Origin of the sequence: Gilliamella apicola, from assembly GCF_003202655.1 — a bacterium.
GTDB lineage: Bacteria > Pseudomonadota > Gammaproteobacteria > Enterobacterales > Orbaceae > Gilliamella > Gilliamella apicola_R.
Map to the genome: position 1 here is coordinate 57,672 of NZ_QGLR01000004.1, position 115,343 is coordinate 173,014.

The 115,343-nt window shown below is 36.5% G+C and carries 122 protein-coding genes (1 of these 122 only partly in view); 84 read left to right on the plus strand and 38 right to left on the minus strand.

Annotation, left to right across the window (positions count from 1 at the left end; translation table 11 throughout):
• From iscR to DKK70_RS01380, 38 genes are all read left to right on the plus strand, one after another.
• Positions 1-189 carry the end of a Fe-S cluster assembly transcriptional regulator IscR gene (gene iscR / locus DKK70_RS01195; protein ID WP_110432401.1) on the plus strand. The gene continues 267 nt to the left of window position 1, outside the view, so only the last 189 of its 456 coding nucleotides appear in the window; the start codon falls outside the window, past its left edge; it ends in the stop codon at positions 187-189.
• Between the two features lie 37 nt (positions 190-226).
• Complete coding sequence (locus DKK70_RS01200; protein ID WP_110432402.1) at positions 227-1,441, plus strand: IscS subfamily cysteine desulfurase; 1,215 nt, start codon at positions 227-229, stop codon at positions 1,439-1,441.
• A 15-nt stretch (positions 1,442-1,456) separates the two neighbouring features.
• Positions 1,457-1,843, plus strand: coding sequence for a Fe-S cluster assembly scaffold IscU (iscU, locus tag DKK70_RS01205; protein WP_034911174.1), 387 nt, complete (start codon positions 1,457-1,459; stop codon positions 1,841-1,843).
• A complete protein-coding gene (iscA, locus tag DKK70_RS01210; protein WP_110432403.1) occupies positions 1,843-2,166 on the plus strand; it encodes an iron-sulfur cluster assembly protein IscA in 324 nt (107 codons plus the stop codon). The genes iscU and iscA overlap by 1 nt, the downstream gene beginning before the upstream one ends.
• Before the next feature lie 14 nt (positions 2,167-2,180).
• The gene (hscB, locus tag DKK70_RS01215; protein ID WP_181415883.1) at positions 2,181-2,699 is read left to right on the plus strand and encodes a co-chaperone HscB; all 519 of its coding nucleotides are present in this window, start codon (positions 2,181-2,183) and stop codon (positions 2,697-2,699) included.
• A gap of 38 nt (positions 2,700-2,737) precedes the next feature.
• A complete protein-coding gene (gene hscA / locus DKK70_RS01220) occupies positions 2,738-4,597 on the plus strand; it encodes a Fe-S protein assembly chaperone HscA (protein WP_110432405.1) in 1,860 nt (619 codons plus the stop codon).
• Between the two features lie 14 nt (positions 4,598-4,611).
• A complete protein-coding gene (gene fdx, locus DKK70_RS01225; RefSeq protein WP_110432406.1) occupies positions 4,612-4,950 on the plus strand; it encodes an ISC system 2Fe-2S type ferredoxin in 339 nt (112 codons plus the stop codon).
• Positions 4,951-5,118: 168 nt separating this feature from the next.
• The gene (locus DKK70_RS01230) at positions 5,119-6,210 is read left to right on the plus strand and encodes a PfkB family carbohydrate kinase (protein ID WP_110432407.1); all 1,092 of its coding nucleotides are present in this window, start codon (positions 5,119-5,121) and stop codon (positions 6,208-6,210) included.
• On the plus strand, positions 6,207-7,142 hold the full coding sequence (locus DKK70_RS01235) for a pseudouridine-5'-phosphate glycosidase (RefSeq protein ID WP_110432408.1): 936 nt from the start codon (positions 6,207-6,209) through the stop codon (positions 7,140-7,142). The genes DKK70_RS01230 and DKK70_RS01235 overlap by 4 nt, the downstream gene beginning before the upstream one ends.
• A 451-nt stretch (positions 7,143-7,593) precedes the next feature.
• A complete protein-coding gene (gene rpsJ / locus DKK70_RS01240; RefSeq protein ID WP_006120582.1) occupies positions 7,594-7,905 on the plus strand; it encodes a 30S ribosomal protein S10 in 312 nt (103 codons plus the stop codon).
• 31 nt (positions 7,906-7,936) lie between these two features.
• Positions 7,937-8,563, plus strand: coding sequence for a 50S ribosomal protein L3 (gene rplC / locus DKK70_RS01245; protein ID WP_034884715.1), 627 nt, complete (start codon positions 7,937-7,939; stop codon positions 8,561-8,563).
• Between the two features lie 16 nt (positions 8,564-8,579).
• On the plus strand, positions 8,580-9,182 hold the full coding sequence (gene rplD / locus DKK70_RS01250) for a 50S ribosomal protein L4 (RefSeq protein WP_034902381.1): 603 nt from the start codon (positions 8,580-8,582) through the stop codon (positions 9,180-9,182).
• Complete coding sequence (gene rplW / locus DKK70_RS01255) at positions 9,179-9,481, plus strand: 50S ribosomal protein L23 (RefSeq protein WP_034885052.1); 303 nt, start codon at positions 9,179-9,181, stop codon at positions 9,479-9,481. Before rplD ends, rplW begins: the two co-directional genes overlap by 4 nt.
• An 18-nt stretch (positions 9,482-9,499) precedes the next feature.
• Positions 9,500-10,324, plus strand: coding sequence for a 50S ribosomal protein L2 (rplB, locus tag DKK70_RS01260; protein ID WP_065561019.1), 825 nt, complete (start codon positions 9,500-9,502; stop codon positions 10,322-10,324).
• Between the two features lie 19 nt (positions 10,325-10,343).
• Positions 10,344-10,622 carry a 30S ribosomal protein S19 gene (gene rpsS / locus DKK70_RS01265; protein WP_024496505.1) on the plus strand — a complete coding sequence of 93 codons (279 nt, stop codon included), beginning with the start codon at positions 10,344-10,346 and terminating at the stop codon, positions 10,620-10,622.
• Positions 10,623-10,635: 13 nt separating this feature from the next.
• Positions 10,636-10,968 carry a 50S ribosomal protein L22 gene (gene rplV / locus DKK70_RS01270; RefSeq protein WP_034884235.1) on the plus strand — a complete coding sequence of 111 codons (333 nt, stop codon included), beginning with the start codon at positions 10,636-10,638 and terminating at the stop codon, positions 10,966-10,968.
• Positions 10,969-10,982: 14 nt separating this feature from the next.
• On the plus strand, positions 10,983-11,720 hold the full coding sequence (gene rpsC / locus DKK70_RS01275) for a 30S ribosomal protein S3 (protein WP_034884234.1): 738 nt from the start codon (positions 10,983-10,985) through the stop codon (positions 11,718-11,720).
• A gap of 12 nt (positions 11,721-11,732) precedes the next feature.
• The gene (gene rplP / locus DKK70_RS01280; RefSeq protein ID WP_025314389.1) at positions 11,733-12,143 is read left to right on the plus strand and encodes a 50S ribosomal protein L16; all 411 of its coding nucleotides are present in this window, start codon (positions 11,733-11,735) and stop codon (positions 12,141-12,143) included.
• Positions 12,144-12,335: a 50S ribosomal protein L29 gene (gene rpmC, locus DKK70_RS01285; RefSeq protein ID WP_034884233.1), complete on the plus strand. Its 192-nt coding sequence runs from the start codon at positions 12,144-12,146 to the stop codon at positions 12,333-12,335.
• A 1-nt stretch (position 12,336) separates the two neighbouring features.
• Positions 12,337-12,597: a 30S ribosomal protein S17 gene (rpsQ, locus tag DKK70_RS01290; RefSeq protein WP_025314391.1), complete on the plus strand. Its 261-nt coding sequence runs from the start codon at positions 12,337-12,339 to the stop codon at positions 12,595-12,597.
• Positions 12,598-12,792: 195 nt separating this feature from the next.
• Positions 12,793-13,164, plus strand: a complete 372-nt coding sequence (gene rplN, locus DKK70_RS01295) for a 50S ribosomal protein L14 (protein WP_025314392.1) — start codon at positions 12,793-12,795, stop codon at positions 13,162-13,164.
• Between the two features lie 10 nt (positions 13,165-13,174).
• The gene (gene rplX, locus DKK70_RS01300) at positions 13,175-13,489 is read left to right on the plus strand and encodes a 50S ribosomal protein L24 (protein ID WP_034884230.1); all 315 of its coding nucleotides are present in this window, start codon (positions 13,175-13,177) and stop codon (positions 13,487-13,489) included.
• Positions 13,490-13,506: 17 nt separating this feature from the next.
• Positions 13,507-14,046: a 50S ribosomal protein L5 gene (rplE, locus tag DKK70_RS01305; protein WP_025314394.1), complete on the plus strand. Its 540-nt coding sequence runs from the start codon at positions 13,507-13,509 to the stop codon at positions 14,044-14,046.
• A gap of 11 nt (positions 14,047-14,057) precedes the next feature.
• Positions 14,058-14,363, plus strand: a complete 306-nt coding sequence (gene rpsN, locus DKK70_RS01310) for a 30S ribosomal protein S14 (protein WP_025314395.1) — start codon at positions 14,058-14,060, stop codon at positions 14,361-14,363.
• Between the two features lie 17 nt (positions 14,364-14,380).
• Positions 14,381-14,773, plus strand: coding sequence for a 30S ribosomal protein S8 (gene rpsH / locus DKK70_RS01315; protein ID WP_034884228.1), 393 nt, complete (start codon positions 14,381-14,383; stop codon positions 14,771-14,773).
• 11 nt (positions 14,774-14,784) lie between these two features.
• Positions 14,785-15,318, plus strand: a complete 534-nt coding sequence (gene rplF / locus DKK70_RS01320) for a 50S ribosomal protein L6 (RefSeq protein ID WP_110432409.1) — start codon at positions 14,785-14,787, stop codon at positions 15,316-15,318.
• A gap of 9 nt (positions 15,319-15,327) precedes the next feature.
• Entirely contained in the window at positions 15,328-15,681 is a 354-nt protein-coding gene (gene rplR, locus DKK70_RS01325; RefSeq protein WP_025314398.1) for a 50S ribosomal protein L18, read from the plus strand.
• Positions 15,682-15,695: 14 nt separating this feature from the next.
• Positions 15,696-16,196, plus strand: a complete 501-nt coding sequence (gene rpsE, locus DKK70_RS01330; RefSeq protein ID WP_034884224.1) for a 30S ribosomal protein S5 — start codon at positions 15,696-15,698, stop codon at positions 16,194-16,196.
• A gap of 6 nt (positions 16,197-16,202) precedes the next feature.
• Positions 16,203-16,382: a 50S ribosomal protein L30 gene (rpmD, locus tag DKK70_RS01335; RefSeq protein WP_025314400.1), complete on the plus strand. Its 180-nt coding sequence runs from the start codon at positions 16,203-16,205 to the stop codon at positions 16,380-16,382.
• Between the two features lie 5 nt (positions 16,383-16,387).
• Positions 16,388-16,822 (plus strand): 50S ribosomal protein L15, encoded by a 435-nt coding sequence (rplO, locus tag DKK70_RS01340; protein ID WP_110432410.1) that lies wholly within the window; start codon positions 16,388-16,390, stop codon positions 16,820-16,822.
• Positions 16,823-16,830: 8 nt separating this feature from the next.
• Positions 16,831-18,168, plus strand: a complete 1,338-nt coding sequence (secY, locus tag DKK70_RS01345) for a preprotein translocase subunit SecY (RefSeq protein ID WP_110432411.1) — start codon at positions 16,831-16,833, stop codon at positions 18,166-18,168.
• Positions 18,169-18,194: 26 nt separating this feature from the next.
• Positions 18,195-18,308 (plus strand): 50S ribosomal protein L36, encoded by a 114-nt coding sequence (gene rpmJ, locus DKK70_RS01350; protein ID WP_034884218.1) that lies wholly within the window; start codon positions 18,195-18,197, stop codon positions 18,306-18,308.
• A gap of 171 nt (positions 18,309-18,479) precedes the next feature.
• Positions 18,480-18,836 (plus strand): 30S ribosomal protein S13, encoded by a 357-nt coding sequence (gene rpsM / locus DKK70_RS01355; protein WP_034884217.1) that lies wholly within the window; start codon positions 18,480-18,482, stop codon positions 18,834-18,836.
• 15 nt (positions 18,837-18,851) lie between these two features.
• Complete coding sequence (gene rpsK, locus DKK70_RS01360; protein ID WP_025314405.1) at positions 18,852-19,241, plus strand: 30S ribosomal protein S11; 390 nt, start codon at positions 18,852-18,854, stop codon at positions 19,239-19,241.
• Positions 19,242-19,287: 46 nt separating this feature from the next.
• A complete protein-coding gene (gene rpsD / locus DKK70_RS01365; protein WP_034884213.1) occupies positions 19,288-19,908 on the plus strand; it encodes a 30S ribosomal protein S4 in 621 nt (206 codons plus the stop codon).
• Positions 19,909-19,933: 25 nt separating this feature from the next.
• Complete coding sequence (locus DKK70_RS01370; RefSeq protein WP_034884212.1) at positions 19,934-20,923, plus strand: DNA-directed RNA polymerase subunit alpha; 990 nt, start codon at positions 19,934-19,936, stop codon at positions 20,921-20,923.
• 29 nt (positions 20,924-20,952) lie between these two features.
• Complete coding sequence (gene rplQ / locus DKK70_RS01375) at positions 20,953-21,339, plus strand: 50S ribosomal protein L17 (RefSeq protein ID WP_034884211.1); 387 nt, start codon at positions 20,953-20,955, stop codon at positions 21,337-21,339.
• 211 nt (positions 21,340-21,550) lie between these two features.
• A complete protein-coding gene (locus tag DKK70_RS01380) occupies positions 21,551-22,420 on the plus strand; it encodes a DMT family transporter (protein WP_110432412.1) in 870 nt (289 codons plus the stop codon).
• A 33-nt stretch (positions 22,421-22,453) separates the two neighbouring features.
• On the opposite strand, the gene DKK70_RS01385 is transcribed toward DKK70_RS01380, so the two are convergent.
• The 3 genes from DKK70_RS01385 to slyD form a co-directional block, all read right to left on the minus strand.
• On the minus strand, positions 22,454-22,657 hold the full coding sequence (locus tag DKK70_RS01385) for a SlyX family protein (protein ID WP_110432413.1): 204 nt from the start codon (positions 22,655-22,657) through the stop codon (positions 22,454-22,456).
• A gap of 48 nt (positions 22,658-22,705) precedes the next feature.
• The gene (gene radC / locus DKK70_RS01390) at positions 22,706-23,377 is read right to left on the minus strand and encodes a RadC family protein (RefSeq protein WP_110432414.1); all 672 of its coding nucleotides are present in this window, start codon (positions 23,375-23,377) and stop codon (positions 22,706-22,708) included.
• Positions 23,378-23,541: 164 nt separating this feature from the next.
• Positions 23,542-24,123 (minus strand): peptidylprolyl isomerase, encoded by a 582-nt coding sequence (gene slyD / locus DKK70_RS01395; RefSeq protein WP_110432415.1) that lies wholly within the window; start codon positions 24,121-24,123, stop codon positions 23,542-23,544.
• Between the two features lie 271 nt (positions 24,124-24,394).
• On the opposite strand from slyD, the gene ppnP reads away from it, so the two are divergent.
• Complete coding sequence (gene ppnP, locus DKK70_RS01400) at positions 24,395-24,685, plus strand: pyrimidine/purine nucleoside phosphorylase (protein WP_110432416.1); 291 nt, start codon at positions 24,395-24,397, stop codon at positions 24,683-24,685.
• Positions 24,686-24,795: 110 nt separating this feature from the next.
• Here the strand turns inward: ppnP and fabI are convergent, their stop codons facing one another.
• Positions 24,796-25,584 carry an enoyl-ACP reductase FabI gene (gene fabI / locus DKK70_RS01405; RefSeq protein WP_110432417.1) on the minus strand — a complete coding sequence of 263 codons (789 nt, stop codon included), beginning with the start codon at positions 25,582-25,584 and terminating at the stop codon, positions 24,796-24,798.
• Between the two features lie 194 nt (positions 25,585-25,778).
• On the opposite strand from fabI, the gene tehB reads away from it, so the two are divergent.
• The gene (tehB, locus tag DKK70_RS01410; RefSeq protein ID WP_110432418.1) at positions 25,779-26,639 is read left to right on the plus strand and encodes an SAM-dependent methyltransferase TehB; all 861 of its coding nucleotides are present in this window, start codon (positions 25,779-25,781) and stop codon (positions 26,637-26,639) included.
• A gap of 34 nt (positions 26,640-26,673) precedes the next feature.
• Here tehB and fmt read toward each other — a convergent pair whose 3' ends face one another.
• From fmt to DKK70_RS01425, 3 genes are all read right to left on the minus strand, one after another.
• Positions 26,674-27,639 (minus strand): methionyl-tRNA formyltransferase, encoded by a 966-nt coding sequence (gene fmt / locus DKK70_RS01415; RefSeq protein ID WP_110432419.1) that lies wholly within the window; start codon positions 27,637-27,639, stop codon positions 26,674-26,676.
• Positions 27,640-27,766: 127 nt separating this feature from the next.
• Entirely contained in the window at positions 27,767-28,108 is a 342-nt protein-coding gene (locus DKK70_RS01420) for a hypothetical protein (protein ID WP_110422465.1), read from the minus strand.
• A gap of 66 nt (positions 28,109-28,174) precedes the next feature.
• A complete protein-coding gene (locus DKK70_RS01425) occupies positions 28,175-30,043 on the minus strand; it encodes an SLC13 family permease (RefSeq protein ID WP_110432420.1) in 1,869 nt (622 codons plus the stop codon).
• A 260-nt stretch (positions 30,044-30,303) separates the two neighbouring features.
• Between DKK70_RS01425 and DKK70_RS01430 the strand changes: the two genes are divergently transcribed.
• Entirely contained in the window at positions 30,304-32,025 is a 1,722-nt protein-coding gene (locus DKK70_RS01430; RefSeq protein ID WP_110432421.1) for a thiamine pyrophosphate-dependent enzyme, read from the plus strand.
• Positions 32,026-32,121: 96 nt separating this feature from the next.
• On the opposite strand, the gene edd is transcribed toward DKK70_RS01430, so the two are convergent.
• Positions 32,122-33,927, minus strand: a complete 1,806-nt coding sequence (edd, locus tag DKK70_RS01435; RefSeq protein WP_110432422.1) for a phosphogluconate dehydratase — start codon at positions 33,925-33,927, stop codon at positions 32,122-32,124.
• Positions 33,928-33,972: 45 nt separating this feature from the next.
• Positions 33,973-34,503 carry a gluconokinase gene (gene gntK / locus DKK70_RS01440; protein ID WP_110432423.1) on the minus strand — a complete coding sequence of 177 codons (531 nt, stop codon included), beginning with the start codon at positions 34,501-34,503 and terminating at the stop codon, positions 33,973-33,975.
• A 442-nt stretch (positions 34,504-34,945) separates the two neighbouring features.
• On the opposite strand from gntK, the gene gatA reads away from it, so the two are divergent.
• The 8 genes from gatA (at position 34,946) to DKK70_RS01480 (ending at position 41,729) form a co-directional block, all read left to right on the plus strand.
• Complete coding sequence (gatA, locus tag DKK70_RS01445) at positions 34,946-35,398, plus strand: PTS galactitol transporter subunit IIA (protein WP_110432424.1); 453 nt, start codon at positions 34,946-34,948, stop codon at positions 35,396-35,398.
• 17 nt (positions 35,399-35,415) lie between these two features.
• Positions 35,416-35,700 (plus strand): PTS galactitol transporter subunit IIB, encoded by a 285-nt coding sequence (gene gatB / locus DKK70_RS01450; protein WP_086359401.1) that lies wholly within the window; start codon positions 35,416-35,418, stop codon positions 35,698-35,700.
• A 4-nt stretch (positions 35,701-35,704) separates the two neighbouring features.
• A complete protein-coding gene (locus tag DKK70_RS01455; protein ID WP_110432425.1) occupies positions 35,705-37,054 on the plus strand; it encodes a PTS galactitol transporter subunit IIC in 1,350 nt (449 codons plus the stop codon).
• Between the two features lie 108 nt (positions 37,055-37,162).
• A complete protein-coding gene (locus DKK70_RS01460; protein ID WP_110432426.1) occupies positions 37,163-38,206 on the plus strand; it encodes an alcohol dehydrogenase catalytic domain-containing protein in 1,044 nt (347 codons plus the stop codon).
• 92 nt (positions 38,207-38,298) lie between these two features.
• Positions 38,299-39,072, plus strand: coding sequence for a DeoR/GlpR family DNA-binding transcription regulator (locus DKK70_RS01465; RefSeq protein ID WP_086359398.1), 774 nt, complete (start codon positions 38,299-38,301; stop codon positions 39,070-39,072).
• Positions 39,073-39,256: 184 nt separating this feature from the next.
• The gene (locus tag DKK70_RS01470) at positions 39,257-40,195 is read left to right on the plus strand and encodes a hexose kinase (protein WP_110432427.1); all 939 of its coding nucleotides are present in this window, start codon (positions 39,257-39,259) and stop codon (positions 40,193-40,195) included.
• A gap of 21 nt (positions 40,196-40,216) precedes the next feature.
• On the plus strand, positions 40,217-41,071 hold the full coding sequence (locus tag DKK70_RS01475) for a tagatose bisphosphate family class II aldolase (protein ID WP_110422474.1): 855 nt from the start codon (positions 40,217-40,219) through the stop codon (positions 41,069-41,071).
• Position 41,072: 1 nt separating this feature from the next.
• Positions 41,073-41,729: an HAD-IA family hydrolase gene (locus tag DKK70_RS01480; protein ID WP_110432428.1), complete on the plus strand. Its 657-nt coding sequence runs from the start codon at positions 41,073-41,075 to the stop codon at positions 41,727-41,729.
• A gap of 128 nt (positions 41,730-41,857) precedes the next feature.
• On the opposite strand, the gene agp is transcribed toward DKK70_RS01480, so the two are convergent.
• From agp to DKK70_RS01535, 11 genes are all read right to left on the minus strand, one after another.
• Positions 41,858-43,105, minus strand: a complete 1,248-nt coding sequence (gene agp, locus DKK70_RS01485; protein ID WP_110432429.1) for a bifunctional glucose-1-phosphatase/inositol phosphatase — start codon at positions 43,103-43,105, stop codon at positions 41,858-41,860.
• Positions 43,106-43,262: 157 nt separating this feature from the next.
• Complete coding sequence (nagA, locus tag DKK70_RS01490; protein ID WP_110432430.1) at positions 43,263-44,423, minus strand: N-acetylglucosamine-6-phosphate deacetylase; 1,161 nt, start codon at positions 44,421-44,423, stop codon at positions 43,263-43,265.
• Positions 44,413-44,850 (minus strand): PTS galactosamine/N-acetylgalactosamine transporter subunit IIA, encoded by a 438-nt coding sequence (gene agaF / locus DKK70_RS01495; RefSeq protein WP_110432431.1) that lies wholly within the window; start codon positions 44,848-44,850, stop codon positions 44,413-44,415. Before agaF ends, nagA begins: the two co-directional genes overlap by 11 nt.
• 9 nt (positions 44,851-44,859) lie before the next feature.
• A complete protein-coding gene (locus DKK70_RS01500) occupies positions 44,860-45,756 on the minus strand; it encodes a PTS system mannose/fructose/sorbose family transporter subunit IID (RefSeq protein ID WP_110432432.1) in 897 nt (298 codons plus the stop codon).
• Positions 45,746-46,528, minus strand: coding sequence for a PTS N-acetylgalactosamine transporter subunit IIC (agaW, locus tag DKK70_RS01505; protein WP_110432433.1), 783 nt, complete (start codon positions 46,526-46,528; stop codon positions 45,746-45,748). The genes DKK70_RS01500 and agaW overlap by 11 nt, the downstream gene beginning before the upstream one ends.
• Positions 46,529-46,544: 16 nt before the next feature.
• Positions 46,545-47,033, minus strand: coding sequence for a PTS N-acetylgalactosamine transporter subunit IIB (gene agaV, locus DKK70_RS01510; RefSeq protein ID WP_110432434.1), 489 nt, complete (start codon positions 47,031-47,033; stop codon positions 46,545-46,547).
• Positions 47,034-47,076: 43 nt separating this feature from the next.
• Positions 47,077-48,240: an SIS domain-containing protein gene (locus DKK70_RS01515; RefSeq protein ID WP_110432435.1), complete on the minus strand. Its 1,164-nt coding sequence runs from the start codon at positions 48,238-48,240 to the stop codon at positions 47,077-47,079.
• Between the two features lie 38 nt (positions 48,241-48,278).
• Entirely contained in the window at positions 48,279-49,061 is a 783-nt protein-coding gene (gene agaR, locus DKK70_RS01520) for a transcriptional repressor AgaR (protein WP_110432436.1), read from the minus strand.
• A gap of 402 nt (positions 49,062-49,463) precedes the next feature.
• On the minus strand, positions 49,464-50,624 hold the full coding sequence (locus DKK70_RS01525) for an ABC transporter permease (RefSeq protein ID WP_219999645.1): 1,161 nt from the start codon (positions 50,622-50,624) through the stop codon (positions 49,464-49,466).
• Positions 50,621-51,763 (minus strand): HlyD family secretion protein, encoded by a 1,143-nt coding sequence (locus tag DKK70_RS01530; protein ID WP_181415884.1) that lies wholly within the window; start codon positions 51,761-51,763, stop codon positions 50,621-50,623. The genes DKK70_RS01525 and DKK70_RS01530 overlap by 4 nt, the downstream gene beginning before the upstream one ends.
• Positions 51,764-51,821: 58 nt before the next feature.
• Entirely contained in the window at positions 51,822-52,319 is a 498-nt protein-coding gene (locus DKK70_RS01535) for a MarR family winged helix-turn-helix transcriptional regulator (RefSeq protein ID WP_034883728.1), read from the minus strand.
• A 280-nt stretch (positions 52,320-52,599) separates the two neighbouring features.
• Between DKK70_RS01535 and nirB the strand changes: the two genes are divergently transcribed.
• The 4 genes from nirB to cysG all read left to right on the plus strand — a co-directional run bounded on the left by nirB (position 52,600) and on the right by cysG (position 57,741).
• The gene (gene nirB, locus DKK70_RS01540) at positions 52,600-55,122 is read left to right on the plus strand and encodes a nitrite reductase large subunit NirB (protein WP_110432437.1); all 2,523 of its coding nucleotides are present in this window, start codon (positions 52,600-52,602) and stop codon (positions 55,120-55,122) included.
• A 3-nt stretch (positions 55,123-55,125) separates the two neighbouring features.
• Positions 55,126-55,458, plus strand: coding sequence for a nitrite reductase small subunit NirD (gene nirD, locus DKK70_RS01545; RefSeq protein WP_110422477.1), 333 nt, complete (start codon positions 55,126-55,128; stop codon positions 55,456-55,458).
• A gap of 22 nt (positions 55,459-55,480) precedes the next feature.
• Positions 55,481-56,248, plus strand: coding sequence for a nitrite transporter NirC (nirC, locus tag DKK70_RS01550; RefSeq protein ID WP_110422478.1), 768 nt, complete (start codon positions 55,481-55,483; stop codon positions 56,246-56,248).
• Between the two features lie 119 nt (positions 56,249-56,367).
• Complete coding sequence (cysG, locus tag DKK70_RS01555; protein ID WP_110432438.1) at positions 56,368-57,741, plus strand: siroheme synthase CysG; 1,374 nt, start codon at positions 56,368-56,370, stop codon at positions 57,739-57,741.
• Between the two features lie 133 nt (positions 57,742-57,874).
• Here the strand turns inward: cysG and DKK70_RS01560 are convergent, their stop codons facing one another.
• The 3 genes from DKK70_RS01560 to narX form a co-directional block, all read right to left on the minus strand.
• Positions 57,875-58,897, minus strand: coding sequence for a DUF4272 domain-containing protein (locus tag DKK70_RS01560; RefSeq protein WP_110432439.1), 1,023 nt, complete (start codon positions 58,895-58,897; stop codon positions 57,875-57,877).
• A 215-nt stretch (positions 58,898-59,112) separates the two neighbouring features.
• On the minus strand, positions 59,113-59,766 hold the full coding sequence (gene narL / locus DKK70_RS01565; protein WP_110432440.1) for a two-component system response regulator NarL: 654 nt from the start codon (positions 59,764-59,766) through the stop codon (positions 59,113-59,115).
• Between the two features lie 3 nt (positions 59,767-59,769).
• Positions 59,770-61,578: a nitrate/nitrite two-component system sensor histidine kinase NarX gene (narX, locus tag DKK70_RS01570; protein ID WP_110432441.1), complete on the minus strand. Its 1,809-nt coding sequence runs from the start codon at positions 61,576-61,578 to the stop codon at positions 59,770-59,772.
• A 232-nt stretch (positions 61,579-61,810) separates the two neighbouring features.
• Here narX and rplU point away from each other — a divergent pair, with 232 nt between their 5' ends.
• From rplU to cgtA, 4 genes are all read left to right on the plus strand, one after another.
• The gene (rplU, locus tag DKK70_RS01575; RefSeq protein ID WP_034883717.1) at positions 61,811-62,119 is read left to right on the plus strand and encodes a 50S ribosomal protein L21; all 309 of its coding nucleotides are present in this window, start codon (positions 61,811-61,813) and stop codon (positions 62,117-62,119) included.
• Between the two features lie 15 nt (positions 62,120-62,134).
• Positions 62,135-62,395, plus strand: a complete 261-nt coding sequence (gene rpmA, locus DKK70_RS01580; RefSeq protein ID WP_034883716.1) for a 50S ribosomal protein L27 — start codon at positions 62,135-62,137, stop codon at positions 62,393-62,395.
• An 86-nt stretch (positions 62,396-62,481) separates the two neighbouring features.
• Positions 62,482-63,447, plus strand: coding sequence for a DMT family transporter (locus tag DKK70_RS01585; protein WP_110432442.1), 966 nt, complete (start codon positions 62,482-62,484; stop codon positions 63,445-63,447).
• Positions 63,447-64,610, plus strand: coding sequence for an Obg family GTPase CgtA (gene cgtA, locus DKK70_RS01590; RefSeq protein ID WP_034883711.1), 1,164 nt, complete (start codon positions 63,447-63,449; stop codon positions 64,608-64,610). The genes DKK70_RS01585 and cgtA overlap by 1 nt, the downstream gene beginning before the upstream one ends.
• 327 nt (positions 64,611-64,937) lie before the next feature.
• Here cgtA and smrB read toward each other — a convergent pair whose 3' ends face one another.
• Together smrB and nth are read right to left on the minus strand one after the other, a co-directional pair.
• On the minus strand, positions 64,938-65,483 hold the full coding sequence (gene smrB, locus DKK70_RS01600; RefSeq protein WP_034883710.1) for an endonuclease SmrB: 546 nt from the start codon (positions 65,481-65,483) through the stop codon (positions 64,938-64,940).
• A 6-nt stretch (positions 65,484-65,489) separates the two neighbouring features.
• A complete protein-coding gene (gene nth / locus DKK70_RS01605) occupies positions 65,490-66,128 on the minus strand; it encodes an endonuclease III (RefSeq protein ID WP_110432444.1) in 639 nt (212 codons plus the stop codon).
• 265 nt (positions 66,129-66,393) lie between these two features.
• Between nth and putP the strand changes: the two genes are divergently transcribed.
• The 11 genes from putP to adk all read left to right on the plus strand — a co-directional run bounded on the left by putP (position 66,394) and on the right by adk (position 77,518).
• Positions 66,394-67,887, plus strand: coding sequence for a sodium/proline symporter PutP (gene putP, locus DKK70_RS01610; protein WP_110432445.1), 1,494 nt, complete (start codon positions 66,394-66,396; stop codon positions 67,885-67,887).
• Between the two features lie 49 nt (positions 67,888-67,936).
• Complete coding sequence (gene tyrS, locus DKK70_RS01615) at positions 67,937-69,208, plus strand: tyrosine--tRNA ligase (protein ID WP_219999647.1); 1,272 nt, start codon at positions 67,937-67,939, stop codon at positions 69,206-69,208.
• A 4-nt stretch (positions 69,209-69,212) separates the two neighbouring features.
• Entirely contained in the window at positions 69,213-70,079 is an 867-nt protein-coding gene (gene pdxY / locus DKK70_RS01620; RefSeq protein ID WP_110422489.1) for a pyridoxal kinase PdxY, read from the plus strand.
• A 113-nt stretch (positions 70,080-70,192) separates the two neighbouring features.
• Positions 70,193-70,606: a helix-turn-helix domain-containing protein gene (locus DKK70_RS01625; RefSeq protein ID WP_258363891.1), complete on the plus strand. Its 414-nt coding sequence runs from the start codon at positions 70,193-70,195 to the stop codon at positions 70,604-70,606.
• A gap of 86 nt (positions 70,607-70,692) precedes the next feature.
• Positions 70,693-71,802: a flavodoxin-dependent (E)-4-hydroxy-3-methylbut-2-enyl-diphosphate synthase gene (gene ispG, locus DKK70_RS01630; protein WP_110432448.1), complete on the plus strand. Its 1,110-nt coding sequence runs from the start codon at positions 70,693-70,695 to the stop codon at positions 71,800-71,802.
• A gap of 24 nt (positions 71,803-71,826) precedes the next feature.
• The gene (hisS, locus tag DKK70_RS01635) at positions 71,827-73,104 is read left to right on the plus strand and encodes a histidine--tRNA ligase (protein ID WP_110432449.1); all 1,278 of its coding nucleotides are present in this window, start codon (positions 71,827-71,829) and stop codon (positions 73,102-73,104) included.
• Positions 73,105-73,127: 23 nt separating this feature from the next.
• Positions 73,128-73,895, plus strand: a complete 768-nt coding sequence (locus tag DKK70_RS01640) for a YfgM family protein (protein ID WP_110432450.1) — start codon at positions 73,128-73,130, stop codon at positions 73,893-73,895.
• 26 nt (positions 73,896-73,921) lie between these two features.
• A complete protein-coding gene (gene bamB / locus DKK70_RS01645) occupies positions 73,922-75,094 on the plus strand; it encodes an outer membrane protein assembly factor BamB (RefSeq protein ID WP_110432451.1) in 1,173 nt (390 codons plus the stop codon).
• Between the two features lie 18 nt (positions 75,095-75,112).
• A complete protein-coding gene (der, locus tag DKK70_RS01650; protein WP_110432452.1) occupies positions 75,113-76,579 on the plus strand; it encodes a ribosome biogenesis GTPase Der in 1,467 nt (488 codons plus the stop codon).
• Positions 76,580-76,582: 3 nt separating this feature from the next.
• Positions 76,583-76,834: a YfgJ family double zinc ribbon protein gene (locus DKK70_RS01655; protein ID WP_110422495.1), complete on the plus strand. Its 252-nt coding sequence runs from the start codon at positions 76,583-76,585 to the stop codon at positions 76,832-76,834.
• 39 nt (positions 76,835-76,873) lie between these two features.
• Complete coding sequence (adk, locus tag DKK70_RS01660; protein ID WP_034883695.1) at positions 76,874-77,518, plus strand: adenylate kinase; 645 nt, start codon at positions 76,874-76,876, stop codon at positions 77,516-77,518.
• 51 nt (positions 77,519-77,569) lie between these two features.
• On the opposite strand, the gene DKK70_RS01665 is transcribed toward adk, so the two are convergent.
• On the minus strand, positions 77,570-78,847 hold the full coding sequence (locus DKK70_RS01665; RefSeq protein ID WP_110432453.1) for a bifunctional O-acetylhomoserine aminocarboxypropyltransferase/cysteine synthase: 1,278 nt from the start codon (positions 78,845-78,847) through the stop codon (positions 77,570-77,572).
• Between the two features lie 67 nt (positions 78,848-78,914).
• Positions 78,915-79,181, minus strand: coding sequence for a DUF493 family protein YbeD (gene ybeD / locus DKK70_RS01670; protein WP_034883735.1), 267 nt, complete (start codon positions 79,179-79,181; stop codon positions 78,915-78,917).
• Positions 79,182-79,368: 187 nt separating this feature from the next.
• On the opposite strand from ybeD, the gene gss reads away from it, so the two are divergent.
• The 13 genes from gss (at position 79,369) to DKK70_RS01735 (ending at position 99,657) form a co-directional block, all read left to right on the plus strand.
• Entirely contained in the window at positions 79,369-81,261 is a 1,893-nt protein-coding gene (gss, locus tag DKK70_RS01675; protein ID WP_110432454.1) for a bifunctional glutathionylspermidine amidase/synthase, read from the plus strand.
• A 246-nt stretch (positions 81,262-81,507) separates the two neighbouring features.
• Entirely contained in the window at positions 81,508-83,112 is a 1,605-nt protein-coding gene (locus tag DKK70_RS01680) for an SrfA family protein (protein WP_110432455.1), read from the plus strand.
• 8 nt (positions 83,113-83,120) lie between these two features.
• On the plus strand, positions 83,121-86,147 hold the full coding sequence (locus tag DKK70_RS01685; protein WP_110432456.1) for a virulence factor SrfB: 3,027 nt from the start codon (positions 83,121-83,123) through the stop codon (positions 86,145-86,147).
• Positions 86,144-88,810 (plus strand): putative virulence factor, encoded by a 2,667-nt coding sequence (locus tag DKK70_RS01690; protein ID WP_034884711.1) that lies wholly within the window; start codon positions 86,144-86,146, stop codon positions 88,808-88,810. Before DKK70_RS01685 ends, DKK70_RS01690 begins: the two co-directional genes overlap by 4 nt.
• A 132-nt stretch (positions 88,811-88,942) precedes the next feature.
• Positions 88,943-89,968, plus strand: coding sequence for a hypothetical protein (locus DKK70_RS01695; protein ID WP_110432457.1), 1,026 nt, complete (start codon positions 88,943-88,945; stop codon positions 89,966-89,968).
• 13 nt (positions 89,969-89,981) lie between these two features.
• Entirely contained in the window at positions 89,982-91,952 is a 1,971-nt protein-coding gene (locus DKK70_RS01700; RefSeq protein ID WP_110432510.1) for a vWA domain-containing protein, read from the plus strand.
• A 3-nt stretch (positions 91,953-91,955) separates the two neighbouring features.
• On the plus strand, positions 91,956-92,660 hold the full coding sequence (locus tag DKK70_RS01705; protein WP_110432458.1) for an ABC transporter ATP-binding protein: 705 nt from the start codon (positions 91,956-91,958) through the stop codon (positions 92,658-92,660).
• A 15-nt stretch (positions 92,661-92,675) separates the two neighbouring features.
• Positions 92,676-93,899 (plus strand): ABC transporter permease, encoded by a 1,224-nt coding sequence (locus DKK70_RS01710; protein ID WP_110432459.1) that lies wholly within the window; start codon positions 92,676-92,678, stop codon positions 93,897-93,899.
• On the plus strand, positions 93,856-95,463 hold the full coding sequence (locus tag DKK70_RS01715) for an SUMF1/EgtB/PvdO family nonheme iron enzyme (RefSeq protein ID WP_219999648.1): 1,608 nt from the start codon (positions 93,856-93,858) through the stop codon (positions 95,461-95,463). The genes DKK70_RS01710 and DKK70_RS01715 overlap by 44 nt, the downstream gene beginning before the upstream one ends.
• Positions 95,463-96,152 carry a hypothetical protein gene (locus DKK70_RS01720; protein ID WP_110432460.1) on the plus strand — a complete coding sequence of 230 codons (690 nt, stop codon included), beginning with the start codon at positions 95,463-95,465 and terminating at the stop codon, positions 96,150-96,152. The genes DKK70_RS01715 and DKK70_RS01720 overlap by 1 nt, the downstream gene beginning before the upstream one ends.
• 1 nt (position 96,153) lies before the next feature.
• Complete coding sequence (locus DKK70_RS01725; RefSeq protein WP_110432461.1) at positions 96,154-96,639, plus strand: hypothetical protein; 486 nt, start codon at positions 96,154-96,156, stop codon at positions 96,637-96,639.
• Between the two features lie 61 nt (positions 96,640-96,700).
• Positions 96,701-98,116, plus strand: a complete 1,416-nt coding sequence (locus DKK70_RS01730) for a VWA domain-containing protein (protein ID WP_110432462.1) — start codon at positions 96,701-96,703, stop codon at positions 98,114-98,116.
• Positions 98,117-98,172: 56 nt separating this feature from the next.
• On the plus strand, positions 98,173-99,657 hold the full coding sequence (locus DKK70_RS01735; protein WP_110432463.1) for a VWA domain-containing protein: 1,485 nt from the start codon (positions 98,173-98,175) through the stop codon (positions 99,655-99,657).
• A gap of 424 nt (positions 99,658-100,081) precedes the next feature.
• Here the strand turns inward: DKK70_RS01735 and gyrB are convergent, their stop codons facing one another.
• From gyrB to DKK70_RS01770, 7 genes are all read right to left on the minus strand, one after another.
• Positions 100,082-102,493 (minus strand): DNA topoisomerase (ATP-hydrolyzing) subunit B, encoded by a 2,412-nt coding sequence (gyrB, locus tag DKK70_RS01740; protein WP_110432464.1) that lies wholly within the window; start codon positions 102,491-102,493, stop codon positions 100,082-100,084.
• 41 nt (positions 102,494-102,534) lie between these two features.
• Positions 102,535-103,605 carry a DNA replication/repair protein RecF gene (gene recF, locus DKK70_RS01745; protein WP_110432465.1) on the minus strand — a complete coding sequence of 357 codons (1,071 nt, stop codon included), beginning with the start codon at positions 103,603-103,605 and terminating at the stop codon, positions 102,535-102,537.
• Between the two features lie 47 nt (positions 103,606-103,652).
• Positions 103,653-104,756, minus strand: a complete 1,104-nt coding sequence (dnaN, locus tag DKK70_RS01750) for a DNA polymerase III subunit beta (RefSeq protein ID WP_110432466.1) — start codon at positions 104,754-104,756, stop codon at positions 103,653-103,655.
• Positions 104,757-104,771: 15 nt separating this feature from the next.
• Complete coding sequence (gene dnaA, locus DKK70_RS01755) at positions 104,772-106,127, minus strand: chromosomal replication initiator protein DnaA (RefSeq protein ID WP_110432467.1); 1,356 nt, start codon at positions 106,125-106,127, stop codon at positions 104,772-104,774.
• A gap of 162 nt (positions 106,128-106,289) precedes the next feature.
• On the minus strand, positions 106,290-107,396 hold the full coding sequence (ompA, locus tag DKK70_RS01760; RefSeq protein WP_110432468.1) for a porin OmpA: 1,107 nt from the start codon (positions 107,394-107,396) through the stop codon (positions 106,290-106,292).
• Between the two features lie 196 nt (positions 107,397-107,592).
• Positions 107,593-108,501 (minus strand): recombination-associated protein RdgC, encoded by a 909-nt coding sequence (locus DKK70_RS01765; RefSeq protein ID WP_110432469.1) that lies wholly within the window; start codon positions 108,499-108,501, stop codon positions 107,593-107,595.
• A 115-nt stretch (positions 108,502-108,616) separates the two neighbouring features.
• Positions 108,617-109,366, minus strand: a complete 750-nt coding sequence (locus DKK70_RS01770; protein WP_110432470.1) for a MipA/OmpV family protein — start codon at positions 109,364-109,366, stop codon at positions 108,617-108,619.
• 170 nt (positions 109,367-109,536) lie between these two features.
• On the opposite strand from DKK70_RS01770, the gene DKK70_RS01775 reads away from it, so the two are divergent.
• The 3 genes from DKK70_RS01775 to DKK70_RS01785 all read left to right on the plus strand — a co-directional run bounded on the left by DKK70_RS01775 (position 109,537) and on the right by DKK70_RS01785 (position 112,938).
• Positions 109,537-110,946, plus strand: coding sequence for an aspartate aminotransferase family protein (locus DKK70_RS01775; RefSeq protein ID WP_110422514.1), 1,410 nt, complete (start codon positions 109,537-109,539; stop codon positions 110,944-110,946).
• Positions 110,947-111,019: 73 nt separating this feature from the next.
• Positions 111,020-112,069 carry a GNAT family N-acetyltransferase gene (locus tag DKK70_RS01780; protein WP_110432471.1) on the plus strand — a complete coding sequence of 350 codons (1,050 nt, stop codon included), beginning with the start codon at positions 111,020-111,022 and terminating at the stop codon, positions 112,067-112,069.
• A complete protein-coding gene (locus DKK70_RS01785; RefSeq protein WP_110432472.1) occupies positions 112,066-112,938 on the plus strand; it encodes an arginase family protein in 873 nt (290 codons plus the stop codon). The genes DKK70_RS01780 and DKK70_RS01785 overlap by 4 nt, the downstream gene beginning before the upstream one ends.
• Before the next feature lie 53 nt (positions 112,939-112,991).
• Here DKK70_RS01785 and DKK70_RS01790 read toward each other — a convergent pair whose 3' ends face one another.
• Genes DKK70_RS01790 through DKK70_RS01805 form a run of 4 tightly spaced genes read right to left on the minus strand, consistent with a single transcriptional unit; the run spans position 112,992 to position 115,320 of the window.
• Positions 112,992-113,390, minus strand: coding sequence for a DMT family transporter (locus DKK70_RS01790; RefSeq protein ID WP_110432473.1), 399 nt, complete (start codon positions 113,388-113,390; stop codon positions 112,992-112,994).
• A 1-nt stretch (position 113,391) separates the two neighbouring features.
• Positions 113,392-113,748, minus strand: a complete 357-nt coding sequence (locus DKK70_RS01795) for an EamA family transporter (protein ID WP_110432474.1) — start codon at positions 113,746-113,748, stop codon at positions 113,392-113,394.
• Positions 113,748-114,581: an alpha/beta hydrolase gene (locus tag DKK70_RS01800; RefSeq protein WP_110432475.1), complete on the minus strand. Its 834-nt coding sequence runs from the start codon at positions 114,579-114,581 to the stop codon at positions 113,748-113,750. Before DKK70_RS01800 ends, DKK70_RS01795 begins: the two co-directional genes overlap by 1 nt.
• 10 nt (positions 114,582-114,591) lie before the next feature.
• Positions 114,592-115,320 carry an MtnX-like HAD-IB family phosphatase gene (locus DKK70_RS01805; protein WP_110432476.1) on the minus strand — a complete coding sequence of 243 codons (729 nt, stop codon included), beginning with the start codon at positions 115,318-115,320 and terminating at the stop codon, positions 114,592-114,594.
• Positions 115,321-115,343 lie beyond the last annotated feature (23 nt).

Below are 115,343 nucleotides of genomic sequence, written 5' to 3' on the forward strand. Positions count from 1 at the left end.
ACCAAGTGTCATGGACATACTGGATGTCAAAAAGGTGTAAGATGTCTTACTCATAGTTTATGGAATGACTTAAGTGAACGAATTAATGATTTTTTGACCAGTATCACGTTAAGCGAATTAGTTAATCACCAAGAGGTGAGATCCGTAGCTGAGCGACAAAGTCATCTCCATCACAACAGAATTAATTAAAGAAATAAAAGACAGAATTTGTAATTGGGAGTAATTAATGAAATTGCCTATCTATATGGATTATGCAGCTACCACGCCTGTAGATCCAAGAGTAGCGGAAAAAATGATGCAATATTTAACACCGGATGGTGTTTTTGGTAATCCCGCTTCACGTTCCCATAAATTTGGTTGGCAAGCAGAAGAAGCTGTCGACATAGCGCGTAACCAAATCGCTGATTTAATTGGTGCCGATTCACGTGAGATTGTTTTTACATCAGGCGCCACAGAAGCTGATAACTTAGCCATTAAAGGTGCCGCACATTTCAATCAAGCTAAAGGTAAACATATTATTACCTGTAAAACAGAACATAAAGCTGTGCTTGATACTTGCCGTCAATTAGAACGAGAAGGCTATGAAGTAACCTATTTAGCGCCTGAATCTGACGGTATTATTGATCTTGATAAACTTGCCGCAGCGATGCGTAGTGATACTACTGTGGTATCGATTATGCATGTTAATAACGAAACCGGCGTCATTCAAGATATCGAAAAAATTGGTGAGATGTGCCGTGAAAGAGGTATTGTATTTCATGTTGATGCAACCCAAAGCGTCGGTAAATTACCTATTGATCTGTCTAAATTAAAAGTCGATCTTATGTCATTTTCAGGTCATAAAATTTATGGGCCTAAAGGGATTGGTGGGCTTTATGTTAGGCGTAAACCTCGCGTGCGTATTGAAGCGCAAATGCATGGTGGTGGACATGAACGTGGTATGCGTTCAGGAACGCTACCGGTTCATCAAATTGTTGGTATGGGCGAAGCTTATCGCCTAGCTAAAGAAGAAATGGCTACCGAAATGCCGCGTCTTTTGGCATTAAAAAACCGTTTATGGAATGGTTTAAAAGATATCGAAGAAGTTTATCTTAATGGTTCTTTAGAACATAGTGTCCCTAATATATTAAATGTAAGCTTTGCTTATATTGAAGGTGAATCACTTATGATGGCTTTAAAAGATTTAGCTGTATCATCAGGCTCAGCCTGTACATCTGCAAGTTTAGAACCATCTTATGTATTACGAGCATTAGGACTTAACGATGAACTAGCACATAGCTCAATTCGATTCTCATTTGGACGATTTAGTACCGAAGAGGAAGTCGATTATGTGATTAAGTTAATTAAAGATTCTATCGATAAATTAAGAGAGCTTTCACCGCTTTGGGAAATGTTTAAAGATGGTGTTGATTTAACTAAAATTAAGTGGTCAGCCCATTAAAATTAGGAGCAAGTTATGGCATACAGTGAAAAAGTCGTTGATCATTATGAAAATCCGCGCAATGTTGGTTCTTTCGATCAGAATGATCCGAATGTTGGTAGTGGAATGGTTGGAGCACCAGCATGTGGTGATGTAATGCGATTGCAAATCAAAGTTAATGATAACGGTATTATTGAAGATGCCAAATTCAAAACTTATGGTTGTGGTAGCGCTATTGCTTCAAGCTCGTTAGTGACTGAATGGATTAAAGGTAAATCATTAGATGAAGCCGAGGCGATTAAAAATACTGATATCGCTAAAGAGCTTGCGTTGCCACCAGTTAAAATTCACTGTTCGATTTTAGCCGAAGATGCGATTAAAGCGGCAATCGATGATTATAAAACTAAAAAAGGACAACGCTAATGGCAATCACATTAACTAATAGTGCAGCCAATCGAGTACAGGCCTTTTTAACTAATAGAGGAAAAGGTGTTGGACTTAGACTAGGCGTAAAAACATCTGGCTGCTCAGGTATGGCTTATGTTCTTGAGTTTGCTGATGCTATTAATGACGATGATAGTGTTTTTGAAGATAAAGATGTCAAAGTTATCGTTGATAAAAAGAGCTTAGTTTATATTGATGGCACTGAGCTTGATTTTGTTAAAGAAGGTCTCAACGAAGGTTTTAAATTCAATAATCCTAATTCGCACAATGAATGTGGTTGTGGCGAAAGCTTTAATGTTTAATTGGGATATGAATTGTGACTAATTATTTTGAACTATTTCAATTACCGATTAAATTGCCCATTGATAGTGGTCAGTTAACGGTCAACTATCAACAGCTGCAACGGCAATATCATCCTGATAATTTTGCTCAGGCAACAGATAATGAAAAAGTGGCTATTATTCAAAAGTCGGCAATGATCAATGATGGCTATCAAACGCTAAAAAATCCGCTAAAAGCGGCTGAATATTTGTTATCTTTACAAGGTGTTGATGTTGCTACCGAACAAAATATTATTCACGATGCCGATTTTTTAATGGAACAATTTAGCTTACGTGAAAAATTGGATGATATTGAAAGCCAAAATAATGTTGAACTTTTAGATGATTTTCATTCGGAAATTTCACAACGAAAAAAACAGGTCTATCAACAGTTATTGGACGATATTTCACAACAAAATTGGCAAGCCGCACTTAATCAAATCTATAAAATCCGCTATCTGGCTAGGTTGATTGAACAGATCGAAAAGTTACAAGAAAAGCAATTTGCTTTATAATTCAAGATTAAGTAACACATCAATTAGAGATAGATCAAATGGTATTATTACAGATTAGTGAACCAGGACAAACACCAGAACCTCATCAGCGTCGCGTGGCAATTGGCATCGATCTTGGCACAACTAATTCTTTAGTCGCAACTGTTCGCAGTGGAACATCCGAAGTTTTGCCTGATTTAGAAGGCGATGCTTTATTACCTTCGGTCGTGCATTATGGTGTTGATCATGATGATAATACGATTATAACTGTCGGCAAAAATGCTAAAACCAATGCGGCAAGCGATCCATTAAATACCGTCAGTTCAATAAAACGCTTAATGGGTAGAAGTTTATCGGATATTGATCTTACTCGTTTCCCTTATAGTTTTTCACAGACTGATAATGGTGTACCTTTATTAAATTTACCTAATCAACAGGTTAATCCCATACAAGTTTCATCTGAAATTTTGATTGCTTTAGCCGATCGCGCTAAACAGAGTTTAGAAAGTGAAATTGATGGGGTGGTAATAACTGTACCTGCTTATTTTGATGATGCGCAAAGGCAAGCAACTAAAGATGCGGCTAAATTAGCCGGGCTGTACGTTTTAAGATTATTGAATGAACCAACCGCTGCCGCAATCGCTTATGGTTTAGATTCAGGCAAAGAAGGTGTGATTGCGGTTTATGATTTAGGTGGTGGTACGTTTGATATCTCTATTCTGCGCTTACATAAAGGAGTGTTCGAAGTTTTAGCCACGGGTGGCGATTCAGCGCTTGGCGGTGATGATTTTGACCAGTTGCTTGCAGATTATCTAAAAAAACAGTTAGGTTTAGAAAATAATACTGATCCCCATATAAACCAAAAAATTATCGATGAAGCGGTTAAAATTAAAGTTATATTAAGCCAGCAAGATTCTGCTTTAGTGAATATAGAAGGGCAGTCTTTAACAATAAGCCGTAAACAATTTGAAGACTTAATTGAGCCTTTAATTAAACGAACTTTGGCTGTTTGTCGCCGAGCATTAAAAGACGCGCAAATTGATTTTGACGAAGTGAGTGAAGTTGTGATGGTCGGTGGTTCAACCCGAGTGCCATTAGTAAGACAATTGGTCGGTCATTATTTTAAAACTGAACCTTTAACCTCGATTGATCCAGATAAAGTTGTTGCCATTGGTGCCGCAATACAGGCGGATATACTGGTTGGCAATAAACCGGATTCAGATATGTTATTGCTGGATGTTATTCCTTTATCTTTAGGCATTGAAACAATGGGGGAATTAGTTGAAAAAATTATTCCTCGTAATAGCACCATTCCATGCGCTAGAGCACAAGAGTTTACCACATTTAAAGATGGGCAAACGGCGATGATGATTCATGTTTTACAAGGTGAACGTGAAAGCGTTGCTGATTGCCGATCATTAGCAAAATTTACTTTAAGAGGTATTCCGCCTATGCCGGCAGGTGGTGCGCATATTCGAGTTACCTTTCAAGTCGATGCTGATGGTTTATTGAGTGTCACGGCGATGGAAAAATCGACCGGGGTTGAGGCTGCAATACAAGTTAAACCATCTTATGGACTAACCGAAAATGAAATTGCAACCATGATTCAAGATTCAATCAATTATGCAAATCAAGATAAACAAATAAGAATGCTTGCTGAGCAGAAGGTGGAAGCGGCTAGAGTACTTGAAACATTGCAAACCGCTTTAGATAAAGATGCCGATTTATTAGATGAAGAGGAACTTAATCTCATTTTAAAAGCTCAACATCAATTACGGCAAGCCACTGAATCTAATGATTGTTATTTGATTGAGCAGCAAATTAAACATGTTGATAATGTAACGCAAACTTTTGCTGCAAAACGTATGAATAGATCAATACGTGATGCCTTAACTGGGCATAGCGTTGATGATATTTAACCAATGAGATTATTATGCCAAAAATTACCTTTTTACCAAATGCCGATCTTTGCCCTGAAGGAAAAACTGTAGAGGCAGAAGAAGGCGAATCTATTTTAGAAGTTGCTTTGCGCAATGATATCGAAATAGAGCACGCTTGTGAGATGTCTTGTGCTTGTTCAACTTGTCACTGTATTGTCCGAAAAGGGTTTGATTCGCTCGAAGAAAGCGATGAACAAGAAGATGATATGCTAGATAAAGCTTGGGGTGTTGAACCACATAGTCGTTTGAGTTGCCAAGCTCGAGTAGCCGATAAAGATCTTGAAGTCGAAATTCCAAGATATAGCCTTAATCACGCCAAAGAAGATCATTAATCCGTCGCCTTTATGGCGACATAATTTTGTTTAAAAACCTCATCTCTCAACTTTTTCTTGTGATAATTATCACATTTCAGCTATCAAGTGTATTTGCTTGCTTTTAACTTGATCATGATTCTGCTATAGTCAAAGACTAAACATGTGCTTAAAAATAAACAGGTGTTTATGAATCAAAGAGAAAAGCAGATCCTTACGATTATTCGCCAAGATCCTTTCATTCAACAACATGTAATTGCTGAAATGTTAGGCATTACCCGTTCAAGTGTAGCAGGTTACATTATGACATTGACTCAAAAAGGTTACATAAAAGGCAAAGGTTATCTTTTATCTGAAAATAATCATGTGGTTGTCGTTGGCTCTTGTAACATGGATGTTACTGGATATTCAGATAAAAAATTGGTTTATGAAGATTCTAACCCCGGTAAAATTCGTTGTACACCTGGTGGTGTAGGGCGAAATATAGCTGAAAATTTAGCGCTTTTAGGACTTGATACCTATCTTGTTTCAATGATTGGTGATGATTTTTATGGTGCTCAGCTTATTGAACATACTCGAAAAGCCGGTGTTAATATGGATCATTGCCATGTGATAAAAGGCGATTCTACTTCAACCTACCTCTCTCTGCTTGATCAATCAGGCGAAATGGTGATTGCTATTAATGATATGGATATTATTAACAAGTTAACGCCAAGTTTATTAAATGAATCCAAACAGCTAATTCAACATGCTAAATTACTGATTATTGACTGTAATTTACAACAAGATGCATTGACTTGGTTGTTTAACAATGCTGGAACCGTACCTATTTTTGTTGATACGGTATCTGCGTTTAAATCTCACAAGATTAAAAATTGGTTGTCATATATTCATACTTTAAAACCTAATCGACTAGAGGCAGAGATTTTAAGTGGGATAAAAATCACGACCAATGATGATATTCCTAAAGTAGTTGACTGGTTCCATCAGCAAGGCGTGCAACGGATCGCAATTAGTGCTGGGGCTGATGGTGTTTATTATAGTGAAATCGATGGTGATCGTGGTTGGTCTGCCCCAATTCCAACAGATATTATCAGTGTTACTGGTGCTGGAGATGCTATGCTAGCAGGACTGGTACAAGGTTATTTGGATGGGCTTAGCTTTTATCAAAGTGTGAGATTTGGCCAAGCTTGTTCAGCATTAACATTATCATCCGAATTCACTAATAATCCTAATTTATCAATTAATTGTGTTCAAAATATTTTGGAGTCCCTTTCATGAACAATGTGTCTAAATATAATCAATATCTTGATATTTCACCTGAAGTTAAACAAGCGCTTGAAAATAATCAACCGGTTGTGGCTTTAGAATCTACCATTATTTCACATGGTATGCCTTATCCACAAAATGTTGAAACAGCATTAAAAGTAGAAGAAATTGTCAGGCAAAATGGCGCAATACCGGCCACCATTGCGGTAATTAATGGTCGTTTAAAAGCGGGTTTGTCAAAAGAAGAGATAACGATTCTGGGTAAAGAAGGATTAAATGTAACCAAAGTGAGTCGTCGAGATTTACCAGTAGTTGTTGCCAATAAACAAAATGGTGCAACTACCGTTGCGGCAACCATGATTATCGCTGAATTAGCCGGTATTCGTGTGTTTGCAACCGGTGGATTAGGTGGTGTTCATCGTGGGGCAGAACATACATTTGATATTTCTGCCGATCTTCAAGAACTTGCCAATACCAGTGTTGCCGTTGTTTGCGCTGGTGCTAAATCAATTTTAGACTTAGGTTTAACGATGGAATATCTAGAAACATTTGGTGTTCCTGTGGTTGGTTATCAAACTGAAAAACTACCGTCATTCTTTAGTCGAACTAGCCCATTTGATGTTAGTGTGAAACTAGATAGTGCCAAACAGATAGCTGAAATGATTAAAGTAAAATGGGATTTAGGCTTAAATGGTGGGGTCGTGGTTGCTAATCCTATTCCAACACAATATGCAATGGATGAAGAGTTAATTTCAGCAGCAATTGAAAAAGCCTTAACAGAATCAGTTGAGCAAGGAATTAAAGGTAAAGAAACTACCCCATTCTTGTTAGCTAAAGTGGTTGAGTTAACCGGTGGTGATAGTTTAGAAGCAAATATTAATCTTGTCTTTAATAATGCAAAATTAGCTTCTGAAATTGCGATGAGTTATTGCAATATTAAATAACAGTAATGTATTGAGTCATATAGTCACTTAAGTGGTTAAACTTAAGTGACTGATGATACTCTCGATATCGAGATTTCGAAAAAATATCTATATTATATATACCAAAGAAGCTCAGTAATCGGTCGCCTTTAATGGCAACATAATCTGATTAAAAAAATCTCCATTTCTTAACTTTTTTGCAACTATCAATTATCTGATTTTCTCTATCTATATGATAATTAATGCTTGATGTTAGTTAACTATCAGGGTATAATCCCGCCACTTTGTTTATTGTATTTATGTAAGCAAATGCGTAAAAAGATATAATCTTTATGTAAAAATATTGAATTATATCAACAACATTCCCGATTTGGGGATTACGAAAAGAACGGATTACACTCTCCTGTCAATCGAAACAGGGCAAGAGGAGTAATCTTTTGTTATAACTTTTAAATAGTGGAGCTCTGGTCTCATGTCGAACCAAAGAATCCGTATCCGGTTAAAAGCGTTTGATCATCGTTTGATTGATCAATCAACTGCTGAAATTGTAGAAACTGCGAAGCGCACAGGCGCACAAGTTCGTGGTCCTATTCCATTACCGACACGCAAAGAGCGTTTCACAGTATTGATTTCTCCGCATGTTAATAAAGATGCGCGTGATCAATATGAGATTCGTACTCATAAACGTCTAGTTGATATTGTTGAGCCAACTGAAAAAACAGTTGATGCTTTAATGCGTCTAGATCTTGCTGCCGGTGTTGATGTGCAGATCAGTTTAGGTTAATCCTAAGCTGAATGATTGAGAGGTCGAAACAATGATTGGTTTAATCGGTCGTAAAGTAGGAATGACACGAATCTTCACCGAAGAGGGTGTTTCTATTCCTGTCACCGTAGTTGAAGTTCAAAGCAACCGCATCACTCAAGTTAAAACACTTGAAAATGACGGTTATCAAGCTATTCAGGTTACTACTGGCAGCAAAAAAGCAAGCCGTGTAAACAAACCTGAAGCAGGTCATTTCGCTAAGGCTGGCGTTGAAGCTGGTCGTGGTCTATGGGAATTCCGTTTTGAAGAAGGCGAATACACTGTAGGTCAAAGCATTAACGTTGATATTTTTACAGACGTTAAAAAAGTTGATGTTACTGGAACATCTAAAGGTAAAGGTTTTGCTGGCGTAACTAAACGTTGGAATTTCCGTACTCAAGATGCTACTCATGGTAACTCTTTGGCACACCGTGGTCATGGCTCAATTGGTCAGAACCAAACTCCAGGTAAAGTGTTCAAAGGTCGTAAAATGGCAGGTCACCTAGGTAATGAACGCGTAACTGTTCAAAACTTAGATATTGTACGTGTTGATGCTGAACGTAACCTTTTATTAATTAAAGGTGCAGTACCAGGCGCAATCAATAGTGACGTAATTGTTAAACCGGCAATCAAGGCTTAACGTCGAGGAGATAGAGATGGAATTAGTAGTAAAAGACGCGCAAGCGCTTTCTGTTTCCGAAACTACCTTCGGACGTGAGTTTAATGAAGCGTTAGTTCACCAAGTAGTTGTTGCTTATGCATCTGCTGCTCGTCAAGGCTCTCGCGCACAAAAAACTCGTGCAGAAATCGCTGGTTCAGGCAAAAAACCATGGCGTCAAAAAGGCACCGGTCGTGCTCGTTCAGGTTCTATTAAGAGCCCAATCTGGCGTAGTGGTGGTGTAACATTTGCAGCAAAACCACAAGATCATAGCCAAAAAGTTAACCGTAAAATGTATCGTGGTGCATTAAAGAGTATTTTCTCTGAATTAGTGCGTCAAGAACGTTTAATCGTGGTTGAAACATTTACTGTTGAAGCACCTAAGACTAAATTATTAACTCAGAAATTAAATGATATGAACCTAAAAGATGTGTTAATCATTACTTCTGAAGTTGATGAAAATCTTTTCTTAGCAGCACGTAACTTATATAAAGTTGATGTGCGTGATGTGGCAGGTATTGATCCAGTTAGTTTGATTGCATTTGACAAAGTGGTTATCACTGTTGATGCCGTTAAACAAGTAGAGGAGATGTTAGCATGATTCGTGAAGAGCGTCTGCTTAAAGTCCTGCGAGCACCACATGTTTCTGAAAAAGCATCTATTTCAATGGAAAAAACAAATACATTAGTATTGAAAGTTGCTAAAGATGCTACTAAGAGAGAGATTAAAGCCGCAGTTGAACAACTATTTGAAGTTAAAGTAGATGACGTGAATACTCTTGTTGTTAAAGGCAAAGTAAAACGTCGTGGTCAACAAATCGGTCGCCGTAGCGACTGGAAAAAAGCTTACGTTACTTTAGCAGAAGGTCAAAACTTAGACCTTGCTGGCGTCGCTGAGTAATTCGGAGGAGTAAGAACAATGGCAGTTGTTAAGTGTAAACCTACATCTCCGGGTCGTCGCCACGTTGTTAAAGTGGTTAACCCAGAGTTGCATAAAGGTAAGCCTTATGCACCGTTGCTTGATTCAAAAAGCAAAACTGGTGGTCGCAATAATAATGGTCGTATCACTACCCGTCATATCGGTGGTGGTCATAAACAACATTATCGTATTGTCGACTTTAAGCGTAATAAAGATGGTATTCCAGCAGTTGTTGAACGTTTGGAATATGATCCGAACCGTAGTGCAAATATTGCATTGGTTCTATATAAAGACGGTGAACGTCGTTATATTTTAGCGCCTAAAGGCTTAAAAGCAGGTGATCAGATCCAATCTGGTGTTGATGCAGCGATTAAAACAGGTAACTGTTTACCGATGCGTAATATTCCAGTAGGTTCTACCGTGCATAATATTGAAATGAAACCAGGTAAAGGCGGACAACTTGCTCGCTCTGCTGGTAGTTATGTTCAAATCGTTGCGCGTGATGGTGCATATGTAACATTACGTCTACGTTCAGGTGAAATGCGTAAAGTATTATCTGATTGCCGCGCCACTATTGGTGAAGTGGGTAATTCAGAACATATGCTTCGCGTACTAGGTAAAGCGGGTGCAACGCGTTGGCGTGGTGTTCGTCCTACTGTTCGTGGTACAGCAATGAACCCGGTAGACCATCCACATGGTGGTGGTGAAGGTCGTAACTTTGGTAAACATCCTGTGTCTCCATGGGGTCAAAAAGCCAAAGGATTGAAAACGCGTAGCAACAAACGTACTGATAAGTATATTGTTCGCCGTCGCAATAAGAAATAATTAATATAGAGGATTAGCTATGCCACGTTCTCTCAAGAAGGGTCCTTTTATTGACCTACACTTGCTGAAGAAGGTAGAGAAAGCGGTGGAAAGCGGGGACAAGAAACCAATTCGTACTTGGTCCCGTCGTTCAACGATCTTTCCTAACATGATCGGATTGACCATCGCTGTCCATAATGGTCGTCAGCACGTTCCTGTTTATGTTTCCGACGAAATGGTTGGTCATAAATTAGGTGAATTCGCGCCGACTCGTACTTATCGCGGCCACGCTGCGGATAAGAAAGCTAAGAAGAAATAAGTAGGAGAAAGAGATGGAAACAATTGCAAAGTACCGCCACGCTCGTTCTTCTGCACAAAAAGTTCGCTTAGTTGCAGATCTTGTTCGCGGTAAAAAAGTGTCTCAGGCACTTGATATTTTAACGTACACCAATAAAAAAGCGGCTGTACTTGTTAAAAAAGTATTAGAGTCTGCTATTGCTAATGCAGAGCATAACGATGGTGCTGATATTGATGATCTAAAAGTTGCGAAAATTTTCGTAGACGAAGGCCCAACCATGAAGCGTATTATGCCTCGTGCAAAAGGTCGTGCAGATCGAATTTTGAAGCGTACGAGTCACATCACCGTGATCGTCTCAGATCGCTAGGCTGGAGAATAGCAATGGGTCAAAAAGTAAATCCAAATGGTATCCGACTAGGCATCGTCAAGCCTTGGACATCTACATGGTATTCGGGTACAAAGACATTCGCTGATAATTTAGAAAGTGATTTTAGAGTGCGTGAATTCTTAAATAAAGAGTTAGCACAAGCATCAATCTCTAAAATTGTTATCGACCGTTCAGCAGAAACTAACGTTCGCATTACTATTCACACTGCTCGTCCAGGTATTGTGATTGGTAAAAAAGGTGAGGACGTCGAAAAATTACGTAATGCCGTAGCTTCTATTGTCAATAAATACAAAGACAAAAAAGAGAAACGTGATGTTGCAGTACAAATTAATATTGCTGAAGTTCGTAAACCAGAACTAGACGCAAAATTAGTTGCTGACAGTATTACCTCTCAGTTAGAACGCCGTGTTATGTTCCGTCGTGCAATGAAACGTGCGGTACAAAATGCAATGAAGGCGGGTGCTAAAGGTATCAAAGTTGAAGTAAGTGGTCGTTTAGGCGGCGCTGAAATTGCTCGTAGTGAGTGGTATCGTGAAGGTCGCGTACCATTACATACATTAAGAGCGGACATCGACTATGGTTTATCAGAAGCATTGACAACCTATGGTATTATTGGTGTTAAAGTGTGGATCTTCAAAGGTGAGATCCTTGGTGGTATGGCTGCCGTTGAACAAGCAGAAAAACAACCTGCTGCTCAACCGAAAAAGCAGCGCAAAGGCCGAAAACAATAAGGAGCGTCGCTGATGTTACAACCAAAGCGTACAAAATTCCGTAAAGTGCACAAGGGCCGCAATCGTGGTCTTGCTGTGAGTACTGATGTAAGTTTCGGTACATTCGGTCTTAAGGCTGTGGGTCGTGGTCGTTTGACTGCGCGCCAGATCGAAGCAGCACGTCGTGCAATGACTCGTGCAGTTAAGCGTCAAGGTAAAATCTGGATTCGAGTTTTCCCTGATAAACCGATTACTGAAAAACCACTTGAAGTGCGTATGGGTAAAGGTAAGGGTAACGTTGAATACTGGGTTGCTCAGATTCAACCAGGTAAAGTCCTTTATGAAATGGACGGTGTACCGGAAGAAGTTGCTCGTGAAGCATTTGCGTTGGCAGCTGCAAAACTGCCAATTAAAACCACCTTTGTGATTAAGACGGTGATGTAAATGAAAGCAAAAGAGCTACGCGAAAAAAGCGTTGAAGAGTTAAATACTGAACTTCTTAATTTATTACGTGAGCAATTTAACTTACGTATGCAATTAGCTGGGGGTCAGTTGAAACAAACTCATATGTTAAAACAAGTGCGTCGTAATATTGCACGAGTTAAAACGTTATTAACTGAGAAGGCGGGTGCGTAATATGACTACTGAAGTAAAAATTCGTACTCAGCAAGGTCGTGTTATTAGCGACAAAATGGATAAATCTATTACTGTAGCTATTGAACGTAAAGTGAAGCATCCGTTATATGGTAAGTTCATTAAACGTACGACTAAATTGCATGTACATGATGAAAACAACGAGTGTGGTATTGGTGATACTGTAGAAATTAAAGAGTGTCGTCCATTATCAAAAACCAAATCTTGGACTCTTGTTCGAATCGTTGAAAAAGCAGTTAGCTAATCAAATTTGATTAAAAACTGTACATAATATAATAAACGGCTCACCGGCCGTTTATTTTATGCTATCCATTTTATTTGAGTGGTGTTATACTATGCGCCCTCACGTAAGTGGGTTTTTGGTTGTCTATTCTTATCCATGGTAGTTGAGGTGGATGAAGGTAGATTAGACAATAATTAATTTATACGGAGCATTAAAATGATCCAAGAACAGACTAGGCTCGATGTTGCTGACAACTCTGGCGCACGTAGCGTAATGTGTATCAAGGTTCTCGGTGGATCGCATCGTCGTTATGCAGCGGTTGGTGATATCATCAAAGTTACCATTAAAGAAGCTATTCCACGTGGTAAAGTTAAAAAAGGTGATGTACTTAAAGCTGTAGTGGTGCGCACTAGAAAAGGTGTTCGTCGTCCTGATGGATCTGTCATTCGTTTCGATCGCAATGCTTGTGTTATTTTAAATAATAACAGTGAGCAACCGATTGGTACGCGTATTTTTGGACCGGTCACTCGTGAACTTCGTTCTGAGAAGTTTATGAAGATCATTTCATTAGCACCAGAAGTACTGTAAGGAGCGGGTAATGGCAGCTAAAATCCGTCGAGAAGATGAAGTTATCGTGTTAGCCGGTAAAGATAAAGGTAAACGCGGTAAAGTAAAAAGTGTTTTGTCTACTGGTAAAGTGATTGTTGAAGGTATTAACTTGGTGAAAAAACACCAAAAACCAGTACCTGCATTAAATCAAGAAGGTGGAATTGTTGAGAAAGAAGCGCCAATTAACGTTTCTAACGTAGCAATTTTTAACCAAGATACAGGCAAAGCAGATCGCGTAGGCTTTCGTTTTGAAGATGGAAAAAAAGTCCGTTTTTACAAGTCTACTAATAAATTAATCAATTAAGTAATTTGGAGTGTACGATGGCGAAACTGCATGATTACTACAAAGCACAGGTAGTAAATAAACTGCAAGAACAGTTTGGCTACAAATCTGTCATGCAAGTCCCTCGGATCGAAAAGATCACCTTGAATATGGGTGTGGGTGAAGCAATTACTGATAAGAAATTATTAGATAATGCGGTTGCTGATTTAGCAGCAATCAGTGGTCAAAAACCACTTGTCACTAAAGCACGCAAATCAGTTGCTGGTTTTAAAATCCGTCAAGGGTATCCTATTGGTTGTAAAGTCACTTTACGTGGCGAACGTATGTGGGAATTTTTTGAACGTCTAGTTTATATTGCTCTTCCTCGTACTCGAGATTTTCGTGGTTTAAGCGCAAAATCATTCGATGGTCGTGGTAACTATAGCATGGGTGTTCGTGAACAAATCGTTTTCCCTGAAATCGATTATGATAAAGTTGATCGTGTTCGTGGTTTAGATATCACTATCACAACAACAGCACAATCAGATGAAGAAGGCCGAGCTTTATTATCTGCCTTTAACTTCCCATTTCGTAAGTAAGGTAGGGCATAATGGCTAAACAATCAATGATTGAACGCGATAAGAAACGCGTAAAGCTAGCAGAAAAATATTTTGCAAAGCGTCAAGAATTAAAAGCGATTATCTCTGATCTTAATGCATCAGATGAAGATCGTTGGAATGCAGTGCTTAAATTGCAAACGCTTCCTCGTGATTCTAGTCCATCACGTCAACGTCGTCGTTGTCGTCAAACCGGTCGTCCTCATGGCGTCCTTCGTAAATTTGGTTTAAGCCGTATTAAGGTTCGTGAGTCAGCCATGCGTGGTGAGATTCCTGGTCTTAAAAAGGCAAGTTGGTAATCAGGGGAGTGTTATAGATGAGCATGCAAGATCCTATAGCAGATATGTTGACCCGTATTCGTAACGGTCAAGCTGCGAATAAAGTTGCAGTCACCATGCCTTCCTCTAAGCTAAAAGTGGCAATTGCCAATGTGCTAAAAGAAGAAGGTTATATCGGCGACTATAAAGTAGTTGGTGACACTAAACCAGAATTGGAAATCACTTTAAAATATTTCCAAGGTAAGGCTGTAGTAGAAAGTATTAAACGTGTTAGCCGTCCAGGTTTACGTATTTATAAACGTAAAGATGAATTACCAAAAGTAATGGCTGGATTAGGTATTGCAGTTATTTCTACTTCTAAAGGTGTTATGACTGATCGTGCAGCACGCCAAGCAGGTCTTGGTGGTGAAATTATCTGCTACGTAGCGTAAGGGAGAAAAAAATGTCTCGTGTTGCAAAAGCACCTGTCGTTGTTCCTGCTGGCGTAGAGGTAAAACTCAATGGTCAGGTAATTACGATTAAAGGTAAAAATGGCGAGTTATCTCGCACTATAAATAAAGCTGTTGTAATTAATCAAGAAGAAGGTCAAATTAAATTTGCACCTCGTGACGGTTTTGCTGATGCTTGGGCGCAAGCAGGTACAGCTCGTGCATTGATTAATGCAATGGTAATTGGTGTTACTGAAGGTTTTACTAAAAAACTTCAGCTAGTTGGTGTCGGTTATCGTGCACAAGTTAAAGGTAATACAATTGGTTTATCTCTTGGATATTCACATCCAATTGATCATCAATTACCTGCAGGTGTAACAGCTGAATGTCCTTCACAAACTGAAATCATCCTGAAAAGTGCTGATAAACAGTTAATCGGACAAGTAGCTGCTGATCTCCGTGCTTATCGTCGTCCTGAACCTTATAAAGGTAAAGGTGTTCGTTACGCAGATGAAGTTGTGCGTACTAAAGAAGCTAAGAAAAAGTAAGGTAACACTATGGATAAGAAATCAGCTCGTATCCGTCGTGCAACTAAAGCGCGTCGCAAGATGCATGAACTACTTGCAACTCGCTTAGTAGTTCACCGTACTCCGCGTCATATTTATGCGCAGATTATCGCACCAAACGGATCAGAAGTACTGGCAGCGGCTTCAACATTAGAAAAAGCTATCAGTGAAAGTTTAAAATACACTGGAAACAAAGATGCAGCAGCAGCAGTTGGTAAAGCAATTGCAGAGCGCGCATTAGCGAAAGATATCAAAGAAGTTTCTTTTGATCGTTCAGGTTTCCAATATCATGGTCGAGTTCAGGCGCTAGCAGATGCTGCTCGCGAAGCTGGCCTACAGTTCTAAGGTAGGAGTTAAAGATGTCAAACATCGAAAAACAAGCTGGTGAACTGCAGGAAAAACTAATCGCAGTTAACCGAGTTTCTAAAACCGTAAAAGGTGGTCGTATTTTTAGTTTTTCTGCACTAACAGTGGTTGGTGACGGTAATGGCCGCGTTGGTTTTGGATATGGTAAAGCACGTGAAGTGCCAGCAGCAATCCAAAAAGCAATGGAAAAAGCACGTCGTAATATGATTAACGTTGCATTAAACAACGATACTTTACAGCATCCAGTTAAAGGTGCTCATACAGGTTCTCGTGTCTATATGCAACCAGCATCAGAAGGTACTGGTATTATCGCCGGTGGTGCAATGCGTGCTGTATTAGAAGTTGCTGGTGTTCGTAACGTTCTAGCTAAAGCATATGGTTCTACAAACCCAATTAATGTGGTTCGTGCAACGATTGATGGCTTAGAAAATATGAAATCTCCAGAAATGGTTGCTGCTAAGCGTGGTAAAACCATCGAAGAAATTTTGGGGTAATTAGCCATGGCAAAGACAATTAAAATTACACAAACTCGTAGTTCTATTGGTCGTCTACCGAAGCATAAAGCAACGTTAGTTGGTCTAGGATTACGTCGTATTGGTCATACTGTTGAGCGTGAAGATACACCTGCAATTCGCGGTATGGTAAACCAAGTTTATTACATGGTTAAAGTTGAGGAGTAATAGTAATGCGTTTAAATACTTTATCTCCTGCTGAAGGTTCAAAGCACGCACCTAAACGTGTAGGCCGTGGAATCGGTTCTGGACTAGGTAAAACTGGTACTCGTGGTATCAAAGGTCAAAAATCTCGTTCAGGTGGCGGCGTTCGTCGTGGCTTTGAAGGTGGTCAAATGCCTTTATATCGTCGTTTACCAAAATTTGGTTTTACCTCACGTAAAGCTATGGTAACAGCGCAAGTTCGTCTTTCAGATTTAATGAAAGTTGAAGGCGATATTGTTGACCTAAATAGCTTAAAAGTTGCTAATGTGATTAATTCACAAATTGAATATGCGAAAATCATGTTATCTGGAGAAGTGACTAAACCAGTAACCGTTCGTGGTATTCGAGTAACTAAAGGTGCTAAAGCTGCAATTGAAGCTGCTGGCGGAAAAATTGAGGAATAATTAGAAAGATGGCAAAGCAACCAGGATTAGATTTTCAAAGCACTCGAGGCGGTAGTGGTGAGCTTAAAAGACGATTATTATTTGTGCTTTTAGCGCTTATTGTTTTCCGTCTTGGTTCTTATGTTCCGGTTCCTGGTATTGATACTAAAGCGTTAGCGAAATTACTACAAGAATCATCTAATGGTATTGTTGGTATGTTCAATATGTTTTCTGGTGGTGCTTTAAGCCGTGCTTCAATTTTTGCTTTAGGGATAATGCCTTATATATCTTCATCTATTATTGTGCAGTTATTAACGGCAATTAATCCTAAATTAGCAGAATTGAAGAAAGAAGGTGAATCTGGTCGTAAAAAAATCAGTCAGTATACTCGTTATGGCACATTAGCTTTAGCGTTGGTACAAGCTGTTGGTATTGCGACAGGTTTACCAAATATTCCTGGTTATAGTCAAGTTGTGATTAATCCAGGTTTTTCTTTCTATTTTATTGCATCGATTAGCTTAGTTACTGGCACTATGTTTCTTATGTGGTTGGGTGAACAGATCACAGAACGCGGTGTAGGTAATGGTATTTCTATCATTATCTTTGCTGGTATTGTGGCAAGTCTTCCTCATGCTATATATGAAACAATTGAACAAGCTCGTTCTGGTTCATTGCATCCGATTTTATTATTAGTAGTCGCAGCATTAGTGGTTGGTGTGACTTACTTTGTCGTTTTTGTTGAACGTGGTCAACGACGTATTGTTGTTAATTACGCACAAAGACAACAAGGTCGTCGTGTGTATGCCGCACAAAGTACACATTTACCATTAAAAATTAATATGGCGGGTGTTATTCCTGCTATATTTGCTTCAACAATCGTTATGTTACCATCAATGATGGCTTCTTGGTTCCAAGGAAATGGTGAAGGTTGGAGATATATCTTTGTTCTTATCGGACAATATTTCTCTCATGATCAACCGTTATACATAATCTTTTTTGCAGCCGCGATTATTTTCTTCTGTTTCTTCTATACGGCATTGGTTTTCAATCCTAGAGAGACAGCGGATCAATTAAAAAAATCTGGCGCATTTATTCCAGGTATCCGTCCAGGTGAACAAACATCGAAGTATATAGACAAAGTAATGACACGTTTAACGCTAATTGGCGCTATTTACATTACTCTTGTATGTTTGGTACCAATGTTTATGACAAGTGCAATGAAAGTTCCAGTCCAATTTGGTGGGACATCATTATTAATTGTAGTTGTTGTAATCATGGATTTTATGGCACAAGTACAGACTTTAATGATGCCAAATCGTTATGAGTCAGTGTTAAAGAAAGCGAATCTTAAAGGCTACGGTCGATAAGTTAGCCAGAAGTTACGGAGAAAAACATGAAAGTTCGTGCTTCAGTCAAGAAATTATGCAGAAATTGTAAAATCATCAAACGCAATGGCATCGTTCGTGTTATTTGCATTGAAGGTAAACACAAACAACGTCAAGGTTAATATTATTTAACTGCGAAATTGAACTTTTGCATATTTTACTTGCCAAAGTATAGTAAAGCTGGCTAGAATAGCCAGCCTAAATTTTTTTTGTAGATCCACCGTTTGAGTATCCTGAAAACGGGCTTTTCAGTATGGTGGATTTGCTGAACATTAACAATAAAGGAGTGCATAGTGGCCCGTATAGCAGGCATTAACATTCCTGATCAACAACATACTGTGATTGCTTTACAAGCAATCTATGGTATCGGTAATACTCGTGCTAAGACAATTTGTGCTGAAGCCGGTATTCCTGAACATGTTAAGATCAGAGAACTATCTGAAGATCAGATTGAGAAGTTACGTGAACAAGTCGCTAAATTCACTGTAGAAGGTGATTTACGTCGTGAAGTAACTATGAGTATCAAGCGTTTATTAGACCTTGGTTGTTATCGTGGTGTGCGTCACCGTCGTGGACTTCCTGTCCGTGGTCAACGCACTAAGACTAACGCTCGTACCCGTAAGGGACCGCGTAAGCCAATCAAGAAATAATTGAGGTGATAATAAATGGCAAAGACACCTGTTCGTACACGTAAACGTGTTAAAAAGCAAGTTTCTGATGGTATAGCTCATATTCATGCATCATTTAACAATACAATCGTAACAATTACCGATCGTCAAGGTAATGCGTTGGGTTGGGCAACCGCTGGTGGTTCTGGTTTCCGCGGCTCTCGTAAGTCAACTCCGTTTGCAGCTCAAGTAGCAGCAGAACGTTGTGCTGAAGCCGTAAAAGATTACGGAATTAAGAATCTGGAAGTTATGGTTAAAGGACCTGGTCCTGGTCGTGAGTCAACAATTCGTGCATTAAATGCAGCGGGTTATCGCATCACTAATATTACTGATGTTACTCCGATTCCTCATAACGGTTGTCGTCCACCAAAGAAACGTCGTGTTTAATTTTTTATTAAACATTGAATGTTTATAGGATTATTGGAGAAAAAAAATGGCAAGATATTTGGGACCAAAGCTCAAATTAAGTCGTCGTGAAGGTACAGATTTATTCCTTAAATCTGGTGTCCGAGCGGTTGATAGTAAATGTAAATTAGATCAAGCTCCTGGACAACATGGTGCGCGCAAACCGCGTTTATCAGATTATGGTGTTCAGTTACGCGAAAAACAAAAAGTTAGACGTATTTATGGAATTCTAGAACGTCAATTCCGTAATTACTACAAAAATGCAGCACGTATTAAAGGTAATACTGGTGAAAACCTACTTGCTCTTTTAGAACGTCGCTTAGATAACGTTGTTTATCGTATGGGATTTGGTGCAACTCGCGCTGAAGCTCGTCAATTAGTTAGTCATAAAGCTGTTCTTGTTAATGGTCACGTAGTGAACATCGCATCTTATCAAGTTTCACCTGAAGATGTGATTAGTGTTCGTGAGAAATCTAAAAAACAAGCACGTATTAAAGCCGCTTTAGAGTTAGCTGAACAACGTGAAAAACCAACATGGTTAGAAGTTGATGCTAGCAAAATGGAAGGTGTATTTAAACGCTTACCAGAACGTTCAGATTTATCTGCTGACATCAACGAACATTTGATCGTCGAACTTTACTCTAAGTAAAGTTTAGCACTTAAGAGAGGACATAATGCAGGGTTCTGTAACAGAGTTTTTAAAACCTCACCTAGTTGACGTTGTTCAATACAGCCCAACTCATGCAAAAGTGACTTTAGAGCCACTAGAGCGTGGTTTTGGACATACTTTAGGTAATGCACTACGCCGCATTTTATTATCATCTATGCCGGGACATGCAGTAACCGAAGTTGAAATTGACGGTGTTCTGCATGAGTACAGTACTAAAGAAGGCGTCCAAGAAGATGTGCTTGATATTCTGCTTAATTTGAAAAAATTAGCAGTACGCGTACATACTAAAGATGATGTTATGCTGACATTAACTAAATCAGGCGTAGGTGCAGTAACCGCATCAGATATCACTCATGATGGTGATGTTGAAATTGTTAATCCTGATTTAGTGATCTGTCATCTTACTGATGCCAATGCTTCAATTAGTATGCGTATTCGTGTACAACGAGGACGTGGTTATGTCCCTGCTTCTGCTCGCGTTAAGTCAGAAGATGAAGAGCGACCAATTGGTCGTCTATTAGTTGATGCATGTTATAGTCCAGTTGAGCGTATTGCCTATTCGGTCGATGCTGCTCGTGTGGAACAACGCACTGACTTAGATAAACTGGTGATTGATATGGAAACCAATGGTACTATCGATCCAGAAGAGTCTATTCGTCGCGCATCAACTATTTTGGCTGAACAACTTGAAGCTTTTGTTGATTTACGTGATGTACGTCAACCAGAAGTCAAAGAAGATAAACCGGAATTTGATCCAATTCTTTTACGTCCAGTAGATGATTTGGAATTAACTGTTCGGTCTGCTAATTGCTTAAAAGCAGAAGCAGTTCATTATATTGGTGATTTAGTGCAACGTACTGAAGTCGAGTTACTTAAAACCCCTAATCTTGGTAAAAAATCTCTTACTGAAATTAAGGATGTGCTCGCCTCTCGTGGTTTATCTTTAGGCATGCGTCTTGAGAACTGGCCACCAGCAAGTATTGTTGAAGACTAAAATAAAATTTATATAAGAAGGATAAAGTTATGCGCCATCGTAAAAGTGGTCGTCAACTGAACCGAAATAGCAGCCATCGTCAAGCAATGTTTCGTAATATGACAAGTTCATTAGTTGAACATGAAATCATCAAAACAACATTGCCTAAAGCTAAAGAGTTGCGTCGTGTTGTTGAGCCGTTAATTACGTTAGCTAAAAGCGATAGTGTAGCTAATCGCCGTCTGGCTTTCGCTCGTATCCGTGATAAAGATACAGTAAAAAAATTATTTTCTGATTTAGGTCCACGTTTTGCTACCCGTCCAGGTGGTTATGTTCGCATTCTAAAATGTGGTTTCCGTGATGGAGATAATGCTCCAATGGCTTATATCGAATTAGTTGATCGCCCTGCAGTTGAAGCAGAAGCAGCAGCTGAATAAATAATTAAAGCTTAAATTGAAACCGGCTAAATAGCCGGTTTTTTTATTATCTTGATATTATCAACCTAAGTATTTTTATATTTAACTACCATATATAAATCATCGTTCATAGAATTTTTAAAACTTAAGATAAGTTATTGTCGATATTTACTCAGTTAAATTATAGTTTTAAAATTAACAGATTAATCCTAAGTAATGTAGTAGTATCAAGATGATAGATGTTAAACGAAATGGTGAATGGATTTTAGTACTAGTAACCATTTTAGCCGCTGTTGGTTGGGTTTCTTCAAAAGAAACCATTTTAGAAATGCCTCCTTTAGCTTTTATGGGATTAAGATTTCTCTCTTCCGCTTTTATTTTATTTACGGTCTGTTTAAGTACTCAACAACGAATCAATATGACAGATGTACCTAAAGCAATAATAACCGGCTGTTTGCAATCAACTAATGTCATTTTATGGATATTAGCAATAAGCATTGGTGGGCAATTAGGTGAAGGTTCATTTATTATGAGTTTATCGGTATTAATGGCACCAATTGTTGGCTGGATCTTTTTTAAAGAAAAGCCATTGGTAATATTTTGGCTCTCATTACCGATTGCTGTTGTTGGTCTTGCCTTTTTATCTTTATCAAATGGCTGGCACTTAAGCGTCAATCAGCTCTGGTTTTTAATTTCTGCACTAGCTCAAGCAATATTTTTTGTTTTTAATAGTCGATTAGTTCAAAAAATAGCAATTTTGCCGTTAATTTGCATACAAATGTTTTGTACCGGCACAGCAAGCCTAATTATTTCTGTATTTACTGAAAGTTGGCCGTCAAGCATCAGCTTCATCACTTTAATATGGCTTATCGTTAGTATTTTTATTGCTACAATTTTAAGATTTGCTTTACAATTTGTTGGACAGAAATATGTCCCTGTAAGCAATGCAGCAATAATCATGATTTTAGAGCCGGTATTTACAACTTTGGCTGGCGTAATTGTTTATTTGGAACCTATGCCATGGACAAAATGGATCGGTTGCTTCTTGATTTTGATTTCTCTGCTTTCTTATCGAGGGTATAATTTTATTCATAAAAAGTAGAATTTAGAATTCCTCGAATCATTAAACATTTAGTTAATAATGTGGTGGCGGAGTTTCTTCTGATAAATTAGCAATATTTGAGGTTTGGGTAGCCTGTAATTTTTGTGACAATAACATTAATTGTTCTTTAAGTTTGCTGATATCTGCTTGTAGCTTAACCACCATTTGATTTAATTCTTCAATGGTCATCTCTTGAAATGCAACTTTTGTTTCTAATAATTCCAGTTGTTGGTTCATAGTCTGTTTCTTAATGGCTAGTTAATTCTATATTGTAAGTAAAAGTTATTATAAAATCCATCCTCGTTCGGCAAAAGAGACATACTCTCCTTTACCAATGACCAGATGATCGACAATGCGGACATCAATGAGCTCACAGACTTGCTCGATTTTTTTGGTTAATATCCGATCAGCTTGACTTGGTTCAGCTAAGCCAGAGGGATGATTATGAGCCAAAATTAACGCTGCTGCATTGTATTGTAATGCACGTCTTGCTACTTCTCTTGGATGAACTTCTACGCAGTTATACGTTCCGATAAACATCTCTTCGGAATTAATGACGTGATTTTGATTATCTAGAAATATCACCATAAAAATTTCCCGATCTTTATCCATTAAACGATTGGCGAGATAGTGATGCGTTAAACTTGGTGATGTAAGATAATTTTCATTGGTCATTTTAACTTTTAAATATCGGTGAGAAAGTTCGACCACTGCCTTTAATTGAGTATATTTTGCGGTACCAAGTCCTGGTTTTTGGCAAAACTCGTCATAGCTTGCATTTATTATGTGGTAAAAGGAACCGAATTCATTTAATAGTTTTTGAGATAATTTTAATACCGGTAAATTACGCGTACCAGTACGCAAAAAAAGTGCAAGTAACTCAGCGTCTGATAGCGCTTCAACCCCAAATTGTAATAATTTTTCTCGTGGCATTAAGGGCATACTTTGTATTGACATAAATAGAAATTCTCATTAAATAAAAATGAGATTATTGCTTAAACTTCATCCATTAATAACTTGAGAGATGAAAAATTGTGAAATGGATCGTAAAGATAAAAGATTTTTTACTAAAAAATAAAAAAGCGCTAATCAGCGCTTTTCAAATTGTGTTATGTAAAAGATTAATGGCATCCGCAACTACCGTGACCACCGCCACAACAACCACTTTCTTCCTCATCTTCATGATCGTGTCCATGACCGCCACAACCACAGCCACCATGTCCATGATCGTGTCCATGGCCATGTGCACCATGAATATGACCATGAGATATTTCCTCAGGTGTTGCTTCACGAATTGCAAGCACTTCAACATTAAAGTTTAAATCTTGGCCTGCTAGCATGTGATTACCATCAATAGTAACGGTATCGCCATCAATAGCTGTGATTTCAACCGGTAATGAACCTTGATCGGTATCAGCAAAAAAACGCATACCCACTTCAAGTTCATCCACGCCGACAAAAACGTCACGGGGTACGTTTTGTACAAGGGCATCATTAAAGTCACCATAAGGATTAACTAACTCAACGTCAAATTTATCACCAACTTGATGACCTTCTAAAGCATTTTCTAGGTCTTGTAACAAGTTTCCTGCACCTTGTAAATATTCAAGTGGTGCAACTGCGGTGGCTTCATCAACTAATACGCCATCTTTAGTACGAACTTTATACGCTAAACTTACCACTGTATTTTTTGCTATTTTCATGTTTTCTCCAACAAACTGTTACTGAGCAAATAATGTTAAATTTTAACGGAAAAAAGTCCATCTGTATGCTATTTTCTTCGTAATTTAGAAAGTTTTAATATTGTTTTATTATTTGCTGCAATTTTTGTTTAGAGATAGTTTTTAAATTATAAATAATGGTTGGATAGCTAATTGAAATCAATTAAGCTGATAAGGTGATATATTATACAAAGTTTCGGTATAACTTAAATAACACGTTTACTCTATACAAAATGTCAGGAAAGGAGCTTTTATGTTGAAAATTAATGATTATTTTGATGGCAAAGTTAAGTCAATAGGTTTTGAAAATGGCTCTACCGGTAAAGTTTCTATTGGTGTGATGTTGCCTGGTGAATATGTTTTTAGCACCAATAATCCAGAAGAAATGACGGTCATTACTGGTTCACTTAAAGTCTTATTACCTACGGCTAATGATTGGCAAATTTTCGAAGCAGGGCAAGTTTTTCATGTGGCCAAAGAGAGCCAATTTGATGTGCAGGTTGTCGAACCGACGGCTTATTTATGTCGATATTTAGCAAAATAGCAATGATATTTAAAATTAAACCAAAATATATCATCGTTGAGATACCTGCATTGATGTAATAAAAAGGGCCAATTTTACAATTAGCCCTTTATAAAAAATGTTCTACTCAATTATTTAAGTTCTAATTCATTCATTGCTGCGATGCTAAATCCACCATCAACATGAATAACTTCACCAGTAATACCTGAAGATAAGTTTGAACATAAAAATGCGGTTGAATTACCCACATCTTCGATGGTTACTGTACGGCGAATAGGAGTGACTGATTCACAGTGTGATAACATCTTTTTGAAATCTTTGATACCTGATGCCGCTAAGGTACGAATAGGACCAGCAGAAATTGCATTTACACGAATACCTTCAGGCCCCATAGCATTTGCCATGTAACGTACATTTGCTTCTAGAGATGCTTTAGCAAGACCCATGACATTATAGTTAGGAATTGCACGCTCAGCACCTAGGTAAGAAAGGGTAACTAATGCTGAATCAGGATTAAGCATTGAACGACAAGCTTTAGCCATCGCAACAAAGCTATAAGAGCTGATATCGTGGGCAATTGCAAAACCTTCACGCGTTACTGCATTAACATAGTCACCATCTAGTTGATCTCCTGGCGCAAAAGCAATAGCGTGTACAAAACCATCAAATTTATCCCATGTTTTTGCTAACTCAGTAAATAACGATGTGATACTGTCATCATGTGCCACATCGCAAGGTAAAACGATTTTAGAATTAAAATCAGCAGCAAACTCTTCAACGCGGCCTTTTAATTTTTCGCTTTGATAAGTAAAAGCTAATTCAGCCCCTTCTCGGTGCATCGCTTTAGCAATACCGTAAGCAATAGAACGATTACTTGCCACGCCGGTAACCAGTATGCGTTTACCCGTTAAAAATCCCATAAATTATTCCTCTAATATTTTTTACTATATAGTCTAGAATGTTGATGATTATATGTTGATATAGTTAACTTCGCTACTATAAATTCATTTTTACCTATTTAATTGCCATTTTATTTTTAAAAAAGAGGTTGTTTATTGGGTTAATAGTTGACTATAATACTCAACTATTAAATAGCTTAGTTTGGTAAATAGTGATGAAAGATTTAGTTTGCTATAAAACGCTACCAGTTTGGGATGTAACAACTCTACCGAAAATGTTTTGTGAAAAGCATAATACCCAAGTAGGTACATGGGCAAAATTAAACATTATTAAAGGTCGTGTGAATTTTGATATGTTAACCGAGCAAGGCGAGATCATTTCTCAACATGTTTTTGATGTTGAGCATCAACCGCCTTTTATTGAGCCTCAACAATGGCATCGTATAGCTAATGTATCCGATGATTTACAGTGCCAACTGGCTTTTTATTGCCAACCAGAGGATTATACACATAAAAAATATCAAATGACGCAAACCCATTCTGACGTGTCAGAAATCTGTCAAATGATTCAAGCCGGAAAAGCATTAGATTTAGGTTGTGGTTCAGGGCGTAATTCACTCTATTTACAGCTACTTGGTTTTGATGTTGATGCCGTTGATAAGTCAGAGATGAGCATTAATAATTTACAGCAAATTATTGACAACGATCATTTAGCGCATATCAATGCATCTATTTATGATATAAACCAAGCTAATTTAACAGGTAATTACGATTTAATTATTTCAACCGTTGTGATGATGTTTTTACAACCTGATAGAATTCCCGATATTATTCACAATATGCAAACGATAACTAAATCAGGCGGTTATAATTTAATTGTTTGTGCTATGTCAACGGATGATTTTCCTTGTACAGTTGGCTTTTCGTTTACGTTTAAAGAGAATGAACTACGTAATTATTATCAGGATTGGCAGATTATAAAATATAATGAGGATGTTGGCGAATTGCATAAAACGGATATCCATGGCAACCGAATAAAACTCCGTTTTGCGACACTATTCGCCAAGAAACCATAATATTACAGGATGCTTCCTGTAATATATTTTTTTACTATTGGTTATTACCCAGTATTTTACCAACTTCAAACCACGCTTTTCGAGAGTTTAATAAATCTTGGGCTGACATTGGTTTTTTACCTGCTGGTTGTAATACTGTCATATTTAACGCCCCATCGCTAGTGGCAATACAGATGCCTTTTTTATCAGCCTGCAAAATGGTACCGATGGGTTGATTATGTTCAACAGTAATAACTTGAGCTTGCCAAACTTTTACGGGTTCACCATTTACTTCAAAGTAACTAACTGGCCACGGGTTAAATGCCCGCACACATCGTTCCAATTGTTTCGCTGATAAATTCCAATCTAATTTAGCCTCTTGTTTAGATAATTTTTCGGCATAAGTGGCTTGTGATTGTTGTTGCTTTTCAGGTTTAACTTTTCCTTGGTTAATTAGTGTTAGCGTATCAAGTAATGCTTGAGGACCTAATTTAGCCAATTTTTCATATAATGTTGCACTAGTATCATTCGCTTCAATTGGGCAAGCTAATTTATACAGCATATCCCCAGTATCAAGGCCAGCATCCATTTGCATAATGGTGATGCCGGTTTCGCTATCACCAGCCCAACAGGCGCGCTGAATTGGTGCTGCACCTCGCCATCGAGGTAATAAAGAACCGTGAACATTTAAGCATCCTAGTTTTGGCATATCAAGCACAGCTTGAGGTAAAATCAATCCATAAGCAACCACAATCATAATATCAGCATTTAGATCGGCAATAATTTTTTGAATCTCTTCAGTTTTGAGCGTCGCCGGTTGATAAACAGGTATATTGTGTTCGACCGCTAATTGTTTTACTGGGCTAGCTGTTAACTTATTTCCTCGACCTGCCGGTCTATCGGGTTGACTAAAGACAGCAATGACATTATGGCTGGAATCAATCAAAGCTTTTAAATGAGTAGCTGCAAAATCAGGTGTGCCGGCAAAAATAATATTTAAGGGATTTGTTGTTGATGTCATGAGTGATAATATCCATAATCAAAATATAATAGATAGTATACTTCAAATTGTTCTAAGAATCTTTAATCACAAAAGTATACCTTTAATAGATATCACTTTTGTGTTATATAAAAAAATATTACGTAGGTTACAGCGGTAAGTTACGTTGAATCATCGCATTTTTGTAAATTTCATAAGAGTTGGTAAAAAGTTTTTTGATAAAATAATAGTAAAAAAATCCACCAATAATTCCGCCACAAAATATGCCCATAACAACCGCAGCTATGATAATTTTAGATTTATTATCAAGAGTATTTTTCATACCATTATATAATTTGATTAATCTTTCATCTGATGTTTTAACATTATTTATTGATTTTTTAACCATTAATGTATGCAACACTGTTAATATATAAATAAATAAACTAAAACTGCCAATTAGGCATGTCATTATGCCTATAAACATGAAAAATTGTTGAGCATTACTCATTTTCTAACTCCTGAATCTGAATTACTTAATTTAATCAGTTAATTGTAAAATCTATATTTATTTTAATCAAAATGGAAAAAAGATTGGAACTAATGCTATATCAACAGCCATTACCAGAAAAGTTAATGGAACGCCAATCTTAACAAAATCACTAAAGCTATATCCTCCAGGCGCGACTACCATTGTTTTAACCGGTGATGAAACAGGAGTAATAAATGAAGCCGATGTTGCAATAGCAACAGTCATTGCAAATGGATAGGGTGAATAACCAAATTTTATCGCTAAATCAATCGCAATAGGGGCAATCAAAATTGCTGTTGCAGTATTGGAAATAAACAATCCTACCGTTGAGCATAACAAAAAGATAAAAGTTAACACGATATAAGGACCAAAGGAGCGTAAATGGATCTCAAGCCATTGTGATATGAGTGAAATCCCTCCCGTTTTATTTAACGCGACCGCGAAAGGCATCATACCAATAATGAGAATTAACGTTGGCCAATGAATCGATTTATAAGCATTAGCCATATCGATACAGCGGGTAGCGCCCATTAATAAACAAGCAATAAGTGCCGCAACGACATTTGGGACAAGCCCAGTTACCATTAAAATAATCATTACCGCCAGATTAAATAGTGCCACGAAAGCTTGTGAGCTTGCTGGTGCAACATCATCAATGTCTGATGGATAATCTAATACTACAAAGTCACTAGTACGGGTTTGTAGTTTTTGTATTGATCCCCAATCGCCACACACCAAAAGTGTATCACTCATTTCTAACCGTTCTTGGAATAAGTTATTGGTCTCAACGGGGGCATGATTTCGCCAAATTCCAATAACTGTCAGAAAATATTTTTCCCTAAAATCAATTTCATTGAGTGTTTTTCCACATAATGATGATTCTGGTAGTAGTGCGACTTCAGCCATGCCAACTTCTTTGACTTGCTCTGAAAAATATTCACCACGTAGTACTTTTGGTTCAAGATTGTTGGTGGTTAGGAAGGTACGGTAGTCAGCTTCGGAATGCGACATATCCAACAAAAGAATGTCGTTTTCCCGAAATTCGGTACTACCATTAACCGGGATAAGTACTTTTTGAAATTTTCGCCAACGTTCAATACCAATGACATTTACCCCATGTTCACTGCGTAAATGTAATCCATCAATGGTTCGCCCAACAAAAGGTGAGCCGGCAAGAATTTGGGCTCGATGCGCTCGGCCAATTAATTTATAATCTCTAATTAAATCGGTAATTTTACGTCGTTGCGGTTGACTATTGTTGGCGGTAACTTGGTCAGCGGTTAGTAACCAATTACGGGTTAATAAGCAATAACCCACCCCTACAATTAATACTCCTAAGCCAATTGGGGTAATTGAAAAGAAACCAAATTCAGTCAAGGACGCTCGGCTAAGTTCACTATTTACTACTAGGTTTGGTGCTGTGGCGACAAGGGTCATCATGCCACTAATCAAGGCGGCAATACACAGTGGCATCATGAGTTTTTTAACATGAATACCTGTATGGTTAGCAATACTGATAGCGACTGGAATAAAGATTGCAACAACTCCGGTTGAACTCATGATGGAACCCAATAAAGCCACCCCTAACATGATGAATGTAATTATCCGTATATCATTTTTACCGGCTGCTTTTAAGATATATTCACTCATTTTATAAGAGATGCCTGTTCTGACTAAGCTTTCTCCTATTACAAATAACAGAGCAATGAGAATAATATTGGGATCACTAAATCCCGAAAGTGCTTCAGCTGGGGTTAATACACCAGTAACGGTGATTGCTGCTATCGTCATTAGCGCAATAATATCCATTCTCAATTTACTGAATGAAAACAATAAAATAGCAATAAAAAGTAAAAAACAGACAGTAATGAGTGGATAATATTCGATGATATAATTAGGTAAATAAGTAGACATTAATGATAAAAAACTATGCCCAGATGACGAATGTTCCACAAAAGGTAGCTCATGAAGTTGATTGGATTTTCGACATAATACCTTGATTTATTGTAATAGGGAATATTTTGAAATAAAGATTATTGCTGACCACCTCTAGTTAATATGATATTTTTAACATTTTCTGCTGTTTTATTTTTATACTATTCGCATTCACAAAACTTAGGTGTAATTTAGACAACTTAAGCTGTTTAATCTGAAAACCATGTTGAGGAGACAGTATGTCATCAAAAAAGTCAGTTGCACAAATTGTTGTTGATGTTTTATCTCAAGCCGGTGTTAAACATTGTTATGGTATTGTTGGTGATACCTTAAATCAAATCACCTCAGCTATCAAAAAAAGTGATATTGAGTGGGTGCATGTTCGTCATGAAGAAGTTGGTGCCTTTGCCGCAGGCGCTGAAGCCTATCTTACCGATCAAATAACTGCTTGTGCTGGTTCTTGTGGACCCGGTAGCTTACATTTTATCAATGGTATTTATGAAGCCCAACGTAATAAAGTACCACTGATTTTATTGGCTAGTCAGTTAGTTACTTCCCAACAAGGCACTGATTTTCCGCAAGAAGTTGACTTTGAAGCTGTCTATAAAAACTGTTCTGTCTTTTGTCAACAAATTACCGATCCCACTCAAGCAAGACGAATCACCACAGCGGCGGTACAAGCGGCGATAAATGAGCGAGGCGTTGCGGTTTTAGTGATTCCTTACAATATTAGCCTAGCTAAAGTAGAAGATAATAATGGGCATAAAATTTATCACCCCAAACCGGTTATTCGACCATCTGATGAAGAGCTGGCACAAATCTCTGAAATTTTAAATAAAAACAGTAAAGTGGCAATTTTTGCTGGTCATGGGGTATCTGAAGCTCATGATGAGTTAGTTGCCTTAGCCCAGAAATTAAAATCACCGGTAGTTCATACTTCAAGAGCTAAGGATTTTGTAGAATATGATAATCCTTATAATGTTGGTATGACCGGTATGTTTGGTATGGCGTCTGGAGCAACCGCCATTAAAGAGTGTGATGTACTTTTGATGTTCGGTGTTGATTTTGCTTGGTCACAATTTTATCCTGATAACGCAATAATTATTCAGGTAGATATTGATGCAACTCATCTTGGTCACCGTCACAATGTAGATATTGGTGTAGTCGGTGCAAGTAAACCAACCTTAGCGGCTTTATTACCACTGGTTGATGAAAAAACAGATAGCCAATTTTTAGACAAATGCCGTGGATTACACACTAAAGCAATCGATAAATTAAATAAAAAAGCGATACCATCAAAAGCCGTTATTCATCCACAATATTTAACCGAATTAATTGATAAACATGCTAATGATGATGCCGTGCTTTGTGCTGATGTTGGTTCCGCCATGGTTTGGGCGTGTCGGCACTTTTCAACTAATGGTAAAAGACGTACCGTCATTAGCTTAAAACACGGCACTATGGCCAATGCAATGCCACAAGCATTAGGCGTACAAAAAGCCTTTCCTCATCGTCAAGTAATTACCTTATCAGGGGATGGTGGTATTAGTATGTTGTTAGGTGATTTATTGACCACAGTCCAAGAGAATTTACCCATCAAAGTTATCGTACTAAATAATAGTTCACTTAACTTTGTCGAATTAGAACAAAAATCAGAAGGGTTGGTTGATCACTATACTGATTTAAAAAATCCTGATTTTGCTAAAGTAGCTAGTGCGATGGGATTATTTGCTATTCGTGTTGAGAGTTCTGATTTACTTGAAGCAGCAGTGCAATCATTTCTAGCTCACTCTGGACCTGCATTATTAGATGTTAAGACGAGCGAATATGAATTGGTTATGCCACCGGAAATTCATACCTCACAAGTAATGGGAATGGCGCTTTATAGTGTAAGAGCATCATTGAGTGGCAAAATGAAAGATGTGGTTAATTTGTTGATGGATAATTTCGTAAAGAAATAAATTAACTACTTATATTTTTATCCTAGAAAAAATTGGGAAAGTAGTTTTGCGGGCTGTTTAACCATATCTGCCGCATTTAGCGGCAGATAAATTGGATTAAAAACTAACCGCACCTTCTTCAGCTGATCTAAGATTTTCTCGAATAACGCTATAAAGCTCTCGCCCAAAGCCTTGGTGTGAATTGGTTAAATCAATTGGCTCAAGTTTTCGTGCTGCTAGTTCGGCCTCATCAACCAGTAAAGTTATTTCGCCGGTTTGACCGTTGACACGAATCATATCACCTTGTTGAACTTTGCTTAATAACCCACCGGCATAGGCTTCCGGTGTTACATGAATAGCCGCAGGCACTTTACCTGAGGCGCCAGATAGTCGTCCGTCAGTTAATAAAGCAACTTTATAACCACGATCTTGCAAAACACCCAATGGTGTTATTAATTTATGCAATTCTGGCATCCCGATAGCTTTTGGCCCTTGATAACGCACCACTACAACACAATCTTTGTTAAGATTGCCGGCTTTATATTCTGCATCTAAATCATACTGACTATTAAATACCACGGCTGGTGCTTCAATTATTTGGTGCTCAGCCGTAACCGCTGATGTTTTCATTATGGCCCGACCTAAATTACCCGACATCACCTTTAATCCACCATGCGAGTTGAAAGGTTTGTTAATTGAAGCAATCACATTTTCATCTAAGGATTTGCTTGGGCCTTCGCGGAAGATGAGTTTACCGTTTTCCAAAATAGGTTCTTTAGTATAACGGCTTAGTCCACGACCAACTACCGTTTCAACATCTTCATGTAATAAACCACCAGATAATAATTCTCTAACCAATAAAGAAGTACCACCAGCTGCTTGGAAGTAGTTGATATCAGCTGGGCCATTTGGGTATATTCGGCATAATAACGGCACAACAGTGGATAGGTCTGAAATATCATCCCAATTAATAATAATACCGGCCGCTTTAGCCATAGCGACGATATGCATAGTCAGATTGGTTGAACCGCCTGTAGCTAAGAGTGCAACTAAACCATTAACTATCACTTTTTCATCAACCATTTTACCAACTGGCATATAGTTACCGGATTGATTAGTTAACCGAGTGATCTGTTTTGCCGCGGCATTGGTGAGTTCATAACGTAATGAGGTCTCAGGATGCACAAAGGCCGCTCCAGGTAGATGTAATCCCATTAGCTCAATGACCATTTGATTACTATTTGCGGTGCCATAGAAAGTACAAGTTCCACTGGTATGGTATGAGGCTGATTCAGATTCTAATAGATCTTCGCGTGAGGCTTTTCCTTCCGAATAAAGTTGACGAATACGTACCTTTTCTTTATTTGGTAACCCTGAAGGCATCGGTCCAGAAGGAACAAAGATTGCCGGTAAATGGCCAAATGATAAGGCGCCAATAAATAACCCGGGTAAGATTTTATCGCAGACCCCCAAATAAAGTGCGCCATCAAACATATTATGTGATAACCCAACAGCAACTGACATGGCAATCACATCTCGGCTCATTAGCGAAATTTCCATGCCCGGTTCGCCTTGGGTTACTCCATCACACATAGCAGGTACACCACCAGCCATTTGTCCGACAGCACCTATTTCATGTAATACTTTGCGAATTTGTTCTGGATAAAATTCATAAGGTTTATGCGCCGATAACATATCGTTATAAGAACTGATAATGCCAATATTACTTTTTAATATATTTTTAAGATCATTTTTTTCATCAAGACAGCAAGCGGCAAACCCATGAGCTAAGTTACTACATGGTAAGCTTGCCCGCGTGACTTTTTTTAACATCGCGTGTTCGATTTTTTGCAGATAAGCTTCACGTGTTGCTTTAGACCGATCAATAATGCGCTGAGTTACAGCTAAAATAGTGGAATTCACATTAACCTCTGGATTATATTTATTATAATTTTAGTTACCATCAATTTATTCACCATGACATATTGAATTAATCACCTTTGTGGCATCGTGAATAACATCGTTTAGCGGCTGTTCAATATTGATAGCATAGACATCTTTTTCATCAGCTGATGGTTCTTCTAATGCGTCAAATTGCGACTGTAACATGCCGGTTTTTTGATAATGTCCTTGACGTTTGGCTAAACGCTGGGCAATAACATCAAAACTTCCTTTTAAATAAATAAAGTGCACATTTTCATTTTCACCACGGATAATATCGCGATACTGTCTTTTTAGTGCCGAACAAATAATGATCGAAATGTTATTCACATTACTCATTGCAAATGCAGCATTACTAATTAAATTTAACCAAGGCATCCTATCCTCATCATTTAGTGGCGTACCACTGCGCATTTTCAATATATTGGCTTTTGGATGTAAAAAGTCACCATCCAAAAAAGCGGCATTTAGGTTATCGGCTATCTGTTTTGCCACAGCCGATTTACCACTACCTGATACTCCCATGAAAACGAAAACATGTTTCTTTTGTTGCGTCATTGCTTCTTTCTCCTAATGATCTGTTACGGGTAACATTTTGTCACTATAATCCTTTATTGCAATATAAAAAAGTTTTTTTTGTGATTTAGATCATATTTTTGCTAACCAGTTAACTAGCGATTTTTTGGATAACTATAAGCTAAAATAAATCTAAAAATAACTAACTTAATAATTTATATATATATTTTAATAAAGTGTATTTTAGCTATCACCGCCAATTCTTGAAATTAAAAAATAAATTCATTCTTATCTTACAGCACAACCAATCCCTACCTTATTGCATCAACTTTCGTTTTTTAACTTTTTTTAAAAAAATAGATTTCGATCACAAAAACAATATTTGTCATTTGCTTTTAATTTCGAAAGGAAATAATCTTTCGTCATGATTTTTGATTTCGAAAGATAACGAAAGTCAAATGTAAAGTGATAATGGAGATCAAACATGAATGAATGTCAATTTTTGCTAGAAGACAATATCAAGTTTAAAGATGAGCGTGATGCCTTAACATTTATTAGTGAACAATTACAACAAAAGAATATTGTTAAAAAAAGTCATCTAAAAGCGTTAATAGAGAGAGAAGCTCTATTTCCTACTGGGATTGCACTTGATGGTTATGCCGTGGCTATCCCTCATTGTGAAGCTGAACACGCTATTAGTCCTGCTATTTATATAATTCGTCCTCAATCTCCAGTTGTTTTCAATCGTGCTGATGAAGATAGTACGGTTGAAGTTTCATTAATCATTTCACTGGTTGTTACTTCTCCGGAGGATCAACTGAATCTATTGAAAGCACTTTTTTCAAATTTACAAAATAAAGAGTTTTATCACTTTTTAATTAGTGCTGAAGCGAATGAAGTCGCTGAGCATTTTAAAAAAGTGATTATTAACCAATAAATTGACTAGGAGGCATTATGAAAAAAAAGATTATTGTGGCATGTGGAGGAGCTGTTGCGACTTCAACACTGGCAGCAGAAGAAATAAAAGAGTTGTGCCAAGAAAATAGTATAGATCTCGATCTGGTTCAATGTCGTATTAATGAAATTAATACATTTATTGATGATGTTGATTTGATCTGCACTACAGCAAGGATGGATCAAACCTTTGGGAATATTCCTATCGTTCATGGTATGCCTTTTGTTTCAGGCGTTGGGATTGAGCAGCTAAAAGATAAAATATTATCGATTTTAAAAGGATGAGTATATGTTTACTGAAATTATGCAGTACATTTTGGATCTTGGCCCATCAGTAATGTTGCCGATTGTTATTATTCTATTTTCATTAGTATTAAGAATGAAAATTGGTGATGCATTAAAAGCAGGTATTCATATTGGTATTGGATTTGTTGGTATTGGCTTAGTGGTTGGATTGCTAACTAGTTCGGTAGGACCAGCCGCGCAAGCCATGGCGGAAAGATTTGATATCAGTTTAAAAGTGGTTGATGTTGGTTGGCCGGGCGCAGCGCCAATGACATGGGCTTCGCAAATTGCTTTAGTTGCGATACCGATTGCTATTGCGGTTAATATCCTGATGTTAGTTCTGCGATTAACAAGAGTTGTCAATGTGGACATATGGAATATCTGGCATATGACCTTTACCGGTGCACTTGTCTATATTGCTACCGATTCTTACTACTTAGGTATAGTTGGCGTCATTGTGCACGCGGTTATCGCTTATAAATTGGGAGACTGGTTCGCTAAAGATACTAAAGAATTTTTTGAACTTGATGGTATTGCTGTACCTCATGGTACCTCAGCCTATTGTGGACCTATAGCGGTATTTGTTGATGCAGTTATTGAAAAAATCCCCGGTGTTAACAAAATTAATTTTAACGCTGTCGATATGCAAAAGAAATTTGGTGCTTTTGGTGAGCCGGTAACCGTTGGTTTATTTATGGGGATCTTATTAGGTTTATTGGCAGGGTATGGCGTGAAGGAAACATTACAACTTGCTATTCAAACCGCTGCGGTGATGTTACTCATGCCACGAGTAATCAAACCAATTATGGATGGATTGACACCAATATCCAAACAAGCTCGCAAACATTTACAATCTAAATTTGGCGGCCAAGATTTTCTTATTGGTTTAGATCCTGCCTTATTATTAGGCCACTCAACAGTCGTTTCGGCAAGTTTAATCTTTATTCCTTTAAGTATTTTTATTGCCATTATCCTTCCTGGTAATGAGGTTTTACCATTCGGTGACTTAGCAACCATTGGTTTTTTTGTTGCTATGGGGGTGGCTATCCATCAAGGCAACTTATTTAGAATTGTTATATCGGGGGCAATCATTATTGCCATTACATTATGGATTGCGACACAAATGATCCCATTAACCACACAATTGGCAGTTAATGCCGGCACGATTGCGGCAGATAACAATATTTTGGTTGGGGCAATGGATCAAGGCGGGTCACCAATTACTTACCTTATGGTTCAGTTGGTTAATTTAAAACAACCTATAGGTTTTGTTCTTATTGGATTGTTTTATCTATTCTGCTTATTTTTGACATGGAAAAGAGCACGTAGATATCAATTATTAGTTAAAGAATAAATAGATTAAAAATTAACAACAATCAGTAAGTATTTCATTTGCAAGCTTTCACTGGAAAGCCAGTGAAAGCCATAAATAAACATCATTTATTAGCTATAAGGAAAAAAGATGAAAGTAGTTATCGTTAATGATGGGGGTAATTTATCTGTTACAGAAATGGAAAAACCCAAAATAACATCTTCAGATCAAATTTTAGTTAAAGTGGCTTATTCTGGACTATGTGGTTCAGATATTCCAAGAATATTTCATCAAGGCGCTCACTATTATCCAATAACCCTTGGTCATGAGTTTAGTGGTACGGTAACGGAAATTGGCAATGATGTTACAGAATTTGCTATTGGTGATTTAATCTCTTGTGTACCTTTATTACCTTGCTTTATATGTGATGAGTGCCAAAAACATTACTACTCACTTTGTAAAAATTATACCTTTGTTGGTTCAAGAATCAGTGGTGGCTTTGCTGAATATATAGTATTAAATAAAAAAAATGCCTTCAAATTACCCAAAGGTGTAACTCCTCTTGAGGGGGCTTTCTTTGAACCAATGACTGTTGGAATGCACGCGCTGTTATTAGCAGATGGTTGCAGAGATAAAAATGTCATTATAGTCGGCGGCGGAACAATTGGATTACTTGCCATGCAATGTGCCAAAGCCATGGGGGCTAAATCAATAGCTGTTATTGATATTAATGACACGCGTTTAAATCTTGCTAAATCATTAGGGGCCGTTCAAGTTTACAACTCTAAAAATCTTAGTCCAGAAGAAATATCTCAGGCGTTATCAATAAATCGATTTGAGCAGATTGTTCTAGAAACAGCAGGCTCACCGGTTACCGTTAAGTTAGCTATTGAGATAGCCGGACCTAGAGCAAAAATTGGTTTAGTTGGTACTTTACATAATGACATTACACTTTCTGAAAAAACTTTCGGCTTAATTTTACGAAAAGAATTACACATTTTGGGTAGTTGGATGAATTATTCTGCACCATGGCCGGGAGAGGAATGGCAACTTGTGAGCCAATTTTTCCTTGAAGGAAAAATAAAACTTGAACCACTTATTACCAGTATTGGTGACTTTCATACATTTATTGCACAAGTTACCGAATTAAATGGTCATCCTATGAATGGGAAGATTTTACTAAATTGCATGTAGTTTTTGATTTAATTTAATCGTTGAAAATGAAAACTTATCTTTTGATTTTGTTTGTTATACACTGCTGAAATAATTTCGAAAAAGGAAATATTATGAATGCAAGTGAAAGACGCCAAGAAATAATAGAGCTTCTTAATATGAACAGTACCGTGTTAGTGAGTGATTTATCCAAGAAATATGATGTTTCTGAAGTCACCATACGGACAGATCTTCGATTATTAGAAAAGCAAGGGGTGCTTACTCGATTTCATGGCGGTGCAACCAAAATTATAGATAACGATGACATTAAATCATTTAAAGAGCTGCAATTAGAAGAACGTTATCAGCGATTTATTGAGGCTAAAAAACGTATTGCTATTGAGGCAGTTAAACAAGTGAAAGAGGGTGATATTATTATTTTAGATAGTGGTAGTACAACTATGTTGATAGCAGAAGAGTTGGTAAAACTTAAACACATTACAGTTATTACCAATAGTCTTACCTCTGCTTTTATCCTATCTGATAATAGTGACATTATGTTATTAATTTGTGGTGGTACACTTAGACATAAAACCCGCTCTTTTCATGGAAAAATTGCCGAGCAATCTTTAGATGGTATCTCTGCTGATATTTTATTTGTTGGTGCTGATGGTATTGATGCACAAAGAGGAATAACAACATTTAATGAAGGTTATACAATTAGCAGTGTAATGGCGAATGTCGCAAAGAAAGTCGTTGCAGTTTTGGATTCATCTAAATTTGGGCGTAATGGTATTAATATTGTATTACCATTGAATAAACTTGATGTCATCATCACAGATACCAATGTAGATAATAAATACAAGCAAGAGTTTGCAAAGCAAGGCATTAATTTAATAGCGGTTTAATCGTGTCACTGTCGATTTTTAAACTTTATTTAATATTGATCTCAAATAGTTGGCGAGATAATAAATTGTAATTCATTGCAATATGAAATTTTTCCATAGTTGTCGATGAATTCAAGCATATTGGCAAATGAAGATCATTTAAGATTGTTATTTCTCACAATGATGTAAATGCATAGGTGAGAAAATGATATTAACAATTACGATGAATCCATCAGTCGATATTTCATACTCTTTAGATAAATTAGTTATTAATGATGTCAATCGGGTATCAAATACAAGAAAAACCGCTGGTGGTAAAGGTCTTAATGTTACGCGAGGAATAAATTTTTCAAATATTCCTGTTTTAGCGACAGGAATTATTGGTGGCACTACCGGTAAATTTATTCAAGAGCAGTTAGATGAAGATAATATAGCTTATAACTTTTATGTAACCCAAAAAGAATCAAGAAATTGCATAGCAATTTTACATCAGGGTAATCAAACCGAGATTCTTGAGGCCGGTCCTCGGTTAGATAATGATGATGTTGAACAATTCTTACAACACTATAAAAAGTTACTCAATCATGTAAAAATTATTACGATTTCCGGATCATTACCTCTTGGTTTTCCCGTCAATTTCTATGTGAATTTAATTGAGCTAGCTAGTGAATATCAAATCCCGGTTTTGCTTGATTCTTCGGGACAAATGTTACTAACCACCCTCAAATCTCAATATAAACCTTATTTAATAAAACCCAATCAAGAAGAGTTAAAACAGATTATTCAGATGGATATAGATGTTAATGATAGCCATTCATTAATAAAAGCACTCAAACACGACTCTCTTGATGATATCCCTTTGATTGTTATTTCATTAGGTAAAAATGGTGCTTTTGCTCGTTGTTTTAATCACTATTATCAGGTTTCCATCCCGAAAATCAATGTTGTTAATCCAGTAGGCTCTGGTGATATCACTTTAGCAGGGCTTGCGGTCAGTCTACATGAAAATGAATCAATAGAGGTTATGTTAAAACGTGCCATGACTATGGGAATGTTAAATGCCATGGAGGCTCAAACTGGGTTTGTTAATATGAATAACTATCATGAATATTATCAACAAGTTGAGATTAAAGAAATTATTTAAAATTTTAATTAGGAGTAAATTATGTATCTTATTTCCAGCCAAGAAATGTTAAAAAAAGCTCAACGTGAGCAGTACGCTGTTCCTGCGTTTAATATTCATAATCTTGAAACAATTCAAGTTGTGGTTGATACCGCTAAAGAGTTAGGTTCACCAGTTATACTTGCGGCAACGCCTGCTACCTATAGTTATGCCGGTACACCATATTTAATTAGTATCTGTAAACAAGCCGCTGAGATTCATCATTTCCCATTTGCTTTGCATTTAGATCATCATGAAAATTTGAGCGATATTAAATCTAAGATCGAAGCAGGTATTCGTTCAATTATGATTGATGCTTCTCATTATCCATTTGAAGAAAATATTGATATAGTAAGAGAAATGGTTGTTTTCAGTCATAAATATAATGCAAGTGTTGAAGCTGAACTTGGTCGTCTAGGTGGGCAAGAAGATGATTTGATTGTCGATGATAAACAAAGCGCTTTTACCGATCCTGATGCTGCTAAAGAGTATGTTGAAAGAACCGGCATTGATTCATTAGCGGTAGCGATTGGCTCTGCTCATGGATTATATAAAGGAGAACCTAAACTTGATTTTCAACGATTAGCAAAAATTCGAGATAAAGTTGATATTCCTTTAGTTTTACATGGTGCTTCCGGTATTCCTGAGGAAATGGTCAAAAAATCTATCTCATTAGGAATTTGTAAAGTAAATGTTGCAACAGAATTAAAAATTGCGTTTTCTGATGCTTTAAAACAAGACTTTAATATACATCCAGATGCTAATGATCCAAGACACTATATGCAGCCAGCTAAAGCAGCGATGAAGAAAATAGTTGAAGAAAAAATTCGCATTTGTGGCAGTGCAGGTAAATTATAATATGCAAGCAAAGGGTATTTTATTTGATTTAGATGGCACATTAGTTAACTCATTACCAGCAGTTGAACGCTGCTGGTTAGGCTTTGCCGAGCGCCACCAACTTAATCATTCCTATGTATTAAAAACCATTCATGGCCGTAAAGCTATCGATAATATAAAACTATTCTTACCTAATAAGCCAGAAAGTTTTATCGCACAAGAGTATCATTGGCTGGAACAATTAGAGGCTCAAGATATCAAAGATATTGATGAAATATCTGGTGCAAGTCATTTCTTACAACAGTTATCTTCACTTAATATTCCTTGGGGAGTTGTAACCTCTGGTACCAAAAAAGTAGCGGATTCTCGTTTTGCTATTCTCAATGTAGCTAAACCGAAAGTTTTTATTACCGGTGAGATGGTTTTTAAAACAAAGCCTGCGCCTGATGGCTATCTACAAGGTGCAGATTTACTTGGGTTACCTGCTGATGAGTGTATTGTTTTTGAAGATTCTAAAGCGGGCATTGAATCTGCATTGAATGCGCATTGTCAAATTATTACTGTTAACACTCCTAACTCACTTGATAATAATCATATGTTAAATATCAATTCTTTTGACGAGTTAGTCATCAATAAATTAAACCAGAACAATTTTGAAATTTTAAAAAATAAGGTATGAAGTATGATTAGTAAATTTATTACTTTATTTAATCACATCTGAATCGGCAAATATCTTATGGAGTAATTGTTGATAATATGTTCAATATCTGCTTGATTTGAACATATTATCAACGGTGTTATCCATTATTAATTTATATTACCGATGATCTGTTTAAAGGTTGAAAATGAACAAAACCCTAAAGTGTTAATTGGACAATTTTCCATTGCTAATGTTACTTTATGGGGTGGATTGCTACGATTTAATTGGCTCAAATTGCGGATTTGTTCAGTTGATTGATAAAAATATTCAATTTTCATCAATGCTTCGCCACTTTGATTATTACGCCATTTTTGGAATACTATTTTGCCACCAATTGGTGTGGTTTCAAATTGATCGGCAAGTGTATAAGATTTAATTTTTAATGCTGCAAATAAAGATGCCACATTAGAATCATGACCGACTAAAAATGTAAATTTGGTATGATTATTTTCCGAGAAAGTTTGATTAATATAGTTAATTAAATTGGCGGCAACCTGTTTTGCAATAACGGGTGAACCAAATAAAACGGTATTATAATATTCTTTTATCGCAACTAATTGTTCAAATTGTTTATTATTTTTTATTTTTCCCCAAGCAATATCTTGCAATGGAGCACCTTCATAATATTGTAAAATAAAGGCATCAGCAATTGATGTTCCAGTTCGAAGAGGACCCGTTATGCCGGGCTCTTTGCCTTTTTCAATAATAATTTTGGTTGGTAAATCGGTAAAATCACACTGTTTATCGGTCAAACAATTAGTTGATTGGGTATAATTTATAATATTTGACAGATCTTGATAGGTGTTACTAAGTTTCTGATTTAACCCTTCAATACCTTTTGCGTTAGCTGTTTGGTTGATTGAAGTGATTGCCGCTTGTTTAAACTCAGGGTTATCATCACTAATCACAGGAAAAAACAGTGGATCCATAGTACCTAATTTTTCCTTATGGATAATTGGTACTATACAACCAGGAAAAGCACCAACTGTAAAGTACTGGCCGGTTGCGATAGTACGTTGTAAACTGTTGGTGTATATATACACCTCATTTTCACTTGGGCAGGTATTTTCGGTTAAAAGTTTATTATCAACCAACCATTCACTAAAGTAATGACCAAAATAGCTTTCTAATACCCCACCACGTGTCGTCAAATAACTGGCAGGAGTATCCCATTGTGGCCATTGATTGGCGGTAATTTTACCAAGAGTGCTTGTTGGACTGGAAAGTGGGGCTCTTAAACCATGTCGGCTAAATACGACAACTTGTTCTAAGGTATAATTATCTAATGTTTCTATTGCTGGTGCCGAAAAAGAGAAAACCAAAGATAGACCTAATATTATTTTTAGTTTTTTCATAAATAAACATCCTCTTAAGTGTTGTTTGACGAGATAAGATCACCTTTCGATTTCTGTTATGCGTGGCAGGTGAGTAGTAATTCCTTTAATTAAATAGTCGGTTTTTATCCTATATACTTATCAACTCTAATAGCATAAAACAAAAGAAAACAGATTGTTAAACTAAAACCTTGCTAAGATCAGTGGATGATTTATAAACAACATGACCATTTATAATGGTTGCAACTATCTGATTATTATCATTTAATAATACTAAATTGGCTAATTTATTTGGCGCAATGCTACCTAAAGTATCGTCAATTCCTAATGCTTTTGCTGGATAAAAACTACCATGCAACCATGCTTGTGCAAATGAAATATTGGCATAATCAGCAAGATTGCTAACGGCACGATCTATCGTTAGCGTGCTTCCCGCTAGGCTTCCATCTTCAGTCCGTACAATATGATCTTGTACATGTACTTTTAATTTACCCAATTGATAATCTCCATCCGACATCCCGGTTGCTCTCATTGCATCGCTAATTAATAATAAGTTTTTTCCACAACATTTGTAAGCAATATCAACTGCAGCAGGGTGTACATGATGACCATCTATGATAATTTCAGTTTGACAATTATCGATTGTTAGGGCTGCACCAACTACCCCGGGATTACGATGATGCAAACCTGACATACCGTTATAACAGTGCACGACCCCACTTGCCCCAGCAAGTAGCGCTGCTTTTGTTGTTTGATAATCCGCATTGGTATGTCCAACCATTACTCTGATATTTATTGAACGTAACCAAGCTATAATTTCTAATGCATTTGGGTATTCAGGTGCAAGAGCTATACACTTTAATGTGCCTTCCGCAAGCGCTAACCATTTTTCTATTAGTTTGCGATCTGGGGCATGTAGTAGTGTTTCTGGATGTGCTCCTTTATGTACAGCATTAAAAAAAGGTCCTTCAAGATATGAACCTAATAAAGTTGCACCAGCGACTCCTTGCTTTATACTCTGTTTTACTTGTACTAATGCAGCCTCAATTTTTTCATGACTTTCTGTAACTGTTGTCGCTAAAAAAGCTCCAATACCATGTTGTGCTAAGAAACAGCTCATTGTATTGAGGGCTTCATGGTTGGCATCCATGGTATCTGCCCCCATTACACCATGAACATGGGTATCTATAAGTGCCGGTAACACCTTGATATTGTCTGAACAGACTTTATCTGTCTGTTCAATCTTTATAATCTTGCCATTTTTAATGGTAAGCATTGCGTTTGCTAACCAGCCAACGGGAGTTAGAGCTTGTTTAGCGTATATTTTTTCAAATTCCATCTGAATATTCCTTTTTATCAATCGTTTTTTTGCAGTTTTCATCCCATAAACTGGTTATGCTCGATTTGGCAATATCTAATGCTCGTAGGCGGAAACTTTCAGCATCTAATACATCTCGTTGTAATAGCATTTCTAATAAAACAGGCAAATTGGTACCACTAATTACCTCAACATTATTAAATTGATAGCTTAACATTGCCGATAGTCGAAATGGAGAACCGCCTAAAATATCAGTAAAAAATATTACGCCATCCCCTTTATCACACTTTTTTAAAGCATCAGTTAGTTGTTGCTCTAACACTTCACTACTCATCCCATCAGGGAAGTTAATCGCAGTAAATTGTGCTTGTTTTCCCATGATTTGTACTACCGCTTCATAAAGGCCAGTAGCAAAGCTACCATGGCCTGTTAAAATGATACCCAACATAATTAACCTCTATAAGCATCCAACTAATTTACCCAATATGCCAATAACCACGGTTAAACCAATTAATTTTACCGGTGAGAAATTACGTTTCATCAAATAAAAGACACTTAACGTAAAGCCTAACGGTAATAAATTTGGCATAAGTTTATCTAGAACATCGGCTTGTAGAGCAATATGAGCCTTACCCGCATTAATCTCTAATGGTGTGGATAAATGTACATAAGAGGCAACAAGTGCTCCAATAACTGTCATACCGACGATTGATGCCGCATGTGAAATGCGTTTGGTATGGGTTTTCAATAAAGGTAATGCGTTAGTGCCAGCATGATAACCGTAATGAGCAAGACCAAAACGTAATCCAAAATGGACTAAATTAAACATTAATAAAAATATTATTGGCCCCAAAAAACTACCATCTAGTGCTAATGACGCACCAAGTCCCGCACAAATAGGCAACAAGGTTAACCAAAATAGTGCATCACCAATACCACCTAAAGGCCCCATTAAGGCAACTTTAACTGAACGAATGGTTGAAATATTTTCTTTACCTTCTTCCATAGCTAAAACTAAACCAGACAAAAAGGTAACATCAAAAGGATGAACATTAATAAACTCCATATGCATATGCATAGCGTTTTTTAAGTCATCAGCGTTTTTATGAATTTTACGTAGAGCCGGTAAAATAGTATAAAGCCAACCGCCAGCTTGCATACGTTCATAATTAAACGAAGCCTGTAGCGCTAGGGAACGTAATGCCATTCGGTTAATGTCAACTTTAGTTAATGTTACATCTTGGTTTTGATCAATATAAGTATCCGTCGATACTTTGCTTGTTGCTAGTGCTTGTTGCATGCGTTTGGCCTCTTTTTCGGCCATTTTTTGTTGGTGATCGTTATTAAATTCCATCTTCCACCTCCACTGAATCTGAATTTATAGGCTTAATACTATGGTTGTTTTCTCGGCCAAAGTTAAAGAAATCAATCATTGCAATTGCTAACGCGCCTAATGCAATGGCTAATATTGGTAAGTTAAGGTATGTCACGCCAAGGAAACCTAAAATAAAATAGGCAATATAAGTTTTTTTCATCATAATTTTCATTAACATTGCAAAACCAATTGCTGGCATCATACCTCCAGCAACACTAAGCCCATCAAGTATCCATTGTGGTGATTTCTTAACTAATGCTGTAGCTGCATCAGCACCAAAGTAGATAGGTAAGAAAGCAACAATAAAATAGAAACCAAAAAGAATAATCATGCCAAGATAGTTAACCCATTCAATACCTTTAAAATTGAGTTGATCAACATAACGATCACATTTATGCATCATAGGTGAATAGATAGTGAATAAAATAGTGATACAACCTTGTACCGCTATAGCAAATGGAACGGCAATACCTATGGCAACTTTAGGATCGGCTTGAGTTAATATTGCAAAACTGGTGCCAATTACGCCGCCAATGACAACATTGGGTGGTTGTGCTCCGGCCAATGGTACCATTCCCATCCAAACAAGCTCTAATGAACCGCCAACATATAATCCTGTTTTAATATCACCTAAAATCAAGCCAACTAAAGGGCCAATTACAATAGGTCGATGTAAATGTGTTAAACCATCAAATAAGTCTACACCTGCAATACCTGCAAGTAGTCCAATTAATAATGCAGCCATTAACATAGTATGCTCCCTCGAGTTAAGATAGATTGATTAAATCCGTTATTTTTTCACCAGCTTCATCGGGTACTCGGCGGATCTCACAAGTTATACCTAATCCTTCAAGTTCTTTAAATACTGCGATATCTGATTCATCAACGGAAACAGTTTTATGAATTTGTTTTTTACCTTCGGAAAAATGCATATTGCCAACATTGACAAATTTGATAGGAACACCACCTTTAACGAGGGTTAATAGATCTTGTGGTGTTTTACAGACAATAAAAATTTTTTGTCTTTCCGCGGCTTTGCCAATAATGTCGATGGTTTTTTGTAAGGTAAAATAACGAGTTTGAATCCCTTCGGCGATAACCATATCCATTAGATTTTGTTGCACGGGATCTTGCGCAGCACTGTCATTAGCGACTAATAATAGATTGGCACCCAGTGCATTAACCCAAGTTACGCCAACTTGACCATGAACTAAACGATTATCAATACGTGTCATAAGAATATTAGGCGTGCTCATATGTTTTACATCCTTCTTTTTGTGATAATGGGATACGTTAAATTTAATTAAATGGGTAAATAGTAACGCCTTTAACCACTCGGTTAACTTCACCTGTTGGACAAGGATTATCCGGTGTTAAACCATTACTTAATGATTTCTCGAATGCGAGCATCTGGGCAAAAACCAGATATGGAAAGATGAGCCAGCAATCGGCTAAATTACTATTTAATGCAAGGATATTTTGTTTATTGCCACTATTTTTTCCACTGAGTGCAAACACATCTGTTGCAATATGGTCATGAATTAATTCATCAAACAAATCAGTATCATATTGATGGATATAACCATCGTTAGAGAAGAAACAGACAACTAAACTTTGTGAATTAATCATGAATTTAGGGCCGTGACGTAACCCTAAAATAGAGTCGAATCGAGAGGCTATTTTACCCGCTGTTAATTCAAGAATTTTTAATGCAGACTCTTGGGCGATACCAGTAAAACAGCTACTACCGACATAGATAACTCGTTGATGGTTTTTATGAGCTAACTGTTTGGTTATTTCTTGCCAGCTTGCTATTTTTTGTTCACAGATACTAGCAATTTCCATTATTGCCTCATGTGCGACCATTTGATCAATATTACCCAAAAGGAGTAATGCAGCCAGCATCATACTACTAATACTTGAGGTCATAGCAAAACCTAAATCATGAGCACCTTCTGGCATAACCAGTTGAAAAATACGGTTTGATGAACTGTTATTAGTTGCATAATCGCTTAAAGCACAGTTGGGATTACATATTAAAAATAAGTGATAACAATCAGAAATTAATTGATCGGCTAATTTAACTGCTGCCACACTTTCCGGACTATTACCTGAACGAGCAAATGACACCACTAACGTTTTTTTATTTGCGGTAAAATATTGTAGTGGGTCAGCAACAATCTCAGTTGTGCCATAGGCATAAACATTTCGATGAGTATGTTCTCTTAACCACGGGGCGAGAGCAACACCACCAAAAGCGGACGAGCCGGCTCCGGTCAAGATTATTTCTAAATTTGGGTCGGAAAGTAAGGGTTGTAAAAATGACTGTAATTGATTTTGTTGTTTAGCGATGATTTGCCATAAATTTCGCCAAATTTGCGGTTGTTGACAAATCTCTTTTGCCGTATGGTGAGCTTTGCGTTGTTCTAACCAATCTAATGAATAATTTAAATATTTTTGCATAAACCACATCCTTTTTTCGTTTCAATAAATCTATAAGTTTAAAAATCGACAATTACTACATTTATTCCTAATGTATGTAATTGCTCGAGATAATCTTTGGGAATTTTGCTGTCAGTGATTATTGTTTTAATCGGATTAACGTTTTCTATTGTGCAGAAACTTTTACGACCAAATTTTGTTGAGTCAGTAATTGCGATTATTTGCTCAGCAACTTGGCACATTACTTTGTTGACATTGGCTTCAGCAAAATTGGGGGTAGTAATACCGGTATTGAGATCCAAACCGTCAACACCTAAAAAAAGTTTATCAAAGTGGTACATCCTTAATTGTTGTTCTACTGTGGGGCCGGAAATTGAGTAAGCTTTTTTTCGAATATTACCGCCAGCAATAATCACTTCAATGTCATTACAAGTTGATAATTCGTAGGCAATATTTACTGCATTAGTAAAAACAATTAAGTCCTTCTTGTTGTGTAAAAAAGGGACCATCGCCGCGGTTGTCGATCCTGAATCGAGAATGATTCGATCGCCATCATTCACCATTTCAGCTGCCCGCTGGGCGATTTTATTTTTTATGTTTGAGTTGAGACGGCTTTTATCTAATAATGGCTTATCCAAAGCAAAAGACTTATTTAGCATGGCGCCACCGTAACAGCGCAATAAGCAACCTTTTTCTTCAAGGTGCCTTAAGTCGTTTCGGATGGTAACGCGTGATACTTTAAATAATTTGCTTAATTTATTAACTGATACGGTATTGTCTTTATCAAGTAAATGAATAATTTTTTCTCTACGTTGTAAAGTATTAATTATCTCTTTATTCATTTTCTATCACCCATTTGACTGGCTTCGTTTTATTAAATTTAACCATGGATAAGGAATCGAAAAATGATAGATAGGTCACAAAATGGTTTAGGTAAGAAAACCTTGAAATATCATTTCCATTTAAAATGAAACGAAAGGTTTCAATATGCATGATAGGCAATAAAAAGAATATTAACTTTATTATTCAAATTGTTAACTTAAGATCGAGAGCGTAAAAAGAAAGGAAGCTAAACAATAAACAAATATAAGCTTTCACTGTTTAGTGTGATTTAGATCACAATTTTTGAATTTAATAGATTATAAAGTGGTTGATTTAACATCTTAACTAAGCAAGTCTAGCGGTTGATACTATTATTGAAACACACAAATAGTGTTTCAATAATATAGTCGGTTATTTTTCTTTTATTCTACTTGGCTATTTTTAATGCGATTAACAAATAGCATCACGATAAAAGCGATAACTGTTAAATAAATAATAAAGATCCCATATGTTGATAGCATATCGACAAATGAGCGTCCGCGTATACCGATATCACGGAAGAAGCGAAATAGCCAAACTAATGGAAAAGCATGGCTGGCATAAAATGTCCAGATTGGCATAATACCTACCGCCATGGTTGAACCACCCATGATGAATCCTGGTGGCACAAGGAAAATCATTCTGCTCGCCCCTTCTCCTGGATGATGAGTATTCCAAGATAATAAGAAACCTAACCAACCAAAAGCCAGTCCAGTCATAAATATGCTAGGTACGAAAACAAAATAATTACCATCAAAACGTAATTGTCCAAATAAAACCAGTATTGCGGTAATTAAGGTTAACGCAGTAGTATAAAATAGGGCATAAGGAACGGTTCTAGCTAATAACGGTAGCAAACCACGTTCTATAACGGTATTCCACATTCCCATGGTTTTTAAGCGACCAACTATCATCAAAGAGGTCAATCCATAGGTTAATGACGAAAAAAAGTAAACGAAATAGATAATCGTGGATATTGTTGATGAACTAGCCGGATTAAACATAGTTCTTGTTTTTAATTGCATCGGCGATAGCGTTGCTTCAGTTGCTTCTCTTCCCAGTCCTAATGCAGCTACTTTTCCAACACTCAATTCGGCACCGGATTCAGGGATAATTTCATTAAGGCTCTGCATCACCTTGGCATTTTGTGCATCATTTGAATCATCAGCAAAATAACCCAATTTAACGGTTTTATCGCCTTTCTTCAATGACTTTTCCAATCCTTTGGGAATATATAACACGCCTAAATTACGATCGTGCGAAACTAAAGTAATTGGATTAACTGGTGAACGAATCACTTCCGTTATTTCGATAAATGGTGAGGTATTTACCTTGCTGATTAATTCAGTTGAATAATTTGAACCATCAAGATCAATAACTGCGATCTTTCCTTCGAAAACCGAACCATGGCTTAGTACTATTGAAAAAACAAGCGATACGATAGCGGCTAAACCTAAGCACACTTTATAATAAGGGATGAAGTGGCCTGATAACATAGCATCAAGCTCTTCAAGCATAGATTTAATGATGTTTTGTCGCATCATTGATCCACCTCAATTGTCATACCGGTTAATAGGTTTGCAATAGGCTCCATATAAATTCTGACTTGGTAAGAGGTTAAATCGGCTTGACCTCGTTCACGAGTCATGCGTAAGTCAGCAAATGAAGGCGCAGCTGTGGCAAAGCGAACTGTACCGTTTACGGTTTTGTCCAGAGCGATGACATTAGCTTTTACTTTGGTACCCGGTTGATAGTCATTAACCATTTTTTCATTAACATAAATATCGACATATTTACGATCAGTTTCTAACAGTACTGCTGGTGCGCCGGCTGGAGCCATTTCACCATCTTCAAACATGAGTTTTAGCACTTTGCCATCTTCGGGGGCAACTAAGGTAAGCCGACTGTAATTCACTTTCAGTTGTTTTAAATCAGCTTCGGCTTGTGCTAGTTGAGCTTTGATTTGAGCTAGTTGATTTTGGCGATTTTGCAGTTTTTGTCTAGCAATTGTAATGGACTGCAATGTCATACCTGTTGCATTCCTCGTTTGTTCGAATTGGGCGATTTGTTCGGGGGTTGCACCAATCATCAAGGTTGAAAGTTGACTTTCAATTTGAACAACGAGCATTTTCGAATTAATGTAGGCATTACGGGCAGCGTCAAGTTGTGATTGTGACGCGCCACCGGTTTTTCTTAATTGAGTATGACGTTGAAATTCAGTATTTGCTAAATCTCGAGAAGAGATTGCTGCTTCTAAATTAGCTTTGACTTCTTCTATTTTGCGCCATGTAGATAATTCATTAAGATTCGTTTCATTTTCAGTGATTTCAATGGCCGCTTGTTCTTGTTTAACGGCGGCGGTTTGACTATCAACTAGCGCTTGTAAGCGATCTATTGATAGCTGAGTATCAATGTCTTCAAGTTGCATTAATGGATCACCTTTTTTGACAAATTGTGATTCTTGGACAAAGCGTTTAACAACTTTGCCGCCTACATTTTGGAAGGCAACATTGATTTCATCAGCAGTTAATACCCCTGATTTGATACTTTTAGCCACAGATACTGCATCGTTTCTTGAACCAAGACAAATTAACGTTGATCCAACTAAAAGTAGTAACAAGAATATGGCTGGAATTTTAATGTTTTTGGGTAAATTTGAAATTAAGTTTAGTTTATTTTTCATTTATTTAGTCAGCTAAGTATATGGTTAAAACATTATGATGATTGGTGATTAATGGCAATTATTTGCGCAATAGCTTGCGTAACATTGCAATTAAGGATTCCTGCTCTTGTGGATTTAAAACCTGAGCAAAAGCACGAATCGATTTTAAGTGATTAGGTAATGCTTTTTGGATAAGCGTTACACCGGTTGCGGTAAGGGTGATTAGTCGAGAACGACCATCTTCTCCACTTTTGGTCATGGATATCAAGGGATCTGGTGCGGCTAACATTCGTTTTACCATTACCGAAACGGTTGCAGGCGTCACCCCCACTCTCAATGCTAGCTCGCTAGCGCAGGTCTCACCTTCACTATACAGTGACATGAGTAACGCAAATTTTCCTTCTGATACATCATAATCTTTTGCCAGTTGCGCATAGATATTTGAACGAATTAAATCGGCGGTCGTGATTAAACTTAAGACCAGATCAACGCCTGAAACCTCGATAATTTCATCATTAAGTCTTTGAGCTTTTGCTAAAGTTTCGCGTGAAGGAAGTATTCTTGAATTGTAGTTCAATTGTTATTACCTAATTTATTTAGTCGGCTAATTATACTAGTTTAACCCTAATTGGCAATCCCTTTTTATTAGGGATTTGAGATGTTTATCACATTAATCTACTAATATATTTTTGATATCAAAATGGTGAAAATGGGTAACTTATTGTTTTCAAAATTATAATTTTGACTACCACTAAAGTGGTAATCCTTGAGGGTAATTATATTCTGTTTAAAGTTCCTTAAAATATCAAATAGATAAAAATTAAATAATTGAATTAAAAATATATTTGGAGCTTTTTATGAGTAAAACCAATCTCGTCATTATTGGCAATGGGATGGTTGGACATCGTTTTGTCGAAGAAATTATCGACAAAATGCAGGCAGATAAGTTCAACATCACTATTTTTTGCCAAGAACCAAGAGTTGCTTACGATCGTGTGCATCTCTCTTCCTATTTCTCAGACCATAGCGCAGAAGCATTGTCTTTAGTTCGAGAAGGTTTATATCAAGAAAATGATATAAATATCTTACTTAATGAGCCGGTTACTTTAATTAACCGACAATGTAAAGAAGTGCATTCACAAACAGGGCGTATAGTTCCCTATGATAAGTTGATTATTGCAACTGGATCTTATCCATGGGTACCACCAATTAAAGGTGCCGATGGTGCGAATTGTTTTGTTTATCGTACTATTGAAGATCTTGATGCTATTCGTGATTGTGCTAGCAATTGTAAAACCGGTGCTGTTGTTGGTGGTGGGTTGCTCGGGCTGGAAGCTGCCGGAGCGCTTAAGAATTTAGGTATTGAGACACATGTCGTTGAATTTGCATCAGTACTCATGGCGGAACAACTTGATGCGATGGGCGGTGAGCAGTTACGTCGGAAAATTGAGGCGATGGGGGTTGGTGTTCATACCAGTAAAAATACCCAAGAAATTATTCATACTCCATCAGGTAAAATTATGCAATTTGCTGATGGTTCATCACTTGAAATTGATTTTATTGTTTTTTCAACCGGTATTAGACCTAGCGATCAATTAGCTAAAGCATGTGAGCTCGATATTGGCCCGCGTGGCGGGATTGTTGTTAATGATTATTGCCAAACATCCGATCCGGATATTTATGCTATTGGCGAATGCGCTTGTTGGCAAGGTAAAGTCTATGGACTTGTAGCCCCAGGATACAAAATGGCACAGGTCGCTTTAGCCCATTTGAATGGCGAAAATGCTAAATTTGAAGGCGCTGATATGAGCGCTAAACTTAAATTATTGGGCGTCGATGTTGGCAGTATTGGTGATGCCAAAGCGAAGACGCTCGATTGCCGGAGTTATGTTTACTTAGACGAAAATATTCCGGTCTATAAAAAATTAGTGGTTTCAAATGATAATAGTAAATTGCTTGGTGCTGTATTGGTCGGTGATACATCAGACTATAGTAATTTATTACAATTAATGCTTAATAATATGGATCTGCCAGAACATCCAGATAGCTTAATTTTACCTTCTCATGCCGGCGCTAAACCTGCATTAGGCGCAGATGCATTACCGGATAGCGCACAAATTTGCTCATGTTTTGATGTGACGAAAGCGAAAATTGTTCAGGCTATTCATGCTGGTTGTCATACTGTCGCTGCAATTAAAGCTGAAACCAAAGCGGGTACTGGTTGTGGTGGTTGTATTCCGTTAGTAACACAAATCCTCAATTTGGAGTTAGCGAAACAAGGAATCGAAGTAAGCCATGCGCTTTGTGAGCATTTTAACTATTCTCGCCAAGAACTTTTTCATTTAGTTCGGGTGGAAGGATTAACATCTTTTGATCAAGTGATAAAAAAACATGGTAGCGGTTATGGCTGTGAAGTTTGTAAACCAACAGTCGGTTCCATATTAGCGTCATGTTGGAATAATTATATTCTCAAACCTGATCTTGTACCGTTACAAGATAGTAATGATATCTTTTTAGGTAATATCCAAAAAAATGGTACTTATTCAGTTATTCCGCGAAGTGCTGGTGGGGAAATTACCCCAGAAGGCTTAATTGCCATAGGGCAAATTGCTAGGAAATACAATCTGTATTCGAAAATTACCGGGTCTCAACGAATTGGTTTATTTGGTGCGCAAAAAGACGATCTTCCGGCGATTTGGAAAGAGCTCATTGCCGCTGGTTTTGAAAGTGGTCATGCCTATGCTAAGGCGTTGCGTATGGCTAAAACTTGCGTAGGTAGTACTTGGTGCCGTTTTGGGGTTGGCGATAGTGTTGGTTTAGGTGTTGAATTAGAAAATCGTTATAAAGGTATTCGTTCTCCGCATAAATTTAAACTTGGTGTTTCAGGCTGTACCCGTGAATGTGCAGAAGCACAAGGTAAAGATATTGGGGTTATTGCTACCGAAAAAGGTTGGAATCTCTATGTCTGTGGTAATGGTGGTATGAAACCTCGTCATGCAGATTTACTTGCTGCCGATTTAGATAAAGAGACGCTTATACGTTATTTGGATCGTTTTATCATGTTCTATATTCGTACCGCCGATAAATTACAACGGACTTCGGTCTGGTTTGAAAATCTTGAAGGAGGAATCGATTATTTACGTAGCGTGATTATTGATGACAAGTTAGGTATTAATGCCGAACTAGAAAAAGAGATGGCACGGATTCGCAAATTAGTTGTCTGTGAATGGAAAGAAACCGTAGATAACCCTGAAGCACAAATCCGTTTTGCCCATTTTGTTAATAGTTCTAAACGTGATGATAATGTTCAATTTGTGCCTGAGCGCGATCAACATCGCCCTGCTACTTTTGAAGAACGTCAAGCTATGTTAGGAGAATAGATCATGAGCCAATGGATTACTATCTGTAAATTAGAAGATATTTTGCCGGAAACAGGTATCTGTGCGCTAATCGGTAAAGAGCATGTTGCAGTTTTTCGTCCTTATGATACTAATGAGCTTTATGCCATTAGTAATATTGACCCTTTTGCTAATGCTAGCGTTCTTTCTCGAGGTATTATTGCTGAACATGAAAATGAGTTGTGGGTTGCTAGTCCTTTGAAAAAACAGCGTTTTCGTTTAAAGGATGGTTATTGTCTTGAAAATGAAAATTATTCTGTTGCTCATTATGAGGTCAAAGTAGATAACGAAGATTTTGTACAAATAAAATCTAATTAATTAATTGCCTAAGGAATAGAAAATGTATACAGAAACAATTAACAAATGTGCGGCTAATGCTGCACGTATCGTTCGACTAGCTAAAACCAACCCAATCGGATTTTGGTTAAGTTCTGCAATGGCAGGAGCTTACGTCGGTCTAGGGATTATCTTAATTTTTACGCTAGGTAATTTACTTGATCCATCGGTTAGGCCTTTAGTTATGGGCGCAACCTTTGGTATTGCATTAACCTTAGTTGTGATTGCCGGCTCAGAGTTATTTACTGGTCATACCATGTTTTTAACTTTTGGCGTTCAGGCAAAAAAAATTACCCATTGCCAAATGTGGTGCGTATTACCACAAACATGGTTAGGCAATTTGCTAGGATCAATTTTTGTCGCTGCGCTATTTTATTGGGGGTCTAGTCCATTATTGGCAACCGATACTTCTCTGGTGCATGCCGCGGCATTAGCAAAAACATCTGCACCGGCAACGGCACTATTTTTCCGAGGAATCTTATGTAATTGGTTAGTTTGTTTGGCTATTTGGATGGCAAATCGAGTTGAAGGTTCGGCTAAATTTATTGCCATCTGGTGGTGCTTACTGGCATTTATTGCTTGTGGTTATGAACATAGTGTCGCTAATATGACGTTATTTTCACTCTCTTGGTTTGGCAATCATTCTGATGCCTACACGTTAGGCGGAATCGGTCATAATTTATTATGGGTTTCATTAGGTAATTTGGTGTCAGGAGCACTATTTATGGGCTTAGGATATTGGTTTTCAACACCTAAGGCAGAGCGACCTTAATTAGTATAGAATAGGATTTTAATTGCGCAAATTGCTGGTTTTTAATCGTTGTTGGATTGCTAACCGTAAATTTTTTTAGTTCAATAAGATATTAATATGAATGGTTGTTTTAAAAGTCTATGGATTATTTACCTTTATTTTGTAAATTAGAAAACCGTGATTGCTTGTTAGTTGGTGGTGGAGAAATAGCCGAGCGTAAAGCTCGGTTATTACTTGAGGCCGGCGCAAAGTTAACGGTTAATGCACTCGAATTTACTCAGCAGTTTCTCTGTTGGCAGGAACAGAAGCAACTAGTTTTAGTGCAAGGTGAATTTATTACCCAACTGCTTGATAATAAATGGTTAGTTATTGCTGCCACCGATTGCCCACAAACCAATCAACAAGTCAGCACTGAATCAGAAAAGCGTCGGATATTTTGTAATGTTGTCGATTCACCTAAAGGCGCTAGTTTTATTATGCCGTCTATTATTGATCGTTCACCTATAATGGTCGCGATATCTTCCGAAGGTCATGCTCCCGTATTAGCACGCTTATTACGCGAAAAATTAGAGGCGATATTGCCGCAAAATATTGGCAAATTAGCCAAATATGCGGGTTATCTACGTAATAAAGTAAAAGCAACTTACCAAAGTATGACTGAACGGCGACGATTTTGGGAAAAGCTATTTACCCATGATAGATTAGCGCAAGCTGTAGCTAATAATGATTCAGAAAATGTTGAAAGGCTAACTAATCAATTATTTGCAGAGCCGGTTGATTATCGCGGTGAAGTGGTTTTGGTTGGTGCCGGTCCTGGTGATCCGGGATTATTGACATTAAAAGGTCTGCAACAAATTCAACAAGCCGATATTATTGTTTATGACCGATTAGTATCCAATGAAATAATGAATCTTGCTCGGCGAGATGCTCAACGCATTTTTGTTGGTAAACGCCCCGGTTTTCACTGCGTGCCCCAAGAACAAATTAACCAAATATTATTAGAGCAAGCGCAGAAAGGGTTGCGAGTAGTCAGACTGAAAGGAGGTGATCCTTTTATTTTTGGTCGGGGAGGAGAGGAGCTAGAAACATTATTTAATGCGAATATTCCTTTTTCAGTAATACCAGGGATCACCGCTGCTTCAGGATGCTCAGCCTATAGTGGTATACCGTTAACTCATCGTGATTATGCCCATAGTGTTCGTTTAATTACCGGTCATTTGAAAGATGGTACTCAGCTAGATTGGCATAGTTTAGCGGCTGAAAAACAGACACTAGTTTTTTATATGGGATTATCACAAGCAGAAAATATTAAAGCAAATTTAATTAAACACGGTATGAATGGTGATACACCGGTTGCTATTGTTGAAGAAGGCACCACAACCAAGCAAAAAGTCATCGATGGTTTATTATCCGAGCTTGATGAGCTAGCTTTACAAGCTTGTAGCCCGAGTTTAATTATTGTTGGTCCGGTAGTGGCATTACGAGAAAAACTCAACTGGTTTTCTCACAATTAGCAACAATTGGCAAGAAAAGGATAAGGTAAACAATTCTTTATTTTCTTGCCTTTTGTAACCAAGCAATTTGCCTAAATAATATTGTTAAAAAGTATTTTATAACAATATGCACTTTGCCTTTTTTATCAAAAGTTTAGGTTGGAGTATCGACATCATCCCAATCGGCATTTTCAAAATTCGTTAGCCAATTTAAAGCATATTGTCTCTCTTGAATGACGCCTTCCATTATTTCTATCGGTAACGATTTATTGTTAAGACGATAATCTCTTGCTAGCCAATGTAAGCGGTAATTTAAATCCAATGCATCTAGCAGTTCACTCGTTGGTCTTAAGGTTAAGGTAGAGAGTTCAGGATTACTATTTTCTACACCGATTTCAACCAATGAAGATACATTACAAAAAGTATCGGCAAAAGGTAATGTTGATTGCCAATTTAGTGCCCATTGTAGTGGTAATAAGGCTTCATAGCGCCAACTCATATTCATAACATCTTGTTCTTGCGGTTGAGGATCGTGAATAAAATCATATTCAATATTTGATAAAGCAGCAAAACCCAACGGACAACGCGTTTTGAATTCTTCGGGATCTAATGGGTCATTTTCTCGAAAACTTTCGGCTTGAATGCCGGTTAACATTAGTGCCAAGGCACGTTTTACTACTTCATCAGGGGTTCTAAGTATCACTTCAGATTCTGCAACAACAGGTGGTAAACTTGCAAGTGGCTGTAACCCTAATGTTGCTAAATACTGCTCGGTTTTTGCTTTGCGTTGTAATGCTTCTGACGGATAAGGCATTTTAATATTGATATCAAATTTTCCATCTGGATGTTGTAGTACCTCCATGTTAGGATTGCGAATCGTACCGTCGGGCATAAATAAAATGACATTAGCCTGCTCAGCCCAAATCGTTAGTTCATCAAATTGATTCTCTTCTACCTCAAACGTAAACTGATGTTTAGTTTTTTGAATATGTCGATACAGTTCATAACGGCGGGAATTCATTTCACCGTCACCAGCTTGCATAACATAGCCAATAAAACCATTAAGGTGATCTGTAAAATTTAGTGAGTTCAATCCACGCTGATTTAATTTTTTACAACTAAAATTAATTGCTATTGGATTTGTGAGTGTAGAGTAAGCATTGACTAATAGAGACATTTACAACTTCATCCTATTTTTTATTTTTTGTTCTTAATTTTGTTTAATAAATCAATTCAATTGATTTAAATAATTATAAATATTGTTTTTCAATTGAATCAAGTAAAAGAAAACGGTTTTTATGGAAGATTTTTAATGATTAGGATTAGATATTCTATCCAATTAAAAGCGTAAGCTGATATATGATATAAATCGGCATTAATACATTGCCAAAGTTATTCTTTACTCTGCAAATACCATACCGTCATTTCCATACGTGACTTAAAGTTTAGCTTTTTAAAAATACTTTTTATATGAACTTTAACCGTGCTTTCGACAATATCTAACTCTTTAGCGATTAATTTATTGGATAATCCTTGGACTAATAAATTAAATATTTCATGTTCTCTTGGGGTAAGTAAATTAATATCATGGCTCTGATTGGTAGTCGTGCCGCCACCATGACGCATATAATCAAGAATAATATGTGAAATTGCTTCATCCATGATGATTTTACCTTCGGAAATATCTTTTAATGCTTTAAGAAGATTTTCCGGCTCCATATCTTTTAATAAATAACCATCAGCCCCAGTTTTGAGCGCGGTAACGATATCTTCCTTGGCATCAGATACGGTAAACATAATGATTCGTGCAGAAATATTCTTTTCTCGTAAATAACGTAAAATTTCTAAACCACTGACATCGTTCATATTGATATCTAACAAAATAATGTCAGGGTCAAGCGTTTGTGCAAGCTTAACGCCTTCTATACCAGAGCCTGTCTCGCCAATAACTTCAAAATCATTGATGGTGTTAATCAGCTGTTTTACCCCATTTCTCAACATGGGATGATCATCAATAAGCAATATTGAACTTTTAATGTTTTCCATTTGTTACTCTTCTATCCTTCTAACAGGGATCATTGTCGTTGCTTTAAACGTTACTACAATTTCGGTACCCAAATTAGGTTTACTATTAATGGTTAAATTGCCATTTAATATTTCAACTCTATCACGCATAATGATTAATCCATAATGATTATCTTGATTAGTATTATTTTGTAGACCAACTCCATTATCTTTTATGCTGACAGTAATAATTTGATTCTCATCAATAGTTAAACTTATTTTGACTTGTGTGGCATTGGCATGTTTATAAATATTATTTAGAGATTCGCGAACACACTGCAATAGATGGAATGCATATTTGCTATTAATAAGATTAAGCGGTAATTGATATTCAGTTTGTATGGTAAATTTTAATTTTTGATTAAATTCTTCGATCAATTCCATTAAGCTAGCATAAAAACCGGTCTGGTTAAGACGTAAACGAAAAGAGGTTATTAATTCTCTTAATTGAGAATAGGTAATATTAACCTCTTTACGCATCGTCGCTAGCAAATCAATACTTGTGTGTGAGGTTAAATCGGGTTGCATCTGTAGGCAGCTAAGGTGAATTTTTAAACAGGAAAGCGATTGTGCTATCGAGTCATGTAACTCTCTTGCCATGGCTGAACGCTCTTTCATTAATAGATATTGTTTTTGTTGTTCTATTTGTCTATCAAGCATGAGTGCCGTTGTCATTTGCTCAACTAAGGCGGTAATTAAATTTTCTTGTTCTGCACTTAGATGCATTTTTGAGGGTTGTACAGCGAATAAAATACCAAATTTCTCTCCTTTTTCCTGAAGATACCAATAACGTTGAAATCCATTTTCTTGATAGGATTTTGCTGGAATAAGACAAGCATTACATTCTGAATTTTGGCAATAAGGGAGTTTTTGTTGGTTGGCATAACTGATTTGCTGATAATGTTCAATATTATCTGACTCATAAAACCGAATTTGAAACTGTGTTAATGGCACTAATTCTTCAAGTTTACGCAGTATTATTAAAAAGCGTTCACACAAGGGATCCGATGTATGCAGCTGTTTAATAGCTTGATACTGAAACGACAAAATTTTATTGATTTGTTGTAATTCGGCGGTTTTTTCTGTGACGCGTTCTTCTAGTAATTGGTACTGTAATTCAATCTGTTCAGCCATTTTATTGAAAGCTTGTCCCAATAGATCAAATTCGTTTTTTTTACTTTTTTTACTGTTGAATCGTTGGCTAAAGTTATGTTGAGAAATTGATTCTGCCATACTAATTAATTTGCGCCATGGCGCAAGAAGATAGCGACGTAAATAGTAAGTTTGCACAAGAAGAAATAGTGCAATGAGAATGATAAAAACAAGTTGTAATTGTGAAATATAATGGATTTGATTTTCTGTTTTTTGATCAATTTGATTAACTAATTTATCGGTCTGAGCAACAAAATCATCAATTTCATTTTTTATTTCATGTATATTGCTTGCCTGTTTAATTTTCGGAGCAATAGCTGTAACCCACAAAGACTGCAATTGGTTAAGCTCAGCAATTAAATGGTAACGTTCAAATAATTTTAATTGCTCAGAAGATGGCATATCATTAAAAATATTAAGTTGGTCATAGTGCTGTTTTTCAATGGGGATCATTGATAAAAGTTGGTAACTTTTCATTCTGATCAAGCCCAATTGATTTATCATATAAGCGCTACCTTTGGTTTCATTCGCGACTTGTATTGATAAAGACAAAGCTAATAACGCCATAGCACCTAAAAAAAACATTAAAAGTGTTAAACGATTAATAATGGATGCACTGTAGCGAAATTTTCTTTTTAACATATTAGTACTCAATATTTTGCTATTAAATATTGTTTAAATAAATAATAATTTAGGTCTATTGTAACGTGAAAATTGCTAGCCTAAGATCTTTTTTATGACTTTTTGCGATCTTTTATTAAACAGCGCTTGCAACAAGCATAAATTTTGCGTAAAATTCACGCCCTATAAGATTAATCAATGCAGACATATATTTTTAATCAGGAATCGTCTGCTTTTTATTGCGGAGTTAAGTATGTACGCAGTTTTCCAAAGTGGTGGTAAACAACACCGAGTTAGCGAAGGACAAGTCGTTCGCTTGGAAAAAATTGAAGTCGAAACAGGCGCAGAAGTTGTTTTCGATAAAGTTTTAATGGTAGCAAATGGTGAAGACATCAAAGTTGGTGCTCCGTTTGTTGAAGGTGCAACAATTAAAGCAGAAATTGTTGAGCACGGTCGTGGCGAGAAAGTGAAAATTGTTAAATTCCGTCGTCGTAAACACTATCGTAAACAACAAGGTCACCGTCAGTGGTTTACTGATGTGAAGATCACTGCAATCGCTTAATAGGAGTATCGAACAATGGCACATAAGAAGGCTGGTGGTTCATCACGTAATGGTCGTGATTCCCAGAGTAAACGTTTAGGTGTTAAACGCTATGGTTCTCAAGAAGTTCTTGCGGGTAACATTTTAGTTCGTCAACGTGGAACTCAATTCCACCCAGGCACTAACGTAGGTTGTGGTCGTGATCATACCCTATTCGCTTTAGTTGATGGACAAGTAAAATTCGAAGTTAAAGGACCTAAAAACCGCCGTTATGTTAGTGTAGTTGCTAACAGCTAATAGACTAGCGGTTCATAAGTTATAGAAGCCTCACAGTTATTGTGGGGCTTTTTTCATTTCTTGAAATTTATATAAAGTAATTCATTATGATAAAACAGCAAAATGTCAAATTAGGTTTTGCACTAGCCATGTTAACCGCAGTGATGTGGGGACTGGTGCCAATTGCCATGAAATATGCATTAGTTGTTATTGATCCCTTAACATTAGCTTGGTCTCGTTTAAGTATATCGGCAGTGGGGATCACGCTTTGGCTAGCTTATAAAAAGCAGTTTCCTAATTTAGCCATGTTCAAAAAACGTCGCCGTTTTATTTTATTGATGATTGCTGGATTTGGTTTATTAGGTAATTTTGCACTTTTTGCCACAGCTGTGCAGTATTTATCTGCAACTACTGCGCAAGTTGTTGGCCAAACCGGTATTGTTATATTTATGATTTCAAGTGCTTTTATTTTCAAGGAGAAATTAAGACCAACTCAAATTATTGGTATTACTATATTGTTAATTGGGTTAGGGCTATTTTTCAATGAAAATCTAGCCGATCTTTTTGCTAATATGTCTTCATACGGTAAAGGGGTGTGGTTGGCTTTATTAGCTTCGGTTTCATGGGCATGTTATGCATTAGCACAGAAAGTATTATTAAGAAAATTACGTGCAGAACAGCTACTTTGGTTGATTTATCTTATATGTAGTATCTTTTTATGGCCACTAGCATCACCGACTAAAATTGCTAATGCTGATTTTAGTCAATTGTTTGCAATTATTTTTTGTGGGTTAAATACCATTATTGCCTATGGTGCTTTAGTGATGGCAATGGAACGTTGGCAAGCGGCGCAAGTAAGTGCTATAACAACATTAACCCCACTTTTTGCGCTGATTTTTTCAGATCTATTTGCTCTACTATGGCCAGAAAAGTTTGCAATGCAATATTTAAATATTATAGGTTATATTGGCGCGGTATCGGTGGTGGCGGGTGCCATGTTTGCAACAGTTGGACACCATTTATGGCAACCAAGAAAAGGCTGGCTAATTAACCGCAATAAAGAGGACAAATAATGAAATTTGTAGATGAAGCTTCAATTCGCGTCGAAGCTGGTGACGGTGGTAATGGCTGTGTTGGTTTCCGCCGTGAGAAATATATACCTAAAGGCGGTCCTGATGGTGGCGATGGTGGCGATGGTGGTGATGTATTTTTTATTGCTGATGAAAATCTAAATACACTTGTCGATTTTCAATTTGAAAAAAACTATCGCGCAGAACGTGGTCAAAATGGCCAAGGCTCAGATTGTACCGGTAAAAGAGGTAAAGATATTACCGTTAAAGTACCAGTTGGCACGCGTATAACCGATAAATATACCGGTGAAATTATTGGTGATCTCACTCATCATCAACAAAAAGTTCTGGTTGCTAAAGGTGGTTTTCATGGACTAGGTAATGCCCGTTTTAAATCCTCAGTCAACCGTGCGCCAAGACAAAAAACCGATGGTACGCCAGGTGAAAAACGCGATGTTTTATTAGAACTGTTATTACTTGCCGATGTTGGTATGTTAGGTCTACCTAATGCAGGTAAATCAACGTTTATTCGTAGCGTTTCAGCAGCAAAACCAAAAGTAGCTGATTATCCATTCACAACTTTAGTACCGAGTTTAGGTGTGGTAAGAATGGATAATGAACAGAGTTTTGTGGTTGCCGATATCCCCGGGTTGATAGAAGGCGCATCAGATGGTGCAGGGCTTGGAATTCGTTTTTTAAAACACCTTGAACGTTGCCGTGTGTTAGTGCATTTAATTGATATTGCACCAATTGACGGTTCAGATCCGATTGAAAACGCCAAAGTTATCATCCAAGAATTACATCAATATAGTGAAAAGTTAGCCAATAAACCGCGTTGGTTAGTGTTTAATAAGATGGATGTATTAGGCAGCGAAGAGAGTGAAAAACGAGCAGCCGAAATTGCCCAAGCTTTAAATTGGGATGATAAATATTATGTTATTTCGGCAGTTAACCGTGAAGGTGTAAAAGCACTATGCTGGGATTTAATGGAGTATATCAATGCGCATCCTCGGGAGACCGAAGAAGAGAATAATTCCCCTGAAAAAGTAGAATTTATGTGGGATGATTACCATCAACAAGTGATGGATGAGGCTTTGGATGATGATGATTTTGATGATTGGGATGAAAGTGATGAAGAGGGTGTCGAATTTATCTACCAAAAATAAAAATATCATCAATCAGCTTTGAAATTTCATTGATAGCAAACATATCAAAATAGCAGGATGATATTATCCTGCTCCTTTCCTGCCTATTCTTTACATAAAAACAATAAGTTAATATTATAGCGGTTTTAAAATTGCCAAGCTTTTGTGGATTATTTTGAAAAAAGTCAAAAAATGTCTTGCATTCAAGAATGAGAATGATTATCATTCAATTGTACTTTATTAGAGCTCGAAAGACTTCTGAAAAAGTATGACATTGCTCACATTGCTTCCAATGTTTGCCAGCCTAGCTAAACTAAGCTGGCTTTTTTATTGCTTAATTTTTTAAGATTATCTTAGATTAACTGCTGGGTTATCGATATCAAATAAAACTAGTAATGCTGCAGTACCACCAAACTCTTTAGGTGCTTGATGAAAGCATATTACATGTGGATGTTGTGCTAGCCACATTGGGGTTTGTTTTTTTAAGATGTTTTTACCATGTCCATACATAATGCACGCGCAGTTGGCATTTTCTTTTAAACAAGCAGCAATCAAAGCAGCGATCTCTTTTTTCGCTTCTTGTTGCGTTAAACCATGTAAGTCTAAAAAGAATTCAGGTGTATAAAACCCACGGCGTAATTTTTTTAATTCATTGGGATCTGAATTTTCACGACTATAACGGATAGGATCTTCTTGTAATAGCGGTTGGTAATCATCAGAAAAGTAAAATTCATTATTTACTTTTTCATGTTGAATTTTCTGCTTTTCTATTAATTTTTGAGATCGCTTTTGTGGTTTATGAATCACAGTATCTTGTTTAAGTTGTTTGGTTTTACCAATACTACTTTTAAATAAGTCTATGTCTTCACGATCTAATATAAATTTATTCGACATTGATTCTCACTCTGGATAAACTTTTTCTTTGAATTCACACAAATCTTCAATAACGCAAGAACCACAACGTGGCTTGCGAGCAATACAGGTATATCTACCGTGTAAAATTAACCAATGGTGACAATTTATTTTGTATTCTTTGGGTACTACTTTGAGTAATTTTTCTTCAACAGCTTCAACGGTTTTACCCGGAGCAAAACCAGTTCGATTACTTACCCTAAAGATATGCGTATCGACAGCAATAGTTGGCCAACCAAACGCGGTATTTAAAACAACATTAGCTGTTTTTCTACCTACGCCAGGAAGAGCTATTAATGAATCAAAATTTTCAGGCACTTCACCTTGGTATTTATCAACCAAAATCTGACAAGTTTTGATGATATTTTCAGCTTTACTATTATATAAACCGATGGTTCGAATATAATCTTTTAATTTATTGACGCCTAACGCCAAAATTTGTTCAGCGGTGTTGGCAACCGCAAATAACGGTTTAGTTGCTTTATTAACACTAACATCGGTAGCTTGGGCTGAAAGTACAACAGCTATAAGTAACTCAAATGGGGTTTGATATACCAATTCTGTTGTCGGATCTTTAATGTGATCTTTTAACCTTTCTAAAATTTGTATACGAGTTGATTGTTTCACAATATATTATAAACATAAAATGGTTAGTTAATATTATATACTTTATTTAAAATTTAACCGTAGGATATCTTAAGTTTTTATATAGGTTAAAACTATTAAAAATCTATCTATATAAAAAATTATAAAATATTTTTACTAGGTGACTGGAATTATTTTTCTTTCTTTTGCATATTATATTGATCAGCAAAAATCGCCTGCTTTTTAGCATTCGCTTTTTATGATAAGCTAGCCAACTATTTTTTAATTTCATCATTCAAGGTTTATTATTAAAATGTCATTACCAATGATTGTCACCTTCGCTGTTTACATATTAGGAATGATTGCTATCGGTTTCTTTGCATTCCGAGCAACCCGTAATTTTGGTGATTACATATTAGGTGGACGTCGTATTGGCAGTGTGGTGACGGCACTTTCTGCTGGCGCTTCTGATATGAGTGGCTGGTTATTAATGGGATTACCAGGTGCCGTCTTTTTATTTGGTATTTCACAAAGTTGGATCGCAATTGGTTTAATTATAGGTGCTTATTTAAATTGGTTACTGATTGCCGGTAGACTAAGAGTTTTTACTGAAATAAATCATAATTCATTAACTTTACCTGATTATTTCTCTCGTCGATTTGATGATAACAGTTCATTATTAAAAATTATTTCGGCAGTAATAATTTTAATTTTTTTCACCATTTATTGTGCTTCGGGTGTGGTTGCCGGCGCTAAATTATTTGAAAGCACTTTTGGGCTTAGTTATAGTTGGGCTATGCTTGCGGGCGCAGGAGCAACTATTGCTTATACGTTTATTGGTGGTTTCTTGGCCGTGAGTTGGACCGATACGATTCAAGCTAGTTTGATGATGTTTGCCCTTATCTTAACGCCAATTATGGTTATGGTGAATGCCGGTGGTTTTACCGATGCACTAGCTAATATTCAATCATTAAATCCTGACTATACAAATATCTTTGCACATATGGATCTGATTGCTATTATCTCTTTATTAGGTTGGGGGCTTGGTTATTTTGGTCAACCGCATATTTTAGCCAGATTTATGGCCGCTGATTCGCATGAAGTCATGAAAAACGCGCGTCGAATTAGTATGACTTGGATGATTTTGTGCTTAGCGGGTGCGATTACAGTTGGTTTCTTTGGTATTGCTTTTTTTGCTAATAATCCTAATTTAGCTTATTTAATTGATAATGGTAAGCATGAACGGATTTTTATTGAGTTATCCAAATTACTGTTTAATCCATGGATCGCAGGTATCTTGCTTGCCGCTATTCTAGCGGCAGTAATGAGCACCTTAAGTTGTCAATTATTGGTTTGTTCAAGTGCATTAACTGAAGATTTTTATCGTGCCTTTATCAGACCAAAGGCTAAGCAGAGAGAGTTAGTTTGGGTTGGCCGTATAATGGTTTTACTTGTTTCTGTTATTGCTATTTTGTTAGCGATCAATCCTAATAACAGTGTGCTCGATTTAGTTAGCCATGCATGGGCAGGATTTGGTGCAGCATTTGGTCCTATTGTCGTATTTTCGGTTTTTTGGGCACGAATGACGCGTAATGGCGCGTTAGCTGGAATGATAACCGGCGCAATTACGGTCTTACTTTGGATTAACTTTAACTGGTTTGAGTTATACTCACTTATTCCTGGTTTTTTATTTGCGTCAATAGCGATAATTATTTTTAGTTTATTAGACAAAAAACCAAATGAAATAATCGAAGACCATTTTAAACAAGCGCATCAAAGATATCATAATAAAACAGAATAAGTTTAATTAAGTAGAATATAAACGTAACAAATTTAATAGGTAAAATATCATGACAAAAAATGTGATCAAACAACTGCAAGAGCGAGGACTGATTGCTCAACTTACTGATGAAAAAGCGTTAATGGAATTAATCGAACAAAATCCTATTGCGCTATATTGTGGGTTTGATCCAACAGCTGACAGTTTGCATCTTGGTCATTTAGTTCCGTTACTTTGTTTAAAACGTTTTCAATTGGCTGGTCATAAACCAATTGCGTTAGTTGGTGGTGCAACAGGACTAATTGGTGATCCAAGTTTCAAAGCGGTTGAGCGTAAACTTAACACCGAAGATACCGTGATAGAGTGGAGTGAGAAAATCAAGCAACAAGTTTCACCGTTCTTGGATTTTACATGTGGTGATAACGCCGCTATTGTTGCCAACAACTATGATTGGTTTGGTGGTATGAATGTTTTATCTTTTTTACGTGATATTGGTAAATATTTTTCTGTTAATGCCATGATTAACAAGGAATCGGTTAAACAACGGATTGACCGCGATGAGTCAGGTATTTCATTTACTGAGTTCTCTTATAGTTTGTTACAGTCTTATGACTTTGCTAGTCTTAATAAAGCACATAATGTTGTATTACAAATTGGTGGTTCTGATCAGTGGGGTAATATTACTGCTGGTATCGATTTAACCCGTCGTTTACATCAGAAACAAGTTTATGGTTTAACTGTACCTTTAATTACCAAATCGGATGGAACCAAATTCGGTAAAACCGAAAGCGGTGCGGTATGGTTAGATCCGAAAAAGACCAGTCCATATAAATTTTACCAATTTTGGATTAATACTGCTGATGCTGATGTTTATCGCTTCCTTAAATTCTTTACTTTTATGTCATTGGAAGAAATTGATGCATTGGAAGAAGAAGATAAGAATAGTGGCGTAGCGCCAAGAGCTCAATATGTGCTAGCTGAGCAAGTGACTCGTCTAGTTCATGGTGAAGAAGGTTTAACCGCGGCCAAACGTATCACTGAAAGTTTATTTTCAGGTAAATTAACTGATTTATCTGAGGCTGATTTAGAGCAACTAGCTCAAGATGGTATGCCAACTTTGACCGTTGAAGAAGATCTCGATTTACAACAAGCAATTGTTAATGCCGAGTTCGCACCGTCAAGAGGTCAGGCAAGAACCATGATCGAATCAAATGCTATTTCCGTTAATGGTGAACGTAACGCAACAACGGATTATCGTTTCTCTGATGGTGATAAACTCTTTAATCGTTATACCTTATTGCGTCGAGGTAAAAAATACTATTGCTTACTTATTTGGAGATGATTTCATGAAAAATATATTATCGATTCAGTCGCATGTTGTCTTCGGTCATGCGGGGAATAGTGCAGCAGTATTCCCTATGCGCCGTTTAGGGGTGAATGTTTGGCCGTTAAATACGGTTCAATTTTCCAATCATACTCAATATCATCAATGGACTGGAACGGTAATGCCAGCATCTCATTTAACCGATATCGCCGATGGGATTAATGCTATTGGCGAATTGCAACGCTGTAATGCCGTATTAAGTGGCTATATGGGCTCAGCTGAACAAGGTAATGCAATTATTGAAATTGTGAAAAAAGTAAAAGCTGAAAATCCAGAAGCAATTTATCTTTGTGATCCAGTAATGGGCCATCCTGAAAAAGGCTGTTTTGTCGCCCCCGGCGTATCAGAGTTTTTATGTAACACTGCTTTGCCTGTTGCAGATATCATGGCGCCTAATGTTTTAGAACTTGAGGAACTCAATGGCAAACAAGCCATTAGTAATGTTAATGAAGCCGTTTTAGCATGCCGTGCAATTTGTCAAAAAGGACCTAAAGCGATTTTAGTTAAACATTTGAGTCGTGCGGGTTATCAAAAAGACCGTTTTGAAATGTTGTTAGTCACTCAAGATGAAGCTTGGCACATTCATCGTCCGTTAGTCGATTTTGGTGTTAAACAACCAGTAGGTGTGGGTGATATGACAAGTGGACTATTCTTAGCGAATATAATGCTTGGTAAATCAATGGTCGAAGCTTTAGAGCACACCACCTCAGCAGTTTATGCGGTCATGCTTGAAACCTTAAAACAAAATGAATATGAATTGCAATTAATTGCGGCACAAAATGAAATCGAAAAACCAAAATTAAGGTTTAATGCAAAAAGAATTGATTAATTTCCAAAATATGTAAAAATGTACGAAAAATATAATAATAAGTAAATATAATGTAAATTTACGGAATGTGAAGTATAGAGGGAATGATGGAAGATAGTATTTCATTGGGTAAAATGCTTTCCGATTTAAGGGGTAATATGGGTTTGACCCAGAAAGATATTGCCGCTCAAATTCATGTTAGAACAGAAGTTATTTCAGAAATTGAAAACAACAAGTTAGTTCATGCCCCTTTTGTTCTTGTTAAAAGTTATATTCGCAATTATGCAAACATTGTTGGTTTACCTAATGAAGAATGTCAATCCTATCTTAACGAATTAGAAAAAGAATATTTTGCATCACAACCTTTCAAACTCAAATCAATAATCAAACAAAAAAAGCATAGTAAAAAAGGGTTCTATTTTGTTTTATTCATTCTAGTTTGCTTGTTAGGTTTTGGGTTATATTATAATAATTATCAAACCAAAAACAATTATGTTGAAGTTAGCCATTATATTTCGCCGAGCTCTGCAGATCGCGTTAACGGTTAGCAAATTTTCGAATTCACTTACAGACATTTGCCTCAAATCTTGTTAAGATTGCGACCTAGTTATTTTGCAACATGATTAGGCATCTTATGAGTCATCAAGAATCACCAATTATTAGGCGAGAATCAACCCGAATTTATGTCGGTGATGTGCCTATTGGCGGTGGTGCACCAATTGCTGTCCAATCAATGACGAATACTCGAACAACTGATGTTGAAAAGACAGTAGCACAAATTCAAGCACTTGAACGGGTAGGGGTTGATATTGTACGAGTCTCTATTCCTACAATGGATGCCGCTGAAGCATTTAAATTTATTAAGCAGCAAGTTAAAGTGCCTTTGATTGCCGATATTCATTTTGATTATCGCATAGCCTTAAAAGTTGCTGAATATGGTGTTAATTGTCTAAGAATTAACCCCGGAAATATTGGTAATGAATCGCGGATTCGTTCGGTTGTTGATTGTGCTAAAGATAAGAATATTCCGATACGCATTGGCGTTAATTCTGGTTCACTTGAAAAAGATATTCAAGAAAAGTATGGTGAGCCGACACCTGAAGCGATAGTTGAATCTGCGATGCGCCATGTGGATATCCTAGATCGACTTGATTTTGACCAATTTAAGGTAAGTGTTAAGGCATCAGATGTATTTACTGCGGTTGATTCATATCGATTATTGGCAAAACAAATTAAGCAACCATTGCATTTAGGGATTACCGAAGCTGGTGGCGTTCGAAGTGGTGCAGTAAAATCAGCAATAGGGCTTGGTTTATTATTATCTGAAGGTATCGGCGATACATTAAGAGTTTCATTAGCCGCAGATCCAACTGAAGAAGTCAAAGTCGGATTTGATATTTTGAAATCTTTACGCATCCGAGCCAGAGGGATTAATTTTATTGCTTGCCCAACTTGTTCTAGGCAAGAATTTGATGTGATTAGTACCGTTAACACGCTAGAGCAGCGACTTGAAGATATTATAACACCAATGGATGTCTCAATTATTGGCTGTGTTGTTAATGGTCCCGGCGAAGCCTTAGCATCCACTATGGGGGTCGCGGGTGGGCACAATAAAAGCGGTTTTTATGAAGATGGTGTGCGCATAGGGCGTATTGATAATGAACAAATGATAGATGAGTTGGAAGCGAAAATACGCGCTAAAGCCACAATTTTGAAAAACAGAATTACAACGATTGAACTATAATTTTATTAGATAGCGAATAAAAAAATGACAGAAAAAAAAATCCAATCAATACGGGGAATGAATGATTTACTCCCGAGTGATAGTGCAACATGGCAACAAATTGAAAAAATTGTCAAAAATGTACTAAATAGTTACGGTTATAATGAAATTAGAACACCGATTGTTGAAGAAACGGCATTATTTAAACGCGCAGTTGGTGAGGTTACCGATATTGTTGAAAAAGAGATGTATACTTTCAACAATCGTAGTGATGAAAGTCTTACACTGCGACCAGAAATTACAGCTGGTTGTGTGCGCGCTGGTATTGAACATGGTCTGTTTTATAATCAAGAACAACGTTTATGGTATTTAGGACCAGCATTTCGTTATGAAAAACCGCAAAAAGGTCGTTATCGCCAATTCCATCAATTTGGTGTTGAAGTATTTGGGCTTGAAGGTCCTAATATCGATGCAGAGCTTATATTACTAACCGCTCGTTTTTGGAAAGCACTTGGTATTGAAAAACATACTACGCTTGAGCTTAACTCAATAGGTTCAGTTGAAGCCCGCGGCAATTATCGTAATGCTTTGGTTAGCTTCTTAGAACAACATAAAGATAAATTAGATGAAGACTGTTTACGCAGAATGTATACTAATCCATTACGGGTGTTAGATTCCAAAAATCCTGATGTTCAAGAATTACTTAATCAGGCACCAAAATTATTTGATTATTTAGATGAAGAGTCTAAAAATCATTTTGATGGGTTGTGTCATTTATTGGATAAAGCAGGGATTAAATATAACATTAATCAACGATTAGTCCGTGGTTTAGATTATTATAATCGAACCGTTTTTGAATGGGTTACTACAAGCTTAGGCGCTCAAGGTACTGTTTGTGGTGGTGGACGTTATGATGGACTTGTCAGTCAGCTAGGCGGGCAACCCACTCCTGCGGTTGGTTTTGCCATGGGCGTTGAACGTTTAGTATTACTGGTACAAGCGGTTAATCCTTCATTAAATCGTGATAGTTCAATTGATATTTATATGATATCTTCCGGCAATGAGCAGACAATATCTGCAGCCCAAATCATGGCGGAGACATTACGTGATGGTTTACCTGATAGACGAATTGTGACCAATTACGGCAGTAGCAATTTTAAGAAACAATTTGCCAAAGCTGACAAATTAGGTGCTAAAATAGCTGTAATCATTGGTGAAAATGAAATAGCTAATCAATCAGTAACGATTAAAAATTTACAAACAGGCGAACAAGTCGAAGTTGCCCAAAAAGAGATTGTGCAAACTTGTTTGGCAATATTGTAAATTAAGGAAAATAGGAGAAAAACGTGAGTCATCAATTATCTGGCGAAGAACAATTTTCAGAGATAAAAGAATTTCTTGCTAAAAAGTGGAAAATCATTGTTGCGGTTATTGTAATTGGGTTACTGGCTTTTTATGGCTGGCGTTATTGGCAATCTCATAAATTAGCAAAAACGATAGAATCTTCAGATCGATATGAACAATTAATTGCTAATTTAGATAAAAATAATCCAGATTCAATAAATGAATTAGTCTCTTTCGCGGAAAGTGATGATACTATTTATAGTGTTTTCGCTAATTTAAAAGCAGCTAAATTTTATGTTGAAGAAATAAAAGATTATCCTAAAGCTGAAAAGTTACTTACTGATACATTAAGTAAAACCGATTCAGACATTATTAAATCAATCAGCTATGTTCGTATTGCAAAAATACAATATCAACTTGAACGTTATCAAGACACTTTAGCAACATTAAGCAAAGTTACTGAAAAAAGTTGGACACCGGTAGTTAATGATATTCGTGGTGACGTGTATATGAAAATGAATAACTACACGCAAGCCGTTGCTGCTTATACTGTTGCATTGACACCTACTCCTATTGATGGTTCAGATGAAAATATTGTTAAAGCTTCATTACCAACTGAACAGTTAGATGAAAATATCAAAATGAAGTTAAATCAGGCTCAATATCTTAAAGATAAGCAACAAGCTGAACAAGAAGCTGAAGCCGCCAAAGAAAAAGCTAAGCAAGAAGCTGAAGCTAAGAAAAACGCCGCACAAGAAAATAAAAATTAATTTATCCTGATATAAGGGTCTATACAATGAAGTTATCAAAAAGTCTTTTTATTAGTGTTTTTATGTTTTCACTTGTTGGATGTTCATTGTTTGGTAAAGAGGAAGAAATCGTACAAGTTTCACCTTCACCAACCGTAAACAACCAATTTTCAATACAACAAGTATGGCGAAATAGTACAGCAGGCAATACACATATTTATTCATTATTAGGGCCTATTAATTATGATAATGCCGTTTATGTTGCTAGCCGTAGCGGACAAGTTAAAGCTGTTGATTTATCTAATGGTCATACAATCTGGGATAAAAATTTATCACAAAGTACATTATTCAGTAGTAAAACAGCACTATTTTCCGGTGGTGTAAGCGCTGATGATAAATATGTTTATATTGGTAGTGAACGTGCTGTGGTATATGCGCTAGATCGTAACGATGGTAATGTTATCTGGGAAAAACCGGTAAGAGGTGAAGTTCTTGCTCGTCCAGTATCATCTGCCGATAAACTCATTATCCATACCGCTAATGGTAATTTACAAGCCTTGAACCGTAACACTGGTGCTGATGAATGGGATGTCATGCTTGAAGTTCCTCCTCTTTCACTAAGAGGTAATTCAACTCCAACAATTGCACATGGTGCGGCAATATTTGGTGATGATACCGGGCATGTAAATGCTTACTACATCAATAATGGCCAATTGATTTGGCAACAACGTATTTCGCAACCAAGTGGATCGACAGAAATTGCAAAATTGAATGATGTAGATTCAACGCCGATAATAGAAGGTAATTTAGCTTATGCTATCGGCTATAATGGTAATGTTGTAGCGCTTGATTTAAGTAATGGTCAGATTGTCTGGCGTAAAGAGATGGGTTCAACACATAGCTTTGTGGTTGACTCACAACAATTATTTGTTGTAGACCAAAATGACAATGTACGAGCAGTAAGCAAAAATGGCGGAACAATTCTCTGGACTCAAGCTGGTTTGTTACATCGTCAATTAACCGATCCGGTTATCTACGAAAACTATATTGTGGTTGGCGATTTCGAAGGTTATCTTTATTGGTTAGACAAAGATAACGGTGAAATCGTTGCTAAAACCCAAGTTAGTAGCAGTGGATTAATTTCGAAACCATTAGTTGTCGACAATAAAATTGTTGTCCAAGCTAAAAATGGTGATATTTACGCTTTCACAAAAAAATAAGGTAATTAGAGAATAAATATGGTACCTGTTGTCGCACTAGTTGGTCGTCCGAATGTAGGAAAGTCGACTTTATTTAATCGATTAACTCGAACACGAGACGCCTTAGTAGCTGATTTTCCGGGATTAACTCGTGACCGTAAGTACGGGCGAGCCGAAATCAAAGGGCATGAATATATTGTCATTGATACTGGTGGTATTGATGGCACTGAAGATGGGGTTGAAAGCTTTATGGCGGAACAATCCTTACAAGCAATAGAAGAAGCAGACATTGTCCTTTTTTTAGTTGATGCCAGAGCAGGTGCCATGCCTGCTGATCATGCTATTGCTAAGCATCTCCGATCTCGCCAAAAAGCAACATTTTTAGTTGCTAACAAAATTGATGGTATTGATGCCGATAGCGCAATCTCTGATTTTTACAGTTTAGGATTAGGTGACATTCACCCGATTGCTGCGAGTCATGGTCGTGGGGTAAATGTATTAATCGAAGCGGTGCTCGATCCTATTTTTCATTTTGCCAATGATCAAAATGAGGCCTTATCAGAGGATGAGCCAGATGACGTTCTTCCTGAATCTTATGATGATATTGAAGATGACGCCGAGTCGCTTATCAACCAACCAATCAAAGTTGCTATTGTTGGTAGACCAAATGTTGGTAAGTCAACACTAACTAATCGAATATTAGGCGAAGAAAGGGTTGTGGTTTATGATATGCCCGGTACAACACGTGACAGTATTTATATACCAATGACACGCGATGCTCGTGAATATATCATGATTGATACTGCAGGTGTACGTAAACGAGGCAAAGTAACCGAAACAGTTGAAAAATTTTCGGTTATCAAAACGCTGCAAGCAATTGAAGATGCTAATGTGGTGATTTTAGTGATAGATGCTCGAGAAGGTATATCCGATCAAGATTTGTCCTTACTTGGTTTTATCATTAATAGTGGGCGCTCACTGGTTATCGCAGTTAATAAATGGGATGGATTATCACAAGATATCAAAGAACAAGTGAAAACCACGTTAGATGATCGACTTGATTTTATCGATTTTGCCCGTTTACATTTTATTTCGGCACTTCATGGTAGTGGCGTAGGTAACTTATTTGATTCAATTCAAGAAGCATACGATTGTGCAACTCGTCGGGTTAATACGGCACTGTTGACCAAAATAATGCAAATGGCGCAAGATGATCATCAACCACCATTGGTGAGAGGACGTCGCGTAAAATTAAAATATGCTCATGCAGGTGGATATAACCCGCCAATTGTGGTTATTCATGGTAATCAGGTTGAAGATTTACCTGATTCTTACAAACGTTATCTAATGAACTATTTTAGACGCTCATTAAAAATTATGGGTTCACCAATACGGATTCAATTTAAAGAAGGCGCTAATCCATTTGAAGGTCGAAAAAATAGTTTAACGGCTTCCCAACAACGTAAGCGTCGTCGGTTAATGAAACATGTACGAGGTCGTAAATAACTTATGACAAACCAAAAGATGATCGCCGGTGGACAAGAAGGTATTTGTCCTAAATGCCATAATAAAATGAGTATTGTGGCACCACAACATTATGACTGTCCTCATTGCCAACAACATTATTTAGAGCAGTATATCTGTCCAATTTGTCAGCAGAGCGCTCAAATGGTTAAAGGTTGCGGGGCTATAAACTATATTTGTCCGACTGATGGCTTAATATCCAGCAGTAAAGTGATATTTCAGTATTTATCAGAGTAGAAAATTGTATCTATATTCAAAGCCATAAGAGGTTATTTTATGCGAATTATTTTATTAGGCGCACCAGGAGCAGGAAAAGGAACTCAAGCACAATTCATTATGCAAAAATATGGTATTCCGCAAATTTCAACGGGGGATATGTTACGTGCAGCAGTAAAAGCAGGAAGTCCATTAGGTCTACAAGCAAAAGAGCTTATGGATCATGGTAAGCTTGTTACTGATGAATTAGTTATCGCTTTAGTTAAAGAGCGTATTGCGCAAAGCGATTGTAAAAATGGCTTTTTACTAGATGGTTTTCCACGTACCGTTCCACAAGCGGATGCAATGAAAGAAGCAGGAATCAATGTTGATTATGTCCTTGAGTTTGATGTACCAGATGAAGTTATTATTGATCGCATGAGTGGTCGCCGTATTCATGCAGGTTCAGGTCGTGTATACCATATTCGCCATAATCCACCAAAAGTGGAAAATATTGATGATGTAACAGGTGAACCATTAACTATTCGTAAAGATGATAATGAAGAGATTGTTCGTAAACGTCTTATTGAATATCATGATTTAACCAAACCATTAATCAACTATTATCAACATGAAGCCAAAGAAGGTCGTACTCAATATTTCCGTATTGACGGAACACAGGCTGTTTCAGCTGTGACCAATGAATTGACTAAAATTTTAGGCTAATTGCAAAAAAGAGGGATGATAGACTTTTCATCCCTCATCTTATTCAATCTATTATTTTGCTAAATTAAGTGCTTGTTCTAAATCAGCAATAATATCATCAATATGTTCAATGCCAATTGATAGGCGTATCATTTCTTGGCTAACTCCAGCTTTTTGCAACTCTTCATCATTAAGTTGTCGATGGGTAGTTGATGCCGGATGACAAGCTAATGAGCGGGTATCACCAATATTGACTAAACGAATAATCAATTTCAGGGCATCGATAAATTTAGCTCCAGCTTGTTTACCGCCTTTGATACCAAAGGATAAAATGCCAGCAGGTAGACCATTGTCCATCTGTTTTATTGCTAAATAATGTTCTGGATGATTAGCCAATCCAGCATAATTGACCCATTCAACTTGAGGGTGTGATGCCAAATAATTGGCAACCTTAATGGTATTTTGGCAATGTCGCTCAATGCGTAAAGAGAGTGTTTCGAGACCTTGTAATAATAAAAAGGTATTAAACGGTGATAAAGCTGCTCCCATGTTACGCAGTGGTATTACTCGGCAACGAGCAATATAGGCTGCCTCTCCAAAGCTTTGAGTATATGAAACACCATGATAAGAAGGATCGGGTTGATTGAGCATAGGAAATTTATCGGCGTGCTCTTTCCAAGGAAATTTACCGGAATCAACTATCATTCCACCTAAACTATTACCATGTCCACCAATATATTTAGTTAATGAATGCACCACTATATCAGCACCAAATTCAAATGGTCGGCAAAGCGCTGGACTAGCAACGGTATTATCAACAATTAAAGGGATACCATGTCGATGGGCAATATCAGCCAGTGCTGCTAAATCAACAATATTGCCGGCTGGATTACCGATACTTTCACAGTAGATGGCTTTAGTTTTATCATCAATTTGTTTTTCGATAGCGTGTAGATCATTATGTGGCGCAAATTTGGTAGTGATACCAAAATTAGGTAATGTATGAGCCAGTAAATTATAAGTTCCACCATAGAGTTTGGAGACGGAAACAATATTCTCACCAGCAAATGTAATGGCTTGTATCGCATAAGTAATTGCCGCCATTCCAGAAGCTACCGCTAATGCTCCTATACCGCCTTCAAGTGCAGCAATACGCGCTTCAAGTACCGCATTAGTTGGATTAGTTATTCGAGTATAGATGTTTCCAGCAACTTTTAAATCAAATAAATCAGCGCCATGTTGGGTGTCATCAAAGGCATAAGAGGTGGTTTGATAGATCGGAACCGCCACAGCATGGGTTGTTGGTTCAGGCGTATAGCCAGTGTGCAGAGCAATTGTCTCTGGTTTCATATTAGAGCCTCATATTTACAACGATAAGGCTCTTATTTTGTGCAAAAAATTATCAAAAAGTAAAGAGTTATAAAACCATTCGTACTATATCGATTTCACCTAACTCTTTGTATAAACTTTCAACTTGATCAATATGTGTTGCATTAATCGTAATTGAAACGGAATGATAATTACCCTTGCTACTTGGTTTGATCGACGGCGTATAATCTCCAGGGGCATGGCGCTGGATAACTGATACTACTTTATCAACCAACTCCGGTTTTGCTTCCCCCATTACTTTATAGGTAAAAGAACAAGGGAAATCTAATAATTCATTTAATTTTGTTTGTTGCATAACGGTTTTTCTCGTTTTATCAATGAATCCACTAACATGATCTAGTATATATAGTCAATTTATTATTCTTCAAGCCTTAAAACAATAAACATTACTTTTTAAAGCTTATAATTTGATCTATGATAAGCAAATTCTAACATAGCTTAGTAAAACCTACCTGACTATTATTCTAAAAGGCTAAAATAACATGTTATCCCAATCTGCTAGTAAAGAACCTTTTGGTACATTACTTGGTTATGCACCAGGTGGTGTAGCAATTTATTCATCTGATTATGAAAATTTAGATCCTGAGCAATTTCCTAATGATGCTTCATTTCGCAGCTATTCCGGTCATGAATATATGGGATATAAGTGGCAATGTGTTGAATTTGCTAGAAGATTTCTATTTTTAAATTATGGGATTGTGTTTACTGATGTCGGTATGGCGCATGAGATTTTTTCGTTAAGGTTTCTTCGTCAAGTGATCAACGAAGCCATTTTACCATTACAAGCTTTTGCTAACGGTAGTAAAAGAAAACCAGAGGCAGGTGCCTTGTTGATATGGGATGACGGCGGTATGTTTGATAGAACTGGTCATGTGGCTATTATCACCGAAGTTTTTGACAACAAAATTCGAATTGCCGAACAAAATGTTATTCATACTCGACTTCCTATTGGTCAACAATGGACGCGCGAGTTAGCTATGACGGTATCTGATGAGGGTTATTATTTACATGATACTTTTGATGATACTAAAATTTTAGGTTGGATGATTCAAACAGACGATACACTTCACAGTTTACCGCAACCTAATGCGGATAAGCACTTACTTGATATCCATAGCGTACATATTAAAAACCATGGTCAATTTGATGGTAAATGGCTAGATGAAAACGATCCTTTAGAAAGTGCTTATGTGTCAGCAACTGGTCATGCCATTAGTCATGATGATCAGTATCGCTATTTCACTATTTCTGAAAGTGCGGAACAAGAGCTTATTCGTGCCACAAACGAGCTCCATTTAATGTATTTGCATGCGACAGATAAAGTGTTAAAAGATGATAATTTGTTATGTAATTTCAATATACCGGAAATCCTTTGGCCAAGACTTAGATTATCTTGGCAACAACGTCGTTATCAAATGATCACCGGCCGATTAGATTTTTGTATGGATGAACGAGGTTTTAAAGTTTATGAGTATAATGCTGATTCGGCATCATGTCATACCGAAGCAGGCAAAATTTTGGAAAATTGGGCCATACAAGCTGAATTAAATGTTGGCGTAAACCCGAGTGCAGGATTGCTTAATGCATTGGCTAACTGTTGGAAGCATAGCGACGCCAAAGCGTTTATCCACATTATGCAAGATAATGACAGCGAGGAAAATTATCACGCATTATTTATGCAAAAAGCCCTAACGCAAGCTGGATTTAAAAGCAAAATCTTACGCGGACTAACAGGACTTAGGTGGGATAAAAGAGGGCGTTTAGTTGATGATGAAGATCGTCAAGTTACCTGTGTTTGGAAAACTTGGGCATGGGAAACTGTACTTGAACAACTACGCCAAGAAAGTGAGGCGCAAACCGCTGGATTACCGATCCGAACATGGCATCCTGAAAATGCGGTTAGATTAATTGATGTATTACTGCGACCTGAAGTTTCGGTTTTTGAGCCTTTATGGACGGTCATCCCAAGTAACAAAGCTATTTTACCTGTATTATGGTCGCTATTTCCAAACCATCGTTATCTGCTGGAATCTACATTTGAACTCAATGACAACTTAATCAAAAAAGGTTATGCCATTAAGCCGATTGCCGGGCGTCGTGGTAGTGATATTGAGTTAGTTGGTAGTCATGAACAAGTTTTGGATAAAACGGTTGGTCGATTTGCAAAACAAGAAAATATTTATCAAGAACTGTGGTGTTTACCCAAAGTTGATGATCGTTATTTGCAACTTTGTACTTTTACTGTTGGAGGTCATTATGGTGGCGCATGTTTACGTTCAGATCCCTCTTTAGTTATAAAAGGCGAAAGTGATATGCAACCACTCCGTGTGCTAACCGATGAAGAATTTTTAAAAGAAATATCGAAAATAAATTGAAGAGCAGGGCTTTGAGGTCTAATTTGACAAATCTATCATTAAATTTCATGATGATAAATGTTTCGCAACTCATTTAACGATTTGATTAATTGTCACTTAAATAATTTTTTCGAATTATAAATGACAAAAAAATCATTTTATCTTTAGGGACGGCAATGACAACTGGTTAATATTTCTGATAGAATTGATTTTATTAAAAAATAATTATAAAAAATATAAGTAATTTCAAGGAATATCAGGAAATATATGGCAAACACATTACTTCGAAGTGGTGATATAAAAGATTTTAAAATGCTCGGGCATGATGGCAAAGCGGCGTATCTGGTCGCTTCGCAAATTCGTGAAATGTTCCGAGTCAAATTAGGCCGTCAATACTCTGATTGTTTAGCTATCCCACAACGTAATGATCAGGGCAATCTTGTTGATTGGTATATTCCTTTCGATTCAGACTTACCTGATGGGGAATATGATATTATTCCATGGACATCGGCAAGTGAATCAGAACAAGAATCCGCTCTAATTTTGCTCAAGGAATTTGAAAACAAAGTTATCGAATTAGGCAAAAAATTATCCCAAAATCCCAATCTAGAAGGTGATCAACTGCTTTTTAGTCGCCTTATTTACGATCCAAAACAGAGCTCAGATAGTCTTGAACCTAATTTAATGGCATTACGTTTTCCTAGTAATCAGTTTGTCTATATTGTTAATGGTAAACCGGTTATTACTTTTTGGGGATTTATTAATCCCCAAACACCACAAGCGACCTCGCCATTTTATTGTTTAGAACCTGTTAGAAATCCAACGCCACAACCAGAAGTAGTTGCTCCACCTCCTGTTCAAGAGGTGCCCGCTGTCGTTAGCAAACCTTGGTGGAAGCGATGGTGGATATGGTTATTAGGATTATTACCACTCTTATTATTACTGCTAGCTATATTCTGGTTGAAAGGTTGTTGGTTTAAACCAAGTTTGTCTTTTAATCCAAATCTATCATTAGATGGTAATGTTAATCTTCCTGTAGCAACTGATAACCAAGATGATAAGTTAGATATCAACGCTCCAGAGCTGAAACCTAAAGAGGTTATTATAGATAATAAACCTGTGGGTGTGGTTAATGGCGTTGCGCCTAATGGAACAGTTGCCGGCGATGATACCCCAACAAATTCGGCTCAAGTTGACACTCCAGCTATACCATCAACACCTGATGAAGGCGTGGAAAATAGTGCCAATCCGCAAGGTGATCAACTTAACCCTCCAGAGGTAAATACTCCCGATGATAAAGGTAATAACGGCGATCAGGGGGATAAGAAAGATAACGGTGATAACCCAAATAATCCTAGTACGCCTGAGGATAAAGACAAACAAAACGTGCAGAATACAGATGACAAAAATGGTCAAATGGCACCTCCTACACCTGATTTAGCCAGTAATCCTGACGCTAACAATACAGATCAAGGCAATGGTGCTAATACCGCCCAATCCAACCATTTAACTTTACCGGCGGATGTATTAAAACAAGGCTCAACAAACTTCTTAAACGGTCAATGGTCTGTTGGTGCAGGTATTCAAGATAAAGCAACGGGGAAACCATTACAATTAAGTTATAACTTTAATCAAGGTAATGGTGACGTGACACTTACTCGCAGTGATGGCGTTAAATGTACTGGTAATGTCGGTAGCGGCATCCAAAATGGCAATTTAAATATTGCCGGTAATAACGAAGCTATCTGCAGTGATAATACTAAATATAAATTACCAAGTATTCAGTGCAAACCAGGCAAAAATAATCAAGCTGATTGTCAGGGAATGTATGATAACGGGACTTCGTTCCCAATTACGATGAAAAAACAATAGGGTTGTATATGCTTCCAGAAATACGCAACTATGGTCAAGAAGTTACTCTTATCATGAATAGTGGTATTCAATTTCTTGATTTTGCATTAAAAATAGATTGGAAAGATAATCAATGGCGTAGTAAAGTTAATGGTTGTTTTATTAATCCATCAGAAAGCGGAGCACTAGTTAGGCTAATTGAAGATGTCGATAGTGGTAAATTTTTTGCGCCGGATAATCTCTCTTTTGCGGTCACACCAACTCAAGAGATTAGTGTCGACCAATCATTAAAACTATTTGATGGCATTTGGTTGCCGGTGCCAGTTTTAAGATCCATACCGCCAGAGCGCTTTGATAAAGGTCCACATAACTGGAATCGTGTTCGAATTGTAAGTATTCCCGAGGGTGAAGATCCAGATGGCAATACACATCGTATTACCTTTGCCTTTGATACCAAAATTTTCACCAATATGCAGGATGTGGCTTATTTGGCACCGACTGATAATGATGTTAAAACTGGGGCTGTATTTAGCTTAGCTCATCGTTCAGATCACGTTTCCTGGTATTTAGAGCAAAAGTGGATCACCAGTTGGTTAATTGATCTATTTCAGGAGTTAGCGCCGCAACCAGAGCGATTAAAAATTCATAAAGATGATATAGATCTAGAAATAGGTAATAAAGCTTATTATGGTCATTATTTGAATGTTCTTAATTTGCTTGCCGATTCATTGCAGTTACCAAAAATTAAAATTGTCTCTAATAATCGTGATGATGTGGTTAAATCCATTCCGGTTGATATGATTTTAGATGTTGGTAATTCAAGAACATGTGGCATCTTAATTGAAGACCATGTACAAGATAAAGATAGCTTGAATCGTCGTTATGAACTTGAAATTCGTGATTTAACTCAACCTGAACATATCTATAATGAACCGTTTGAAAGTCGAGTAGAATTTGCACAAACCTTTTTTGGTAAAGAGCACTTTTCTCTGCAAAGTGGGCGACGTGATACTTTCCGTTGGCCAAGTATTGTTCGTGTTGGCAAAGAAGCGAGTCGCTTAGCGAGTCGTCGTGAAGGAAATGAAGGTGCAACTGGTCTTTCAAGCCCGAAACGCTATTTGTGGGATCAGGAGAAGTATGAGCAAGGTTGGCGATTTAATTCCCATTATGTCAAGAGTGACCATGAACCCTTCGCAACGGCTGAACCCTTTTCTAGTTTAATCAATGAGTATGGTGAAGCTTTGCATATCCTCAGGAATGACATTGAGGAGGAATATGATCGAAAAATGCCAGTGTTCCATCCCAAATATTCACGTAGCTCATTAATGACATTTATGCTATGTGAAGTATTAATGCATGCATTGATGCAAATTAATAGTGTTGCTCAACGTAATAAACTTGAACATGCAAGAACACCGCGTAATTTACGTTCAATTATTCTTACCATCCCTCCGGCAATGCCAAAACCAGAACAAGCTATTTTTAAAAGCTGTGTTTATCAAGCTATTGGCTTGGTTTGGAAAAGCTTAGGCTGGGATAGTTCTGATGACGATATCGATTTTGATAACCCTAATCAGTTAAAAAGTATTTGGCCAAATATTCCTGAAGTTTATATCCAGTGGGATGAAGCAACCTGTGGCCAAGTAGTTTATCTCTTTAATGAGACGCAAAACAATTACAATGGCCGATCAGAAGAGTTTATTGCTTCAATGGTACGACCAGATAAAAGTAATAAACAAAAACTAACGATTGCTACCGTCGATATTGGCGGAGGTACCACTGATTTAGTCATTAATGATTATGAACTTGATTATGGCACCAATAAACAACTTAGTGGTAGTAATGCTTATCTTGTGCCTACGCAACGTTTTCGCGATGGGTTTAAAGTCGCTGGTGATGATATACTACTTGATATTATTCAAGATACCGTTTTATCTTCATTAATTAATGGATTAAAACAAGCGGGGCTTGCCGATCCTAATCCGATTTTATCCACCATTATTGGTTCACAGCAGGTATCAATACAAGATGCGGTATTGCGTCAACAATTAACTTTACAGCTGTTTACGCCAGTAGGCTTGCATGTATTAAAACTCTATGAGCTTTATGATCCATTACATGCAGAGCAACATGTTTATAATCTGACTTTTGGTGAATTACTACAGAATAATATGATGACAGCTAATGTCCTCAATTTTATCAATGAACCTATTAGTCGGGCATTAAATAATCCTGAATTTTCGGTTCTTGATTTAAATGTTGAGATTAACCTTAAACGTATTCACTACTTATTTATCCGTGGAGATTATTACAATATTTGCAAAACGTTTGATGCGTTATCTGAAATTATTAGCTGTTATCAATGTGATGTACTGTTATTAACTGGTCGTCCTTCGCGATTACCTGGAGTACAAAGCTACTTCCGTTCACGATTATCAATACCTGCAGGACGTATTTTACCATTGCATGGTTATTATACAGGGGGATGGTATCCATTCCATAAACAAGAACGTATTGATGATCCAAAAACAACGGCGGCTGTAGGTGCGATGTTATGTTTTCTAAGTAAAAACTTAAGATTAGCCAATTTCTATTTTAGATCAGCCAATATGGATCTGTATTCAACGGTCAAATACATTGGTTTGCTAGATAATCTAAATATGATAAAGCAAGAAAATATTTATTATCGCGACATTGATTTAGATGATCCTGACTATGATTTTCCTGATCTCTCTTTTGAAATCCGAGGCACAACGAGGCTTGGTTTTAAACAGCTAGAGATCGATCGTTGGCCGGCATCACCAATTTATATTTTAACGATTGAAAATAGTGAAGTTGCTAAAAGGTTGAGTGCCGATGGGGCGGTTTTAGAGGTAACTTTAGGCATCAAAAATCGCCAAAAAACGGTTGAGAATTTCTATATTAAAGATGTCAAAGCTTCAGATGGACGTACTTGCGATAAAACCAAAGATATAAAGCTTAATTTAAACACAATGGTAAATTCAGGTTTAATTAGCACACAATATTGGCTTGATAGTGGAATGATAAAACGATGAAAAATTTAAACGAACAACTTCCTCAATCTTGGGAACAGGTTTATCAGGCATCAGCACAGGCAATTGAGTGGGTGCAACAAACCCGAGATTCATCAAAGCGTTTGAATAGTGAGGCTGATAATTTAATTCTTGATCTACGTCGGTTGCGTAATAGCGCTAAACGATTAGGAGATGTGGCAACTAAATCGGTTGCAGTAGGCTTTTTTGGATTATCGCAAGCTGGTAAGTCGTATCTTATCTCAGCGTTAGCCGCAGGTGAGAATGGTAAACTTGAAACCGTGGTTGATAATCAAACTTTAGATTTTATTGATCACGTTAACCCCGTTGGCGGTGGTAAAGAAGCAACAGGGCTAGTTACCCGATTTAGCCGAACAGCTAAAGGTGGCATTGCTAACTATCCATTAGAACTAAAACTCTTTCAAGAAATCGAAATTGTTAAAATTCTAATTAATGCCTATTTTAAAGATTTTGATCAACAAAAAGTGGTGAATAAGATTGAGTTTTCGGAATTAAATCAACTTATAGCCCGTGCTGAAAGTAAAAAACAAGCCGATTATACTGGTGGTATAACTGAAGATGATATCGTTGATCTTTATGATTATTTATCGGAAAACTTTGGTAATTCACTGGAAGGATTAAAAGGCGGATACTGGGAAAAAGCTGTATCTTTACTACCTTATCTTGCTACTGTTGATCGCGGTATATTATTTTCTGTTTTGTGGGGAGGTATTAATGAACTCACCGCAATTTATGTGCAATTAGCCACAACTTTGTCAAGCTTAAATCATGTTAATACAGTTTATGCACCACTTTCAGTATTAGTGAAGGAAAATGATGGTAAAAAGTCACAGATTGATAGCATCATGAATGTGGATATGCTTGAAAGGTTAAATACTGAAAAGGATTCATCGGTATCGGTTACCCCTGTAAACGGTGTGCCAACCTCAATATCATTAGCTCAATTGGCTTTTTTAACAGCAGAATTAATCTTCCCATTAGTAAATCAAACTCGCGTTCCTACTTTTGAGAAGGTCGATCTGCTTGATTTTCCAGGATATCGTGGTCGATTAAATTTAATTTCTATCTCTGATGTTAAAGAAGGTAATCCGATTGCTCAGCTGTTATTGCGAGGAAAAGTCGCTTATCTATTTGAAAAATACACCGATAGCCAAGAGATGAATGTTCTTGTTGTTTGTACTCCATCCGATAAACAGTCTGACGTGAATGACGTTGGCCCAGTGTTAGAACGTTGGATTGATAAAACACAAGGTGAAACTGCCGAAAAGAGAGCAACCAAAAAAGCGGGATTGCTTTGGGCGATTACCATGTTTGATAAACGAATCGGAGCATCGTTGCATCAATCAGAAGATAACCTGAGTAATACTTGGGGTAAAGGTGGTTTATTACAGCAAACTATTTTAGAGCGATTTGGTAGTTATGATTGGTTATCCAATTGGTCAAATAATGGTAAATTTAATAACGTATTTTTGGTGCGTAAACCAGGATTTGATGTACCGTTTTTAAATGTCGATGCTAAGGCAAACCTTGAATTATCTTACAATGATAATTATCAACAAGAAATGTCAGTGTTGAAAAAGACATTTGTTGAAAATTCCGATATCAAAGAGTATGTCAATACTCCAGATCAGGCTTGGGATGCGATGTTGAAATTAAATGATGGTGGGATAGGTCGAATAAGCCAGTATTTAGAACAAGTCGCGATAACGGAAGTTAAGCAACAACGGATTGTTGAGCAACTTAATGAGAAAATCGATTATATTATCAATATGCGTTTTGATACATGGTATCAAGCCGGTAGTGATGAAGAACTTGGTAAGAAAAAACAAGTTATTAGTGGCGTTGTTAAAGAACTACAAGGAAAAGCGTTATTATTAGGTGAATTACTGAAAGTTTTAGAGTTACCAGATCAAACTATTCGGGCGCTTTATCATTCTAGCCATTTGAGTAATGATGCTAGCAATAGTGATGAGGTAGTAGATAACTCATCAAACGATTTTGGTTTAAATACTGAATTTGAACTTTTTCCTGATTCAAGCTCGCCTTTAGAACCTAAAGTGGCAGCTACCTTACCTACTGAATCAAAATTTGCTAAAAATGTATTTACCGCATGGCTGGAACATTTAAGAAATATTGTATTAGATAAGCATATTTTACAATTTTTTGGACTCGAACAAAAATCACTCTCCTTTATTGTTGAAGAACTGATTACTGCCGCCAATCGTTTAAAAATTGAAGCAAGTTTAACTCAGAAAATTTTAGATAATGAAAATACCGGTAGTAAACGCGATGATCTTGAGTCTCGACAAATTAGCTCAATTCATCTGTTGTTGACCGACTTTATTGCATGGCTTGGTTTTATCTCTGGGCAAGCAAGTGAGATTCCTGCAAGCCGAGTTAATCAAGGTAAGCCAATATTTTCTTCACCTGTGAATGATTTCTCAAATCAATTATCACATCCACTCCCGGTGCTTGATGATAAGACTAAAAGTTATTCTCAATTTGCAATATTTGATTGGTTTATTGCATTTGCTATGCTTGCTCAAGAAAATGTTGGTCATCATGCAGGTCGTGAAATAAGTCAAGAACAAAACGCTCGACTTGGAGAGGTTTTAACGGTATTTAAGCAATCAAAAATAGAATAATGGCTTGTCAATAGAGTAAATGGACAACTATTAATAGTATTAATAAAAATAAGGTAGCATAACGCTACCTTACATTATGTAACATTTATCAACGCATATTGATAAAATCACAATGGTGAAATAGAGGATATCATGGCATTAAGAATCGAATTAGAAGGCTATAAACCAGGTATTGCTAAATTTTTAGCACAAAAATGGAGTGGTAGTGCTGATATTGATATACTTATTCAACGAAATCAGGATGGTTATTATTTATTAGGTCTCAATCAATGGGGACCGGAAAAGCATTGGCATACATTAACTAATCTGTCAGTAGATAATGAACAATTAAGTGGTCTAGTTGAGGAGTGGTTAGTTGATTCTTTAATAATTCAAGGAACACAGGTTAGATTCCTTATTGAAATTCGCGATAGACAGAATGACAACAATAAAGACCGAGGTGTGGTAAATATTGCGGATAATGTATTCCCTTCTGCTGCTTTAAATACCGAAACTGTACCTGATGAAATTGAACAAAATAGGTCACAGCTAGCTCAAGAGGCTGCTAATCTTAATACACCTGATGACTCTAAATCTCCAGAACCAGAAGAAGCGACAATTGAAGCAGAAAATCAGCCTGAAATTGACAGAGAAGCTGCGCCAGAACCAGCAATTGTCCAAGAAGTGGTTTCGACTCCAGAACCAACTAAATCAAAAAGCAAATTGGGGACATTTATCCTAATTTTGATAATATTGCTGATTTTAGCTGGAATTGGTGGTGCTGTATGGTACTTCTTATTCTCTAAAGATAACAATCCACTTATTGCGACAACACAAACCAATAGCCAATGTAATGTAAGCAATGCAACCAGTGATGATTTATCCTTTATTCAACAATGTTTACAGTCGAAACCTGACACGGATGCGTTAATTGAGGTAATAAATCAAGCAAAACAGGCTAATAAATGTGATATTGCTCAGCGTTTATATGCAAATCAATCTATGTTGAATGCTAAAATAGCCTTGCTTTATGCTAAAGAGTACGATGAAAAATTTTATCAAGATAATCGGTGTTTTAAGGTTGATAAAGGAACTGCTATTTATTGGTATGAAACATCATTAAACAATGACCCTAATAATGCTTTAGCTAAAGAACGTTTGGTTGAATTGCAAAAATAAAAAAGGTGTGGGTATGAAAAAAACAGTACTGTCAACATTGCTTATCGGATTTAGCCTTACTTGCTTACCTTTGGTTAGTTCGGCTTTAGAGCCATTAAAGCAAGCGGGAAAAACAACACTTTACCAACGAGTTCTTAGCACGCCGACTTGTGAGCTGAAAAAGAATATTAATGACGCCACTGGTCAACCTGTACCAGCTTTTTCTCGTTATTATGTTTATGAACGTAAAAATGAAAGTAATCAAGAGTGGTTGAATGTGGGGCCGGATTCTTATGGTAAAACGGTTGGTTGGATTAACAATTCATGTGCGATTGCTTGGAATATGCAGTTGACTTTAGTGTTCACTAATCCCGTTGATCGTGATCCTCTGTTATTTTTTAAAGATAAAGCCTCATTATCTTCAATTGTTGATGCAGACAAACCGGAAACTTTATTAAAACCGATTCGAGATGCGTTAAAAGAGAATAAACCTTCTGCGCAAATTTTGGCACAAGAACCGAAGGAATTTGTTGATTTCAAAAGTAATTTTTATTTATTACCGATTTTACAAGGTGAAGAGGTAATGAATGGTCAAGGTTTTTACGAACGAATTCTCGAGGTTGCTTCGGTTAGTAAACAACAGACTATCATTAACAAAAATAACCAACCATCAACTTCATCCTCATCTTCTGATGACAATACTAATCAAGTCGCTCCGTTTAAGGCGGCAATTGTATTTGTTATTGATTCAACTATCTCTATGGATCCTTATATTTCCAGAACAAAAGAGGCGATTGAACGAGTTTATCAGCGTATTGAAAAAGAGCATTTACAAGATCAAGTTAAATTTGGTTTGGTCTCCTTTCGCTCAAGCTTAAAAGCGTCGGATAAATTGGAATTCGTCAGTAAAGTGTTTGCCGATCCTAATCAAGTCAAAAATAAAGATGAGTTCAAAAAACTTAGTGCCTCACTAAAACAAGCCTCTGTCTCAACCGCTTATTATGCTGAAGATTCTTATGCGGGCGTTGCACAAGCATTGAATGATATTAATTGGAATAGTTTCGGTGCTCGTTATATGATTTTAATCACTGATGCCAGCGCTATTCCTGGTGATGATAAACTCTCAAGCACTGGTATGGATGCGGCCCAATTGCGACTGGAAGCACAACATAAAGGTGTGGCAATTTATGCGCTACATTTAAAAACACCTAGTGGAGAAAAAGATCATCAGGTGGCTGCAAGCCAATATTCTGATCTGACTTATAACGATTTTATTCATAAATCACTCTATTATCCTGTTGATGCTGGTGATGTGAATGAATTTGGTAAAAAAGTCGATTTATTAGCTCAAGCATTATCCGAGCAGGTTAAATTAGCCTATAAAGGCGAATCTTCTGTTGGCAATGCGCTTAATGCTAAAGATGATAATAACTCTAATATGTTAAATGATGCTTTACTACTAAGTAAAGCAATGCAGCTGGCTTATTTAGGTGATACCAAAGGAACTAAAGCGCCGTCAGTGTTTAAAGCATGGATTGCGGATAAAGACTTTATCAAACCGACTATACCAACCGCAGAACCGCGAATTTTATTAACTAAATCACAATTAAGTGATTTAAGCGATATTGTGACTAAAATCGCTAATGCCGCTAACGATGGCTTGATTTCTGCTGATGATATGTTTTCACAATTACGTTCAGTTGCTGCCGCGATGGGGCAAGATCCAAGCAAATTAAAATCCGATTCTGTCACCAAAATTGCTGATTTAGGTTTACTGGGTGAATATTTAGATAATATTCCCTATAAAAGTGATGTAACTGGTCTGGATCAAGAAACATGGAAAAGCATGAGTGGAATTGAACAAGAAAAATTCATTCGTAATTTAAATAGTAAAGTACGATATTATCAAAAATGTAACGCTGATGTTGATCGTTGGATCTCATTATCTGAAGGTAGTGATCCTCGAGAAAATGTTTATCCTATACCATTAGAAATGTTGCCATAAGATATGTTAACTATAAATAATTTGGTGATTTCTAGACCGATAGGTAAATCATTTTTTAGAGTTTGTTTACCAGAACTTTTGGTGAAAGCCGGGCAAGTGGTTGTTATTAAGGGTGATAGTGGTTGCGGTAAAAGTACTTTACTTGAAATGATAGGCTTGATTCTTAAGCCAGATGAAGTCGCTCGTTATGATCTGATGGTTGATAATCAAACTTATGATATTGCTAATGTGATTAATCAAAACAATATCAACCAATTGGCCAATATTCGAGCGCAATATTTGGGATTTATGTTACAAACGGGTGGATTGTTGCCGTTTTTAAATATTAAGAATAATATTTTATTATCAACTAAATTATTACAAAAAAATATTGATTCCCAACGATTTGATTATTTAGTCAATAAACTTAATATTGCTCATTTATTAAATAAATACCCAAAACAGCTCTCAATAGGGGAAAGACAACGAGCATCTTTCATACGCTCGATTATTCATAAACCTGCGTTACTGTTAGCCGACGAACCAACCTCTGCGCTTGATCCTTATAATGCTAATTTGTTATTTGATTTAATCATAGAACAAGCTCAACAAGATAATATTGCCGCGATGATTGTCACTCATGATTGGCAACGCATTGAAAGTAAAGGGTTGTTCACGTTATCGGCAAAATTAACTTCAACCCAGTCATCAGAATTTTTACCGTTATAGAGTAAGGTATAAGAGATGGATAAAGTAACAGCAAAATGGGGATTCATTACTCGATTATCATTGGCAGATTTATGCTATGACAAGAAAGTATCATTTTGTATAATTGCCGCGGTAATATCGGTTATTACCCCTTTGTTACTATTGTTTAGTTTAAAATATGGTGTTGTTGCTCAACTGCGTCATCAATTACTTAATGATCCACAAAATTTAGAAGTAAAAATTGTCGGTAATTTACAATTTGATCAACAAATGTTGGATTGGATTAAAAATCAGCCGGAAACCGCATTTGTTATTCCTCTTACTCGTTCTTTAAACACCCAAGCGGATATGCTTAAAGATTCAGGACATTTTGTTAATAATGCTGAAGTTATTCCCACTTCAAAAGGTGATCCTATAACCAAGGATATGCCGTTAATAAACCAAAAAAATCAAGTTTTATTGAGTTCATTAGCCGCTGAAAAAATGCAAATAAAAACCGGTAGCCGCATCAAGATGGTTATTACTAGGCAATTAGATGGCAAGCTGGAAAAAGGGATAACAGAATTAGAGGTTATTGGCATTATTCCTGAAGTTTATTATAGTCGAGCCGCTGGTTTTATCAGTTTAGACCTTTTGATTGAAATGGAACATTTCTATGATGGTTATCAAAGTGAAACTTTTCCAACTGGAACTGGTTTAGCTAATTCTACCTATCCTGATTCATTTGCTAGAGCGCGAATTTATGCTAAATCTCTGGATGATGTTGCCCCCTTAGCCTTAAAGTTACGAGAGAAAAATATTGAAACTCGCACACAAGCAATGGCGATTGAAAATATGCAAGCTATTGATAGAGTACTGAGTTTTATTTTCGGTGTGATCGCCATTACAGCAATTTTTGGTTGTATATTATCCTTTAGTGGTTCATTCTTATCTAATATTGAGCGAAAACGCAAAGATATTGCTTTTATGCGGCTTATTGGATTTAAGTCTAAGGAAGTGATGGTTTATTTGCTTACTCAGGCGATGGCATTAAGTTGTTTGGCTTTTATCGTGTCATGCCTACTTTTTTTATTAGGTAATTGTGCATTTAATCTGGTTTTAGGTAAAAATTTAGTTTCACAACCAATTGTTAGTCAATTACAATTTTATCATTTTATTATCGCATTTATATTAACCTTATTTATATCATTTGTTGTTGTTGCGATAGGAGGACGAGGTGCTGTTAAAATTCAACCCGCAGAAAGCTTACGTGAAGCGTAATAGCCGATCTGCTCTCTGGCTAATTGTACTTGGTTTAATTCCTGGCTTAAGTCATGCTGAGCCATGGGATAGTAAATTTTATAATCCAAAACCGGCAAATGATGACGTTATTCTACCCATGCCATGCGAAGGCAGTTTGGTGATGAAAAAAGTCTTTACTCCAACACGTAAACCACTTGATGATGTTAAGATTGTTTTAGGTAGTAATAATAAAGAACTTGGTTTCGCCGAGTATGCTACCCCTAATTATATATCGGGCAGTTTTTCAGATGCTGGGAAAGAGAGATATTATCTGATTGGTAAATATGAAATTACTCTACTTCAATATCAAGCCGTTATGAATGATAAGTGCCCAACGGCTAAAGCAAATCTGGCTTTTCCAATCACTGATATTAGTTGGTTTGATGCTGTCGCTTTCACTGACAAATATAATCAATGGTTACTCAAGCAAGCAAAAGTTAAACCAAATGATTTACCTAAAGGCTATGTTCGCTTACCGAATAATAATGAGTGGGAATATGCTGCCCGAGGTGGCTCGAAAGTTACCGAATCAGAATTTCGTGAATTAAGATTTCCTATGAAAAATAATTTAGAAAATTATGCTTGGTTTTCTGGCGCAAAATCTGCAAATGGTAAATTACAGCTAATTGGACGATTAGAAGCAAATCCTCTTGATATTTATGATATTTTAGGAAATGCTAGTGAAATGATGTTTGATTCATTTAGAATGAATAAGCTTGATCGCTATCATGGTCAACAAGGCGGTATAATTGTTCGTGGCGGTAGTTATTTAACACCTGAATCATCAATGACAACAGCATTTAGAACCGAAAAACCCTATTATGATGGGCAAAGTGTTTATAAAAGCAAAGATGTTGGTTTTCGCTTAGTTTATACCAGTGAAGTTATCCGGTCGAATGATCTGGTAAAACAGTTGGATAAAGAGTGGCAGGAGTTAGGTAATGAAGCCGGTGTGTCAAAAAACGATAATGTTGTTAGTGAACTTGAGAAAATCACCCAACAAGTAGATGATGAAAAAACCAAGAAAGAATTGAACCAACTTAATGCGCTTTTACGCAGTGCTAATCAAGCCCGAGATGAGCAAAGAGATCGTTCCATCCAATCTGCTTTACAATTAGGTGCTTTTTTATGTGCTAATGTATCCGATTTGAATGGTAAATTTGAATACAATAATAATTTGTATCAAACCATGAGCGAAGAAATCTGTGATCCAAATGAAACAGATTCTTTAGATGATGAAAATATGTGTTCTAAAGCAAAACTCACTAATTTAAAAAATGTTCTCGATGAATCTAAATCGGCGCGTGATTTTATATTAAAATACTATTCGGATACGATTGTAAATACGGCAACAAATTATGAAAAGGAAACGATTAATCAGCAATCTAAACCTACCCTATTTATATTAGAAAATAGTGGTAAAGCAAATATGAGTGATTATTTAAAACTCTATTTTAAACATATAAATCAATATATTGAATCAGGAAAGATAGAACGTAATCTATGGCTTGAAACATGTAATGAAATAAAAGGAAGAAAATAATGAATAAAATTATAGTAACGATAACCCTATGTATCTCGATGATTTTAACTGGTTGTCAAAATTCTGGTGGCGCAAGTTCTAAGGATGTCGATCCTACCTTAACTAAAAGTAATAGTGCTAAATTTTTTAGTAAATCAGCATGGCAATCTTGTGCTGTAGGTGCTGGAATAGGCGGTATTGGCTGTGTATTATTGGGGGGTAAAACTGGCACATGTCTTGCTTCTGCCGCTGTCGGTTGTGGCGTATTGATGGGAGCAAATTACTATCTTGATACTAAACGTGCTGAATTTGCCGATGCTGAAATGCGACTTGACGCTTATATTCAAGATGTTCAGCAAAATACCTATGAGGTTCAAGCGGTAACCGAAACAGCTAAAGCAGTATTAGATAAAAATTTAGCGACACTTAAGACTTTAAATAAACAGATTAAGTCGCAAACGGTGAATCAAACGCAAGCTAAGAATGAGTTAACCCAAATTGATGCCAATATTGCTTATTTGAAAGATAAATTATCCCGTATGCAAAAAGTCGAAAAAGATTGGGTTTCAATTGCGGCTCAAGAAAAACAATCAGGGGTAAATGTTTCAAAACTTGATAAACAAATTAACCAATTACACAAACAAATTGCCGTGCTTGAAAAGCAAGTCAATCTTGTTTCTCAACAACGTTCAGCAGTGAAGGTAAGCTAATATGAAGAAGATATCCCTTATTTTGTTACTCAGCCCACTGGTTTTATTAACCGGTTGTACAACAACGCCAGAACAATGTGATCCAACCAATACCAATATCGGTATTATGGATAAAATTAGCTGTAACTATTCTGGAAATTATCAAGCGCGTATTGATAAAAAAGAACAGATATTAGCGGACGAAAAACGAGCTAATGCCCAGTTCCGAGAAATTTATGCAACCATTGAGAAACAGAAAAACTCAACGTCACTGAGTGTAAAACAAAAACAAGCTCAGTTGCAAAAATTAAAAACTGAATTAACCAAGCTCACCAAAGAAGTCAAAGATAAAGCAAAAAATCGTGATGATTTACAAGCTCAAGTTAAAGACATTGAACAGCAGATGAATAAAGTTAACAATTCAAATGCGTCTGACATGGAAAAACAAGTTGAGTTAGATAAGTTAAATAAAAAACTTCAACAGCTACAGAAAGCTTTAAATATTTAAAGATAATCTGATTGTTGAATTAAATAACAGATTTAGTTAAACATAGGGAAATACAGAAACAATGCAGCGAATAGCAAGAATTATATTTGATAATGGAGATTCTAATAAGCTCTCTTTATTAGAACAATATAATTCTTTGTTAGCATTGCTAAGAAAAAATTTAACAGAACGAACCTTTTCAATTTTAGGACAACCTAAGTTAATTGATAATAATCAATATATTGGTTGGTATAGTCACCTTGAAGGGCAACCTATTTTACTTAATAATATTGAAAACGAAGAGCATAAACAGCAGATAGAAAAAACCTTGCATACTCGCATTAATGATATTGAATTAGCGATTAAATCGATGTCTTTAACCAACGAGGAACAGGCTTTAATCTCAAGTTGGTTACCAAGAATTAAAAGTTTAGGTAATAGCATTTATGTGATCAATGATGAACCTGTTATTGTAAATAGTTTAGAAGAACCTATTTTACCTAAATCTCCTGTAACACCGCCGCCACCGCCAAAACCATTCTGGCGATGGTGGTATTGGCTACTACTTGCATTATTTATAATTGGATTGCTTGCTTTACTTTGGTATTTTTTCTGCCCATACGGAGAAGAAAAAACGCCAGAACCAATAGTAGTTCAAAATGTTGAAGAGCCTCAAACTGTAGCAAATCCACTAGTTGAACTACCGAAAGAGCCAGAAATAAAGCCGGTACCGCAAGAGGTTGAACCCGTTGTTGAACCTAAATCTGAACCTGCGCCGGCACCCGTTGAGGAAGTTAAAAATTGTATACCTAAAGAAAATGTCACCAATAATAAAGACGCGCCTAAAATGGTAATGATATTTGATAATTCAGCTTCAATGACGATAACATTAATGGAGTCTCAGGCAAGTATTAATAAGTATTTAAATGCTAATTTTGATGCGATGAGTGAAGAAGAAGCGGATGCTTATGAAAGAAGGATGACACGTTTACCTAATCGTTTATCAAAGAGTAAAGAAGTGGCATTATCTAGCATTGATAAAATACAACAAAATATAGATATTTCACTTGTGACCTTAACCAGTTGTCCTGCAGCACAAACAACGCCATTTTACGGTTATCAAAATAGAAATAAACTAAAAAATAAAATTAAACGATTAAGTCCGTTGGAGTATAACAGTGCGACCCCATTATACAATGGGGTTAAACAGGCAAGTAAACTACTTGATGGCGTCAATCGAGATGATTATATTTTAATTATTAGTGATGGCGAGGATAATTGTACTCGTGCCAATATTTGTACTCTTGCTAATAAAATTGCTAAAGAAAAACCACGTCTAAAAATCAATATTGTTGATATTGCAGGTGAACATAAAATAGATTGCGTTGCCAAAAGTACAGGTGGAAATGTTTACATCGCTAAAAACCCAACACAGCTTATTAATCAAATGAATAGTGCAGTTTCAAATATGAATATTAGTAAGCCTATTTGTGAATAAAATATTATAGTAATTTTTTCAAACTACCGGTTTAGTAATAAGGAATAAGTTTAAAGATGCAAAGAATAACGCGCATTGCTTTTGATCATAATAACTTAAATAAGATACAGTTATTAGAACAGTATGGTTCTTTGCTTTCAATACTTAAACCCCACCTGACTGCACGGACTTATTCAATTTTTGCTATGCCAAAGTTAATTGAAAACAACCAGTACCTAGGTTGGTACACCAATCTTGAAGGACAACCTGTCTTACTCAATGATATAAGCAATGCATCTCATAAAGTTAAAATTGAACAAATTTTAACGACTCGGATTAATGATATTGAAACTACAGTAAAATTAATTCCTTTAACTGAGGAACAAAAAACGGTAGTTTCTTCTTGGTTAACAAGGATCAAACATTCCAAGGATCATGTCTATGTGATTAATGATGAGCCCGTCATTGTCGATGCTTTTGAGCCGGTTATATTACCTCAAACTCCAGTTGCACCAGCAATAGCGCCAAAACCTTTTTGGAAATGGTGGTATACCTTAATTTTAGCTCTACTTTTATTAGCCTTGTTAGGATTAGTATGGTACTTTTTTAATCCTTTTAAAGAGCCTAAAAAAGTAGAACCGCTAATTGTACCGGCTGTTACAAAGCCAGTGGAAGAGATACAACCTGTTGAAGAAAAAAAACCGGAACCGATTGTTGAGTTACCAAAAGAACCAGAACCGGTTGCTCAGCCACAACCAGAGCCTGAAGTAAAACCACAGCCGCAGGTTCCTGAACCTCAACCACCTGCGGTTACCCCAGAACCGAAACCAAAAGTAAAAAATCCAGCGAATTGTATTACTAAAGAAGAATTAGTAAAAAATAGTAATCCATCTAAAATGGCCTTAATATTCGATAATTCATTATCGATGACGGTAACTTTAGCCGAATCGCCATTAGAAGTTGGGAAATATTTCAATTATTTAACTTATGGTTATCCAAGAAGTATGTCTCAGCTAGAAAAAATTAATTATGACAAACGAATGACGCGCTTGCCAACTCGTTTATCAACTAGCAAAAAAGTTGCACTTTCAAGTATTGATAAAATACAGCAAAATATTAATATTTCACTGGTTGCGCTTAATGGTTGCCCAGCAGCCGATACAACCCCTTTTTATAGTTATTCAAATAGATCGGCTTTAAAAAGTAAAATTAATCGATTAACGCCAAGTGGAGCTGGTGGTGGCGGAACACCGCTTTACAGCGGGTTACAAAAAGCCAGCCAGATGCTTGATGGGGTAAAACGTAATGATTACATTCTTATAATTAGTGATGGGGATGATAACTGTACTCGAGCAAATATTTGTACCCTTGCTAATCATATAGCAGCTAAACAACCTCGTTTAAAGATCAATATTGTAGATATTGCTGGAGAGCACAAAATAGATTGTATCGCTAATGCTACAGGAGGCAAAGTGTATATTGCTCAAAGCCCTAACGATATGATTAAACAAATGAATAAAGCTGTTGCTGATCTCAAGATTAATCGACCGGTTTGCCAATAACTAACTGTAACTTATGAGATCAAACTATAATCAGTAGTGGCTCGGTCTTAATCAGGCAAAAAGTTGGTCAAAAAGTCATTCAGGCTAAAATAGTAGTCGGTATTTATGGCATTTATCTATTTAAACAGCCGAGTTAATAACCTTAGGGTATTATGGTCTATATTGTTATCGTTTTTCTTATTAACGTCTAACTGTAATCAATTGCTGATTTAAACCGATAATGTCTTGTTTTAGTTCAGGATGATTTTAGATTGCCGATAACCTTTACTTTGTTTTTGATTATTGGGATTTGGCGGTAAAAATAATTGAGAAGTCTATACCGTCTCACGGCTATTTAAACTTAGTTTTTTTACAATTAAATATTTTTATTAATAAAATAGCGGAAAAAAACCAGACGTTGTGTCTGGTTTTTTTGTTTAATTTACTAGAAGTCTAAGTTGGCTGCTTTTAAGGCATTTTCTTCAATAAATAACCTACGAGGTTCAACTTCGTCACCCATTAAGGTAGTAAACAATTGATCTGCTTCAATAGCATCTTTAATGGTAACTTGTAACATCCTTCGACTAGTTGGATCCATGGTGGTTTCCCATAATTGTTCTGGGTTCATTTCACCTAAACCTTTATAACGTTGGATAGTTAATCCTCGGCGAGATTCACGAATTAACCAATCAACCGCATCCTCGAATGAATTAACTGGCTGTTTTCTCTCACCACGTTGTATAAATGCGCCTTCCTCAAGTAAATCTTTCAATTGTGCACCTAAATGGCAGATATTTCGATATTCATTACTATGAATAAATACTTGATCTAGCGCGTAATTGGTATCAACACCGTGTGTTCTTACTTTAATAACCGGTATGTATAACGCTGCTTTCTCGTTGTAATCGGCACTATAAAGATAGGTACTACCATGTTGTTCTTTATTAGATAATTTTTCAACAATTGATTTAGCCCAGTTTTCAGCTTTTTGTTGATCTTTTAAGATATTTTCATCCAATACATCTTGATAGACTAATTCAGATAATAACGCTTTTGGATAGCGGCGTTCCATTTTAGAAATTAATTTTTCGACTTTCTGATATTCGGCAATTAATTTTTCTAAAGCTTCACCAGCTAAAGCAGGAGCATGATCATTGACATGTAATGAAGCATCTTCTAATGCCAAAGCAATTTGGAACTGCGTCATGGCATCATCATCTTTGATATATTGCTCTTGTTTGCCTTTTTTAACTTTATAAAGCGGAGGTTGGGCAATATAGACATAACCTCGTTCAATGATCTCAGGCATTTGACGATAAAAGAAAGTTAACAATAACGTTCTAATATGCGAACCATCAACATCCGCATCGGTCATGATGATAATGCTATGATAACGCATTTTATCTGGATTATATTCATCTCGACCAATACCACAACCTAGAGCAGTAATTAGTGTCGCCACTTCTTGAGAGGAGAGCATTTTGTCAAAACGGGCTTTTTCAACATTTAGGATCTTACCTTTTAACGGTAAAATTGCTTGGTTTCTACGGTTACGCCCTTGTTTTGCCGAGCCACCCGCAGAGTCCCCTTCCACTAAGTAAAGTTCCGATAATGCCGGATCTTTTTCTTGGCAATCAGCAAGTTTACCCGGTAAACCACCTAGATCCAATGCACCTTTACGACGAGTCATTTCACGCGCTTTTCTCGCTGCCTCACGCGCTCTGGCTGCATCAATAATTTTACCCACCACAATTTTGGCATCAGATGGATTTTCTAATAAATATTCAGCTAATTTTTCACCCATCACTGATTCAACTGCAGATTTAACTTCAGATGAAACTAATTTATCTTTGGTTTGTGAGGAAAACTTAGGGTCTGGTACTTTGACTGATACTACCGCAATTAATCCTTCTCGTGCATCATCGCCCGTGGCACTGATTTTCGCTTTTTTGCTATAGCCTTCGGTTTCCATGTAGTTATTTAATGTACGAGTCATCGCTCCACGGAAGCCAGCTAAGTGGGTTCCGCCATCGCGTTGAGGAATATTATTGGTAAAACAGTAGATATTTTCTTGGTAACCGTCGTTCCATTGTAAAGCAACTTCGACGCCAATATTATCTTTCTCAGTACTAAAATAAAAAATCTTTGGATGGATTGGGTTTTTATTTTTATTTAAATATTCAACAAAAGCTTGAATACCACCTTCGTAGTGGTAGTGTTCACTTTTACCAGTACGTTCATCATTAAGTTTAATAGAGACACCAGAATTTAAGAATGATAGTTCGCGCAATCTTTTGGCTAAATGCTCATAGACAAATTCGATGTTAGAGAATGTTTCTGGGCTTGGCCAGAAACGCACATAAGTTCCAGATTCAGTTGTTTCACCAATGATTTTTAGTGGCTCTTCAGGTACGCCTAAATGATAAATTTGCTTATGAATTTTACCTTCACGATAGATAACTAATTCTAATTTATCTGATAATGCATTGACCACGGAAACACCAACGCCATGTAAACCACCAGACACTTTGTAAGAATTATCATCAAATTTACCACCAGCATGCAAAACGGTCATAATAACTTCGGCAGCAGAAATACCTTCTTCTTGGTGAATTCCAGTAGGTATACCACGACCATCATCTCGTACCGAAACGGAATTATCAGGATGGATGGTAACTTCAATATGGTGACAATAACCTGCTAATGCTTCATCAATGGCATTATCTACCACTTCAAAAACCATATGGTGAAGTCCTGTTCCATCATCAGTATCACCAATATACATACCTGGACGTTTTCGGACAGCATCAAGCCCTTTAAGTACTTTAATGCTGGAAGAATCATAAGAGTTAGACATGGATTTCTCGACTTATTTGGTTATTTATAGCATTTTTTTATTTAAGAAATTATACCAGAATTTATGTGGAAAATCTTATCATTTTCATCGATCATATGGGTAATTTGCGCCTGATTAACCGCGGTAATAAAAACTTGAGAATTGGCTGATTTTAATCGTTTAGCTAATAAGTTTCGTTTATTTTGATCGAGCTCAGAAGCAAAGTCATCAATTAAATAAATACAGGATTGCCCCGTTTTTTCTGAAAAGTATTCACCTTGAGACAATCGTAATGCGCACATAACTAATTTTAACTGTCCTCGAGATAATAAATCTTCTACTGGAATATTATCTACTCGTAATTTTAGATCTGCTTTGTGGGGACCTAACGAGGTATAATTAATAAACTTATCTCTTTCAAATTGTCTATATAATATATCTGCATAAGGGGTACCATATTCCCAACCTTGATAATATTGGCAGTTTAGTTGATATTCAGGGAGAAAATCATGGCAAGTCTCTATAATTTGAGGAAATATATTTTGGCAATAATTGGCTCTAAGATCGCCGATTTTTTCGGCTATTGGAGCCAACTCTTTGTCCCAAGGTAATAATTGGTTATAGTTTGATGACTGTTTTAATAAGGCATTACGCTGTTTAAAAAGACGCTTTAAATTATTCCAAAGTGATACAAATTCAGGATAATGATGAAAACAGCCCCAATCTATAAAAGAACGACGATATTTTGGCCCACCAGTAAGTAAATCAAATCCTTCTGGCGTAATTAGTTGAATCGGTAATAACTTCGCTAAGTCTGTTAAGCGAAATCCTTCATCGCCATCAATTTTTATCGTATTCTCGTTATGGCGTGTTTTTGATAAACCAATTGTTCGCGTTTGTTGTGAAGATTCAATTTGGCTAAACAATACTAACTCTGGTTTTTCATGTTGTATAATTCGATTAGATTGTATATGTCTAAAAGCTCGACCATGGCCAAGCATATAAATTGCCTCAAGCAGGCTGGTTTTTCCACTACCATTATCGCCAACTATATAATTAAAGTGATTGGATAATGATAATTCAGCATAATCAATATTTCGAAAGTGATGAATTTTGATTTGAGAAAGTGTCATGTTGCTAAAGTTTCCGGCCTAAGCCGGAAGTTTTAAATGGTTAGTAATTATAAGCGCATTGGCATAACAACATAAGTTGCCGATTGATTGTTAATATCTTCAATTTGCACACTTGATGTGGCGTCGGTTAACAATAATTGAACACAATCACATTTTAAGGTGTTTAATATATCCAACAAATAAGTTACATTAAAACCAATTTCCAACTCTTGCGATTCATATTTTACATCAATCACTTCTTCAGCTTCTTCTTGCTCAGGGTTGTTAGCCGTAATCTTTATCTGATTGCTATGTACATATAATCTTATGCCTCGAAATTTTTCATTTGAAAGAATGGCAACTCGGGATAATGCATTTCTCAGTTCTTCACATGATACTTCCAGTGGTTTATCCGGATTTCGTGGCATTACACGTTTATAATCAGGAAATTTGCCATCAATGAGTTTTGAGGTAAAAGTGAAATCGCCAAGACTAACGCGTAAATTATTATTACCAATTTGCATGTTAACGAGTTCATCATTATCAGCCACAAGTTTGGCAAGCTCAATTACCCCTTTTCTTGGTAAAATCACTGAACAGGTTTCAGATATGTTTTGACCAACTGGTTGAGCACATACCGCTAATCGATGCCCATCGGTGGCAACTGTTTTTAATAAACCATCTTCAATCTCGAATAGCATACCATTTAAATAATATCTTACATCCTGATTAGCCATTGAGAATTGCACTGCATCAATAAGTCGTTTGATGGTTTTTTGCGGTATAGAAAGTTCAACATCACTTTGCCAATTTTCTAAATTAGGAAAATCAGAAGCCGGTAATGTGGCTAATGAAAATTTACTTCGACCAGATTGAATAATTAATCTATTATCATCAACACTTATCGATATTTGCGCATCATTAGGAAGATTTCGACAGATATCAAGAAACTTTCTCGCGGGAACAGTCGTTGCACCCGCTTCACAAGGTTCGGTTAAAAGAATGTGAGATATCATTTCAATTTCTAGATCTGTCCCCGTCATGGATAGCGTGTTTTCACTCACTTGTAGTAATAAATTACCTAAAATGGGCAAAGTAGGGCGACTACCTAATGGTGCACTAACCAGTTGCAATGGTTTGATAAGTTTTTCACGATCTATAATAAATTTCATAGTGTTAATTCTTTTTTAGGTTGATAATGTTCGAATTAAATTGGAATAATCCTCTTTAATATCATTGCTTTCTTCTTTTAACTCTGCGATCTTCCGGCATGCATGTAATACTGTTGTATGATCTCTTCCACCAAAACCGTCGCCAATTTCTGGAAGGCTTTTATTGGTTAGCTCTTTGGCTAACGCCATCGCAACTTGCCTTGGTCTTGCCACAGAACGAGAACGACGTTTAGATAGTAAGTCAGAAACTTTAATTTTATAATATTCAGCTACCGTTTTTTGAATATTTTCAATAGTAATCAATTTTTCTTGTAAGGCAAGCAAATCTTTCAAGGCATCTTTGACAAAATCAATAGTGATAGATTTACCGGTAAAATTGGCATTGGCAATAACCCGATTAAGCGCACCTTCTAATTCTCGGACGTTTGATCGTAATCGTTTAGCGATGAAAAAAGCGACCTCTTCAGGTAGTTTTATTTTATTTCCCTCTGCTTTTTTCATTAAAATCGCAACACGAGTTTCAAGCTCTGGTGGTTCAATAGCAATGGTTAATCCCCAGCCGAATCTTGACTTCAAACGATCTTCAACTCCATCAATTTCTTTCGGATAACGATCAGAGGTTAAGATAATTTGTTGGTTACCTTCTAATAAAGCGTTAAATGTATGAAAAAACTCTTCTTGTGAACGCTCTTTATTTGCAAAAAATTGGATATCATCAATAAGTAGAGCATCAACGGAGCGATAATAATTTTTAAATTCTTCAATAGCATTATTTTGTAAAGCTTTTACCATATCTTGAACGAAACGTTCGGAATGCATATAAACCACTTTAGCATTAGCTTTAACCGCCATAATTTCATTGCCAACGGCATGTAATAAATGTGTTTTACCTAAACCAGTGGAACCATATAAAAAAAGAGGGTTATAAGCTTTACCTGGATTTTCGGCGACTTGTTTAGCTGCTGCCACCGCTAGTTGATTGGATTTACCCTCAACAAAACTATCGAACGTATGTTTATGATTAATACCTGAATAATAAGTGTGATTATTACTCTCTTTGGTTGTCTTCCAAGAAGGTACAATATCGGATTTAGATTGGTTAATTTCGGATTTATTTTCTTCAGATAAAGTTGAACCGACTTCCAATGATAACTTTAATGAATCATTATCTAACAGTTTATTTAACAATTGAGAAATTGTAGTTAGATATTTATTTTTAACCCAATCTAATACGAATCTGTTTGGCGCATAAATATAGAGTTTGTTCTCAACCATCTCCACTTGCAACGGTCGAATCCACAGATTGAATTCCGTTGTCGGAAGTACTTCTTGTAATTGAGAAATACAATCTTGCCAAATAGCGTTAGGCACGGTTACTCCTTTAATTGGGATACTAACAATATTTAAATAATTATAATCTTTTTTGTGGATAATTTATAGCATTTAAGCAAGCTATTATTCAATTACTAACATAATTAATAAATGAAAAAACCCAGCCGAAGCTGGGTTTAACGATATAATTAATAACAAAAATTAATTTGTTTGATCAATTACTTGAACTTCTTGCACATTACGTGCTTTAACTTCAATTTCAACACGACGGTCTGGTGCTAAACATTCTTTTAATTCACCATCACGTAGTGCATTACATTTATCACCGGTAACTGGTTGAGATTTACCCATACCGCGCGCACTGATAATACCAGCAGGTACACCTTTTTGAACTAAGTAGTTCACTACAGTGTGAGCACGACGTTCTGATAGTTTTTGGTTAAAGCTATCTGAACCAAGACGGTCAGTATGGCCAATTACGATAATCGCACTTTGAGTTGGGTTAATTTTAACAAGAGTTGTTAATAAGTTATCAAGTGCTTGACGACCTTCTGCTTTTAAATCCGCTTTTGAATAAGAGAATAGTATATCTTCATTTAAAATATAGCGGTTTACTTCAGATTTGATCTCAACTGGTACAGCAACAGATGGTGAATTTAGACGGTAAGTCACACCTAAGGTTACAGCTCCTGCATTTGGAGATGCGTCAGTTTGAGTATGAATATGTTGAACATATTGATATTCTAAACGAGTTGAGAAATCTTCGTTAAGACGATAATCAAGACCTAACGCGAAAACAGGTGATATATCAGTTTTTGTACCGTGATCAAGTCTGTGATTCGTTTTAACATAACCACTATTTTTCCATTTAGAAATGGTAATCATACCACCAGCACGACCATAAATATCTAAATCATCAGAAATAAATGATAATGGATAGCTCAATTTACCGGTTAAAGAGACACCTTGTGCTGAAACTTTGCTATTACCGCCAATACCAGAAGTATCAGTAAGATTATTTCTTTTATATTTTGCTGAACCTAACCAGTCGTAACCTAATTCAAAAGCTAAGTAAGGATTAGCTTGGAAACCTAAGAACGCACCGCCAGCAACATTACTTCTATTTGAAGTTTTAATTCCAGCTTCATCTTTATCATAACCGCGAACTTTGTTTGCATCTAAACGATAAAGTTCTGACCAACCTAATTTACCACCTATATAAAAAGTATTATCTTCATATGCTGCATTAGCGGCAGTAGCACTTAGACTTGCAACTGCGATTGCTAGAGCTAGAGTTGTTTTTTTCATTTTTTGCCTCAACTTGTTTGTTGTGATAGACGTTGTTTAATTTGCTTTTATTGTTAAATTTTACTTTTTAAAAAGTGTTAATTTTTTATTATAAATAATTATGCTTCACATAATTTACCATAAATTATAGCACAAATATTATTCGAAGCTAGGTGTAATGGTAAGTTTTTGTAAAAAATAACCAGTCCTTTTGAGGTTAAATAATTTTATTGATAGTAATATATAAATCATTTATTGAATTTGATAGCGTATTTGCCATAATATAGAAATCAGCTTCTAAGCGTTTATCAAATTCATCTGATCCAATATCTTCGTTTTCATCCAAAATAACCGAATCAAATTTAATTCTTTTCAATGTTAAATCAGGATGAATGATAAAATTGATGCCACGTTCATCAATGATTTTAAGTTTAGTGACCCATTTCCCCAAATCTAAATGAACTAACATTTCATCACTGGTGATATCTTGATTTTTGCAACTAATAATCCCATTACCTTCAAGAGGATCCTTTAATTCCGCTTCATCACCTAATATAAAAGGAGGAAAACTAAGTTTCTCTTTAACCCAAGTCGTCATAATTTTCTCAAGCGGTTTCTCAATCGAAAGCGGAGTTAATGCGAGCGCGCCAAGTTCTTTACGTAAGATGGCTAGAATATCCTCAGCAAGTTTAAAACTGCTACAATCAACAATAATTCGTTTGTTTTGCGTGTCTACCCATAACCAATAGTAGTTATATTTGCTAAATGCTCTAGGCATTAAATCGATCATCACTTCATCTTTTAAGGTGGCTTTTTCATTTTTACTTAGTTTACGGCTTAACGCTCTCTCTTGTTTGTCAATTTTATCATTTAGAGCTTGTTTTATGACTGGTGCAGGTAAAATTTTAGTCTCTTTTTTGATGCGTAATAATAAATGCCCTTGCATATCAATAATGAAATCATCCTGATTATTATCACTGTAAGGTGATACCCAGCCCATTTTAGTGGAATCTAAATTACCACAAGGAGAAAATGAAGCAGACTTAACCGCGTTTTCAATCGTCTGTTTATCAAGTAAATTGTCGTTATTAAGTTGATAAATAATTGCATTTTTAAACCAAAGCATAGTGTAATATTTCCAAAAAATAGTTTATGAAAATTAATTAATCATGACTGATTTCAATAAAATTTTCGTAGCAAATAAAGTATTGTTGTTTTATTAATAAAATTTAATAAAAAATTTAGAATTTATAAGATACACCCATATAGATAGAAGTGACGGTACTATCATCAACCATAGGGCTATCAGCGGCATCACCAGTCAATTTATCAATATGAACGCCACCAAAAGTAGCGATGTTATCTGTTACAAAGTATTGCGCATTAATTTCAAAGTAAGGGGTAAAAGAACTGTCGGCATTAAAATAATGTATACCTGAACGTGAAGACTCTTTATGCGAAATACCATAATAATAGTCATTATGTTTACTATTAGCCCAGTTTATCCCAATAGTAGGTGCGACAATAAAGTTTCCTTGTATATAAGGCACAGTATAGTCGGTATTTACTAGGATTCCGTTACTTTTATCAAGCACATCAGCGCCAATACTGCCTGAAAAAATTCCCCAATTAGTATTGATTGCATAATCAATTTCGGCTAGCACGGTAGAATGACGACTATCAAGTTGTCTTAACTTATGGTTGTCTGAATCATGAGGTTTAAATTCATTAGCAAGATAACGAGCACCAAAAGATAAACTTTGACTATCATCATTAATCGCGTAAATACCAGCTGATAAGTCATCAATAAAAAATGAACCATTGTCATAATCAATATGAGGAACTGGATAGTAACTTGAACTGTAACTTTTGTATGGTGAATTAGACCAACCTAAACCGATACCTAATGATGTAGGATCTGCCGATGCAATTTGCGTATACCCTAATGGAAATATTGATAAAAGCGAAATTATGCAGCTTAAATTTTTCATTTTGATACCCACTTGTAGCGATACGATTTAAGACAATCATTGTAGTAATTTCGTCACGCTGCGCTTATCGTCACAAAATCTATACATTAATTGTACATTGTTACAATCTGTTTTCTTTGATAATAATGCCACATTTTGTCATATTTGAATATGGATTAGTGAGATAAATTATGAGTAAACCAACTTTAGAAATGATTAATAGTCGTCCTGACGATGCAACATTATTAGCAGATGAAGCAAAATATTGCTCATTTGGTGATACCGTGCATTACGTTGAACCACCAAAGATTTTTGATGGCTGTGAAGGTAGTTACATGTATGATAAAGAAGGTAAAGCCTTCCTTGATTTACAAATGTGGTACTCTGCTTGTAACTTCGGTTATGCTAATGAGCGTTTAAATAATGTACTGAAAAAGCAAATCGATACGTTACCACAATGTGCTAGCCAGTATTTACATCCAACTAAAATTGAATTAGCAAAAACTATTGCTCAAGGTATGGAACAGCGATTCGGTTACCAGGGGCGTGTTCATTTTAATGTTGGTGGTTCTCAATGTATTGAAGACTCACTAAAAGTAGTGCGTAATGCTACCGGCGGTAAATCACTAATGTTTGCGTTCCAAGGTGGTTACCATGGTCGTACTTTGGGGGCATCTTCAATTACCTCAAGTTATCGTTATCGTCGCCGCTATGGTCACTTTGGTGATCGCGCAATGTTTGTTCCATTCCCATATCCGTTCCGTCGTCCTAAAGGAATGACCGCCGAAGAGTATGGTGAACATTTAGTTGCTGAGTTTGCACGTTTATTTGAAACTGAATATCACGGTGTTTGGGATCCAAAAGTCGGCCAAGCTGAATATGCAGCATTTTATGCAGAACCATTACAAGCAACTGGTGGTTATATTGTTCCGCCTCGTAACTACTTTAAAGGTCTGAAAAAAGTTTTAGATCAATACGGTATTTTATTAGTTGTTGATGAGATCCAAATGGGCTTTTATCGTACAGGTAAATTATGGTCAATTGAACATTTTGATGTTAAACCTGATGTGGTGGTATTTGCCAAAGCATTAACAAATGGTTTAAATCCATTAGGTGGCTTATGGGCTCGTGAAGAGTTAATCAATCCAGAAGTATTCCCTGTTGGTTCTACTCACTCAACGTTTGCGTCAAATCCTTTAGGTACCGCAGTTGGTCTAGAAGTATTAAAAATGACTTCAGAAACCGACTACGAAAAAATGGTAATGGATAGTGGTGCATATTTCCTTGAAGGATTAAAAACACTTGAGAAGAAACACAAAGAGATTGGTGAAGTTGATGGTCTAGGTTTAGCACTTCGTGCTGAAATTTGTACTGAAGACGGATTTACCGCTAACAAAGCATTAGTTGATAAAATGGTTGATATCGGTATGTCAGGTGATCTCGACTGGAAAGGTAATAAAATGGGCTTGGTGCTTGATATTGGTGGTTATTACAAAAATGTTATCACTTTTGCTCCTTCATTACATATTACTCGTCAAGAAATTGATCAAGGTATTGAATTACTCGATCAACTAATCACTCGAGCTAAAAAAGAACTTTAAGTCCTAAATTAAAATAATCCCGTTAATAGCAATTAACGGGATTATAGCTATACCCGATCAATTATAAAAAGTTATGCGATATATCAATCAACTAGAACCAAATGAACTAATAAATAATTTCCTTTCTCACCCACCACAAGAGTTTACTAGCTGGATGAGTGAAGATGGTATACCGGCTTTTTCTGCTAAGTTTGATTTGCTCACAACTGCTGATGATGATTTTAAAAATAAAGTTCATAAATTGCCTTTTTATAAAAAATGGCGACATTGGTTACAACCAAAAACATGTTTTGTGGGGACAACCGTTTCAGAATATAGTTTATTGACAAATAAAGTCGAAGCCCATCAATTAGCGGATAATGTTAAAGCAACTTATACCAAAAAATATCCTTTTGTCATTGTTAAAGATTTACCTTCTGATTCCCCTTTACTTAGCAAGCAGGATAATCAATATTCAAAGGAGATTATTGATTGCTTAAAAGAACGTGGTTTTATTGAAGTTGAAGGGCAAGCTTTAGCTTGGGTTCCCATTGATTTTGAGTCGATAAATGATTTTTTGGCAAAATTGTCATATAGCCGTCGTAAGAATTTAAGAAGAAAACTAAAGTCTCGTGAAAAATTGGTGATTAACATCTTGCAAACAGGTGATGATTGTTTTTTTGATGACACCAATCTTGATTTATATTATCAGCTTTATCTCAATGTATATGAACAGAGTGAAGTACATTTTGATCTATTAACCAAACCATTTTTTGTCGAATTACTACAAAACAAAGCAGCAAATGGACGTATTTTCACTTATCATTATGATGGAAAATTAATTGGTTATAACATCTGTTTTGTGGTAAATAACGTTTTAATCGATAAATACATTGGTATGGTTTATCCACAAGCAAGAGAATTAAACCTCTATTTTGTTAGTTGGTTTGTTAATCTTGAATATGCGTTGCAACAAAATCTGAGTAGTTATGTAGCCGGTTGGACTGATCCAGAAGTTAAGGCTTCATTGGGAGCTAGTTTTACGTTAACTAAACACTTAGTCTATATTCGGAATCCTTTATTAAGAGCGATTTTACGTAAATTAATTGGTCATTTTGAAACAGATAAGGAGAAAGTAGCATGACATCGCCAGTTATCCTTAATTTTGATCAAAGCGTTGGTGAAATTACCGATGCCAGAACGTTTGATTTCACTCAGTGGCAAGATGTCATCCGCTTTGGCTGTAGTCAAAAAAAATTCCAAAAATTTAAAAAGGTATTGCAACAATCGTTACCAGAACATTATGGTACCGTGTTAATGGGCAGTGGTGATTACCATCATATTTCGTTATTATTGATTGAGCAGCTAGCAAAGTACTATAGTGCAGATAATCCAATTGAAGTGGTTATTTTTGATAACCACCCAGATAATATGCGTTATCTATTTGGTGTTCACTGTGGATCGTGGGTTAGTTATGTGGCTAGTTTACCTTTTGTTAGCCATGTCCATGTGTTAGGCATTACCTCGCATGATATTGGCTTATGGCATTTTTGGGAAAATAGATGGTCACCACTTTTTCATAAAAAACTGACCTATTGGAGCTTGGATGTCAATGTTTCGTGGGCTAAGAAAATTGGTTTAAGCCATGCCTTTCGTTATTTTGATTCGCCTGATGATCTTATTACTCAATTTCTATCTGAACAATACCGCAATGCTAAACCGATATATTTATCGATAGATAAAGATGCGTTAAGTGAAGAGGTTATTCATACCAACTGGGACCAAGGCAAGCTACAGACGTACCATCTATTAGATACTATTTCTTCAGTTAAGTCGCGAATTATAGGCAGTGATATCACTGGTGAGTTATCAATATGGCAACCAAAAAGTTGGTTTAAGCGCTTACTAAGTTCACTTGATAAACAACCAGAAATATCGTTAGAAAAGTTAAATGATTGGCAACAAGAACAGCATCAACTCAATTTAACTTTATTAAAGGCGTTAAAAGCCTAGTATTCTTTAACGGATTGAATTATCTAGGCCTTTAAACTCACGGTTTGAAGTTATTAATCACTGTGATTATTCGCTTTTTTTGCTAGTTTACTTTCCGCCAGTGCCAAAAACAAAATCCCAGAAACAATCAATATGGTACCAATTAACTTAAATAATGTGATAGGCTCATGAAATAGCCAAATAGAAACAATCATTACCGTCACAACCTCTAAATGCGAAGCTGCGAAAGCCGGGCCTACTGGTGCTTTTTTTAATAAAGTCATCCAAGTAAAGAAGGTTAAAATGTAGCCTGCAATTGATACATATATCCAATGGCCGGAAAATACCCTGACTAACCATTCAATACTCATTGCCAGAGGTTGGGCATGTTCAGCTGCTAATTTGAAACTGCATTGTGCAACGGTATCAAACATTAATAATACTGTAAAACCAATTAGGTAGAATCTAGCCATATTAAGATAGCCCCACAAAGATTACACCAGCAGTAATTAATAACATGCCGATAATACGATAAAGTGTAAGTAATTCTTTAAATAGAACTCGGCCAACTAACATAATCGTAATTATATTAAATGAGGCGAGTAATACACCTTGGGAAAGCGGAACTAAAGTCAAAAAAGCTAACCATAATAAAAATTCGGCAACGTATGATGATATTCCTATCCAAATCCAATGATTTTTGGCAAGATCTAACCAGTAGTACCATCCATCTCTGTTGGTAGGTGATGTTGCAGCATATTTAAAAGCAACTTGTCCTAAGGTATCAAAACAGATATTACTAATCCAAAGAAAAATAACTAAGGATGACATTATGCTTGAATTCCTTCTGCCAGATTATTAAAAAATGAAGCGCACTCTTTAATCACCTCTCGGCGTTGGCTATCAATAGTAATTAAATGATAACTATCATTTAATACAATTAATTGTTTAGGACCAGAGACCAATTTTTCTACTAATTTTGCATTAGTTTCAATATTGGCAATATCATCATTGCCTGAATGCATAATCAAACAAGGTGAGGTCACTTTAGGTAATTCTTGACGAACATGTTTTGCCAATAATTGCATTTCTGCTAATGCGGGAAATGGATTTCCAGCGAGGCCAGCCGATGCGGCGTCACCACTTAACATGCTTTCAGATACTACGGCTCGAATTCGTTCATCTTTAAGGCCATAAGGTGGTTTTTCTATAAAAGAGACTTTTTGAAAAATACCGAGTTTTTTAAAATAGACCAATAAAAAGAAGAATTTTTTTGCCCAAAATGGCATACTCCAACCATCATAATAAAATGTCGGTGCTAAAACGCCAACCCCCTTAACTTGCTTGGGGCGATCGGCAGCTAGTTTCAATGCCAGAAGGGCGCCCATTGATAAACCTGCAACAAAAAGATTATCTACCTGTTTGGCTAAATAATCGGCACCATCTTGCACGCTTTTATACCAATCTTGCCAAGTTGTTTTACACAGATCAGCTTCAGTACCACAATGGCCGGCTAACTGTATTGCATAAACTGTAAATCCTGCTTTATGTAAACCATTGGCCAAAATTCGCATTTCATTTGGGGTGCCAGTTAAACCATGAATTAACAATACCCCATTTTTATTACCTGGTAAAAAATAAGATAAATCTTCAATTGTACTCATTATTCTTCCTTTATTTTACCATCATGACTGGAATTAGTGATTGTTCTGTTTGTTTTAACGCCTTGGTAACATCCGCAAAGCTAGCAATAGCCGTGTGTTTAATATGGTTTTTCTCACAATAATTGACTAGTTTGTCTTTTGCAAAAACCAGATCGACATGATGAGATACACAAAAATCGGAAGTGCCATCACCAACGTACAGTATTTGAGGAAAATGTTGCTGTTGTTTTACATGATTGCATTTGCAATTACCACTTTGTTTAATACAATCTTTATTAGCATAAGGAAACTCAAGACGCCAACTTCGATGATTATCATGTAATAACTTATTGGCATAAATCGGTAGATGCTCGATGCCATGACGTTTTAAGACAAATTGGATAGCATAATCTAAACCATCACTAACTACATGAACCGGAATATGATTTTTTTCAGTGTAATCAATGAATGCTTTGAAATTAGAGTCAATTTCAATTTTTGCCAATACAGAATTAAGTTCTTCTAAACTCGCGTCCATTAGGGCGATCTGTTTGCTCATACACTCTTGAGAACCAATTTTACCACTGACCCATAATTCTTCGAGTTCATCGCACCCATCTCGGCCGAACTGGCTAAGTAGAGTATCAGTTACATCTTTAATACTAATGGTGCCATCAAAATCACACAAAATAATAGGCTTATGATGATGAGTATAAGCTGGCTGAAAAAGATGATTAGTAATTGATGAAAAATTATTCATATTCAAAGTGAAAATTGTTTGGT

Coding starts and splice junctions, on each gene's coding strand:
- rplB (WP_065561019.1), top strand. CDS start 9,500: ATGGCAGTTGTTAAGTGTAAACCTACATCTCCGGGTCGTCGCCACGTT.
- DKK70_RS01500 (WP_110432432.1), bottom strand. CDS start 45,756: ATGGAATTTAATAACGATCACCAACAAAAAATGGCCGAAAAAGAGGCC.
- iscA (WP_110432403.1), top strand. CDS start 1,843: ATGGCAATCACATTAACTAATAGTGCAGCCAATCGAGTACAGGCCTTT.
- DKK70_RS01560 (WP_110432439.1), bottom strand. CDS start 58,897: ATGTCTCTATTAGTCAATGCTTACTCTACACTCACAAATCCAATAGCA.
- rpsK (WP_025314405.1), top strand. CDS start 18,852: ATGGCAAAGACACCTGTTCGTACACGTAAACGTGTTAAAAAGCAAGTT.
- agaV (WP_110432434.1), bottom strand. CDS start 47,033: ATGAGCACGCCTAATATTCTTATGACACGTATTGATAATCGTTTAGTT.
- adk (WP_034883695.1), top strand. CDS start 76,874: ATGCGAATTATTTTATTAGGCGCACCAGGAGCAGGAAAAGGAACTCAA.
- gatA (WP_110432424.1), top strand. CDS start 34,946: ATGAATGAATGTCAATTTTTGCTAGAAGACAATATCAAGTTTAAAGAT.
- rpmJ (WP_034884218.1), top strand. CDS start 18,195: ATGAAAGTTCGTGCTTCAGTCAAGAAATTATGCAGAAATTGTAAAATC.
- rpsQ (WP_025314391.1), top strand. CDS start 12,337: ATGACTACTGAAGTAAAAATTCGTACTCAGCAAGGTCGTGTTATTAGC.
- DKK70_RS01530 (WP_181415884.1), bottom strand. CDS start 51,763: ATGAAAAATAAACTAAACTTAATTTCAAATTTACCCAAAAACATTAAA.
- DKK70_RS01680 (WP_110432455.1), top strand. CDS start 81,508: ATGGCAAACACATTACTTCGAAGTGGTGATATAAAAGATTTTAAAATG.
- DKK70_RS01470 (WP_110432427.1), top strand. CDS start 39,257: ATGATATTAACAATTACGATGAATCCATCAGTCGATATTTCATACTCT.
- DKK70_RS01585 (WP_110432442.1), top strand. CDS start 62,482: ATGATAAAACAGCAAAATGTCAAATTAGGTTTTGCACTAGCCATGTTA.
- narX (WP_110432441.1), bottom strand. CDS start 61,578: ATGTTAAAAAGAAAATTTCGCTACAGTGCATCCATTATTAATCGTTTA.
- rpsE (WP_034884224.1), top strand. CDS start 15,696: ATGTCAAACATCGAAAAACAAGCTGGTGAACTGCAGGAAAAACTAATC.
- rpsS (WP_024496505.1), top strand. CDS start 10,344: ATGCCACGTTCTCTCAAGAAGGGTCCTTTTATTGACCTACACTTGCTG.
- DKK70_RS01200 (WP_110432402.1), top strand. CDS start 227: ATGAAATTGCCTATCTATATGGATTATGCAGCTACCACGCCTGTAGAT.
- nagA (WP_110432430.1), bottom strand. CDS start 44,423: ATGGAATTTGAAAAAATATACGCTAAACAAGCTCTAACTCCCGTTGGC.
- DKK70_RS01460 (WP_110432426.1), top strand. CDS start 37,163: ATGAAAGTAGTTATCGTTAATGATGGGGGTAATTTATCTGTTACAGAA.
- rplX (WP_034884230.1), top strand. CDS start 13,175: ATGGCAGCTAAAATCCGTCGAGAAGATGAAGTTATCGTGTTAGCCGGT.
- rplV (WP_034884235.1), top strand. CDS start 10,636: ATGGAAACAATTGCAAAGTACCGCCACGCTCGTTCTTCTGCACAAAAA.
- agaF (WP_110432431.1), bottom strand. CDS start 44,850: ATGTTGGGTATCATTTTAACAGGCCATGGTAGCTTTGCTACTGGCCTT.
- ispG (WP_110432448.1), top strand. CDS start 70,693: ATGAGTCATCAAGAATCACCAATTATTAGGCGAGAATCAACCCGAATT.
- DKK70_RS01780 (WP_110432471.1), top strand. CDS start 111,020: ATGCGATATATCAATCAACTAGAACCAAATGAACTAATAAATAATTTC.
- DKK70_RS01690 (WP_034884711.1), top strand. CDS start 86,144: ATGAAAAATTTAAACGAACAACTTCCTCAATCTTGGGAACAGGTTTAT.
- agp (WP_110432429.1), bottom strand. CDS start 43,105: ATGAAAAAACTAAAAATAATATTAGGTCTATCTTTGGTTTTCTCTTTT.
- gntK (WP_110432423.1), bottom strand. CDS start 34,503: ATGACGCAACAAAAGAAACATGTTTTCGTTTTCATGGGAGTATCAGGT.
- ompA (WP_110432468.1), bottom strand. CDS start 107,396: ATGAAAAAAACAACTCTAGCTCTAGCAATCGCAGTTGCAAGTCTAAGT.
- slyD (WP_110432415.1), bottom strand. CDS start 24,123: ATGAAAATAGCAAAAAATACAGTGGTAAGTTTAGCGTATAAAGTTCGT.
- nirC (WP_110422478.1), top strand. CDS start 55,481: ATGTATACAGAAACAATTAACAAATGTGCGGCTAATGCTGCACGTATC.
- rplR (WP_025314398.1), top strand. CDS start 15,328: ATGGATAAGAAATCAGCTCGTATCCGTCGTGCAACTAAAGCGCGTCGC.
- pdxY (WP_110422489.1), top strand. CDS start 69,213: ATGAAAAATATATTATCGATTCAGTCGCATGTTGTCTTCGGTCATGCG.
- DKK70_RS01790 (WP_110432473.1), bottom strand. CDS start 113,390: ATGGCTAGATTCTACCTAATTGGTTTTACAGTATTATTAATGTTTGAT.
- DKK70_RS01465 (WP_086359398.1), top strand. CDS start 38,299: ATGAATGCAAGTGAAAGACGCCAAGAAATAATAGAGCTTCTTAATATG.
- rpmC (WP_034884233.1), top strand. CDS start 12,144: ATGAAAGCAAAAGAGCTACGCGAAAAAAGCGTTGAAGAGTTAAATACT.
- DKK70_RS01515 (WP_110432435.1), bottom strand. CDS start 48,240: ATGCAAAAATATTTAAATTATTCATTAGATTGGTTAGAACAACGCAAA.
- secY (WP_110432411.1), top strand. CDS start 16,831: ATGGCAAAGCAACCAGGATTAGATTTTCAAAGCACTCGAGGCGGTAGT.
- rplE (WP_025314394.1), top strand. CDS start 13,507: ATGGCGAAACTGCATGATTACTACAAAGCACAGGTAGTAAATAAACTG.
- bamB (WP_110432451.1), top strand. CDS start 73,922: ATGAAGTTATCAAAAAGTCTTTTTATTAGTGTTTTTATGTTTTCACTT.
- DKK70_RS01480 (WP_110432428.1), top strand. CDS start 41,073: ATGCAAGCAAAGGGTATTTTATTTGATTTAGATGGCACATTAGTTAAC.
- DKK70_RS01775 (WP_110422514.1), top strand. CDS start 109,537: ATGAGTAAACCAACTTTAGAAATGATTAATAGTCGTCCTGACGATGCA.
- DKK70_RS01795 (WP_110432474.1), bottom strand. CDS start 113,748: ATGTCATCCTTAGTTATTTTTCTTTGGATTAGTAATATCTGTTTTGAT.
- DKK70_RS01725 (WP_110432461.1), top strand. CDS start 96,154: ATGAAGAAGATATCCCTTATTTTGTTACTCAGCCCACTGGTTTTATTA.
- fdx (WP_110432406.1), top strand. CDS start 4,612: ATGCCAAAAATTACCTTTTTACCAAATGCCGATCTTTGCCCTGAAGGA.
- gyrB (WP_110432464.1), bottom strand. CDS start 102,493: ATGTCTAACTCTTATGATTCTTCCAGCATTAAAGTACTTAAAGGGCTT.
- dnaN (WP_110432466.1), bottom strand. CDS start 104,756: ATGAAATTTATTATAGATCGTGAAAAACTTATCAAACCATTGCAACTG.
- ppnP (WP_110432416.1), top strand. CDS start 24,395: ATGTTGAAAATTAATGATTATTTTGATGGCAAAGTTAAGTCAATAGGT.
- rplD (WP_034902381.1), top strand. CDS start 8,580: ATGGAATTAGTAGTAAAAGACGCGCAAGCGCTTTCTGTTTCCGAAACT.
- DKK70_RS01700 (WP_110432510.1), top strand. CDS start 89,982: ATGAAAAAAACAGTACTGTCAACATTGCTTATCGGATTTAGCCTTACT.
- DKK70_RS01720 (WP_110432460.1), top strand. CDS start 95,463: ATGAATAAAATTATAGTAACGATAACCCTATGTATCTCGATGATTTTA.
- DKK70_RS01655 (WP_110422495.1), top strand. CDS start 76,583: ATGACAAACCAAAAGATGATCGCCGGTGGACAAGAAGGTATTTGTCCT.
- DKK70_RS01695 (WP_110432457.1), top strand. CDS start 88,943: ATGGCATTAAGAATCGAATTAGAAGGCTATAAACCAGGTATTGCTAAA.
- agaR (WP_110432436.1), bottom strand. CDS start 49,061: ATGAATAAAGAGATAATTAATACTTTACAACGTAGAGAAAAAATTATT.
- hscA (WP_110432405.1), top strand. CDS start 2,738: ATGGTATTATTACAGATTAGTGAACCAGGACAAACACCAGAACCTCAT.
- nirB (WP_110432437.1), top strand. CDS start 52,600: ATGAGTAAAACCAATCTCGTCATTATTGGCAATGGGATGGTTGGACAT.
- ybeD (WP_034883735.1), bottom strand. CDS start 79,181: ATGCAACAAACAAAATTAAATGAATTATTAGATTTCCCTTGTTCTTTT.
- fabI (WP_110432417.1), bottom strand. CDS start 25,584: ATGGGATTTTTAACGGGTAAACGCATACTGGTTACCGGCGTGGCAAGT.
- DKK70_RS01525 (WP_219999645.1), bottom strand. CDS start 50,624: ATGATGCGACAAAACATCATTAAATCTATGCTTGAAGAGCTTGATGCT.
- DKK70_RS01805 (WP_110432476.1), bottom strand. CDS start 115,320: ATGAATAATTTTTCATCAATTACTAATCATCTTTTTCAGCCAGCTTAT.
- narL (WP_110432440.1), bottom strand. CDS start 59,766: ATGGAAAACATTAAAAGTTCAATATTGCTTATTGATGATCATCCCATG.
- fmt (WP_110432419.1), bottom strand. CDS start 27,639: ATGACATCAACAACAAATCCCTTAAATATTATTTTTGCCGGCACACCT.
- rpsN (WP_025314395.1), top strand. CDS start 14,058: ATGGCTAAACAATCAATGATTGAACGCGATAAGAAACGCGTAAAGCTA.
- rplP (WP_025314389.1), top strand. CDS start 11,733: ATGTTACAACCAAAGCGTACAAAATTCCGTAAAGTGCACAAGGGCCGC.
- DKK70_RS01385 (WP_110432413.1), bottom strand. CDS start 22,657: ATGAACCAACAACTGGAATTATTAGAAACAAAAGTTGCATTTCAAGAG.
- DKK70_RS01370 (WP_034884212.1), top strand. CDS start 19,934: ATGCAGGGTTCTGTAACAGAGTTTTTAAAACCTCACCTAGTTGACGTT.
- DKK70_RS01455 (WP_110432425.1), top strand. CDS start 35,705: ATGTTTACTGAAATTATGCAGTACATTTTGGATCTTGGCCCATCAGTA.
- DKK70_RS01380 (WP_110432412.1), top strand. CDS start 21,551: ATGATAGATGTTAAACGAAATGGTGAATGGATTTTAGTACTAGTAACC.
- rplQ (WP_034884211.1), top strand. CDS start 20,953: ATGCGCCATCGTAAAAGTGGTCGTCAACTGAACCGAAATAGCAGCCAT.
- DKK70_RS01420 (WP_110422465.1), bottom strand. CDS start 28,108: ATGAGTAATGCTCAACAATTTTTCATGTTTATAGGCATAATGACATGC.
- rplN (WP_025314392.1), top strand. CDS start 12,793: ATGATCCAAGAACAGACTAGGCTCGATGTTGCTGACAACTCTGGCGCA.
- DKK70_RS01765 (WP_110432469.1), bottom strand. CDS start 108,501: ATGCTTTGGTTTAAAAATGCAATTATTTATCAACTTAATAACGACAAT.
- DKK70_RS01235 (WP_110432408.1), top strand. CDS start 6,207: ATGAACAATGTGTCTAAATATAATCAATATCTTGATATTTCACCTGAA.
- rplC (WP_034884715.1), top strand. CDS start 7,937: ATGATTGGTTTAATCGGTCGTAAAGTAGGAATGACACGAATCTTCACC.
- DKK70_RS01230 (WP_110432407.1), top strand. CDS start 5,119: ATGAATCAAAGAGAAAAGCAGATCCTTACGATTATTCGCCAAGATCCT.
- der (WP_110432452.1), top strand. CDS start 75,113: ATGGTACCTGTTGTCGCACTAGTTGGTCGTCCGAATGTAGGAAAGTCG.
- rplW (WP_034885052.1), top strand. CDS start 9,179: ATGATTCGTGAAGAGCGTCTGCTTAAAGTCCTGCGAGCACCACATGTT.
- tehB (WP_110432418.1), top strand. CDS start 25,779: ATGAAAGATTTAGTTTGCTATAAAACGCTACCAGTTTGGGATGTAACA.
- rplU (WP_034883717.1), top strand. CDS start 61,811: ATGTACGCAGTTTTCCAAAGTGGTGGTAAACAACACCGAGTTAGCGAA.
- gatB (WP_086359401.1), top strand. CDS start 35,416: ATGAAAAAAAAGATTATTGTGGCATGTGGAGGAGCTGTTGCGACTTCA.
- rplF (WP_110432409.1), top strand. CDS start 14,785: ATGTCTCGTGTTGCAAAAGCACCTGTCGTTGTTCCTGCTGGCGTAGAG.
- DKK70_RS01685 (WP_110432456.1), top strand. CDS start 83,121: ATGCTTCCAGAAATACGCAACTATGGTCAAGAAGTTACTCTTATCATG.
- nirD (WP_110422477.1), top strand. CDS start 55,126: ATGAGCCAATGGATTACTATCTGTAAATTAGAAGATATTTTGCCGGAA.
- DKK70_RS01665 (WP_110432453.1), bottom strand. CDS start 78,847: ATGAAACCAGAGACAATTGCTCTGCACACTGGCTATACGCCTGAACCA.
- rplO (WP_110432410.1), top strand. CDS start 16,388: ATGCGTTTAAATACTTTATCTCCTGCTGAAGGTTCAAAGCACGCACCT.
- DKK70_RS01730 (WP_110432462.1), top strand. CDS start 96,701: ATGCAGCGAATAGCAAGAATTATATTTGATAATGGAGATTCTAATAAG.
- tyrS (WP_219999647.1), top strand. CDS start 67,937: ATGACAAAAAATGTGATCAAACAACTGCAAGAGCGAGGACTGATTGCT.
- DKK70_RS01800 (WP_110432475.1), bottom strand. CDS start 114,581: ATGAGTACAATTGAAGATTTATCTTATTTTTTACCAGGTAATAAAAAT.
- DKK70_RS01425 (WP_110432420.1), bottom strand. CDS start 30,043: ATGTCTACTTATTTACCTAATTATATCATCGAATATTATCCACTCATT.
- DKK70_RS01705 (WP_110432458.1), top strand. CDS start 91,956: ATGTTAACTATAAATAATTTGGTGATTTCTAGACCGATAGGTAAATCA.
- DKK70_RS01475 (WP_110422474.1), top strand. CDS start 40,217: ATGTATCTTATTTCCAGCCAAGAAATGTTAAAAAAAGCTCAACGTGAG.
- rpsC (WP_034884234.1), top strand. CDS start 10,983: ATGGGTCAAAAAGTAAATCCAAATGGTATCCGACTAGGCATCGTCAAG.
- rpmD (WP_025314400.1), top strand. CDS start 16,203: ATGGCAAAGACAATTAAAATTACACAAACTCGTAGTTCTATTGGTCGT.
- DKK70_RS01710 (WP_110432459.1), top strand. CDS start 92,676: ATGGATAAAGTAACAGCAAAATGGGGATTCATTACTCGATTATCATTG.
- rpsJ (WP_006120582.1), top strand. CDS start 7,594: ATGTCGAACCAAAGAATCCGTATCCGGTTAAAAGCGTTTGATCATCGT.
- iscU (WP_034911174.1), top strand. CDS start 1,457: ATGGCATACAGTGAAAAAGTCGTTGATCATTATGAAAATCCGCGCAAT.
- agaW (WP_110432433.1), bottom strand. CDS start 46,528: ATGTTAATGGCTGCATTATTAATTGGACTACTTGCAGGTATTGCAGGT.
- smrB (WP_034883710.1), bottom strand. CDS start 65,483: ATGTCGAATAAATTTATATTAGATCGTGAAGACATAGACTTATTTAAA.
- gss (WP_110432454.1), top strand. CDS start 79,369: ATGTTATCCCAATCTGCTAGTAAAGAACCTTTTGGTACATTACTTGGT.
- DKK70_RS01785 (WP_110432472.1), top strand. CDS start 112,066: ATGACATCGCCAGTTATCCTTAATTTTGATCAAAGCGTTGGTGAAATT.
- rpsD (WP_034884213.1), top strand. CDS start 19,288: ATGGCAAGATATTTGGGACCAAAGCTCAAATTAAGTCGTCGTGAAGGT.
- radC (WP_110432414.1), bottom strand. CDS start 23,377: ATGTCAATACAAAGTATGCCCTTAATGCCACGAGAAAAATTATTACAA.
- cgtA (WP_034883711.1), top strand. CDS start 63,447: ATGAAATTTGTAGATGAAGCTTCAATTCGCGTCGAAGCTGGTGACGGT.
- DKK70_RS01770 (WP_110432470.1), bottom strand. CDS start 109,366: ATGAAAAATTTAAGCTGCATAATTTCGCTTTTATCAATATTTCCATTA.
- rpsH (WP_034884228.1), top strand. CDS start 14,381: ATGAGCATGCAAGATCCTATAGCAGATATGTTGACCCGTATTCGTAAC.
- DKK70_RS01430 (WP_110432421.1), top strand. CDS start 30,304: ATGTCATCAAAAAAGTCAGTTGCACAAATTGTTGTTGATGTTTTATCT.
- DKK70_RS01735 (WP_110432463.1), top strand. CDS start 98,173: ATGCAAAGAATAACGCGCATTGCTTTTGATCATAATAACTTAAATAAG.
- recF (WP_110432465.1), bottom strand. CDS start 103,605: ATGACACTTTCTCAAATCAAAATTCATCACTTTCGAAATATTGATTAT.
- DKK70_RS01625 (WP_258363891.1), top strand. CDS start 70,193: ATGCTTTCCGATTTAAGGGGTAATATGGGTTTGACCCAGAAAGATATT.
- cysG (WP_110432438.1), top strand. CDS start 56,368: ATGGATTATTTACCTTTATTTTGTAAATTAGAAAACCGTGATTGCTTG.
- rpmA (WP_034883716.1), top strand. CDS start 62,135: ATGGCACATAAGAAGGCTGGTGGTTCATCACGTAATGGTCGTGATTCC.
- hisS (WP_110432449.1), top strand. CDS start 71,827: ATGACAGAAAAAAAAATCCAATCAATACGGGGAATGAATGATTTACTC.